General features: G+C 47.7%; 100 protein-coding genes (2 of these 100 only partly in view). 65 read left to right on the top strand and 35 right to left on the bottom strand.

The genetic code is table 11. The annotated features are described in order from the left end of the window. The 9 genes from PV783_RS22170 to PV783_RS22130 form a co-directional block, all read left to right on the top strand. On the top strand, positions 1-617 hold the 3' portion of the coding sequence (locus PV783_RS22170; protein ID WP_420989606.1) for a hypothetical protein. It extends 493 nt beyond the left edge of the window; only the last 617 of its 1110 coding nucleotides appear in the window; its start codon lies off the left edge, out of view; the stop codon is at positions 615-617. 4 nt (positions 618-621) lie between these two features. Then, positions 622-1674 (top strand): DUF6528 family protein, encoded by a 1053-nt coding sequence (locus PV783_RS22165; RefSeq protein WP_420989605.1) that lies wholly within the window; start codon positions 622-624, stop codon positions 1672-1674. Then, positions 1674-3581 (top strand): beta-N-acetylhexosaminidase, encoded by a 1908-nt coding sequence (locus PV783_RS22160; RefSeq protein WP_420989604.1) that lies wholly within the window; start codon positions 1674-1676, stop codon positions 3579-3581. Before PV783_RS22165 ends, PV783_RS22160 begins: the two co-directional genes overlap by 1 nt. Before the next feature lie 3 nt (positions 3582-3584). Then, positions 3585-6707 carry a glycosyl hydrolase gene (locus PV783_RS22155; RefSeq protein ID WP_420989603.1) on the top strand — a complete coding sequence of 1041 codons (3123 nt, stop codon included), beginning with the start codon at positions 3585-3587 and terminating at the stop codon, positions 6705-6707. Between the two features lie 183 nt (positions 6708-6890). Then, positions 6891-7457, top strand: a complete 567-nt coding sequence (locus PV783_RS22150) for a Crp/Fnr family transcriptional regulator (protein WP_420989602.1) — start codon at positions 6891-6893, stop codon at positions 7455-7457. A 63-nt stretch (positions 7458-7520) separates the two neighbouring features. Continuing rightward, positions 7521-8354, top strand: coding sequence for an alpha/beta fold hydrolase (locus PV783_RS22145; protein ID WP_420989601.1), 834 nt, complete (start codon positions 7521-7523; stop codon positions 8352-8354). A 344-nt stretch (positions 8355-8698) separates the two neighbouring features. Further along, a complete protein-coding gene (locus PV783_RS22140; RefSeq protein ID WP_420989600.1) occupies positions 8699-9706 on the top strand; it encodes a bestrophin family protein in 1008 nt (335 codons plus the stop codon). Between the two features lie 35 nt (positions 9707-9741). After that, on the top strand, positions 9742-10413 hold the full coding sequence (locus tag PV783_RS22135; RefSeq protein ID WP_420989599.1) for a succinate dehydrogenase cytochrome b subunit: 672 nt from the start codon (positions 9742-9744) through the stop codon (positions 10411-10413). A 61-nt stretch (positions 10414-10474) separates the two neighbouring features. After that, positions 10475-11515 (top strand): SMI1/KNR4 family protein, encoded by a 1041-nt coding sequence (locus PV783_RS22130; protein ID WP_420989598.1) that lies wholly within the window; start codon positions 10475-10477, stop codon positions 11513-11515. Between the two features lie 78 nt (positions 11516-11593). Here PV783_RS22130 and PV783_RS22125 read toward each other — a convergent pair whose 3' ends face one another. Beyond that, on the bottom strand, positions 11594-12343 hold the full coding sequence (locus PV783_RS22125; protein ID WP_420989597.1) for a hypothetical protein: 750 nt from the start codon (positions 12341-12343) through the stop codon (positions 11594-11596). A gap of 109 nt (positions 12344-12452) precedes the next feature. After that, positions 12453-12830 (bottom strand): hypothetical protein, encoded by a 378-nt coding sequence (locus PV783_RS22120; protein WP_420989596.1) that lies wholly within the window; start codon positions 12828-12830, stop codon positions 12453-12455. A gap of 305 nt (positions 12831-13135) precedes the next feature. Between PV783_RS22120 and PV783_RS22115 the strand changes: the two genes are divergently transcribed. After that, the gene (locus PV783_RS22115) at positions 13136-13807 is read left to right on the top strand and encodes a class I SAM-dependent methyltransferase (protein ID WP_420989595.1); all 672 of its coding nucleotides are present in this window, start codon (positions 13136-13138) and stop codon (positions 13805-13807) included. A 39-nt stretch (positions 13808-13846) separates the two neighbouring features. Here PV783_RS22115 and PV783_RS22110 read toward each other — a convergent pair whose 3' ends face one another. Beyond that, positions 13847-14212, bottom strand: coding sequence for a DoxX family protein (locus PV783_RS22110; RefSeq protein ID WP_420989594.1), 366 nt, complete (start codon positions 14210-14212; stop codon positions 13847-13849). Positions 14213-14351: 139 nt separating this feature from the next. Here PV783_RS22110 and PV783_RS22105 point away from each other — a divergent pair, with 139 nt between their 5' ends. From PV783_RS22105 to PV783_RS22095, 3 genes are read left to right on the top strand one after another with little or no spacing between them, the layout of a single operon-like run. Then, positions 14352-14690, top strand: coding sequence for a winged helix-turn-helix transcriptional regulator (locus PV783_RS22105; RefSeq protein ID WP_079472656.1), 339 nt, complete (start codon positions 14352-14354; stop codon positions 14688-14690). Between the two features lie 27 nt (positions 14691-14717). Next, positions 14718-15602, top strand: coding sequence for a hypothetical protein (locus PV783_RS22100; RefSeq protein WP_420989593.1), 885 nt, complete (start codon positions 14718-14720; stop codon positions 15600-15602). A 1-nt stretch (position 15603) separates the two neighbouring features. Next, positions 15604-15963, top strand: a complete 360-nt coding sequence (locus PV783_RS22095) for a DUF4180 domain-containing protein (RefSeq protein ID WP_079472658.1) — start codon at positions 15604-15606, stop codon at positions 15961-15963. 4 nt (positions 15964-15967) lie between these two features. Here the strand turns inward: PV783_RS22095 and PV783_RS22090 are convergent, their stop codons facing one another. Continuing rightward, positions 15968-17233, bottom strand: coding sequence for an LVIVD repeat-containing protein (locus tag PV783_RS22090; protein WP_420989592.1), 1266 nt, complete (start codon positions 17231-17233; stop codon positions 15968-15970). Positions 17234-17413: 180 nt separating this feature from the next. On the opposite strand from PV783_RS22090, the gene PV783_RS22085 reads away from it, so the two are divergent. From PV783_RS22085 to PV783_RS22055, 7 genes are all read left to right on the top strand, one after another. Further along, positions 17414-18385, top strand: coding sequence for a 3-keto-disaccharide hydrolase (locus tag PV783_RS22085; protein WP_420989591.1), 972 nt, complete (start codon positions 17414-17416; stop codon positions 18383-18385). A 351-nt stretch (positions 18386-18736) separates the two neighbouring features. After that, entirely contained in the window at positions 18737-19060 is a 324-nt protein-coding gene (locus PV783_RS22080; protein WP_111579266.1) for a S24 family peptidase, read from the top strand. Positions 19061-19108: 48 nt separating this feature from the next. Beyond that, positions 19109-20083, top strand: a complete 975-nt coding sequence (locus PV783_RS22075) for a hypothetical protein (protein WP_420989590.1) — start codon at positions 19109-19111, stop codon at positions 20081-20083. Positions 20084-20096: 13 nt separating this feature from the next. Beyond that, positions 20097-20840, top strand: coding sequence for a hypothetical protein (locus tag PV783_RS22070; protein ID WP_420989589.1), 744 nt, complete (start codon positions 20097-20099; stop codon positions 20838-20840). 94 nt (positions 20841-20934) lie between these two features. Next, positions 20935-22044 (top strand): calcium:proton antiporter, encoded by a 1110-nt coding sequence (locus tag PV783_RS22065; RefSeq protein ID WP_420989588.1) that lies wholly within the window; start codon positions 20935-20937, stop codon positions 22042-22044. Positions 22045-22145: 101 nt separating this feature from the next. After that, on the top strand, positions 22146-23084 hold the full coding sequence (locus PV783_RS22060; protein WP_420989587.1) for an alpha/beta hydrolase: 939 nt from the start codon (positions 22146-22148) through the stop codon (positions 23082-23084). 298 nt (positions 23085-23382) lie between these two features. After that, complete coding sequence (locus PV783_RS22055) at positions 23383-23967, top strand: PhnA domain-containing protein (RefSeq protein ID WP_420989586.1); 585 nt, start codon at positions 23383-23385, stop codon at positions 23965-23967. A gap of 40 nt (positions 23968-24007) precedes the next feature. On the opposite strand, the gene PV783_RS22050 is transcribed toward PV783_RS22055, so the two are convergent. The 4 genes from PV783_RS22050 to PV783_RS22035 form a co-directional block, all read right to left on the bottom strand. Then, positions 24008-25228, bottom strand: coding sequence for a glycosyltransferase family 87 protein (locus PV783_RS22050; protein WP_420989585.1), 1221 nt, complete (start codon positions 25226-25228; stop codon positions 24008-24010). Between the two features lie 198 nt (positions 25229-25426). After that, positions 25427-26410: a transglutaminase family protein gene (locus PV783_RS22045; protein WP_420989584.1), complete on the bottom strand. Its 984-nt coding sequence runs from the start codon at positions 26408-26410 to the stop codon at positions 25427-25429. Positions 26411-26422: 12 nt separating this feature from the next. Beyond that, on the bottom strand, positions 26423-27358 hold the full coding sequence (locus PV783_RS22040) for an alpha-E domain-containing protein (RefSeq protein ID WP_079472668.1): 936 nt from the start codon (positions 27356-27358) through the stop codon (positions 26423-26425). 16 nt (positions 27359-27374) lie between these two features. Further along, a complete protein-coding gene (locus PV783_RS22035) occupies positions 27375-28823 on the bottom strand; it encodes a circularly permuted type 2 ATP-grasp protein (protein ID WP_079472669.1) in 1449 nt (482 codons plus the stop codon). Between the two features lie 306 nt (positions 28824-29129). On the opposite strand from PV783_RS22035, the gene PV783_RS22030 reads away from it, so the two are divergent. Continuing rightward, positions 29130-31511: a glycoside hydrolase family 2 protein gene (locus PV783_RS22030; protein ID WP_420989583.1), complete on the top strand. Its 2382-nt coding sequence runs from the start codon at positions 29130-29132 to the stop codon at positions 31509-31511. Between the two features lie 365 nt (positions 31512-31876). After that, the gene (locus tag PV783_RS22025; protein WP_420989582.1) at positions 31877-33043 is read left to right on the top strand and encodes a hypothetical protein; all 1167 of its coding nucleotides are present in this window, start codon (positions 31877-31879) and stop codon (positions 33041-33043) included. 40 nt (positions 33044-33083) lie between these two features. On the opposite strand, the gene PV783_RS22020 is transcribed toward PV783_RS22025, so the two are convergent. Together PV783_RS22020 and PV783_RS22015 are read right to left on the bottom strand one after the other, a co-directional pair. Further along, complete coding sequence (locus PV783_RS22020; protein WP_420989581.1) at positions 33084-33917, bottom strand: ThuA domain-containing protein; 834 nt, start codon at positions 33915-33917, stop codon at positions 33084-33086. Between the two features lie 62 nt (positions 33918-33979). Then, positions 33980-34867: a LysR family transcriptional regulator gene (locus tag PV783_RS22015; protein ID WP_079472672.1), complete on the bottom strand. Its 888-nt coding sequence runs from the start codon at positions 34865-34867 to the stop codon at positions 33980-33982. A 117-nt stretch (positions 34868-34984) separates the two neighbouring features. Here PV783_RS22015 and PV783_RS22010 point away from each other — a divergent pair, with 117 nt between their 5' ends. Together PV783_RS22010 and PV783_RS22005 are read left to right on the top strand one after the other, a co-directional pair. Next, positions 34985-36169: an MFS transporter gene (locus PV783_RS22010; protein ID WP_420989580.1), complete on the top strand. Its 1185-nt coding sequence runs from the start codon at positions 34985-34987 to the stop codon at positions 36167-36169. Between the two features lie 926 nt (positions 36170-37095). Then, positions 37096-37572 (top strand): VOC family protein, encoded by a 477-nt coding sequence (locus PV783_RS22005; RefSeq protein WP_111579277.1) that lies wholly within the window; start codon positions 37096-37098, stop codon positions 37570-37572. A 4-nt stretch (positions 37573-37576) separates the two neighbouring features. Here the strand turns inward: PV783_RS22005 and PV783_RS22000 are convergent, their stop codons facing one another. Beyond that, on the bottom strand, positions 37577-37996 hold the full coding sequence (locus PV783_RS22000) for a VOC family protein (RefSeq protein WP_079472676.1): 420 nt from the start codon (positions 37994-37996) through the stop codon (positions 37577-37579). A 123-nt stretch (positions 37997-38119) separates the two neighbouring features. On the opposite strand from PV783_RS22000, the gene PV783_RS21995 reads away from it, so the two are divergent. The 4 genes from PV783_RS21995 (at position 38120) to PV783_RS21980 (ending at position 42977) form a co-directional block, all read left to right on the top strand. Then, positions 38120-39112: a GlxA family transcriptional regulator gene (locus PV783_RS21995; protein WP_336388025.1), complete on the top strand. Its 993-nt coding sequence runs from the start codon at positions 38120-38122 to the stop codon at positions 39110-39112. 2 nt (positions 39113-39114) lie between these two features. Beyond that, the gene (locus tag PV783_RS21990) at positions 39115-39555 is read left to right on the top strand and encodes an SRPBCC family protein (protein WP_420989579.1); all 441 of its coding nucleotides are present in this window, start codon (positions 39115-39117) and stop codon (positions 39553-39555) included. 164 nt (positions 39556-39719) lie between these two features. Further along, positions 39720-42344: a glycoside hydrolase family 2 protein gene (locus tag PV783_RS21985; RefSeq protein ID WP_420989578.1), complete on the top strand. Its 2625-nt coding sequence runs from the start codon at positions 39720-39722 to the stop codon at positions 42342-42344. Between the two features lie 159 nt (positions 42345-42503). Beyond that, positions 42504-42977 carry a GNAT family N-acetyltransferase gene (locus tag PV783_RS21980; protein ID WP_420989577.1) on the top strand — a complete coding sequence of 158 codons (474 nt, stop codon included), beginning with the start codon at positions 42504-42506 and terminating at the stop codon, positions 42975-42977. Here PV783_RS21980 and PV783_RS21975 read toward each other — a convergent pair. Continuing rightward, positions 42969-44057, bottom strand: a complete 1089-nt coding sequence (locus tag PV783_RS21975; RefSeq protein ID WP_420989576.1) for a mechanosensitive ion channel family protein — start codon at positions 44055-44057, stop codon at positions 42969-42971. The two genes, PV783_RS21980 and PV783_RS21975, sit on opposite strands and share 9 nt — an antisense overlap. Before the next feature lie 27 nt (positions 44058-44084). Further along, positions 44085-45128: a quinone oxidoreductase family protein gene (locus PV783_RS21970; protein WP_420989575.1), complete on the bottom strand. Its 1044-nt coding sequence runs from the start codon at positions 45126-45128 to the stop codon at positions 44085-44087. Positions 45129-45191: 63 nt separating this feature from the next. Here PV783_RS21970 and PV783_RS21965 point away from each other — a divergent pair, with 63 nt between their 5' ends. Then, on the top strand, positions 45192-45587 hold the full coding sequence (locus tag PV783_RS21965) for a winged helix-turn-helix transcriptional regulator (RefSeq protein WP_227024633.1): 396 nt from the start codon (positions 45192-45194) through the stop codon (positions 45585-45587). 29 nt (positions 45588-45616) lie between these two features. Here the strand turns inward: PV783_RS21965 and PV783_RS21960 are convergent, their stop codons facing one another. Then, the gene (locus tag PV783_RS21960; RefSeq protein ID WP_079472683.1) at positions 45617-46285 is read right to left on the bottom strand and encodes an NAD(P)H-dependent oxidoreductase; all 669 of its coding nucleotides are present in this window, start codon (positions 46283-46285) and stop codon (positions 45617-45619) included. 98 nt (positions 46286-46383) lie between these two features. Here PV783_RS21960 and PV783_RS21955 point away from each other — a divergent pair, with 98 nt between their 5' ends. Further along, a complete protein-coding gene (locus tag PV783_RS21955; RefSeq protein WP_420989574.1) occupies positions 46384-46749 on the top strand; it encodes a winged helix-turn-helix transcriptional regulator in 366 nt (121 codons plus the stop codon). Here PV783_RS21955 and PV783_RS21950 read toward each other — a convergent pair. After that, positions 46738-47379: a VOC family protein gene (locus PV783_RS21950; protein ID WP_420989573.1), complete on the bottom strand. Its 642-nt coding sequence runs from the start codon at positions 47377-47379 to the stop codon at positions 46738-46740. The two genes, PV783_RS21955 and PV783_RS21950, sit on opposite strands and share 12 nt — an antisense overlap. A gap of 101 nt (positions 47380-47480) precedes the next feature. Between PV783_RS21950 and PV783_RS21945 the strand changes: the two genes are divergently transcribed. Further along, entirely contained in the window at positions 47481-48086 is a 606-nt protein-coding gene (locus PV783_RS21945) for a TetR/AcrR family transcriptional regulator (RefSeq protein WP_420989572.1), read from the top strand. 48 nt (positions 48087-48134) lie between these two features. Here the strand turns inward: PV783_RS21945 and PV783_RS21940 are convergent, their stop codons facing one another. Both PV783_RS21940 and PV783_RS21935 read right to left on the bottom strand, forming a co-directional pair. Beyond that, on the bottom strand, positions 48135-48602 hold the full coding sequence (locus PV783_RS21940) for a YMGG-like glycine zipper-containing protein (protein ID WP_111579283.1): 468 nt from the start codon (positions 48600-48602) through the stop codon (positions 48135-48137). Between the two features lie 66 nt (positions 48603-48668). After that, positions 48669-49130, bottom strand: coding sequence for a GNAT family N-acetyltransferase (locus PV783_RS21935; protein ID WP_420989571.1), 462 nt, complete (start codon positions 49128-49130; stop codon positions 48669-48671). Between the two features lie 194 nt (positions 49131-49324). Here PV783_RS21935 and PV783_RS21930 point away from each other — a divergent pair, with 194 nt between their 5' ends. Further along, a complete protein-coding gene (locus PV783_RS21930; RefSeq protein WP_420989570.1) occupies positions 49325-50938 on the top strand; it encodes a glycoside hydrolase 43 family protein in 1614 nt (537 codons plus the stop codon). A gap of 9 nt (positions 50939-50947) precedes the next feature. Here PV783_RS21930 and PV783_RS21925 read toward each other — a convergent pair whose 3' ends face one another. After that, positions 50948-51967: a LacI family DNA-binding transcriptional regulator gene (locus tag PV783_RS21925; protein ID WP_420989569.1), complete on the bottom strand. Its 1020-nt coding sequence runs from the start codon at positions 51965-51967 to the stop codon at positions 50948-50950. A 222-nt stretch (positions 51968-52189) separates the two neighbouring features. Between PV783_RS21925 and PV783_RS21920 the strand changes: the two genes are divergently transcribed. The 7 genes from PV783_RS21920 to uxaC are packed head-to-tail and all read left to right on the top strand — an operon-like array spanning position 52190 to position 64766. Beyond that, complete coding sequence (locus PV783_RS21920) at positions 52190-55147, top strand: SusC/RagA family TonB-linked outer membrane protein (RefSeq protein WP_420989568.1); 2958 nt, start codon at positions 52190-52192, stop codon at positions 55145-55147. An 18-nt stretch (positions 55148-55165) separates the two neighbouring features. Then, positions 55166-56806, top strand: a complete 1641-nt coding sequence (locus PV783_RS21915; RefSeq protein WP_420989567.1) for a RagB/SusD family nutrient uptake outer membrane protein — start codon at positions 55166-55168, stop codon at positions 56804-56806. Then, positions 56806-59037 carry a glycosyl hydrolase family 28 protein gene (locus PV783_RS21910; RefSeq protein ID WP_420989566.1) on the top strand — a complete coding sequence of 744 codons (2232 nt, stop codon included), beginning with the start codon at positions 56806-56808 and terminating at the stop codon, positions 59035-59037. The genes PV783_RS21915 and PV783_RS21910 overlap by 1 nt, the downstream gene beginning before the upstream one ends. Then, entirely contained in the window at positions 59027-60199 is a 1173-nt protein-coding gene (locus PV783_RS21905) for a glycoside hydrolase family 88/105 protein (protein WP_420989565.1), read from the top strand. The genes PV783_RS21910 and PV783_RS21905 overlap by 11 nt, the downstream gene beginning before the upstream one ends. A gap of 7 nt (positions 60200-60206) precedes the next feature. Next, positions 60207-61670, top strand: a complete 1464-nt coding sequence (locus tag PV783_RS21900) for a tagaturonate reductase (RefSeq protein ID WP_420989564.1) — start codon at positions 60207-60209, stop codon at positions 61668-61670. 18 nt (positions 61671-61688) lie between these two features. Then, positions 61689-63344 carry a UxaA family hydrolase gene (locus tag PV783_RS21895; RefSeq protein WP_111579290.1) on the top strand — a complete coding sequence of 552 codons (1656 nt, stop codon included), beginning with the start codon at positions 61689-61691 and terminating at the stop codon, positions 63342-63344. A gap of 18 nt (positions 63345-63362) precedes the next feature. After that, entirely contained in the window at positions 63363-64766 is a 1404-nt protein-coding gene (gene uxaC, locus PV783_RS21890; protein ID WP_420989563.1) for a glucuronate isomerase, read from the top strand. A gap of 30 nt (positions 64767-64796) precedes the next feature. Here uxaC and PV783_RS21885 read toward each other — a convergent pair whose 3' ends face one another. Continuing rightward, entirely contained in the window at positions 64797-66005 is a 1209-nt protein-coding gene (locus PV783_RS21885) for an MFS transporter (protein WP_420989562.1), read from the bottom strand. 96 nt (positions 66006-66101) lie between these two features. Between PV783_RS21885 and PV783_RS21880 the strand changes: the two genes are divergently transcribed. Both PV783_RS21880 and PV783_RS21875 read left to right on the top strand, forming a co-directional pair. After that, complete coding sequence (locus PV783_RS21880) at positions 66102-67004, top strand: LysR family transcriptional regulator (protein ID WP_420989561.1); 903 nt, start codon at positions 66102-66104, stop codon at positions 67002-67004. An 81-nt stretch (positions 67005-67085) separates the two neighbouring features. After that, positions 67086-67613 carry a DinB family protein gene (locus tag PV783_RS21875; protein WP_079472698.1) on the top strand — a complete coding sequence of 176 codons (528 nt, stop codon included), beginning with the start codon at positions 67086-67088 and terminating at the stop codon, positions 67611-67613. Here the strand turns inward: PV783_RS21875 and PV783_RS21870 are convergent. Then, positions 67608-68582 (bottom strand): GlxA family transcriptional regulator, encoded by a 975-nt coding sequence (locus PV783_RS21870; RefSeq protein ID WP_420989560.1) that lies wholly within the window; start codon positions 68580-68582, stop codon positions 67608-67610. The genes PV783_RS21875 and PV783_RS21870 overlap by 6 nt on opposite strands. Positions 68583-68724: 142 nt before the next feature. On the opposite strand from PV783_RS21870, the gene PV783_RS21865 reads away from it, so the two are divergent. Both PV783_RS21865 and PV783_RS21860 read left to right on the top strand, forming a co-directional pair. After that, on the top strand, positions 68725-69213 hold the full coding sequence (locus tag PV783_RS21865; RefSeq protein ID WP_420989559.1) for a DinB family protein: 489 nt from the start codon (positions 68725-68727) through the stop codon (positions 69211-69213). Between the two features lie 14 nt (positions 69214-69227). Continuing rightward, complete coding sequence (locus tag PV783_RS21860; protein ID WP_420989558.1) at positions 69228-69440, top strand: hypothetical protein; 213 nt, start codon at positions 69228-69230, stop codon at positions 69438-69440. A 39-nt stretch (positions 69441-69479) separates the two neighbouring features. On the opposite strand, the gene PV783_RS21855 is transcribed toward PV783_RS21860, so the two are convergent. Continuing rightward, positions 69480-70265 (bottom strand): DeoR/GlpR family DNA-binding transcription regulator, encoded by a 786-nt coding sequence (locus PV783_RS21855; RefSeq protein WP_420989557.1) that lies wholly within the window; start codon positions 70263-70265, stop codon positions 69480-69482. A gap of 345 nt (positions 70266-70610) precedes the next feature. On the opposite strand from PV783_RS21855, the gene PV783_RS21850 reads away from it, so the two are divergent. From PV783_RS21850 to PV783_RS21815, 8 genes are all read left to right on the top strand, one after another. Continuing rightward, the gene (locus tag PV783_RS21850; protein ID WP_420989556.1) at positions 70611-73763 is read left to right on the top strand and encodes a SusC/RagA family TonB-linked outer membrane protein; all 3153 of its coding nucleotides are present in this window, start codon (positions 70611-70613) and stop codon (positions 73761-73763) included. 22 nt (positions 73764-73785) lie between these two features. Beyond that, positions 73786-75351, top strand: coding sequence for a SusD/RagB family nutrient-binding outer membrane lipoprotein (locus tag PV783_RS21845; protein ID WP_420989555.1), 1566 nt, complete (start codon positions 73786-73788; stop codon positions 75349-75351). A gap of 2 nt (positions 75352-75353) precedes the next feature. Then, positions 75354-77624, top strand: a complete 2271-nt coding sequence (locus tag PV783_RS21840; RefSeq protein ID WP_420989554.1) for a family 20 glycosylhydrolase — start codon at positions 75354-75356, stop codon at positions 77622-77624. Positions 77625-77637: 13 nt separating this feature from the next. Continuing rightward, on the top strand, positions 77638-78954 hold the full coding sequence (locus PV783_RS21835; protein ID WP_420989553.1) for a gluconate:H+ symporter: 1317 nt from the start codon (positions 77638-77640) through the stop codon (positions 78952-78954). A gap of 69 nt (positions 78955-79023) precedes the next feature. Beyond that, positions 79024-79494, top strand: coding sequence for a RidA family protein (locus tag PV783_RS21830; RefSeq protein ID WP_420989552.1), 471 nt, complete (start codon positions 79024-79026; stop codon positions 79492-79494). A gap of 95 nt (positions 79495-79589) precedes the next feature. Further along, positions 79590-80627, top strand: coding sequence for a PfkB family carbohydrate kinase (locus PV783_RS21825; protein WP_420989551.1), 1038 nt, complete (start codon positions 79590-79592; stop codon positions 80625-80627). A gap of 14 nt (positions 80628-80641) precedes the next feature. Next, positions 80642-81715, top strand: coding sequence for a dipeptidase (locus PV783_RS21820; RefSeq protein WP_420989550.1), 1074 nt, complete (start codon positions 80642-80644; stop codon positions 81713-81715). Between the two features lie 259 nt (positions 81716-81974). Next, on the top strand, positions 81975-82958 hold the full coding sequence (locus tag PV783_RS21815) for an ABC transporter ATP-binding protein (RefSeq protein ID WP_079472704.1): 984 nt from the start codon (positions 81975-81977) through the stop codon (positions 82956-82958). Here the strand turns inward: PV783_RS21815 and PV783_RS21810 are convergent. Next, positions 82955-83362, bottom strand: a complete 408-nt coding sequence (locus PV783_RS21810; protein ID WP_420989549.1) for a YrdB family protein — start codon at positions 83360-83362, stop codon at positions 82955-82957. The genes PV783_RS21815 and PV783_RS21810 overlap by 4 nt on opposite strands. Positions 83363-83428: 66 nt before the next feature. Between PV783_RS21810 and PV783_RS21805 the strand changes: the two genes are divergently transcribed. From PV783_RS21805 to PV783_RS21770, 8 genes are all read left to right on the top strand, one after another. Beyond that, on the top strand, positions 83429-84097 hold the full coding sequence (locus PV783_RS21805; protein ID WP_420989548.1) for a GDSL-type esterase/lipase family protein: 669 nt from the start codon (positions 83429-83431) through the stop codon (positions 84095-84097). A 68-nt stretch (positions 84098-84165) separates the two neighbouring features. Continuing rightward, complete coding sequence (locus PV783_RS21800; RefSeq protein WP_079472707.1) at positions 84166-84624, top strand: YhcH/YjgK/YiaL family protein; 459 nt, start codon at positions 84166-84168, stop codon at positions 84622-84624. A 96-nt stretch (positions 84625-84720) separates the two neighbouring features. Then, on the top strand, positions 84721-85350 hold the full coding sequence (locus PV783_RS21795; RefSeq protein ID WP_420989547.1) for an RNA polymerase sigma factor: 630 nt from the start codon (positions 84721-84723) through the stop codon (positions 85348-85350). Positions 85351-85444: 94 nt separating this feature from the next. Continuing rightward, positions 85445-86644 carry a FecR family protein gene (locus tag PV783_RS21790; RefSeq protein WP_420989546.1) on the top strand — a complete coding sequence of 400 codons (1200 nt, stop codon included), beginning with the start codon at positions 85445-85447 and terminating at the stop codon, positions 86642-86644. A gap of 227 nt (positions 86645-86871) precedes the next feature. Then, entirely contained in the window at positions 86872-90126 is a 3255-nt protein-coding gene (locus PV783_RS21785; protein ID WP_420989545.1) for a TonB-dependent receptor, read from the top strand. Positions 90127-90146: 20 nt separating this feature from the next. After that, complete coding sequence (locus tag PV783_RS21780) at positions 90147-91787, top strand: RagB/SusD family nutrient uptake outer membrane protein (protein ID WP_079472711.1); 1641 nt, start codon at positions 90147-90149, stop codon at positions 91785-91787. A 215-nt stretch (positions 91788-92002) separates the two neighbouring features. Then, positions 92003-93115, top strand: coding sequence for an aryl-sulfate sulfotransferase (locus tag PV783_RS21775; protein ID WP_420989544.1), 1113 nt, complete (start codon positions 92003-92005; stop codon positions 93113-93115). Between the two features lie 64 nt (positions 93116-93179). Continuing rightward, positions 93180-94265: a Gfo/Idh/MocA family protein gene (locus tag PV783_RS21770; protein WP_420989543.1), complete on the top strand. Its 1086-nt coding sequence runs from the start codon at positions 93180-93182 to the stop codon at positions 94263-94265. 87 nt (positions 94266-94352) lie between these two features. On the opposite strand, the gene PV783_RS21765 is transcribed toward PV783_RS21770, so the two are convergent. The 4 genes from PV783_RS21765 to PV783_RS21750 form a co-directional block, all read right to left on the bottom strand. Beyond that, entirely contained in the window at positions 94353-95666 is a 1314-nt protein-coding gene (locus PV783_RS21765; protein WP_420989542.1) for a TolC family protein, read from the bottom strand. A gap of 20 nt (positions 95667-95686) precedes the next feature. Next, the gene (locus PV783_RS21760) at positions 95687-97264 is read right to left on the bottom strand and encodes a DHA2 family efflux MFS transporter permease subunit (protein WP_420989541.1); all 1578 of its coding nucleotides are present in this window, start codon (positions 97262-97264) and stop codon (positions 95687-95689) included. A gap of 1 nt (position 97265) precedes the next feature. Further along, positions 97266-98330 carry an HlyD family secretion protein gene (locus PV783_RS21755; RefSeq protein ID WP_079472716.1) on the bottom strand — a complete coding sequence of 355 codons (1065 nt, stop codon included), beginning with the start codon at positions 98328-98330 and terminating at the stop codon, positions 97266-97268. 298 nt (positions 98331-98628) lie between these two features. Next, on the bottom strand, positions 98629-99234 hold the full coding sequence (locus PV783_RS21750) for a TetR/AcrR family transcriptional regulator (protein WP_079472717.1): 606 nt from the start codon (positions 99232-99234) through the stop codon (positions 98629-98631). Positions 99235-99358: 124 nt separating this feature from the next. Here PV783_RS21750 and PV783_RS21745 point away from each other — a divergent pair, with 124 nt between their 5' ends. Together PV783_RS21745 and PV783_RS21740 are read left to right on the top strand one after the other, a co-directional pair. After that, on the top strand, positions 99359-100168 hold the full coding sequence (locus tag PV783_RS21745) for a hypothetical protein (protein WP_420989540.1): 810 nt from the start codon (positions 99359-99361) through the stop codon (positions 100166-100168). Between the two features lie 209 nt (positions 100169-100377). After that, a complete protein-coding gene (locus PV783_RS21740; RefSeq protein ID WP_079472719.1) occupies positions 100378-100863 on the top strand; it encodes a hypothetical protein in 486 nt (161 codons plus the stop codon). On the opposite strand, the gene PV783_RS21735 is transcribed toward PV783_RS21740, so the two are convergent. Next, a complete protein-coding gene (locus PV783_RS21735) occupies positions 100831-101241 on the bottom strand; it encodes a helix-turn-helix domain-containing protein (RefSeq protein WP_363438095.1) in 411 nt (136 codons plus the stop codon). The genes PV783_RS21740 and PV783_RS21735 overlap by 33 nt on opposite strands. 123 nt (positions 101242-101364) lie before the next feature. On the opposite strand from PV783_RS21735, the gene PV783_RS21730 reads away from it, so the two are divergent. After that, positions 101365-102231 carry a DUF4349 domain-containing protein gene (locus tag PV783_RS21730; RefSeq protein ID WP_420989539.1) on the top strand — a complete coding sequence of 289 codons (867 nt, stop codon included), beginning with the start codon at positions 101365-101367 and terminating at the stop codon, positions 102229-102231. On the opposite strand, the gene PV783_RS21725 is transcribed toward PV783_RS21730, so the two are convergent. From PV783_RS21725 to PV783_RS21710, 4 genes are all read right to left on the bottom strand, one after another. Next, positions 102228-102917, bottom strand: a complete 690-nt coding sequence (locus tag PV783_RS21725) for an alpha/beta fold hydrolase (protein ID WP_420989538.1) — start codon at positions 102915-102917, stop codon at positions 102228-102230. The two genes, PV783_RS21730 and PV783_RS21725, sit on opposite strands and share 4 nt — an antisense overlap. Positions 102918-102978: 61 nt before the next feature. Continuing rightward, positions 102979-103587, bottom strand: a complete 609-nt coding sequence (locus PV783_RS21720; RefSeq protein ID WP_079472722.1) for a Crp/Fnr family transcriptional regulator — start codon at positions 103585-103587, stop codon at positions 102979-102981. Positions 103588-103696: 109 nt separating this feature from the next. Then, positions 103697-104158: a ferritin-like domain-containing protein gene (locus PV783_RS21715; RefSeq protein WP_079472723.1), complete on the bottom strand. Its 462-nt coding sequence runs from the start codon at positions 104156-104158 to the stop codon at positions 103697-103699. A gap of 121 nt (positions 104159-104279) precedes the next feature. Beyond that, the gene (locus tag PV783_RS21710) at positions 104280-105080 is read right to left on the bottom strand and encodes an MBL fold metallo-hydrolase (RefSeq protein WP_420989537.1); all 801 of its coding nucleotides are present in this window, start codon (positions 105078-105080) and stop codon (positions 104280-104282) included. A gap of 129 nt (positions 105081-105209) precedes the next feature. On the opposite strand from PV783_RS21710, the gene lgt reads away from it, so the two are divergent. The 3 genes from lgt to PV783_RS21695 are packed head-to-tail and all read left to right on the top strand — an operon-like array spanning position 105210 to position 107855. Further along, entirely contained in the window at positions 105210-106013 is an 804-nt protein-coding gene (gene lgt / locus PV783_RS21705) for a prolipoprotein diacylglyceryl transferase (protein ID WP_420989536.1), read from the top strand. After that, a complete protein-coding gene (locus tag PV783_RS21700; protein ID WP_111579310.1) occupies positions 106006-106947 on the top strand; it encodes a CobW family GTP-binding protein in 942 nt (313 codons plus the stop codon). Before lgt ends, PV783_RS21700 begins: the two co-directional genes overlap by 8 nt. 47 nt (positions 106948-106994) lie before the next feature. Further along, positions 106995-107855, top strand: a complete 861-nt coding sequence (locus PV783_RS21695) for a DUF4846 domain-containing protein (RefSeq protein WP_420989535.1) — start codon at positions 106995-106997, stop codon at positions 107853-107855. Between the two features lie 52 nt (positions 107856-107907). On the opposite strand, the gene PV783_RS21690 is transcribed toward PV783_RS21695, so the two are convergent. The 4 genes from PV783_RS21690 to PV783_RS21675 all read right to left on the bottom strand — a co-directional run. Beyond that, positions 107908-108801 (bottom strand): metallophosphoesterase family protein, encoded by an 894-nt coding sequence (locus PV783_RS21690; RefSeq protein WP_420989534.1) that lies wholly within the window; start codon positions 108799-108801, stop codon positions 107908-107910. Positions 108802-108809: 8 nt separating this feature from the next. After that, complete coding sequence (locus tag PV783_RS21685; RefSeq protein ID WP_420989533.1) at positions 108810-110606, bottom strand: RagB/SusD family nutrient uptake outer membrane protein; 1797 nt, start codon at positions 110604-110606, stop codon at positions 108810-108812. Positions 110607-110630: 24 nt separating this feature from the next. Next, on the bottom strand, positions 110631-114101 hold the full coding sequence (locus PV783_RS21680; protein ID WP_420989532.1) for a SusC/RagA family TonB-linked outer membrane protein: 3471 nt from the start codon (positions 114099-114101) through the stop codon (positions 110631-110633). Positions 114102-114354: 253 nt separating this feature from the next. Continuing rightward, positions 114355-115343, bottom strand: partial view of a FecR domain-containing protein gene (locus PV783_RS21675; RefSeq protein WP_420989531.1) — the 3' portion only. The gene runs 76 nt beyond the window's last position; the window shows 989 of its 1065 coding nt (coding positions 77-1065); its start codon lies beyond the right edge, outside the window — the gene reads right to left on this strand; its stop codon occupies positions 114355-114357.

The raw sequence follows: 115343 nt of genomic DNA, 5'->3' as shown, positions 1-115343 counted from the left end.
TACTGCCTGACGGCAACTGTGTGGTTGCCAGCGCCGGGAAAACATGGCCGCAGGGATGGATCCGTATCTATTCATCATCACAGCCATCACCCAATCATGGCGTATACACACAATACTTTTACACCTCCGTTCATGCAGTACTTTGGGATGCCACGCACCAGGTGCTCTGGGCGCTGGGAAATTCGCTGAGAAAATACAGTTATAATCCTCCCGGATCCGGCGGCACCATCACAAACCCTAAGTTGCGTTTGGATACTTCTTATGACACTTTGCCAAGCCCCTGGGGGCACGACCTTGCAGCCGATGTGAATAACCCGGACCAGTTGCTGGTTACCACCAATGGAGGTGTTCATATTTTTCATATATCCAGCGAAACCTTCAGTGACATGCCTGGAGCGGCATATGGAACCTTTACGAAAGCTATTAGCAGTCAACCCGGACAGAATACGCTTATAGAAACACGACCCAGCACTGGCTGCCCGTTGTATTCCACCAGGAATTGGTGTACGTCCACAGTTAATTTTTATAATGCCACCACCGGCGCTGCAACGGGCTCCCGTACTGTAAGCGGAGCCGCTATTTATAAAGCGAAAGCATTTGATCCAAACTATTATTGATACGATGAGAAGAATAATATGGATAGGCGCTGCTATTGCTTTGGCTATTTTTCAAATGGCCTGTAGTAAAAAATCAGGAACCAATACAGATCCCGGTCCCACAAATAATCCGCCAGTCGTGCAGTCCTATCCTGGACTGCAGCTGGCATTAACCAATGATGCCTCTAAGCAGATAGAGATTTATGATCCGATGATCACAGACTGGAATTCCGCGGACGCAAAAAAGTGGAGATGGTCGCCTACTACGGCACTGGGTTTCAGTACAAATGAAATTAAGAGCTTTGGCGGCGGTACCGATTTCAAAGTGCGGAAAATGAAAATCTGGCAGGATGCCAGCTATGCAGTAATCAGCGACAACGGTATGGCGGCGTTGATTGCCTATCCATCCGGACAGCGGGTATGGTCAAAAGTGATCGGTGGCAACCTGCATTCGGCAGAACTGTTGCCTAATGGTAACATCGCCCTCGCGGCGTCTGATGGTAACTGGGTCAGGGTGTATGCTTCTTCACAGGGAGCTGATAACAACACCTACGCGGAGTTTACGCTGGGCGCGGCACATGCCGTATTATGGGACCCGTTGATTAATGGATTATGGGTTACCGGCCAGGACTTATCCGGCAATACACACATCCTCACCGCACTGGCTGTTGGCGGCACTGCTGCCAACCCCGAATTAACGGAACTAAAACAGTACCGCGTTACATTGCCTTCTGCCTGGGGCCATGAAGTAAGCGCGTACTATGGCAATACCAACCTGTTATGGGTTACTACCAACGGAGGGGAATATGTCTTTAATAAAACTACAAAAACCTTTTCCATGTCGCCCACAAACAACCTGACCTTTGTAAAAGGCATGGGGAACCAACCCAGCGGGCAGATTGTACTGGTGCGGCCCGACGCAAATAAAAATCCGCGTCCTGCCATCAGTTGCCCGCTCAACAACTGGTCTTCCAGCACAGTTGATTTCTATACATCAGGCGGGGATTGGCAGGGATCGAGAATAGTGAACGGTGCCTGTTTCTATAAAATAAAAATAGTTTACGACAATTATCAGTAATGTACTTTAGCAAAAAGATATATACCTGTTGCCTGGTGTTACTGGGCTTTGGTGCCGGCAGAAGTGTTGCGCAGCAGGCCACACCGGCGCTGATTCCTATGCCGCGTTCTGTAAAAATGGATACGGGCAGCTTTCTCTTCAACGCCAATACACTGATCCGGACAGATGTTCCCGAAAAGCACGTGGTAGAGTATTTCACAGATCGTTTGCTCAGCACCTGGAAGTTCAGCAACAAGGTAGTAACAGGTACCACGGGCTCGCAGCCGGAACTGTTCATCACTACCACTGGTGCAGAACAACTCCCCGCAGAAGGATACCGGCTGTCGGTAACACCAAACCGCATTACCCTCACCGGCAGAAACGCGGGCTTGTTTTATGGGATGCAAACCTTGTTGCAGTTGTTGCCCGCATCAACAAACGGAACGGCAGCCATTCCTTGTCTTACCATAGAAGACGCTCCCCGCTTCGGTTACCGCGGACTCATGCTGGATGTTTCCCGGCATTTCTTTACGGTAGAACAGATCAAAGACCTGCTCGACCTGATGGCTTACTATAAACTGAACCGTTTTCACTGGCATCTTACCGACGACCAGGGATGGCGGCTGGAAATCAAAAGTTGTCCTGAGCTAACGAAAGTGGGCGCCTGGCGTGTGCCACGCATCGAGTTCGGCGGCAATACCCTGCCACCACAACCCGGCGAAGCCGCCACCGATGGCGGATTTTACACCCAGGAGCAGGTGAAGGAAATTATCCGCTACGCTGCTGAAAGACACATCGATATATTGCCTGAAATTGACGTGCCGGGTCATTCTATGGCTGCCATAGCAACCTATCCTGAGCTGTGCGTTACGCAGAATCCTGATATCAAAGTGAACCCTGGCAGCAGCTTCGCCAAATGGTTTCCCTCGGGAGGTTTTGAAATGTATGTAGATAATTCCCTCAACCCCACGGATGAACGGGTTTACAAGTTTCTTGATAAAGTATTCGGTGAAGTAGCAGCATTGTTCCCTTACCCGTACATTCATGTTGGCGGAGATGAATGTTACAAAGGCTTTTGGGATAAAAGCCCTGTTGTGCAGCGTTTCATGAAGGAACACCACATCAATGATACCCATGAGCTGCAAACTTATTTTATTTCAAGAGTGAATAAGATTATTCAGTCGAAACACAAAAAACTGATTGCCTGGGATGAAGTAGCAGCAGGCAATGCAAAAGACAGCATCACGGTGATGAACCGGTTTGGCGAAAAGGGCGCCATTGAACAAATAAGAAAAGGGCTGGACATCGTACTGGCGCCCAGTCGTAACGGGCTTTATTTTGATTATGCGCAGAGTGCTTCAGATCAGGAACCATCCAGCCACGGAGGCAACGAGCCGGTATGGAAAGCCTATCAGTATAACCCGGAATACCCTGCATTGTCCGGAGAAGAACGTAAACACATTATGGGCGTGGAAGCCTGCATATGGACGGAAAACATCCCTGATGTTTCGAAACTCCAATATATGATGCTGCCACGTATGCTGGCGCTGGCGGAAACAGGATGGTCAGATGAAACGGCCAAAGACTATCCACATTTCGCCGGCACAGCATTACCATTACACCTGGAGCGCTTCGATAAAGCCGGTATCAACTACCGCGTGCCCACAGTTTTTAATTACACGGATTCAACAATAATAACCGGTACTTTCAGGTTTGAAGTACAATCACCTGTACCGGGAGCCAGGATATTTTATACACTGAATAACCGTCCGCCGGGCGACTATGATCACGAATACCGGGAACCCGTAACTATTACGGTTCCCAGGGGGAAAACAATCACGCTCAAAACCATTGTTATCACTCCCGCAGGCCGCAGAAGTGTTATCACGCGTACCGTACTGGATAATAACGATAAACTGAAAAAATAACCTATGCTAACAAATATCCGCCTATTCTTGTACAGTGCTTTGCTCCCCGCTGCTATATTTATTTCTTCCAATGCCAATGCACAACAACCATTGGAACGTTTTGAAGAGGTTGCAGCGGGGTTTAAAAGCCCTGGCAGGGATTATGGCACAGTGCCATTCTGGGTATGGAATACGAAAATCACCAAAAGAAATATCGATTCCATGCTGAATGATTACCGGAAAAATGACTTTGGCGGCGTGATCATTCATCCACGGCCCGGGTTAATTACGGAGTTCTTATCAAAAGAATGGTTTGATTTATTTGAGTATGCCCTTCAGCAGGGGAAAAAGTTAGGACTGAATATCTGGATATACGACGAAAACTCATACCCTACAGGCTTTGCTGGCGGATTAGTGGGAGAGCAAATGCCCGAAGCCTACAACCAGGGTCAGATGTTGTATATGGAAGAAGCAACCCGGTTGCCTGATGATCTTTCTGCTTTCTTTTTATTTCTTAAAGAAGAAAATGGATTTTATAAAGACGTAACGAATAATTTGAAAGAAGAAGAAGGGAAAACCGGGCATTACCAGTTATTCAAAAAAGTAAATTATCAACGATCCAACCGGGGCTCGGTGGCAGGTCCTATTGGCGTGTCTTATGTAGACCTGATGGCCAAAGGCGTTACGGATAAGTTCATCGACATTGCATACAAAAGTTATGAAAAAGTGGTGGGCAATGAATTTGGGAAAACGATCAAAGGCGTTTTCTCTGATGAACCCACCATCATCAACGAGGGCCGCAACTGCGTACGCTGGACGCCTGATCTGTTCGACCGGTTTTATAAAGACTGGCACTACGATCTGAGGTTACATCTGCCGTCCCTGTTTAAAGAAACAGGTGATTGGAAACGGGTACGCCATAATTACTACCAGGTTCTGCTGGAACTATTTATCGACCGGTGGTCTAAACCTGTGTCAGCCTATATGAGTGCTCATCAGCTTACCTGGACGGGGCATTATTGGGAACATGGTTGGCCAAGCCCTTATCATGGGCCAGATAACATGGCCATGTATGCCTGGCATCAAATGCCGGGTATTGATATGCTGTTCAACCAGTTTAATGAAGATAAACCGGTGCAGTTTGGCAATATACGCGCCGTCAGGGAGCTGGGGAGTGTGGCTAATCAATTGGGTAAAACACGTACCCTGTCTGAAACCTATGGTGGCGCTGGTTGGGAGCTTACCTTCAAGGATATGAAACGCCTGGCCGACTGGGAGTTTGTATTAGGAGTTAACTTCCTGAATCAGCACTTATCGTTTATGACGCTCACGGGTGCACGTAAATACGATTATCCGCCCAGCTTCTCTTATCATGAACCCTGGTGGCCCTATTACCGTTTCATGAATCATTACTTCACACGGTTGTCTTACCTATTATCCAAAGGACAGCAGTACAACAACATCCTGGTAATTGAACCCACCACTTCGGCCTGGATGTATTACGCCAGGGATGCGGAAAACAAACGTTTCTTCGATATCACCAAAACTTTTAATGATTTCGTGACAAAGATGCAGCGGTCGCACCTGGAATATGATTTAGGTTCAGAAAACGTGATCAAAGATCATGGCCGTGTTGATGGCAATAGCTTTGTAGTAGGACAACGGGCTTACAAGGTGGTAGTGATTCCGCCGGGTATGGAAAGTATCAACAGCGCCACCTTCCGTTTACTGAAAGACTATATCGCAGCCGGGGGAAAGGTGATTTGTTTTGAACAATTAAGATTAGTAGATGGAGCAGTGAACAATGAACTTTCCATCATCAGCCAGATCCCGGAAATGAAACCGGATCTGTTCCATAATGAAGGCTTTAGCATCTCAGGATTAAAAGGCGACAGCATTGGTGGTAACATTTATCATCAGCGCCGTAAACTGGCCAACGGGGAATTATTGCTGTTAACCAATGCCAGCATGACCGGAGCCTCTTCAGGCAGCATCCACATGCGGGGACAGGACGTGGTACAGATGGATATGAATTCGGGAAATATTTCCCGCATTAACTATTCGCTGCATGATCAGGAGGTGCATTTCGACTTTAATATCCCGCCCGCCGGAAGCCAGGTGCTGTTTATTGCGGATAAGAAATTACCGGAATATAAAATAAACGCACCAGCCGCAGAATGGGCTACCGTGAACGCTTCCGCGACAAAAATAAGCAGGCCGTTTGATAACAACCTGACGATTGATTTTTGCGATCTTCATTTGCATAAGCCGGATTCAAACTATACTAGTATACACGTAGGCGTAGCTTCCAATACGGCTTTCAAACACCACGGGTTTACGGATGGCGTAGGCAACCCCTGGAATAACCGTACCCAATTTAAACAGGCGATTGTAAGCCGGGATACTTTTTCCGTTGGCACCGGGTATACAGCTGTCTATCATTTTAATATAGCCGCCGGTGTTGATTTCCGGAATTTCAAAGCGGTAATAGAGCAGCCGGAACTTTGGCATGATGTAAAGATTAATGGCGAGTACATTAAAAATGAACCCGGGCAATGGTGGCTGGACCGCTCCTTTGGCGTGTACCGGATTGGCCGCTATTTAAAAACCGGGGATAATGAACTGGCTGTAACCGTTTCCCCTATGAGCGTTTATGCTGAAATTGAACCGGTTTATATTTTGGGAGATTTCAGCCTGGAAGCGGCATCACGCGGCTGGAGCATCGTTAAACCGCAACCATTACAGTTTGGTTACTGGGATAAGCAGGGACTACCTTTATATGGCCACGGTATCACCTATACGAAAACATTTACTATAACAGAGCCGGGCAAATCATACGCCGTGGAATTAGGTAAATGGAAGGGAACGGTGGCAGCGGTAAAGGTCAACGGGGTACTTGCCGGCGTTATCACTGCTGAACCCAACAGGCTATCTATCGGGGAATTCGTAAAAAAAGGAACGAATAAGATTGAAGTAACCGTAACCGGTAGTCTGAAGAATGTTTTAGGACCATTTTACAACAAACCTGCGCCAGGATTGGTTGACCCGGGTAAATGGTACAATGTGAAAACGCAGCCGCCAGGGAATGAATATGATATTTACGATTACGGACTAACAGAGGATTACGGGATTAAGGTTATGCGCTGAGGTTAGTTTGTATCATTGTAAATGACCGGTATTTGTCCTTTCCACTTATTCCAGGTGATATCATCTGTGATAAGCCTGGTTATGCAATGAGGTATCCTGTCCAAAATTCATTTGCGCAAGATAATGAATCTGTTTATTTTCATATTTGCCGGGAATTTTAGTTAAAATGAAGAGGACTATTTTATGGAGCGATATGAATTTTTCAGACAATTTCACGACATCAGTATAACAGACTATCATTTGCTGACTGATTGCCTTAGTACCAGGTCGTTTAAGAAAGGGGAGTTCATTACCGTTCCCGGACAGATCCAACGGCAGCTTTACTTTGTAAAAAGCGGTGTCCAGATGTCTTATTTTGACACCGGCGATAAAATCTATACCCTTGCCTTTACCTATTTCCCGTTTTTATGTGCCATAGCAGAGTCTTTTTCGTTCCAGGTACCTTCGAAATACTTTTTAGTTTGTTTGACGGACAGCGAATTGGAGTACATCACTTACAACGATCTGCAAACAGTGGTTAACCAATCGCAACAAATAGAAAGGTTCTTCAGGCGAATGACGGAAGCCATGCTGGCAGGTATGATTGATCTCCATATTGAACTGCGTGCAATGACTATTGAAGAACGATACAAAACTTTTTGCCGGAAAAGCCCGCACCTGCTTCAGCTTGTGCCGCACAAGTACATCGCCTCTTACCTGGGTATAGACCCCACTAATTTCAGTAAGCTGTTTAACAACGTGATATTCTGATGTTGGTGCACACCAAGATTTGTTTGCCGGCAAGTTCAGAACTTTGGAAGCAAATAAACAGGCATGCAAACGAACAAAACAATTATTTCTTCCAATAACACGACAGACAGCTGTGGTAACTATGCAGAGGTCAACGGACTAAAGATGTATTATGAAATATATGGTGAAGGAAAACCGCTGTTACTGTTGCCCGGCGCGCTTTCCGGAATCAGCACTGCATTTGGGAAGCTGATTCCTTTACTTGCCACAGAAAGGCAGGTCATCGCTGTTGAATTCCAGGGATATGGCCATACAACTGATGTCCCAGGTCGTCCACTTTCCTATGAACAACTTGCAGATGATGTGATGGCATTACTTGATGTTTTGAATATCACTCAAACAGATATTTTCGGGTATAGTACAGGTGCCGGAGTGGCTTTGCAGGTAGCTATCCGCAAACCTGGTGTGATCAGGAAACTTGTACTGGCTTCTGTTAGTTACAACAGCAACGGACGTCATCCGGATCTTAAAACCCTTTTTAGCCCGGAAGTGATGGAGGTAGCTCTGAAGGGGAGTCCATATGAAACGGAGTACCTGAACACGGCCGCGAATCCCGGAAACTGGTCCGTACAACTTGCCAAAGTAAGGGCGTTTGAACAAACAGTGCAGGACTGGCCTGAGGACGAAATCAGAAGCATTAAGGCGCCTGCCCTGATTATTGCCGGCGATGCGGATATTATTCAACCAGCGCATATTTTAGCCTTGTACAAATTATTTGGTGGCGGGAGCTTAGGTGAGTTATCAATGCCTGCTTCACAACTGGCAATATTGCCGGGAACCATGCATACAGCATTAACACAAAAAACAGATTTATTGATGGCAATGATCCCCGGTTTTCTTGATCAGGATCACGGATAAAGCAGCGCCTTGTTATGCATTAACCCGTTGGGTGAAATTAAGTGATTTAATTTCACCCAACGGGTATTCTTACCACGGACTGGCATTACCTGGCAACTTGCTCCTGGCCGGGTAGTTTCCGTTCACTTACGGGCTGCCACGTTTCATTCCCGCGACCAGGAAACCCGGCATTTCCGGGAGTGAACCAGGTAACAATTACACTATATTTCGTGTATACGAAAGTGAAATAACGAAATATCGTGTAATTTTTTTGCTGGTTAGAAGATAATCACCTGATTTCTAATGAATTTTTTTGCTGGCCTGTTGATTGTAAATTGACAATACCAAACAGAAAGACTAAAAATATGCATGGAGGTAAATCATACAAATTCGGGGAATTTCTCTTCTGGACACGAAGAAAGGTATATGTACTGCTGGTTATAAGCATTGTACCGGTGATACTATACGAAACATGCGGCCTGGAATGGATCAGTATCCCCTGGACGGTAGTAGCGCTGTTGGGCACTGCCACCGCATTTACCGTTGGGTTCAAAAACACACAGACCTATAACCGCACTAATGAAGCACAACAGGTTTGGACATCTATCGTGAGCCTTAGCAGGTCATGGGGGATATTCAGCAGGGATTTCTTCTCCAATACAACTACAACACGGGAGCTGATCTATCGTCATATGGCCTGGTTAACGGCGCTTCGCTATGAAATGCGGACACCACGCACATGGGAAACAATAGACAGGAAGCACAATACAGAGTACCAACGGTTTTACCGTGTGGCAGAAAGGGAAACGCCGTTAGACAAGGAGCTGGCAAAATATCTTTCCGGCCAGGAACTAAAAGAGGTGTTAGCGGCCAGTAATACTGCAGCCCGCATTTTGGCGAACCAGGGCAAATTATTGCGAAAAAGTTTTGATGAGCAGCAGATGCAGATCGCACAATTTCTTGAAATGGAAAAGGGGCTCAAAGAGTTTTATATCAGCCAGGCTAAAAGCGAGCAGGTGAAAAATAGTCCGTATCCGCGGCAATATGCCGTGGTTAACAGTTTTTTTATCAGGATCTTTTGCCTGCTGCTGCCGTTTGGATTGCTGAGGGATTTTGATAAGCTCAATGAGTTGGTGGAAGGGGTGGTAAAAGGACATATGGTATGGCTCGTGGTTCCCTTCAGCATTATGATTTCCTGGATGTATACCTCGCTGGAACAAATTGGCGAAAGCACTGAAAATCCTTTTGAAGGCAGTGCGAACGATGTACCGCTCACCAGTATATGCCGCGATATTGAAATAGAATTGCGTGAACTGCTGGAGGAAAAAGATCTTCCACCGAAACTATATCCTCAGCATAACATCCTTCTTTAGTCCCGGCTTTAGCCGGTTAAAAACATTATTATATCATGAACTGGTTTACTACATTTTTGTCAAGTTCTATCGGTAAGAAATTCCTCATGGCAACAACCGGGCTGTTTCTGATCAGCTTTCTCGTGGTGCATTGTTTCGTTAATGCCATGATCTTTTATAACGACGGTGGCCAAACCTTTACCCTTTGGGCGCATTTTATGGCTACCAACGTGGTAATCCGGACAATTGAAATTGTATTGGTGCTGGCGTTTATCGCGCACATTGTACAGGGCTTATGGTTATGGAAGAAAAACAGGGATGCCCGGCCGGTGAAATACCGTGTAAACAAACCGGGCGCCAACAGCACCTGGTATAGCAGGAGCATGGCATTGCTGGGAACGGTCATTTTGTTGTTCCTGGTAGTGCATACTTCCAATTTCTGGATTCCCAACCGTACAAATCAGTTTCTGCATGGAGAGGAGCTGCCGTTGTATGAAATGATGCTGGAAAAATTTCATCATCCGGTAGAAGTTGTGATATATCTCATTGGCTGTTTCTCGCTTTTCTGGCACTTATTGCACGGGTTCAAAAGCGCTTTTCAATCATTGGGCCTGAATCATGTGAAATACAATACGCTCATCAGGTACAGCGGTATTATATTTTCCATTATAGTGCCGTTTATACTGGCCATGATGCCGGTATCTATTTATCTGCACTGGATAGGGTAATTTTAGTATGAATGCGCTATTTTTGACCAGGTGAATAATTTTAAACGAAGTTTTTTTTATTATGAAGATAATCGGGAGAGAAGAACTGGAGCGGAAGTTATTTGAAGAAACGGATGGGATAAAGTTTTCCCGTCATAAAGATAAATTGATAAAGCTTTTTGCAGAATCGGAGCGGGAAGCTGTGATACACGCATTCATGCAGTATGCCAGGGAGGGCGGATTAAAACATTGGCGTGGTTTCCTGATGACAGATATTCTCGGCCTGGTGCAGGAGGGCGAATCGGCTTATGCATCATTTTTTAAATGGGCGCTTACCGATCCGGCAACGGCCTACTGGGCGGTTGATGGATTTCTGAAAACAGCCGGGCCGGAAGCTTACCCCTTACTGGTAACAATGGCAACTGATGAAGCCGTGGAATTGGCCGTCCGTGCAAATGCCATCAAATGCCTGTCGGTACACAGCCAACAAACATTCGACAGTGGCCTCCCTGCTGATCCCGGCTATTGGAAACCTGAGCAGTTGCCCGTTCAGGCGTTGTTGCAGTGGCAGGAGGAAGGGTATCCCCAGGGCGTAGGATACGCGCCGCCGGTAACGCGCCCTGCATTGCTGGAGCCGGTAACGCCCTTGGAAAACCTGGCCGCAAAGCTTGAAAAGAAACTGGCGAAACTGCGGAAGCAGCGCTATGATAAGGCCAATCCCGATAATCACCTGGTGGTGGCCAACGAAAATGACCTGGTGCGTATTACTGAAAAATGGACGTTACCGGAAACATATGCGTTATTCCTCAGAAATTTTTCACCACTGCATGTACAGATCGATGGCGACAGCTTTGAGCAGGGGCTACATCTCTACGGCGCACAGGAGTTGATAGCGCGTCAATCCGGATATTCGCTGAATACCGTTACCAATGAGGTTATACCGGAGTGGCCCCCGCATCTGTTGGTAATCGCCGATGATGGTGGTGATCCTTACTGCCTGGATTTGTCGGTGATCAGCAATGGTGATGCTCCTATACTATACAGCCAGCATGGCATGGGATACTGGGAGTTTGAGAAAGCGGCCGATAGCTTTATAGATTTTCTTAAGATACTGACAAAGTAAAAAATGCAATTATTACTGAATAAGAAAAAGCCTTCAAATCGTTAGATCTGAAGGCTTTTTTCTGAAAGCAGATAGTCATTAAAACTTAATCAGCAGTTTTTCCGAGATCAGCTTATTATCTTTATAATATTCAAAATACCAATCTCCGTTCTTCTTCAGCACTATTCCATGAGATGCCTCGTTATCGGCAATAAAATAATCCTGCACGGAAGTTTTAAATAATGTCAGTACTTTTTTCGGAGAGGTGTCAATTAACTGATATCCGTTAGCGGTTGCCTGGGCATATAACGTGCCGGCAGCTTCCTTTGTTTCTGCAACGGCAGGTGTTGTAGTAGCGGCAGGAGTGGGAGCCGGGGCTACTGCCGGGGCAACGGCCTGCTGGGGCGCTTCACTAACAGTTCCGTCATACGCATATGGTACATCATTCAGTGAGGTAAAGGCGTCTCTTAAAGCGAGGTTATAGGAAGCGGCAAATTCTTTCTCCCTGCTTTTACCTTCTTTACTTTTAAAGATGACATTGCCTTTGCAGTCCTTTAGTAAAAGTGTAAGATTGGTAACAAACAGTCCTTTTTTCTGCACCACATCGGCATTCAGGGCATTGCATCTATTGCCGGCCAGTTCTTTTGGTATTTCTGAATTGTCGAAATAAACGGTAAATCCTTTTTCTTCCAGCAGCGCTTTGGTTACAGTGTTTAATCCATACTGGTTATCTTCCCGCGAAAAATTAAATCTTTCCGGTATCACCACATATTTGTAATTATTGATCGTATTCTGGGCATACCCGGAAAATGAAATGAATAAAAGAATGATGAAGGCGTATCTTTTCATAAAGTATTTAGTGTTCTGATTACGACGAATATATACAAAATAATTGTCAAAATCAGCAGAATCCCGGAACGGGGGAATGCACCGTTCCGGGATTGTTTACATAAAAATATTATCTGCCACAGTCTGCAGTCCAGGACCTGCCGTCCCTTGCAAAGCCTATCACCAGCTTGTCTTTATTAATTGTTATAAGGCCGGTACCTGAAGAGCCAACGCTTATCATCGTGTTATCGTCTTTCTTTTCAAACTGCACACCAGTAAGATCAGGGATACCGTCGGAGAACCTGAAATCATACCGGGTACCAATTTTTGTGACGAAAACGCTGCCATTGTCCTGGGAGATATTTTTCTCAGAGTCAACATACCCGATCTTTCCCCTGAAAGTACCGGCAAAGATATCGGTGTCTGCAGGATCGGTGTCTTTACTACAGGAAACAAAAAGGATGGCTGATAACAACAACACTCCAATGATGCTAAGAATCGGTTTCATAAACAGTTTTTTAGGTTATTCAATACAGATTTAAATACAAAAATGCAATTAGCATACCAGAAGCGCTCTTACCCGGGTGCCTCTTCTATATATCAGGCTATCACCGGTATTTGGGTGAAGAGATACACAGAATGGGTATGTATATGCTATGATACAACCCTTTTGAGCCCCGGGAAGGGGCGGAAACATTATATTTCGTAATTTGTAAGAAGCAAAAGGGGCCTCCCGCGCAGAGGGCGCTTAATAAAAGGAGTGTAGTCAGTTTGCTGAAGCCGGCGATTACAAAAGCATCAAAAAAATAAATCATGGATCAATCAACAAAAATAACCGCTTCCTGGCATGCCAATGCCCATAACTGGATTGCATCCATTGATAACGCAGAAATTGAAACCAGGATACTGGTAACCAATGATGCTATTGTGAACACAATTTGTTCCCACAATATTCAGTCAATATTAGACATCGGCTGTGGCGAAGGATGGCTTACCCGTTGTTTGCAAAACAAAGGAATCATGTCCTTTGGTGTAGATGCTATCAGCGCTTTAATAGAAAATGCCATTGAAAAAGGTGGGAATCACTATGCAGTAGCCAGTTTCAATGACCTGGCTACAGGTAAATATACTATCGGAAACAGGCCGGATGCAGCTGTCATTAATTTTGCACTGCTGGATAAAACAGATTCGGAAACACTGTTGAAGAATATAAAGAAATTGATTGGTCCCGGGGGACTAGTGTTTATTCAAACATTACACCCATCTGCAATTGCGCAGCAGGAACCCTATGTTTCCGGGTGGAAAGAAGGGAGTTGGAAAGGTTTGAAAAGAGATTTCGAACAACCGTATGAATGGTATTTCAGAACATTGGGGGCGTGGGTATCGCTGTTCAGCGAGGCAGGATTAACAATCCGGAAAATAGAAGAACCGTTGCATCCTCAAAGTCAAAGCCCGGTGTCCATCATCTTTGTATTGAAGGCATAAAAGAATTTGGTACTTCTATTCCCCGGAGTGTCATCATCATCATTTGTTTAGCGGCAGAAACACCTCTTTTGATTTTAGAAACATGGAGATCCAGAGTATCGCCAGAAATACAACGGAAGCAGTGGGCTGTCCACCGGATATTTCCAGGCACAGGGCGCCGCCGAAATAACAGCTTGCCAGCAGGAACCCGGTTTTATTGGTTACCGGGTAAAGCAACAACGCTGCAATGATCAGTTCAGTTACACCGAGTGCTTTTATATAGTTGCCAAACCCCGATTTTGTCAGGAACTGCATCACTGATTCAGGCTCCGCTCCAATTAGTTTCATTACTCCTCCCATCACAAGCACTATAATGGGAATGGCCATCAGTACCATGGATAGGATACGCTTCGTTTTAGCTGTCATCGTTATTTTTTAAAGCTGTTATCAATTATGCAGCAAAAGTATCTACATTTGCTATACTTGTGATAGTACTATCCCGTTGGATAGCGCTATCCGATCGGATAGTAACGTGAAAACATCGTTTGAATAAAAAGATAAAAAAATGCTGACACGGGAAGGATGCCCACATAGCGTATTGGCTATAAAAGATGCTTTGGAAGCTCTGGAAGGCAGATGGAAGCTGCTTATCATGCTTTCTTTATCTACCGGGAACAAGCGTTTCAAACAAATATCAAAAGAGGTGGGCGGTATTACGGATAAAGTACTGTCAAAAGAATTGAAAACGCTGGAAGCAAATAAACTGATAAAAAGAGAAGTGCATAATACATTTCCTCCTACGGTTGAATACTCAATCACCCAACACGGCACCTCTATCGAAAAAATACTGGATTCATTGCATGATTGGGGGATGGAACACAGAAAACAGGTGATAGGAAAGTAAATTGCTAATAGCGATCCCACGGCAAAGATGACCATTTTTGAGCTACAACTGTATATCGCCGAAACAGAAAAGAATCCGGCACTCTACCAGGAGCATGAATTTGATAAGCGTATAGAGGCGATAGACTTTATCGATTTCCAGGTTCTCGGCCGGATTGATGAACTCCTGCCGGGAACGGATCAACCGGATCAGCTGATCTTACTCAGGAACCGCGCTGAAAAGGTAAAGGCTAAACTGGAAGAAATTGATGTTACCCTCTTTCAGCAACTTCAGCAAACCATCAAAGCAGCCGGGTATACTACGAACGGGTTCAAAAACCTGGTGAATGAATACGTGGATACCAGCTCTGAAGAAACAGGCTATGATAACCTGGATATCTTTATCAACGGATTATCTCCTCTTCAAACGATGCCGGAACAAACCAGGGATCTTGAACCTGAAATGGTATATTATCAGAAAACCCCGGCCAGGATCGTGTTTGAACTTGCAGAGAAAGCACATCTCGTAAAAGAAGATATCTTTTTTGATATCGGCGCCGGGCTGGGACAGGTAGCTATCCTCGTACATCTTCTTACCGGAATCCCCACCAGGGGAATAGAGTTGGAGCCGGCTTTCTGCGATTATGCAGGGGATTGCGCTGCAGCACTCTGTCTGCCGGATGTTATATTCACAAATGTGGATGCGCGGGAAGCAGACTATTCGGAAGGAACGGTATTTTTTATGTTCACACCTTTCAGGGGAGAAATTATGCAGGAGGTTTTAGCGATCCTGAAAAAGGAGTCGCTGCAAAGAAAAATAAAAATCATTACCTACGGCCCCTGCACTGCCAGGGTAGCATTGGAAAGCTGGCTGTATTTTGCAACCCCGGAGGATAACAATATGTATAAACTGGCTGTTTTTAATAGTTACTGATATGAAGATAACAATACACGGGAACGGAAATACGAGGATAGCAGAACTAGTTGCAGATGAAGTACTGATACAAACGCCTGATGAGGCGCTGCAGTTAATTATGGATCTGCATTACCAGGACTTCGATAAAATGATTATCCGTGAGAAAAATATCACACCGGCATTCTTTGATCTGAAAACCGGTGTCGCAGGAGAAATTCTCCAGAAGTTCTCCAATTACAGGTCGCGGCTGGTCATCATCGGCGACTTTTCAAAATACCCCGGAAAAAGCATCAGGGATTTCATTTACGAAAGCAATAAAGGTCGTCAGGTTAACTTTATGGATTCGCTGGAAGCAGCGATTGGGCAATTATTAAAATGACCGATTAATAAGGATTACCCACTACGTTTATTTTACTTAACAGCTGCGGGTTGGTCATTGAGCTGTAGTCGTATTGATAAATCCCATCCCTGGCGCTTACCAGCAGGCGGTGCTGGTTCTCAAAAGGAATAACATCGTATGTATCTGGCCCTTTTATCAGCTTTGTAGTGGTAATATTACTGATACTTGTGGCATCCATGAAGCGGAGCCCGAACTGTCCTTCACAAACAAAGAGCTTCCCGTTATCGATACCTAAACCGTGCGGGTTTTGCATTTCAGTAGTACTCAATTTCACGGGACTATCCACATTACTGATATCAAAGATCTGCAGCTGATTGATGTTACCTGCGCATATGGCGCCGCTTCTGATGGTAACATATGCCCTGTTTCCTTCCACCACTACCGGGTCGCATGCCCTGAAATGGGTAACCATGGAGCGTTTGGCAGGTGCCGCCGGATTCGTGATATCATAAATGAACATCGCGCTCTGGCTACCGATAAAAAGATATTCACCATATGGGAAAATGGTTTCAATAAACGTGTTAAAGGTTTGCAGGCTTTTAAACGCCGGGTTAGCGGCATCGGTGAGATCAAATGCTTTCAGCTGCCACGAATTTACGGTATAGAGATAATTTTTGGCGATGGTGAACCTGGCCATAGACCCGCCTTTCCCGGTGCCGGCCTGGTTTTTATAAGAAGCGGCTACTTCTGCGCTGGCAAAGTATATCATGTCGCGGTCCGCGGAACAGTCACAGTAAGTGGTATCCTTAACGGTATAGCCAATCACCATACTGTCCTGCTTTAAGCGCCATCCTACTATCATGCCGTTTGCGTCGGTAGGGTAGCTGGTGGCTTCCGGTATCCGTTTAACAAACGCGATATTACGCGGATCGCTGATATTGAATACGATCAGGTCAGTATAGCTGTCGGCATAAAGGAAATCCCCCTTTATGGCGATGTCTACATTTCCCATCACATTTAAAAAAGAAACTTTCTGAGGGGATGATGGATTACTGTTATCAATAACGTGGATGCCGGCGTAAGGCTCATTCACAAAAATATACTGGTCTTTCACATAGATCTTGCCGGTGTGGGAAATTTCCTTTGGCGCCTCCGATTTAATGGAAGCCTGGTAGTCCGACAATGCCATCAGAATGGGCGTGTGTATTTTTGTAGTGATGGTTTTAGTGCACTTCTCCTTTGTGCATCCGCCCAGTACCAGGATAGCCACGATAAGAACCGGGAATTTAATATAGGTAGAAATATGCATGGGGATAGCTTTGATCGTTTAACGAGGGTGGCGGAACAAATGTTACAGGAGGGTATGCCGGTGGATATCACGATAATTATAGGTTTGGCTTCCGCTTTTAAATAAACCTGATAAAGTGCTATAAGAAGCAGGATCAAATATTTATCTTTATAGCTTTCTTCAATAAACATGGACATGAACATGAATAGAAAAAGTATTATCGCAGGTCTGATATGCTGCATGGGGCTGGGATTAGTGAGTCCTTCGGGTGTAATGGCACAGGTATCAGCTATTAAGACCGAAGCCGTAAAAGGCGGGGCCCTGATTGGCGCCTGGGATATCAAAGTCAGCGAAAACGGCGTAGATAAGCCCTCCTGGCTGGAAGTGGAGCTTTCCGGTTTTAAAACCCTGGTGGGCCGCTTTGTAAGCACCGGCGGAAGCGCCAGACCCATCTCCAAAGTAAACTTTGATAACGGGAAGTTCAGCTTTTCCATTCCGCCGCAATGGGAACGGGAAGACCGCGACCTGACGCTCGAAGGCACCGTAACCGATGCCGGCATAAGCGGCACTATTCATACCAGCGACGGACAGTCCTATTCTTTCACCGGCGTAAAAGCACCGGATCTTAAAAGAACAGCAGCGCCAGCCTGGGGCAAACCCGTGAAACTGTTTAATGGAAAAGACCTCACCGGCTGGAAAGCACTGGGTCAGAACCAATGGATCGTGAAGGATGGCATCCTTACCAGCCCGCATTCCGGCGCTAACCTGATCTCTGAGCAAAAATTCACCGATTTTAAACTGCATGTGGAATTCCGGTACCAGGCAGGCAGCAACAGCGGCGTTTACCTGAGAGGCCGCTATGAAACACAGATCATCGACAATCCAAAAACAGATCCGCCATCCAGTCACCTGTTTGGGGGAGTATACGGATTCCTGGTACCAAACGACATGGCGGTACTCGGTCCCGGCCAGTGGCAAACATTTGATATTACACTGGTGGGTCGCTTAGTAACCGTTGTGGCTAACGGCAAAACCATTATCTGCAACGCAGCCATTCCCGGTATCACCGGCGGCGCACTGGATAGCAACGAAGGTGAACCCGGCCCGATCTATTTCCAGGGAGATCACGGTCCTATTGAGTTCAGAAACATCGTCATTACTCCTGCAAAATAAAAATGCATCAAAAAAAACGTGATACAATTCCTGTATCACGTTTTTTTTATCTGGCAGAATAGAAAATTTTATTATTTTTGCGGCAGTTGTTCTTTATAGAAAATGACCCGGCAGTATCCCCAAATAGTTTGATACCTGCGCTGCCCGCAGGTTTTGTTATTTCACAGCATACCATTTGTTATACCCGCCCATCTTGTGTAGCCCAACAGAGTTTCACCATCATGCTTACAATTGAATTTGCCCGCTTCAGTTAATCCTTCCGCATATTGGCTTCAGCAACTCCACGAGCCTCCACTACGATCATTTTACTATATGGTCATCCATTTTTTTATTCAATCAATTAAAAACAACATGAACAAGTACGAAAGATTAAAGTCCGGACTGGAAACCACCGGCACAGGAAAAATGAAAGCCTTTGGCTCCTCTATGTTACCCATTTTGAAAAGTGGTACCCTGCTCACCTTTGTGAAAGAAACAGAATATGCCATTGGCGATATCGTTTTTTGCAAGGTAAAAGGCCGCTATATTGATGCGCACAAGGTGATTAAAAAAGATACCAACAAAGGTTACCTGATCGCCAATAATCACGGTTTCGAAAACGGCTGGACGAAAGTGATTTATGGCCGCGTGATGCTCGGTGAGTTTGAGAATAAGGTAATCTATAGGAAAGACTGACCGGGTTGTAAAAATGTTTCCCTTAAATTTAATAATTAAATTAGCTGAATGAAAGGTTTTTGGAATTACTTCTGGTTCATCTACATGCTTTTCTTTGCCATCCCTTTTCCCATGCTCATCTATTACAATACAGAGTATGGGGTGATTGATGGGGATGGTGGCACCGCGCCCTGGTTGGCGCTCACCTGGCTGGCCGTGTCCGTAATACTATGGATCATATTGATCCAGGGCTGGTTCAGGAAATGGATTATACTGCCCTTCATCATGAGAAGCAATATCCTGCGTCTTTTAAAGGAAGGGGTGAAAAAAAATGCACGTGTATTAACCAGTAAGGAACTACCGGCTGAAGGAAAGGATGTTGTGACCCGTGAAATCACCTGTTCCCTGGAGAATTTCTGTGGCACCGGAATCACGGAACAGTTGACGGTGAACGATACCAAACCGGAGCTGAACCGCTACGATGTAGGTAAAACCATTCAACTGCTGATCGATGGAAAACTTAAAGCAGTACCTCACTTAACACTGGATGGTGTAACGGTAGGAATAAAAGCAGGCCGGATCATCATGATGTGCCTTGCATGGTTGCTGGTAGTGGCCGCAATAGTGGGCTACTACGTATATTCCTATATGTTAGAGAACCACGGACGGGGCTGGCGCTTTATGGCCTTCTATCATCCGCTTCTTTTATGTCCCCTGATTTTGCTGGTGAGCCGCATCGGGTTTGGTTGGCTGCTGAAACTCTTTATAGGCACGCCGGACAATGCGTTGCAGCTTAAGTATTACGGCTTGCGCACAGATGCACAAATTGTATCCGCCGAGCAAACAGGCACTTATATTAATGAGCAACCCCAGGTACGCTTTGAGTTACGCTACCAGGATGATTTGGGTAAAACCCATACCGCCTCGTTAAAGAAAATAGTGCCGCTACTGGATCTGGGTATGACCAGGCAGGAGTCTGTCCCTGTTTTTTATCTGAAAGAAAATCCTCAACAGGTAGCATTTGCCAGTGATATAGAGGATTAAAAATATAATGAAGATGCGTTTACAAAAGATGACCGGCATTATAATAGCATTGATGATGTGTATGTCCTGTAACCAGTTCCGGGAATCCATACACGACACCTTGTATGGCAGTGATACAGACAGCAGCTATAAAGATCTTCCATCCGGCGAAGACGAAACCAGTACTACCACCAGTTCCAGCACAAGCACCCATCTGAGCACCAGTTCCAGCACAACCCATACTACGGTGGTGGAACAACGCAATGGTACCACTATCATATACAATTCCACCAAAACATCCGGCGACAATGATTTTCTCGGCAATGCCGGAAAGCTGGTGGCCGCCGAACGCGCGCTTCGTGAATTACCGGCCTTTGCAGGGAAAAGTATCCATCTCTACAGATCCATTCATTTTTATGAAGACGGACGGATAAATGTAACTATTCAGCATCCGCAGAACCCTGAATATATTGATGAATACAACTATAGCAAAGGGAAATGGGAGGAGCCCAAACCAGTACAGATGTCTGTGCGCGATAATATCAGCAAATCACTTATTAGTCTTGATGATATCAGCTTTGCAAGCGCCGCCGTCGTATACCGGAACTACACCCGCAAGGCAGAAGATATAGAAGGGGCAAAGCCTCTCACTCATATTTACGGCATTTTCGGTGGAAACAGTATTACCTGGTATCCCCAGTCCATCAGTGGCAGCCGGGAAAAATATTTCATCAGCTTCACTCCAAACGGCAGCCTGAAGGATTATTACCGGGAATAACATCAGCCCTTTGCTGGAAAACAACCGGATCGTGTGATCGCTGATGCTGATAGATACATGCGGCCATGTGCATAAATTTTTGTAAATTAAACACATGGCATTCAATCACTTTCTCTACAGGAAATGGAAAATTACGCTCCCGTTATGGTGTCTTATCAGTCCAGTGATCGGGTTGGCATTATTAGGATTCGCAGGGGAACAGCAGAGTGGCGTATTATCAGCAGTGATGGGCCTGGCGCTCATTACGGTGGTATTATCTGCCGTGCATCATGCAGAAGTGGTAGCGCACAAGGTGGGAGAGCCGTATGGTACCCTCATACTGGCGCTCGCTATTACGGTGATAGAAGTATCACTGATTGTATCCATTATGTTGAATGAAGCGGATCAGGGCGCAACGCTGGCAAGAGATACCGTGTTTGCTGCTATTATGCTGATCCTTTCCGGTATCATTGGAATGTCTTTATTTATAGGCGGCTACCGTTTTAAAGAGCAGGCGTTTATAAAAGCCGGTGTCAGCGCCGCATTGGTCGCATTAACTGCGATCTCTGTTTTAACCCTCGTCTTACCAAACTATACTACTACCGAAGCGGGTCCTGTTTATTCCAGCAGCCAGCTGATATTTGTAGCCATCATTTCTTTGGTGTTGTATGGCGGTTTTGTAGCGGTACAAACGGTCAGGCACCGCGATTATTTCCTGCCAAAAGATGCAGCGCCGGGTGATGAAGATACGCACGCCGCACCGCCATCCGGACTAACTACCACCGTGAGCCTGGTGTTTTTATTAATAGCACTGGCAGTAGTAGTGTTACTGTCGAAAAAATTATCGCCTGTTATTGAAACTATTGTGGTGAACCTGGGTGCGCCTAAAAGCCTGGTGGGTGTTATTATTGCGGCTGTTATTCTTCTGCCGGAGGGACTGGCTGCTATCAGGGCCGCCTCACAAAACCGGTTGCAGACAAGTTTGAACCTGGCACTGGGTTCGGCGCTGGCAAGTATTGGTCTTACTATTCCCGCAGTAGCCATAGTAGCTCACACGCTGGATTTCAGAATTACACTTGGTATTGATGCCAAATCCACACTGTTACTCATCCTCTCTCTCTTTACCATCAGCATTTCTTTTAATGCAGGAAAAACCAATATCCTGCAGGGGATTGTGCTGCTGGTGATATTGGCTACCTACTTATTTATTACCGTGGTGCCTTAGTTTGCACATAAATATTCTTATAGCCAGCAATAAACTATATTATTTTCTTTATAGCCATAGGAATGCCAGCTTTGTGATCATAAAATAAATTATTACATCACATGACGACAGATCTGGCATTTAAACCCGCCGTACAGGCGGCATTGGACTATATCAATCATATACCAACTGATCCTGCACAAACAGACCCCATTGCGGGCGCACGCGATTTCTACCACCGGTTTATACCGATGGCCGGCACACCTGCCATTGTAAAGAACGTGCAAAACCGCACACTGCATACTGCCGAAGGCCCGGTAAACGTACGCATTTACAGGCCCTCAGATACTCCCGGCCTGCCGGTAACCGTTTATTTTCATGGCGGATGGTTTTATTTAGGCAGCCTCGACACACATGATACGCCCCTGCGCGCATTAACCAATGCGGCGGATTGTGTAGTGATATCGGTAGACTATGCCCTGGCGCCTGAACATCCGTTCCCCAAAGGGTTAAAAGAAGGCATCGCCGTGGTACAGTGGATCGCGGCGCATGCAGATGAACTACAGGTAGATGCAAATCGTATAGGCGTGGCCGGTGACAGCGCTGGTGCAGCACTGGCCACCGTAATTGCCCGGCATGCAAAGGAAAACAACGGTCCGGCGCTGCGCTTCCAGGCATTGATTTACCCGGTTACCGATGCTTCGCTCCAAACGCCTTCCTGGCAGGAGTTTGCGGAAGGATTGAACCTGGATCTGGCCGGAGCAGAGCTGGCATGGTCGTTATATGTTCCGGGTCCGCAAAACAGGCAACATCCGGATGCTGCGCCGCTGCTGGCCGAAGATCTTACAGGACTGCCGCCTGCACTGGTTATTACTGCCGAGTACGATCCTTTAAGAGATGAAGGCATGGCCTACGCCGCAGCACTCCGCAGGAGTGGCGTACCGGTTCAGGAAACCTTGTATGAAGGCATGATACACGGTTTCTTTCAAATGGGCGGCATAATTGAAGAAGGGAATACCGCGATTAACGAAACGGCTGCTTTTATCCGCAAACATTTTTAACCGGCACTTTAACGCCCGGCCTTCCTGCACTTTGCGGGAAAGCCGGGCGTTTGTCAGTTCAGTCCACTCCGTAATATTTCCAATTGTGCATAGTCCTTATCCGGAAGTTGTTGTAACATGACCGCTTTCTATTCCCTGGATGCTTAATCCCGCCTGGATTGCTGCCGGCAACAGTACTTAAAAAAAATAATCCCGCAGGGTCCTGTTAACAGGGTGATAACAACAGGATAATGAGAAAATCACTGTTTCCCGCAACAAAAAACATTACCTTCGTGCACATTTTTTTATAAAGGATATTATGAAGCTGAACGAACTATTACTAACAAGGAGTGAAAACAAGTGCGAATTATGCAAATCAGAAGGACCGCTGAATGTGTATGAAGTACCTCCTCAGACCTACAGTGATCAGGATAATTGTATCTTCATCTGTGAGAAATGCCAGTCGCAGATTGAGAAAAAAGCAGAGCTGGATAGTACCCACTGGCATTGCTTAACCGATTCAATGTGGAGCGAAATTCCGGGTGTGCAGATTGTATCCTGGCGTATGCTGAACCGCTTAAAACAGGAAAGCTGGGCAGCAGATAACCTGGACATGATTTACCTGAACGATGAAGCGCTGGCCTGGGCCAAAGCAACCGGCGATCATGAAAACGACGGCGCTGTAGATCTGCACAGGGACAGCAATGGCGCCATCCTGCAAAACGGCGACACCGTTATTCTTACCAAATCCCTTGATGTAAAAGGTTCTACCTTAAATGCTAAAATGGGTACCGTGGTAAAGAACATCCGCCTTGTACCGGATAATACAGAACAAATAGAAGGAAAGATAGAAGGACAACTCATCGTGATCCTTACCAAATACGTAAGAAAACAAAACGCATAAAAAAAGGGAAGGCATCGTGCCTTCCCTTTTCGTTTTATCTTTATGCCGCCCGCTGCAGCTTCTCTGCCGTAATGGTTCCCGGCTCCGGGGATGTGGCAAAAAATGGTTCCAGCACTATTTTCAGCCATACAATAGAACAAAACACCGCTTTCACTGCATAAGGTTCTACATAAGTTCTGGCAATCCAGTAGGGAGTGATCAGGTCTGTAGAAGAGAAAGAGGTGAATACCAGCGTAAGCACAGCCAGTACTGTATTTAACGTGGATGGCCGCTCCTGTGTAAAATACCAGATCGCCACACCCGTGAGCGCAATAATATAAGTAGGTGATTCCCCCTTGTGGTTAAAGATCACCACCCATATCAGCACAGAAGCCAGCATGCTCAGGTTAAATTTCGATTCCCGGTTGTAAAGTATGGGTATGAACGGCCCCATAAATACTGCCGCCGCAGAAAGCATGAACAGCTGTTTGGAGATATCCATATCAAACCAGGTATGCCACCATCCCATTACGGACACGCCGTAGGAGGCGGAGTAGTCATTGGCCAGCAGGTGGCCCCAGCTCTTGTAAAGGAACAGCAACTGATCCCAGGAAATCACCAGCAACGGCATCACCGCAATCACTACCGTCCAGAACACCGTGTACAACGCGGCTTTCCAGCGTTCAGGATACAACAGGAACAACGACATAGCCACTACGCCAAATAACTTGATATATACGGTTACTACCAGCAGCAATGCTGCCAGCCAGATCTTTTTATTTTCCATGCAATGCCATGCGAGGATGAAAAAGCCTGCGATCAGTACGTTGATCTGGGAGCTGGTGAGCGCAATCATCATCTCTATAGCCAAAAACAATAACAGGATCGATTGCTTTTCTTTCTTTACCGGTAAGGTCCTGATCGCAATAACAAATACTACCACGTTCATAATATTCCAGCAAATCAGGGACGGCACATCCGGCATCCAGGCGAAAGCGCCCATCCACAGGGCAAACGACGGACTGTACTTATACAGGTCGTAATACTCTGATTCGTATAATACGTAGAGGTCCTGGTTGTGTATCAGGTGCCAAAACGCCTGTTTAAAGATCAGGAAGTTATTATAACGGGTCCATCTTTCCATGTCCTGCGAGGAATACCAGGAATGAAAGGAGATGCCTACCGCCATTAATAAAAATAAAGCATACAGGTATTTCGGCGGGATTTTGCTGATGGTATTACAGATAGCATCCCAGCGGCCTTTTATGGCTAAGCTTTGCATTGTACTCTTTTAAGTTGTGACAGTTGTAGTTATCGTTCGCTCATTAAGGTTCCAGGCAAAACTATATAAATTTTTCTTTATTTGTGAATTATCAAATTGTTTTAAGAAATAAATAGGAAAGATGGTTTAGCGGGCCAAACCGTTGAACGGCGGGCTCCGCAGACGATATCCCGCCATTCGCCGGTATAATTCCGGTATTCATTGTTGTTGCTGCTGTTGCTGCATCATCATTTCTTCGAGATGACGCTGATAACTATTTTTTGCAGGCGCTGCCGGAACCGTACTACTCATGGCGGGCTGGGCAGGGAAAAAGGGTTCCGGATCAAACTGATCCTGGTCGTCGTAACCCACGGATACGGTAACATCCAGCGTGTGGCCTGCGCCACCGCTGTATACGCCTTTCACCGGCGAGCAGTCGCTGAAATTACGTCCCACGGCCAGCTTTACATGGTTCTCACCGGCAATGCAGTTGTTGGTGGGGTCCAGCCCCAGCCAGCCATATTCAGGAATATACACCTCTGCCCAGGCGTGGGTGGCGCCTTCGCCGCGCATACCGTTTTTATTGGGACAGATATACCCGCTCACATACCTCGCCGGAATTTGTGTAAACCGCAGCATGGCTGTTAGCAGGTGCGCGAAATCCTGGCATACGCCTGCCTGTAGCAGCAGGATCTCATCCAGGGTACTGTCTACCGTTGTTACCCCTTTGATATAATCGAAATGGGTGAATACGTAATCACAAAATCGCACCGCTGTTTTGAAAGGCGTGTCTGTATCTTCTTTCAGGTCCAGTGAAATTTGCCGTAAGGAAGCCACGCTTTCAAAAACTTCGTGTTTGAGATAATCAATAAATGCTACGTCGTAGCGGATATCTTCCAGCATTTGCCACTGGGTGGCGGGAGGAAGGGTATCGGCTGGCAGCGGCCGTGGGATGGTTTCTACAACGATGGCGGAGAATATTTTCAATTCATGATGTGGCTCCGTTTGCGTAAAAATACCCACTTCGTTGCCGTAATAATCTTTGAATATTTCCACTTCCGGGTGACGGGAAATACTCAGATCATGCTTGATCACTTTCTGGTATTCATCTTTTACGGGATACAGGATAATTTGATTGGCGCTGTCCCGCACGGGTGTTTCATAGGTGTAATGCGTGATGTGTTTTATTTTGAAAACAGGCATATAATGCAATGGTTAAGCGTTTGCGAAATAGTATTCATTCAGCAGGTTTCCGATGCCATACAGCTCACTCCTGATTTTAACAAGATAGGGATGCAACCCTTCCGCTTTCATACTGTTTACGGAGCTGTAGGTGATGGTACTGTTCAGCCGCCCGATGTTAAACGACAGCTTATTATAGTGTTCAATATTCTTATCACTTTTCAATCGTTCAAAGTAACGGTAAATATTATTAACGGAATATTTTGCCGACCGCGGGAAATCGTTGTTGAGCATCACCAGTTCCAGTACGTTTTCCGCCTCAAAGCCTTTACGGTAGGTTTTCAGGTACAGCTCATAACCGCCCAGCGACAGCAGCAGGTGTTGCCAGTAAGAGGTATCCGTGAGCAGGTCCGGATTATTGGAGATAGAAATAAACTTGATGTCGAGGATATCGATGGACTGTATACTTCTTTCCAGGTATTTACCAATGCTCATAAAGCTCCTGCTTTCGCCTCTTTCCATGATACTGCCTGCAGTACCGTAATACAGCATTACCTGTTTAATAAGGATGTCCAGCGCTGTTACGGGATCATCTTTTTGTACATACCAGAGCAGCTTTGGATCTTTCACGGTGTGATAGTATTCATTGAGGCACTGCCAGAGGTCTTTTGCAATGTGTTCCTGCACACTCCGGGCATTTTCACGGGCCAGTGTGATCATGTTGATGATGGAGTTGGGATTGTCGCGGTTAAAGAGCAGGTACTCGATCACCGACCGGCTGTCGTTTTTGATAGATGAAATTTCTGCTTCATTTCCGCCGGAAGAAATACGGATCACCGGTGTCCACGTAAATTCCTGGATGGTGTCCTGTGAAGATGCGTAGTTTATTTTCAGCATTCTTAAAATACCATCGCTTCTTTCTACATACCTGCTCAACCAATATAAACTGGAGGCTACTCTGCTTAACATAGGCTTGTGTTTTAGTTTATGATGCCAGTACCCAGGTGTCTTTACTGCCGCCACCCTGTGAGCTGTTTACTACGAGGGAGCCTTCTTTCAGGGCTACCCTGGTTAATCCGCCGGGAACAATAGAGATGCCGTCTGGTCCTACGAGGGCATAAGGTCTCAGGTCTACCCGGCGCGGTTGCAGCATTCCGTCGAGGTAACAAGGGGCGGTAGACAGGCTGATAGTGGGCTGTGCGATGAAATTGCGGGGATCTTTCAGTATTTCTTTTTTATAACTTTCTATTTCTGATTCAGAGGCAGCATGTCCCATTAACATGCCATAGCCGCCGCTTTCATTGGTTTTTTTGATCACCATTTTATGCATGTTCTGAAAGACATATTCCTTATGTTCCGGGTTACCCAAACTATAGGTAGGTACGTTTTTCAGGAGCGGTGTTTCATTCAGGTAATATTTGATCATGTCGGGCACGTAGCTGTATACAGCTTTATCATCGGCCACACCGTTGCCGGTGGCGTTGATAATGGCTACATTGCCTTTGCGGTAGGCGCTCATCAGGCCGGCTACGCCAAGCACACTTTTAGGATTGAATACCAGCGGATCTATAAACTCATCATCCACGCGGCGATAAATCACATCTACCTGTTGCAAACCGGTGGTGGTTTTCATGTATACTTTCTGATCGCGTACCACCAGGTCGCGGCCTTCTACCAGTTCTACGCCCATGAGGCGGGCCAGCGTGGTATGCTCATAGTAGGCGGAGTTGTACATACCGGGACTGAGCAAAACGATGGTAGGATTGGCGACCGCCCGCGGCGACAGCGACAGGAGGTTTTTATAAAGAATAGACGGGTACTCCGTTACGCTGCGCACCTTGCACTGCGGCAGCAGGTCGGGGAAAAGCCGTTTGGTAATTTCGCGGTTCTCCAGCATATAACTCACGCCGGAAGGCGTACGGAGATTATCTTCCAGCACATAAAAGGTGCCGTCGTAATCCCTGATAAGGTCTATCCCGGCAATATGGATATAGATGTCGTAGGGCACATTCAGCTGATGCATTTCCCGCAGGAAATGAGGGCAGGAGTAGATCAGTGAAGCAGGGATCACGCCATCGCGGATAATAAACTGGTTATTATATACATCTTTCAGAAAAAGGTTAAGGGCTTTCAAACGTTGTTTAATACCTTTTTCAATAAAGGTCCATTCGGCGCAGGTGATGATGCGGGGGATAATATCAAACGGAAAGATCTTTTCAATCCCTTCTCCGCTGTCGTATACCGTGAAGGTGATCCCCTGGCTCATAAACAGCCGTTTCGCCAGTTCTTCTTTCTTATTGAGGTCGTTGGCAGATTCATTCTCCAGGTAGCTGATAATCCGGTGGTATTGCTCCCGGAGGTGATTATCGGCAATGTACATTTCATCCCAGGTGTTGGAGATGTGATCATAGCGGTTGAGGTTTATAGTATTCATTTTAATAATATTTTAATTATGCCATAGGATGAGATTGTTTTTGTATAATTTATGAATAAAATATTAATTATCATAAAGAGATGCTGTTTATTTTTTAATTATAGAGATGATTATATAACATTATTATAAAATATAATATTAATGAAAATGCAAAATATACAGATTAACAAACCTTAAAAGTTAAGTCCGTTTATTCATCGGGAATTATGTATATTTTGCTACCGTACCTGTTTTAGCCATTAAGATGAACTGAAGATCACAACCCTGTCAACCACTCAATTTAACCACAAAGAAATAAGTAACTCCATGATGAGAACACCATTACTGGCCGCTGCCTTGCTGTTATCCGGCCTTTGCCCGCTACAGGCACAAACCACTTATAAAATGAAGCCCGTTGCCATTCAATCCAGGTGGGCAAAAGAAGTAAGTCCGCAAAATGCCCTCACCGCTTATCCACGGCCACAACTGGAACGGAGCAACTGGCAAAACCTCAACGGTCTCTGGGAATACGCCATCACCGCCACTGATGAAGCAGCGCCTTACAATTTCGACGGACAAATACTCGTGCCTTATCCACTGGAATCGGCACTGTCGGGGGTAAAGAAAACACTGCTCCCGGAGCAACGGCTCTGGTACCGTCGCAAAATTGAGATCAAGCAAAACGCCGGCGAAAGAACGCTCCTGCATTTTGGCGCGGTCGACTGGCAAAGCAAAGTATATCTCAACGGGAAAGAAGTGGGTGGTCACACCGGCGGCTATACGTCGTTTACCATCGATATCACCAGCGCTGTAAAGAATGGTGAAAACATCCTGGTACTGAAGATCTACGATCCGTCCGACAGGGGCATCGGTCCTTCCGGCAAGCAGGTGCTCAACCCTGCCAATATTTATTACACGCCCAGCTCCGGCATCTGGCAAACCGTTTGGCTGGAGAAAGTGCCAACAGATTACATCTCCGGGTTAAATTTCACACCGGATATAGATAAGCAGCAGCTTAACCTTACCGTAAGCGCTCCTGCCGGCTACACCGTAGAAGCCATCGCCTCTGCCAACGGTAAGCCCGCAGGTAAAGTGAAAGGCAAAAGCGGCGCACCACTGCAGCTAAAGCTGGAAAGCCCTACTTTATGGTCGCCCGGAAACCCTTTCCTGTACGACCTTTCCGTGAAGCTCCTGAAAGGCAACACAGTTGCCGATGAAGTGAAAAGTTATTTTGGTATGCGCAAAGTATCTATCGCAAAAGATGAAAAAGGAGTGGACCGCATCTTCCTCAACAACAAACCATACTTCAATCTCGGTACACTGGACCAGGGCTTCTGGCCAGATGGTTTATACACGGCGCCAACTGATGAAGCACTGGCATTCGATATCAAAGCCATCAAGGCAATGGGCTTTAATACCATCCGTAAGCATATCAAGGTAGAACCGGACCGCTGGTACTACTGGGCAGATAAACTCGGCATGCTGGTATGGCAGGATATGGTAAGTCCCAATCACAGCCTGCCGGAAGGGGCCAAAGCGGCCTTTGAACAACAATGCAAAGAAACGCTGGCACAACTGCATAACTATCCCTCCGTTACCACCTGGGTGCTTTTCAATGAAAAATGGGGACAGTTTGATCAGCAACGCCTGACAGAATGGATCAAACGCAGCGACCCCTCCCGCCTCGTTAACGGCCACTCCGGGGAATACCTGTATGTAAATGAAAAACTCCGCAGTCCCAGTCCGAATGCATACGTCAGCGCAGACCTCACCGATGTACACAGCTACCCCAATCCCATGAACGCTATTAAGATGCCCGGAAAGGCCCGCGTACTGGGCGAGTTCGGCGGTATCGGCGTATTCATCGCCGATCATCAGTGGAACACTAATACCGCCTGGGGATACATCCAGGAAAAACCGGGCGCGCTGAAATCGAAATATGCCGTGATGAACCAACACCTGCAATTACTGGAACGGCAAGGCTTGTCCGCCAGCATCTATACCCAACCTTTTGATGTGGAAGGAGAACAAAATGGGTTGCTCACGTACGACCGCGAAGTAGTAAAAATTCCGTTTGCGGAAATAAGAAAAATCCATGCACCTCTCAATAAAGACATGGGAGTTATTCCCGCAGTCGCCGCACAGGATGCCGATCTCACAGAACCCACCGCTATTTATAGCTCCATGCTGCAGGAGTACATCGATGGTAAAAAAGATCCGGAGTTTTTAAGAAAGCTGGCAATGCTGGCCGTGCAGGCAGGCGATAAAGATGGCGCAGCCCTCGCAGGAGCCGACTATTTCGCCGTGATGAAACAACCCTATTCAGAAGACGATCTTCGTTATGTGATGCAGGTAACCGGCAGCACCCGCGACACCGGCTTCTCCATTATCCGCGATAACATGGAAGCCATCGATAAAGCAATGGGCGCACGACAATCGGCCGTAAAAATGATGAACCTCATTTACCAGGACCTCATTGCACCCGCTGTACCGGACAATGGCGCTAACCCTGATTGGGGCGCTATCTACACTGCCGTAAAGCCTTATGGCGCACCGGGAGAGGAAATTTATCTCCGCGCAAGAACGATTTATTTACTCAATAAACAGGATAAGGCCGGGTTTAAAACAGTGGCCAAAGAATACCTGGATAAGTATGGGCAGTTTGTAAAACTGGATGAGAAGAAAAAGATAGAAGCGTTTATGAATTAAAAGCGGATTTTGTCTTTCTCAGGATTAGTTTGATTATACTGATTACCTTGATTTGATCACTTTTGATTTTAAAAGATTCGGGGAGATACAAGCGAATCTGCTTATCTCTCTCCGAATCTTTTAAATCCTTAAAAATCCAAAAAAGAAAATCAAGGTAATCAGTATAATCAAACTAATCCTGAGAAAGACAACCTTCGCATAGATTAACACAAAAGTGTGATCAATACTTTTGTTCTTTCTCCTTTCCTTTGTTCCCGGACGGAAAGTGTTCAGAATGGTTAACCCGTTACCCTTAAGTACCTTGCAACATAGCCTTGTCATGCTTTCTGTTCTACCCGGAATTTATATCTGATAAATAAAATCTCATGAAAAAATTACTCCCTGTACTTTTTGTACTCGCTTTTACGGCTGTAAAGGCTCAAACCAACGTGATTGGTACCACCGGAAATGTAGGAATTGGAACGCTCAACCCTGTAAGTAAGTTGCAGGTGGTGGATAATTACCGGAATTATTTTGTGAACCGGTTAATCACCGGAGCATCTGAGGATTCACAGGGTCCTAATTATATATTGCTGCATGAACTATATACGGGAACTTTATTACCCGATATGCATGTAATGGGGAAAATCACTGGACTCAGGGGAGCTACCAGTGCTTTTAACAGGAAATGGACCATAGAAGTTAATACTTCTACGGCATATAACGCCACGAAAGGGTCCCTTATCAGTTACAATGAACTGGTAAGATTAGTGACACTCGTTTATAATAGTAAAAGTTATCTGGCAGCAGAAATAGTAAACAGTGCATCAATGAACTTTTTTTCATTTACAGGTTATGCAAGTGGAGAGACACTGATTTTAGTAAAAGATGATAATGTAACAAATGTACTGCCGTTTGTTCCAACTGATGCCATCGGCATACAGGGAAATGTAAGTATCGGTACACAAGGGTCATCAGCGCGGTTGGATGTTGCAGGGGGACCTACCTGGACCACGAACGGCTGGACAAAATCAGTAAGGTTATATAACGCATCTGCCATTGAGTTTACCGGCGCCACAAGGTCATTTGGCCTTGGCGCCTCCGGAGGGAATCTATATTTCTCAAATGTAAATTCAGACGGAACCGGTGCAGCTAATTATTTTATGGCGGCTGATGGAACTACCGGTAATGTGAGTATTGGAAGTCCTAGTCCGTCAGCCAACTACAAACTAACCGTAGAAGGCACACTCGGCGCACGCCGTGTGAAAGTGCAGCAAGGCGCCTGGGCAGATTATGTATTTCATCCGGAATACGAGTTGCCATCCCTGCAACAGGTGGAACACTTTGTAACAACCGAAAAACACCTGGAAGGCATCCCTTCCGAAAAAGAAGTACTTGAAAAAGGATTGGACCTGGGAGAATTTGATCAGCAGTTACTGAAGAAGGTAGAAGAACTCACGCTGTATATTATACAGCTGAATAAAAATGTAGAACGCTTAAATAAACAGGTAGCAGCACAACAGCAAACTATTGCCACCTTACAGGCTAAATAATCAACAGCCGCGCACCGATGTATACCGGTGCGCTGCTTTTTTATTTCTTCTTCCCCATCCACTCCAGCGCATCCAGTATCAGCCTGTTCTGCGTTTCATTCGCAAATGTGAAAGATAATTCCTTATTGGTATGATGCTCATAGTCGATATCGTTATGCCCCATATTCAGGTATAACATCTTGTATTTTTTGTTAGTCCATACAACGGGGTAGTAGCCGCTGTGCCAGATCTCATATGGCTTTGGGCCGGTACCCAGCGGGAAGCTGCTGGAATCCACCGACAGTAATATTTTAATGTCCGGGTTTTTACGCAGATCATTGCTCCAGCGGTACCACTCATTGGGAGCGGCAGAGAATGTATCCGGCAGATTCCTGGTGGCCGGATGCCGGTGGTCTTCCACACGCAGCACAGCGGAAGTGGGGCGCCAGGTGTTGCTGCCGTAAGATCCGGAGCCCAGGAAGGTGTTGTGGTACCAGTTCCAGTTTTGGGGTACATCCGACGGGGTGAGTGCAAAAGCTGCAAAGTGAAAGCCTATCCAGCCGCCGCCATGTTCCATGTATTGCTGAAATGCGGCGCGCTGTGCAGGATCTTCCGGCCGCGTATCCAGGAAAATCACTACCTGGTACTTCGAGAGGAATGATGCATTCAGGTTTTGCCAGTTGTTGGTGGAGTCGTAGCTGAAATGATATTTCGCGGCCATCTCCGGAAACCACTTATTGGCTTCATGTACAAAACTGATGTGTGCCTGGTCGTTTTTAGCAGTATAAAAGGCGATCACCCGGAAGCGGGGAGGAGTTTGTTGGGCCTGGCTCATGGCGCTGCCAAACAGGCTTAAAATAAGCCAAAGGGTGCTTAGGTGGAATCTTAGCTTCATAAATAGTAAAATGATCGTTCAGAACTACAAAATAAACTTTATTTTTCTTTTCAGCAGCCTCTTTAAAGTTGCAGCAGGTTCCGCACAATTTTCACCCGGTCGGAGGCCATCCGGGTATTGTCGTAAGCCAGGTACAGCGTGTTGCTGGCAGGTACATTGCCCCGCCATACTTCTTTCAGCTCTCCTTTTTTGATGCCTTCTTTCACCATATAATCGGCGGTGATGGTAACACCGTTACCACAACTGATTGCCTGCAGGATGGTTTGCATGTCCGGGATAATAAACTGTGGTTTGATAGCGGGACGTTTGCGGAAATTCTCCAGCCAGAAACGCCGTATCACCGGGAGGTCGCTGCTATAGGCAAACCATTGCTGTTTCAGGAGCCACGACTCTGCTTCATCCAGCGTTTTCTTTTTCAGGAAGTTTTTAAATGGTTTGATATCAAGATCCGGGCTGGATACAATCAGGAACTGCTCGCGGAGTATGGGCTCGTAGATGATGTTCTTTTCTTCTGTCAGTTGTGTGGCAATGAGGAAATCAAGATCGCCTTTCTGCAGCCGCCGCAGCAGGTCTTTGGTAAGACCAAACTCCGTTATGATATTCGCCGGCACATCGCTGATGCGTTTGGCTACTACGGCCTGGAAATATTCTTTCACCGCGCCAATGTGAATATTGGGTAATTGTTTGGTGATACAGAAGTAACGGAAATCAGCTTCCACGTTCTCCAGTTTTTCCAGCGGCTCTACCACCTGCGTATAAAATAACTTGCCATAATCAGTAGGTACCAGCTTGGGCTTACGCTCAAACAGCTGTTTCCCGATATGCGCTTCCAATGCAGATAAATGCTGACTTACATTCGGCTGCGAAATAAACAGCATCTTTGATGCCGCCGTTAGTGAGCCGGTTTGATATACGGCTTTAAATGTTCTGTACCACTCCAGGTTAACCATCCTGCAAGTTATAAATATTTTTATGATGATTGATAAATCATATTATTTTCTTTATATGATCTAGTCCCTCACTTTTGTATCTGCAAAAAAGCATGGCATTATTCAACCACAAAGCAAATGAAAAGGATCGCATATATTGGAAGTCTTGGTTTACTTGGCATCATCACCACCGAATTCGGTGTAATTGGTATACTTCCGCAACTGGCGGCATATTACAACATCTCTATCGATCAGGCAGGCACCCTGTTAAGTGCCTTTGCATTGGTGATTGCACTGGGAGGCCCCCTGATGACACTCTGGTTATCAGGATATAACCGTAAAACGCTGATGGCTGTCAGCATTTCTATTTTTCTTATAACAGGAGTGGTATCATCTTTATCACCTCCCTTCTGGTTACTGCTGCTGGTGCGGATGTTGCCGGCATTCCTGCAGCCGGTGTACATTTCCACAGCCATCGCAGCCGCTACCGGTGCGGCCGATAAAAAGCACACCCATAAAATGATGGCCATCGTGATGAGCGGCATCGCTCTTGCAACGGTTACGACTATACCGTTTGCCACCTGGCTGGCAGGGATCTATAACAGCTGGCAATTATCGTTTGTAGTACAAACTATTGTGAGTGCGCTGGCCCTGATTGCCATCCTTGCTTTTCTGCCATCAATGCCGGCAGGGGAAAAACCATCTTATGGCGCGCAACTGAAAATACTCACCAAACCTGCGTTCCTGGCCAGTAGTATCATGAACGTGTTTATGGTGTCGGCCATGTTTTCCACCTACAGTTATTTTGCGGATTATCTTGGAAAAGTAAATCATATGTCCACCGGCGAAGTAGGCGTAATGCTGCTGTTGTTTGGTGCCGCCGGCGTACCCGGCAACTTCCTGGCGGGTAAACTGCTGAGCAAAAGCGTAACCGCTACCATGGCTGCTTCCCTCATCGCTATTACCCTGGTGTCTATCGGGATTTACTATCTCCCGCTGTTGTCGGTGCCGCTCATTATCATATGGGGTTTCCTGCACACGCCCTGCTTTATCACGGCACAGGCATACATGGTGGCTGCTGCACCGGAAGCGCCGGGGTTTGCCACCAGCTTATCTATTTCTTTCGGCAATATGGGCGTTACCCTGGGAACGGCCGTTAGCGGCTGGATCATTACTACGCAGGGCATTCACAACGCCCCATGGGTGATGCTGCTCTTCGGTACCGGCTCATTGCTTATGATGGGACTAAAAGAATTGCTGGCCGCCCGCGAAAAGCAATCGTCTCCGGCGATGGAAAATTGTCTTGGAGCAGGATTAAACTGATTTTGCTGATTACATTGATTTTATTTTGGGGATTTTTGATAAAAGATCAGGGGAGATGGATTTCCCCTGATCTTTATAAGTCCCTAAAACCATTTCATACAGAAATAGAGCACAATGACCGATAGTATCTGGATACAAATTGCCGCCAGAAGTCTCTTAATACCCCCGGTTTTGGATGGGCTGAATACATATACCGCATAAGAAAAAAAATATACAGCCATCGCCAATACCACAACTATTAAAAGATTTGGACCTTCAGGATCATTGAAAACGTAGAACAGCATCCTGGAACAAATGAGGGCCGTTGCTGCCAGGATTATTAACGAAGTCTTTTTTGACTTGAAATATAAATTTGCGACGTTATTACCCATGTTCATAAGATGACCATTTTCTTAAATGAATAATCTACTCCGGAATTTTGTTTTTTGCCCGGTTACGTTTATCTTTATAAAGTACCTAAAGCATTGATATCCAGTTTGTTCCTCTGATGCATCCCCCCTAAGGAATCTTCCGGAACCCCCTATAGCGCATTGGTACACAATATGTTACCGATCAAGTCCACATCACCTCCACGTCAACTCCATGTTCTCTCCACATCAAAGGTAAGTGTAAAGTATCTGCAAAGCATGTGCAAAGTATTGCCTGTCTATTGTTCAAGCTATCTTTAAATATCTCACAAAGAAAAAAGTAAAATCCTCCATAATCAGCATAAAATATAAAACCCGCTTGTATCTCCTCAAATCCTTTATAAAATCAAAAAAGTAAAATCAGGCAAATCAGCAAAATCAGTTTAATCCTGTTCCAGGACAACCTCCGCTTTGTCGCAAGTGCCCCCAAAGAATGTCGCTTTTGCACCGTCAATATGAAAAAGACGGCGGGTATCTTTGTAACGAAATGAAAAATCTGTAAAACTTCAATCTATCGTTATGCAAAAGATCACCCCATCATTATGGTTTAATATGAATGCAGAAGAAGCGATCAGCTTCTACTCATCCATCTTCAAAAATTCAAAAGTAACAGACAAGTCATACTACGGGGAAGGATCTCCTATTCCTGCCGGTACGCTGCTCGCCGCCACCTTTCACCTGGAAGGACAGGAGTTCCTGGCTATCAATGCAGGACCGCAGTTCCCGTTCACAGAAGCCATTTCTTTTACGGTATATTGTGAAAACCAGGAAGAAGTAGATTACTATTGGTCGAAGCTCACCGCAGACGGAGGAAAGGAAGTGCAATGCGGCTGGCTGAAAGATAAATTTGGCTTGTCCTGGCAGATTACGCCCACCATCATGTCTAAATTTCTGAGTGATCCTGATAAGGAAAAGTCGGGCAGAGCCATGCAGGCCATGATGAAAATGGTGAAACTGGATATCGCAGCGCTTGAAAAAGCATTTAACGGAAAATAGAGCATTATTGCCGGCTGTTGCCTTCAAAATTAATGAGCCAGTGAAGACCAAACTTATCAGTAAGCCCACCGAATAAAGCGCCCCAGAAAGTACTTTCCAGCGGATGCGTAGGAATACCATCCGCAGAAAGACGGGCATAAAAAGTACGGGCCTCGTCTTCACTGTTGCAGTTCAGTAATAAAGAAACGGTATTGCCGGCAGTAAGTCCCGCTTCAGGCACCATGTCGGACGCAGTGAGTACCAGGCTGCCTTTGGTAAGACTGGAATGTAAAATGAACGGTTTCATAAAAGCGGGTATTTCTGCCGAAACAGGCGATTCCCCGATGGTTTGAAGCATCAGCTCTCCACCCAGGCATTCTTTGTAGAAAGTCATTGCTTCCCGGCAGTTACCGTTAAAAGTAAGGTAGGTATGGATCATGGTCATTGTGGAACCGGATTTTTGTGTGAAAACTATACTGCAAAAATCGCAAGGGTTGCGGGAAGTAACAGGGGTGTAAAGCGACAATTCTCAGGGTAATTGCGGCATAAACTATTATAATTGCAGCGTATGATACATATTTCCATCCTGGTCCCTCTCGGGCATACCAGTTTAGTTAACATCGAGGGCAGCTACCAGATTTTATCGGACATCAACAACTTCCTCGCTGAAAAGGGCCGGGAGCCCAAGTTCCAGGTGCAGCTGGTGGGATTAACCACCGAGGTAAGCCAGCGTAACCGATTATTTACGATCTCTCCTGAGGTGCTGATAAAGGACGTAAAGAAAACGGACCTGATCATTATTCCTTCGCTGCACGGGGATCAGTCGAACGCCGCGGCCATGAACCAGGATTTTATTCCCTGGATCAGGCAGCAATATCAACAGGGCGCTGCTGTAGCCAGTTTATGCCTGGGCGCTTTTTTCCTGGCAGCTACCGGCCTCCTGAAAGGCAAGCAATGCGCTACCCACTGGAAAATGGCGCAGGAATTCAGAAGCATGTACCCCGATGTAAACCTGATGGACGACCGGATCATCACGGAAGAAGAACGCATCTATACCAGCGGCGGCGCCTATTCTTACCTCAACCTCATCCTTTACCTGGTGGAAAAGTATGCTGGCAGGGATATTGCGATCCTCACCGCTAAAGCATATGCCATTGATATTGACCGCCAGAGCCAGTCGCCTTTCATCATTTTCGAAGGACAAAAAGCACATAACGACGAACCAATCCGGAAAGCACAGGAATTTATTGAAGCCAGCTACCAGGACAAAATCACAGTAGAACAACTGTCTGATATGTCGGCTATAGGAAGAAGATCTTTTGAAAGAAGATTCAAAAAATCGACCGGTAACACGGTGATAGAATATATTCAGCGGATAAAAATAGAAGCCGCTAAGCGCGACTTTGAAACCAGCACAAAAAACGTGAACGAGGTAATCTATGACGTGGGATATATCGACACAAAAACATTCCGGACAATGTTCAAAAAGGTAACCGGACTCACCCCGCTGGAATACCGGAACAAATACAACAAACAAATTATGAACCCTGTAAATGACTAGTTATGGAAAAAACAACATTTAAAACGACCATCAATGCGCCACGTGAAAAAGTATGGGACGTACTTTGGGGCGAAACTTCCTACCAGCAATGGACAGCCCCTTTTGCTGAGGGCTCTCAGGTAGATACCAACTGGGAGAAAGGAAGCAAAGTAATATTCCACGATGGCAGTAACCGCGGCATGGTGGCCAGGATCGCAGACAAAGTACCCAATGAATTTATGTCGTTCCAACACCTCGGTGAAATTGATAACGGTGTGGAAGACCTCACCAGCGACAAAGTAAAAGCCTGGGCCGGCGCATATGAAAATTATACGCTTACTAACGTGAACGGCAAAACGGAGTTGCTCGTGGAAATGGACCTGGCGGACGATTTTAAAGATTACTTCAGTAAAACCTGGCCCATAGCGCTGGATAAAGTAAAGGAATTAGCAGAGCAGCAGTAATATTCTCCCTTCGCCCGCCATACAGCAGCAGGCGAAGGGATTTTTTATTATTTCCGGGAGAAACAATCCTGCGCAGAAAATACCTGCTTTGATCCGGAATACGGTTGTGCTATCTTTGCGGTTATTGTAACAGGTAACTACAGGCCGTAAAAATAAAATGCACTATGTTTCGGAAATCAACGATCTCCTGCCTGCTGATTTTATCTTTTTTAAGATTATCAGCGCAGGAAAAATATGAACTCAACAGCGGATGGCAATGCAATAATATCGCCGGCGTAAAAGTTACCGGTCAGCAACTCTCAGATCCGGCATATACCCTCTCCGGATGGACGCCGGCCACTGTACCAGGTACGGTGCTCACCACGCTCTTGGATAATAAGCAGGTACCCGATCCGATGTATGGCATGAACAATGAAAAGATACCGGATATCTACCACACCGGCCGCGATCATTACACTTATTGGTTTGTAAAGGATTTTACAGAACAGCCGGCCACCGGCGACGCACAGGTATGGCTGCATCTCCGGGCTGTAAATGATGGCTGCGATATTTACCTGAACGGCCACCGCGTCAATAAAACTACCCACTACGGCGCCTATCTCCGCCAAACATATAACATCACATCCTTCCTGGCGAAAAACGGGAAAAACCGTTTGGCTGTAATCGTGTACCCGCCCCAGTTTCCGGGTAACCCCAACGGCGGACAGGGAGGCGATGGCACCATCGCGAAAAATAACGGTCCGCAGTATACCGCAGGGTGGGACTGGATCCAACCCATGCGCGACCGCAACACCGGTATATGGGATAAAGTAACCATTGAAAAAACAGGCGCCGTAAGGATTAAAGATCCGCACATCATTACCCGTGTACCCGGCACCCGCCAGCCGCAAGGCCCGCAGGCGCCCGCTACCCTGCAGATAGGAGCGGAGCTGGAAAATGCTACCGCCAGAAATATCACCGGCACGTTGCAATATACCCTCGCCGGTAACCACATCACCAAAAAAGTAACGCTGCCGCCACATGCCACTGCCACTGTGCAACTGCCGGACCTGCTGCTGAAACAACCGCTGTTATGGTGGCCCGCCGGTTACGGCCCGCAGTCGCTGTATCAGCTGCAATTGCAGTTTGTAAACAACGGCAAAACGGATGATAAGGAAGACGTGGAATTTGGTGTTCGTGAAATTCAAACATACTGGAACGCACACACCGGCAGCAGGGAAATTGCCGTAAACGGTCAGAAGATATTTATTAAAGGCGGCAACTGGATCACCTCCGATGCCCTGTTCCGCTTCACAAAAGAAAGATACGATGCAGAAGTACGCTTCCACCGCGATATGAACCTGAACCTTATCCGGATCTGGGGCGGCAGCCTTACGGAAAGGCCAGAGTTCTACGAAGCCTGCGATAAGTACGGCCTGCTCGTGTTCCAGGACTTCTGGATATCGGGCGACTGTAACGGCAGATGGCAGGACCCCATGAAGAAAGAAGATCAGTGGACCCGTCGTAAATACCCCGACAACCACTCCCTGTTCCTCGAAAGTGTAGCCGACCAGGTGAAGATGTTACGCAACCATGCCTCGCTGGCCTTCTGGTGCGGAGGAAATGAAATTACGCCTCCGGCGGATTTGTTCGCCGCCATGAAGGATTCTATTATTCCGGCACTGGACGGTACCCGCTATTTCTTCGACTACTCCAACTCCGACAGTATGTCGCACAACACGCTTGGCGGCAATGGCGACGGTCCTTACGGTATTCAGCCACTGTCCACCTTCTGGAGCACCCGCACCTTTCCGTTTAACTCCGAAGTAGGTTCGGTAGGTACGGGCGACTATGAATCACTCGAAAGATTCCTCCCCGCGGAAAACCTGGTGCCGCCCGATCAGCAAACCGGCAAAACCGATGCGGTATGGGATTACCATAAGTACATCGCTTATAACAAAGCCGTAGATCCCTATGGGAAAACAAACGACCTGAGAGAGTGGGCCAACAAAGCACAGCTGGTAAACTACGACCAGTACCGCGCTTTAATGGAAGGCTTCAGCTCACACATGTGGGATTGGTACACCGGCGTGATCATCTGGAAAACGCAAAACCCCTGGACTGCCCTGCGCGGCCAGATGTATGATTACTACCTCGATCCCAACGCATGCCTGTATGGTACCCGCAAAGGAGCCACCCCGCTGCATGTGATGTATGATCCGGAAGAAGGAATGGTGATGGCCGTGAACAACACCTTCCAATACGCCCGCGACCTGATGCTGGAATTAAAAACATACGACATGCAGGGCAATGACAGCCTGCTCACACAGGTGTTTGTAGAAGTAGGACCCACCACCGTGCAAAAGTTTATGAATATGAAACCCCTCCTGGATAAACTAAAAGCGCAGCAGGGATTGTTCTTCTCTTTACGCTTGCTGAATGCACATCAACAGGTGGTGGATGAAAACCTGTACTGGTTGCCGGATGCCAAAGGAAATTATTCCGGGCTGGCACAAATGCCGGCAGCAGGAGTGAAGGCAACAGCAGTGAAAGCGGGAGCCGACAGTATTAACGTTACCATCAGCAACCCGGCAGGAGGGCCTGTGGCATTTTTCAACCGCGTATCGCTGGTAAATACACAGAACAAGAAAAGGATCTTACCGGTATTTTACAGCGATAATTATATTTCTGTATTACCCGGCGAACAGAAAACGATCAGCATCAGCGGCGGCGCTACCGCCACCAGCAAGGATGTGCAGATAGAAATTTATGGTAATAATGTAAAGCGGCAGTACATCGCTGTTCAATAATCAAACATATTGCAGGCATCTGTGTAAACAGATGCCTGTTTTTTTTGTATATTCATTTTGTTAATCTGTTCCCTGAACCTGTTTGTAGCTGTTGCCCTGGGATCCGGTTCGTAAGAAAATACCTATTATTCCAATTTATAGCAACAAAACTATTCATCGATGACCTCCCTGCAGGAAGAAACAACTATCCGGAAATTAGCCACCAATGAGAAGATGCCCTATGACCTGTTGCTGCTGGCCGATCCATCTGTAACCATGATCAACAGTTACCTCCCTTTCAGCGACGTATACGTGCTGGAAAAAAAGAAACAGGTAATTGCCGCCTACGTACTTTTGAAAGATAACGATGAACTGGAAATTAAGAACATCGCCGTAAACCCGGCCTACCAGGGAAAGGGCCTGGGAAAGATCCTTCTGCAGGATGCCGCGCAACGCGCCAGGGCAGGCGGATCTAAAAAGCTTTGTATTGGTACAGGCAACTCCAGCATTGCCCAGTTGTACCTGTACCAGCGGCAGGGTTTTGAAATAACCGCCATCCGGAAAAACTATTTCACCACACACTACCCCGAACCCATTTATGAAAATGGTATTCAATGCCGGCACCTGATTGTGCTGGAAAAGTCGTTATGCTGATAAGGGCTGGTCGCCCTTATTTTCAATATATGCCCTGGTTTTAGGCAAACTGTCGGGGTGATGCTCCCTTATGTATTTAATGAGGTTTTCGCGGATATAACACCGGAGGTCAAACGCATTGCCTGAACTGGAGGAACTCATCAGCGCCCTTACTTCAATGGTGCGTTCGCTGGTATTGGTTACCTGCAGGGCTTTTGCGCGTTTGTCCCACAACGGCGACGTATCCAGGAGTCTTTCAAACTCGGCCCTCACCTGGTCCACCGGCACGGTATAGTCCAGGTAAAAGAAGGCCGTGCCCAGTATTTCCGAGCCGGTGCGGGTCCAGTTCTGAAAAGGTTTCTCTATAAAATAATTAATCGGTAAAATCAGTTTACGCTGATCCCAGATATTCAACACCACATAAGTAAGGGTAATTTCTTCCACACGTCCCCATTCACCTTCCACTACCAGTACATCATCTATCCGGATAGGCTGTGTAAATGCCAGCTGGAAGCCGGCCAGCAGGTTGCCCAATGATTTCTGCGCGGCAAAGCCAATAATAATACCGCCCACACCCACACCGGTAAGGAGTCCTGTGCCGAGCTTCCGCATGCTGTCGAAGCTCAGTAAAATAATACAGGCAGTGATGATCAATATCAGCGCAATAGACACCTTACGGATAAACTGCAGCTGCGTACGTATTTTACGCTCCTTCAGGTTATTGGTCTTCTTCAGGTCGTAGGTATGATATACATAATCTTCCAGCACCTTGATAGCGCCGATCACCAACGCCGCAAAAGAGAGCGTGAGCGCTATTTCCGCCACTTTACTCAGCGCAGGCACATAGCTGGGGCGTACCCGCATTAATGGGATCGCCATGTTGAGCAGCAACAACGGCAGGAAATAATTGAACGCTTTTCCCAGGCGGAAAAGGATGGTGTGTATCAGGGAGAAATCCTGCTGTGTTCGTACAGATTGGCGTAAGAAGATCGATAACAGGTATTTGATCAGCCACCCGGTGATAACTGCAATGCCCGCCAGTATAAGGTTCCATAGGAAATTAGGCAGGTGGTCCGCATTTTCTATAAGTTGATTCCACATGCGCGCCTTGCCTCAAACATGATGCCGTTATATATCTGTTGTCATTAATTTATCATTAGAAAACAGCGCCATCACCAGCTTGCGGCCCTTGCTCTGGTTGAGTTCCAGCAGTTGGTGCGAACGTTGTACGGTATCCACACTAAACCCGCCGGTGATCCATACGGGTGAAGGCAACAGGGCGCCGGTTTCCAATAATGTGGTTATCTGCCGGAGGCCATCTCCATAATATTTAAAATTCCCGGTAAGCGAATATGCATAGTTGGAAATGTTCATGATCACGGCGCCTTTGTTGAACAACGTTTCCCTGGCTGCGGCTGTGGTAAGCGCCGTTACATCCTGGTAAATGCCGTTGGTAGTAAGCAGCGCTGCACTTAATTCGGACATAGTTCCGCCAACAAGATCTATGCACGCATCAAACATTTTTCCTTCTTGCTGATGTAGTATTGCCTGTAGCAAACCGGGTTGGTGGTAATTAATAATTTGGGAGACAGACAGCCCTGCGCTGACCAGCTGTTGCGTACTTTCTTCACTGCCCGCGGTGGCCAGCAGTTGCGTAAAACCTGCGTGCAGCAATAGTTTTACCAGTACCAGTCCTACGCCTCCGGCGGCGCCGCTGATAAAAACAGGCGCCTCCGGCGGAAGTCCAAGCCTGTTTAAGCATTGCAACGCCGTAAGCGAGGCGGTTGGGATAGCGGCTGCTGTGGCAAAGGAAATACCCGCCGGCTTATGCACCAGTATATCCTGGGGCACGCTGATATATTCCGCGTAAGTGCCATTGGAGCCCATACTGCCGGATGCCGCCATCACGGCGTCACCTGGGCTGAATTGCGTAACGGCTTTGCCTGTTTTCACAACCACTCCCGAAAATTCACGGCCCAGCACTGGTGAGTGCATACGCTTGCGCTCTGTAGCGCCCTGCCTGATCTGGTAGTCGATGGGGTTAAAGGCTGCCGCTGCAATCTGCACCAGCACGCCGTCATCGCCCGGTTCCGGTATGGGCATGGTGGTCATGGAAAAGTTTTCCACGCCGCCGAAATCGTTTAATATAATCGCCTGCATCTGTTGTTTCATCCCACAAAACTATTACGATGTTGGGTTATCTTTGCTATAGGTAAACCGGAGGTAACCGGTTACATGAGGAGAACCTATATGGCAACAATCAACATCAAAGGACAGATACGGGAAGCTACCTGTGAGGAAGAACTCACCGCCATGCGCGACAGCATTGAGCTATTCAGCGGCAAATGGAAACTCCAGCTGCTGCGGTACCTGGCGAACCGCACGGAGGAAAGCAATCATTTTAAAAAAATGCTGCGGGAAATCAATGGTATTTCTGCGCGTATGCTGTCGAAGGAACTAAAGGTGCTGGAGATCAATTTCCTGGTGACCCGTACGGTGTTGGCCACCAAACCAGTCACTGTAGCGTATGCCATTACACCATACGGGCAAACTATTCTCCCCGTGGCGGAAAACCTGGTGGAGTGGGGGCTTTGTCACCGTGAAAAAGTAAAGTCGGCTATATCCGCATAGCGCTTATTCATGTACCCGGATAATTAATATTAATAAGCGGTCAATTCAATGGCGGCTTCTTCCGCTATCTGTGTTAACCTCTCGGTCCATTTTTCTAATGCCAGTGCGCGTTCTTCCGGTGACATCCTCGCAGGGCCATGTATTACCTGTGGCTCCAGCACGGAAAAGCCCGTGAATTGGAAGATGCCGCGGTGAATAGGTTTCAGTATGTTTTCCAGGTCGCCGTGAAGCCCGCCGCTAATATACGCATCTTCCGGTCCGCCGATGGTGAGTGAAAGCATCGCTTTCTTTCCCGTGTAAATGCCGGTTTCATAAATGTGGCCGTTTCCATAAGACGTACCCATTGCAAATACGCGGTCTACCCAGCCTTTGAGGATGGCGGGGATGCTGAACCACCACATCGGGAACTGCCAGATCATTACATCGCACCAGGCTATTTTTTCCTGTTCGGCTGCAACATCAGCTGCAAAGCCGTTTACGCGGGAGGCATGTTGTTCTTCCAGTTGTTGTTTAAAAAAAGCATCGTTGTATACACTGGTGAAATTTGTGCGGTCGGACGTTGGGTTAAATTGCATGGCATACAGGTCGGAGGTTTGCACTTCATGACCTGCTTCCTGCAAGGTAGTTATTGCGGTGTTAAACATAGCCCCGTTCATACTCTTTGGTTCCGGATGCGCATAAACTATTAATATCTTCATAAAAGTTGTTTTTTAAATTACTGCGGACAAAATTATTCCACGAACGTTACATTTGTATTTTTGTAGCCTATTGTATGCAACACACAAAAATGTAAGTAATGGCAAAGCGCAAGGAAACGTCTACCAATCATTTGAACCGCGAACAGATCTCAGGTGTGTGCGGAGTGGCCTATGCCATTGATATCCTGGCAGGGAGGTGGAAATTATTTATCCTGTATAAGCTGGTGAACAGAACGCTGCGCTTCAGTGAATTAAAAGAACATATTCCCAATATCACCGATCGTATGCTTACCCTGCACCTGCAGGAGCTGGAAGCCGACGGACTCGTTACCCGGACTGTATATGCCGAAGTACCGCCGAGAGTGGAGTACCGGCTCACGGAAATTGCTGCGCGTCTTATTCCTGTATGGGATCAGCTGAACGACTGGGGGCATCAGCACCGCGATAAGCAGCTACAGCGATAGCGTAGTGGCGTTACCGTTATTTTCTATGGTAATAACAGCGGGAAAGTATTGCGCCGGAACGTTGGTCGGAAACCAGTTTCGTCCTGCTGCCACAATGATCAGTAATCCATTGTCATCTCCCAGTGCTGTAAACTGTTCCAGGCGCGGTTGCCTGGAAAAAACGGGTAGTCCGTAAGTGCTGATGAGCCGGTCCGCATAGCCGGTAGGATCGGTTGTAACCACACCCAGCTCACTGATACTGTCGATATATAGTTTCGGAGCCTCATTCTCCAGGCCATGCCGCGCAATCAACTCCAGCAGATTCCCATTGTTATCGTAAAAGTATACCGCCTGTGCATCCCAGTTGCTGAAATCAGCGATATGACTGCTGCCTGTTACCGGAAGCAGGGTGGTAAAGGTTTGCAGCCACTGTATAGCTTCAGGTAGCTGGTTATGCGGAATATTGAATGCTACGTGGTATACCGGTGCAATAGCCGTTTCCTGCTGTTCAAATGTAAGTATGGAGCTGCCGGCCTGTAAGCTGATGTGGCGGCTGCTTTCACTGATCACCGGCAATTGCAGTGATTGGGTATAAAATGCCGTGGTGGCGGTAAGGTTATGCGTGCTTAAAATAATCTCCCTGATCTTCATTGCTGTCTATTTTAGTACAAATGTACAAAAGCATCGGTTTTAATTTGTACATTTGTACTAATTTTTTTATTTTCGTAAGATATTAAAGGCGCGGGCATCTCATGAATACAAAAGAAAAGATACTGGAAACTGCTTTGGAATTGTTCAACAAGCAGGGGATAGATGTGATCACTATCCGGCATATTGCCAAAGAAATGGGGATCAGTCACAGTAACATCCAGTATTATTTTAAAAACGCAGATGACATCATTTACACGATATATGCCCGGCATATCGATGAACTGAATGAATGGCCCGTATTTGCAAACGGGCCGGCAGCAACGCTTCATACCCTGCAGGAGTCCATTACCACGATACTGGAACATATCTATCAGTACCGTTTTATCTACATCCATTTTGTGATGATTGCCCGGCGTATGCCGGAAATAAAGAAGGTATATGCCCAGCGGTTCAGCATCCGCAGAAGGCAGTTCCTCCGGCTATTTGAAAACTACCGGGAGCAGGGTATTGTAAGAACGGATATACCGGAAGAAGTATGGGAAAGCCTGATCCGGAGCATTTATCTCATCGGCGATTTCTGGATTTCGGCGAACGAACTTACTACGGGATTGAAAGGGAAAAAGGCAGTTAATTATTATGCCCGCCTCCTGGAGGATTTATTTTATCCCTATCTCACAGAAAAAGGAAAGAAGCTGGCAGCAGCATAAAAAAAACGGCGTACCCGTGAGGATACGCCGTTTCATCATCATTATGGGTTACTGTTGTGCGGATTGTTTCTTCTTATGATCAACAATAGCACCGGTACCGGCACCTACACCAGCACCAATCAGGGTACCAATGGCAGCGCCTTTCAGGCGGTCTTTGTTTACGATAGCACCGGTTACAGCACCTGCGCCGGCGCCTACAACGGCACCTTTAGCAGTATGGCTCCACGATTTCCAGCCCTTTTTCTTTGCAGGGGCGGGCGCCGGAGCTTCTGTATTGGCTACTGCCGGAGCAGTTTCATTGTTATATTGAGTACCGGCTACGTTTTCACGACTGTGTGAACGGTTGCTTTTCAACGCATTCATGGAATCCACTACCTGCTGTTTGATGGCACTTACATTGTTCATTGAATCAATGGTGGCTTTCTTTGCACTTTCAATAGCGGCGGCATTATCAGCGTTACTTTTGCAGGAAAAGAAAACGACTGCTGCAGCTAAGGCTACGAGTATCTGTTTCATGGTTTTAAGTTCTTTACCCCGCCTCCTGTCGAAAATTGTGCCATTTTTTAAAGGAATCCCGGAAACTCAGATGGGGAGCCGCATTTCCAGCATGTGTTTGCTAAAGCCGGTTTTCTCATAAGCCTTAATAGCGGGCTCATTTTCATTGTACACCTCCAGCCGCATTTCTACAATACCGCGCGATTGTGCCCATGTTTTCAATCCATCTATGATCAGCTTATTTACTCCCTTACCCCGCCATGATGGTGTTACATACATAAAGCCCAGGTACGCATACTGTGCAAACTTCACATAGGGCTTTGCATCCTCTATACGGGCGTAGCCGGAGCCAATAAGCTGCCCTGCCGCTTCTGCCACCAGCAGCTCAATATGCGAAGCAGTAATCATGGCTGCTATATCGTAATAATGTATAATGCCTTCTTTTAAAGTCGGATCAAAAGGACGTTCTGCGGTGATAACTCCCTGCTCAAATTCCAGTAATGTGGGCAAATCTGCCGCAGTGGCTTTACGGATAATGATTTCCTGCATGGTTCTCTGTGTAACTGATTCTTACAAATATCAGTTATTTTCTGTTTTCTGAAACAGGAGTATTCATGTTAGCTTTTTTATTTTACGGAAGAAGCAGTTCCTGCCGGGAACGATTGCGTAAATAACACCCTGCTTTTGCAGGTCATTTGTTATTTTGAACGCACGTTATGAAACAAATTTCATCTGAATTTTTTATGAAGATAATTACCTGTGCGTTATGTCTGCTAACCACTACTACCGCTATCGCACAATCGGCCGCGGATATTTCTAAAGTATGGGTTTCCGATAAAGGTGATGGCACGTATAAAAACCCGGTGCTGTACGCCGACTATTCCGATCCGGATGCGATCCGTGTAGGGGACGACTATTACATGGTTGCTTCCAGTTTTGACGCCATCCCCGGCCTGCCCATCCTGCATTCCCGCGACCTCGTGAACTGGCGCATCATCGGGCACGCATTATTACGCCAGCCTCCTTATGATCACTTTTCCGCACCACAACATGGCAACGGTGTTTGGGCGCCGGCCATACGCTATCACAACAACGAATTCTATATCTACTACCCGGACCCGGACTTCGGGATCTACGTGGTGAAATCAAAACAGATCACCGGCCCGTGGAGTACACCAGAGCTCGTGGTGGCAGGCAAAGGACTCATTGATCCCTGCCCGCTGTGGGACGATAACGGGAACGTATATATGGTCCACGCATACGCCGGCAGCCGCGCAGGTATTAAAAGTATTATCGTAGTGAAAAAGCTGGATGCCACCGGTACAAAAGCTACCGATGAAGGCGTACTGGTATTTGACGGTCACGATGAACACCCTACACTGGAAGGCCCCAAGTTTTATAAACGCAATGGTTACTATTACATTTTTGCACCCGCAGGCGGCGTGGGCACCGGCTGGCAGCTGGTGATGCGCTCAAAAGAAGTGTACGGCCCCTACGAAAGCAAAATAGTTATGGACCAGGGACGAACCTCCATCAACGGCCCGCACCAGGGCGCCTGGGTGCAAACACCCAAAGGGGATGACTGGTTCCTGCATTTCCAGGACCTGGAAGCTTACGGCAGGGTAGTACACCTGCAACCAATGAAATGGGTGGACAACTGGCCGGTGATAGGAACGGACAACGACCATGATGGAAAAGGAGAACCGGTACTGACCTATCGCAAACCGGTTACCGGCGCAGGTTACCCGGTTGCCACGCCACAGGAATCAGATGAGTTTAATGCCGCCACTTTAGGTTTACAGTGGCAATGGCAGGCCAACCCGGTTGCCGGCTGGGCATTCCCGTCGGTGGCAAAAGGCAGCCTGCGCCTGTTTGCCGCGCAAATACCGGATAGCGCCCGGAACCTCTGGGAAGTACCCCAGGTACTCCTGCAGAAATTCCCGGCGCCCGTATTCAAGGCTACTACAAAACTCAGCTTTAAACCACGGCAAAACGGGGATCGCGTAAACTTCCTGGTAATGGGACTTAACTACGCAGGACTGTCGCTGAGCAAAAAAGCAAACGGTATTTATCTGTCGTACTTCACCTGCACACAGGCAGATAAAGGCTCTCCTGAAAAAGCAACCGCCATATCGGAGATAACGTCAACGGAGATATTTTTCAGGGTAGAAGTGAGCGCAGGAGGTATTTGCCGCTTCAGTTACAGCACGGATGGAAAAACCTTCCAGGCCGCAGGTGAGCCGTTTACCGCTACTACCGGCAAATGGATAGGTGCCAAGATGGGATTGTGCTGCAGCCGCGACGTAAAAACAAATGATGCCGGCTGGGCAGATGTGGATTGGTGGAGGGTAGAATAAAACCCGCGGTTACCTTGGCGGTATCAGCAACTCAGATTGCAATACCCTTGTTTCAAATTCTTTAACGGGCCGTTTGCTCTCTATCAGTTGCAGCAATAATTCGGTGGCTACCTGGCCCATTTCAAAAGCGGGTTGCCGTACTACGGTGATAGGCGCATGCAGCAGCTCTATCAGGTCTGAATTGGAAAAACCCGTGAGTGCCATTCCTCCGGGAATAGCCACCTTTGCCTTTTTCAGGGCACGCATGCAGCCCGTGGTGAGCTTATCTGAGGTGGCAAAAATAGCATCCGGTTTAGTCTTTAATTTAATCAATTGGTTCACCGCATCGGTTACTTCAGGAAGCAACATGCCGCCATGAAAACAATATTTAATCAGCGCCGGCTGTGGCTGTATGCCATGTTTCTCCAGCGCAGCTATATATCCTGCCACCCGTTCCCGCGTAATGGAAAGATGCGCGGAGTTGGTAATACAGGCAATACGCCGGTATCCCTGCTGAAGCAGGTGCATGGTAGCGTTATAAGCGCCCTGGAAATTATCCACCATCACTTTATGCGTGGCGATGTCTTCTATAATCCTGTCGAAAAATACAATCGGGAATCCGTACTGATGCAGCGCTTTCAGATGGGTGAGGTCTTTCGTGGCGCTGGATACGGAAATGAGCAACCCGTCTATCGACCTGGAAGCCAGGTATTGCAAGGTTCTCACTTCTTTCTCAAAAGATTCATGACTCTGAGAAATAATTACCGTATAGCCCTTCTCGTTAGCTACCGATTCAATACCATTGATCGTTTGTGAAAAAAAACTGTTGGCAATTTCTGATACAATCACACCAATCGACCTGCTTTTCTTTTCTTTTAAACTCAATGCAATCGGGTTGGGATGATAGTTCAGACTTGCTGCATGTTCCAGCACCAGTTGCTTGGTAGCGGCACTGATCTCATGGCTGTCACGTAACGCGCGCGACACTGTGGAAGTGGACAGGCCAAGCGCCTGCGCAATATCTTTGATGGTTGCTGCTCTATACTTCATAACGGCTTCCGGACTATGTTTTCCGGTATTCTTGTTATGGTGAAAGTACTGATTTTTCCGGGAACGATTGCGTAAATAAACTTCACCATTAACAAATAGTTCTGTAGACTTGTAACAGCACAATACGGAAGAAAGAACTCCTGTTCAACCAATTAATCACCACGTTAATTAACGCTTACTATAGCACAACTTTTATTTGCCATTTAATTCACGCCAAACGTTATGAAAAGAATTTACTTCATTTGCTTACTGTTGTTGGGTTTCAGCAGTTGGGCGATTGCACAGACCCGTACCGTGAAAGGGAAGGTGACAGACGCCACTTCCGGTGAACCACTGCCGCTTGTGAGTGTTCAGGTTAAAGGCACTACTTCCGGTACACAAACAGATACACATGGGAACTTTAGCCTTCAGGTGCCGGAGGGCAAAAAGACCGAGCTGTTGTTCAGTTACATAGGGTATACTGCGGTGACACTGACAGCGGATAATGTCAACATGACAATAAAAATGGAACCAAACAATAAGAAACTGGATGAAATTGTGGTAGTAGGTTATGGCCTGGTGAAAAAACGGGATCTCACCGGCTCCGTGGTGTCAGTAAAAGGAGAAGAACTTAAAAAGGTACCTTCCACCAACGTGATGGAATCTGTACAGGGAAAACTGCCCGGTGTGGATATCACCCGCAGCAGCGGTGCAGCAGGCGCAAAGGTGAATGTAACGGTAAGAGGTAACCGGTCCATCAAAGCCAGCAATGGTCCCTTATACATCGTAGACGGGGTGCAGTATGAAAATATACAGGATATTAACCCGAATGATATCCAGTCGATGGAAGTACTGAAAGATGCGTCTTCCACCGCCATCTATGGCTCCCGCGGCGCTAACGGCGTAATCATGGTTACCACCAAACGCGGTACCTCCGGCAAACCCAGGGTAAACATCAGCTCTTATGTTGGTTCGTCTGAAGTAAACGGCTATCCGCGTATGAGTAACGGCCCCGAATATACAGCGCTGAAAAGGGAAGCCAACCGTACTACCGGCAGATGGGCCAGCGAGGCAGATGATTCAAAAATATTCAACGCATTTGAACTGGATGAAATAAAGAATAACCTGTGGGCTAACTATGCCGACCTCCTGTTGCATAAGGGCTTACAGCAGGACTACCAGGCAGGCATCTCCGGAGGATCAGAAAAAACAAAAGTGTATTTCTCCTTTGATTATTTCAATGAAAAAGGATTATTGAAACTGGATGATCTTAAACGTTATTCCACCCGTCTGAATATCGATCAAACGATTAACGATGCAATCAAAATAGGCGCACAAAGCCAGATCACCTATTATGAGCAGAGCACCCGCCGTGATCCGCTCAACCAGGCCAATAAGTACATTCCGCTGGCCATACCTTACGATTCGGCCGGCAACCTGGTATTATTCCCTAACAGCGGCTCGGCCATCAATCCCCTGGCGGATGAGCAGCCGAATGCTTACCAGAATAATACCCGCACTACGCGCACATTTATCAATGCTTACCTGGAACTTACGCCCTTCAGCGGTTTCATGTTCCGCTCCAACTTTGGCGTAACACTGGAAAATGCGAAACAGGGGGTGTTTGCATCTAAAAACTCTATCGACCGGTCTACCGCCTCTACCTCGCGGTCGCAGTCGAACGGCAGCACCCGCAGGTACCTCAGCTGGGAAAACGTGGCCACCTATAATAAAACAATCGGTGATCACTCCTTTGGCATCACCGGCGTAGCCAGCGTACTGTCGGATCAGCGCGACTCTTCACTTATGCAGGGCGAAGGCCAGCTGCTTCCGTCGCAGTTGTACTATGCCATGCAGAACAATGTAAGCGGCATCGCAGCACGCAGTATGTACCAGTCCAGCAAACTCATTTCCTTCACCGGCCGCCTGAACTATGCGTACAAAGGGAAATACCTGTTGTCGCTCACCGGCCGCTCCGATGGTTCTTCCAAACTTTCACCGGGTAACAAGTGGGCGTTCTTTCCCTCAGCAGCCGCAGCATGGCGCATCAGCGATGAAGCGTTCATGAAATCGCAAACCTTTTTCAGTGATCTGAAACTGAGAGTGAGCTATGGTATTGCCGGTAACGATGCAGTGGACCCTTATTCCACAATGAGCTATCTTACCAAAATACCTTTTTCATGGGATGATACCAATGCGGCAATGGCTTACACCATCGGCGACCAGGCAGGCAACAAAGGACTTAAATGGGAACTGTCTGCCACCAAAAATATAGGACTCGATTTCGGTATCATCGCCAACAGGATTACCGGTAGCATCGATTATTATGATACACAAACAAAAGACCTGCTGCTGCAACGTACCCTGCCTACTTCTTCCGGTGTGAGCACCGTAGTGCAGAACATTGGTAAAACCCGCAACAGGGGTATTGAAATAGGAATTAATACCACGAACATTTCCACCAGCGATTTCCGTTGGACTTCCAACATCGTATACTCCCGCAATAAAGAAGAAATTGTAGCGCTGGCAGATGGAAGTACCAACGATGTAGCCAATGGCTGGTTTATCGGCTCCCCGGTGAAAGTGTATTACGACTATGAGAAAATGGGTATCTGGCAAACAACAGAAGCTGCCGAAGCCACAAAGTATGGTTACAAACCCGGCGATATCAAAGTAAAGGACCAGGACGGAAAAGGAACCATCAACACATCCGACCGCATCATACTTGGTGCGCAGGTACCTAAATGGAGCGGAGGTTTCAATAACGATTTCCGGTACAAAAACTTTGATCTCAACATCTACGTATTTGCCCGTATTGGCCAGTGGATCAACTCCGAGTATGCGGCAAAATACGATCCGCAGGGATTGGAAAACAGCGCACCGGTAAATTACTGGACCCCGGAAAATCCATCCAACGATTATCCCCGGCCCAATGCCAGTCTTTCCAAAGATGGTACGCCTTTTATCAAAACACTGGGGTATAGAGATGGTTCTTTTGTAAAGATCCGTAACCTTTCACTTGGATACACTTTCTCCGCTGATGCATTGAAGTCGCTGCACCTGAGCAGTCTTCGTTTATACGTTACCGGTAAAAACCTCTTCACTTTCAGCAAAGTAAAAGACTATGACCCGGAAAGGGGAGGCGATCTGAGCAATCCGCTCACCAGGATGTATGTGGCAGGAATAAATGTTGAGTTCTAATTTCTAAAAAACGTAACAATGACACCCACTATAAATAAGTACCTCATCATATTGTGTATAGCCGCCGGCAGCCTTGCCGGATGCAACAAGCAACTGGAAGAATACAATCCCGGCGGCACTACCACCGATGCTGTATACTCCACCCCGGAAGGTTTTGAAACACTGGTAAACGCAGCGTATACCTATAACCGTTGGTGGTATGGAAAAGAAGAAGGATACAGCATGGCCGAAATGGGCACCGATATATGGACCAGCGGCACCGGCGATAAGTACCCGGATATGACCAACTACAACAACCTGCAGGCCAGCAATTCCGTGATGAGCGCTTTATGGAAACAGCTGTATGCAGCGATCAATTTGTGTAACGCAGGGATCACACGTATAGATGGCGCCGGGTTAACGCCGGAGAGAAAAGCCATACGCAGCGCCGAATTACATTTCCTCCGCGCTTTTTACTACTGGCATATTGTAGAAACCTGGGGGCCTGTCCATTTTACCCTTACGGAAACTTCAGGTGTAGTAACCACCGCCAACCGTACACCCGTAGATACTTTCTATGCACAGATCTTCCGCGACCTGGGAGAAGCAGTGAATAACCTGCCTGCTACTACATCCGACTATGGCCGTGTAACCAAGCCCGCTGCAGAAGCTTTCCTGGCGAGGATGTATCTCACCCGTGGCATGAACCAGCAGGCTGCTGACCTGGCAGATAAAGTAATTAACAGTTATGGCTACACGCTGTTGCCCAAATACGCAGATCTCTGGCGTATGGATAACCTGCAGAATAAAGAAGTGATCTGGGCTGTAAACTATATGAAGAACCTGGTGTTTGATGACCGCACCGATGCTACGCTGTTTCCTAACGGGCACTCACGCGGCGCCAACAACGCACACATGCTGTTTGCCATGAAGTACGATGACCTGCCGGGTATGCAGCGCGATATCCTTAACCAGCGTCCTTTTAACCGGTATATGCCCACGCTGTTCCTGTTAAACCTGTTCAACGAAAATGCAGATGCACGCTACGAAGGTTCTTTCAAACAGGTGTGGTATTGCAATAATCTTAAAACAGCGCCTAACGGTATGAAGCTGGGTGATACAGCTATCTATTGCAGTAAATATGTACTGCCCGCTTCCACTAAATACCGGATCTACGACAGGAACGCCGTATATACAGAAAATGGCGGCGGAAAAGACCGCACCCGTTATGTATCCCTGGATAAATTCGACGATCCCACACGGGCGTCCATGAACGAAGAACAAAGCGCGCGGGACGCATTTATTATCCGCCTCGCGGAAATGTATCTCATTGCAGCAGAAGCACAGTTCAAGCTGGGCAATTCAGCTAAAGCGGCAGAGTACATCAATGTGATCCGCAAACGGGCTGCCATCACAGGGCATGAAGCAGAGATGGTGATAACCGCCGCAGATATCAGTCTCGACTTTATCCTCGATGAAAGAGCGCGGGAGCTGGCCGGTGAACAACTGCGCTGGTTTGATCTGAAGCGTACCGGCAAACTGGCTGAGCGGATTGCGCTGCATAACCCGGATGCCAAAGTATATTTCCAGTCGTATCATACCGTGCGGCCTATTCCGCAGGATCAGATCGACGCCGTAACAAATAAAGACGAGTTTAAGCAAAACGATAAATATAACTAATGAAGATTCTTCAGATACTTTTATTATCATTATTGGGACTGGCGCCAGCCGGTCCCAAACCCGCTATATTCATGATCGGTGATTCCACCATGGCTAACAAGCCAATGGAAGATAATCCTGAACGCGGCTGGGGGCAATTGTTTCCGCAATTCTTTGAAAAGGATATCATCATAAAAAACTATGCGGTTAACGGAAGAAGTACCAAAAGCTTTATCGATGAACATCGCTGGGATAGCGTGTTGGCGCAACTGAAACCGGGTGACTGGGTGATGATCCAGTTTGGCCACAACGATGGAAAGATCAGTGATACTACCCGTTATGCAGCGCCGGAAGGAGCGTACAAAACCAACCTGGAGCGCTTTGTAAAAGAGGCCCGCGCCAAAGGCGCCCATCCTTTGCTTATTACACCGGTAGCGCGCCGTAAGTTTACCAATGGAGTTTTGGAAGATACCCACGGCGCTTATCCTGCAGTGGTAAGGTCCGTAGCCAATGCGATGCAGGTGCCGTTGGTTGATCTGCAACACAGTAGCGCTGCCTTACTGACTAAAGAGGGGGAAGCTGCGTCGCAAAAGATGTTCCGCACTACACCGCCGGGCCACTATAATACGCTGCCACAGGGTATCACAGACAATACTCATTTTTCTGCCTATGGCGCTGCAAAAATAGCTGCGCTCGTAGCCGGGGAAATCCGGGAAAAGAAATTACCACTGGCTGCGTACCTGCAAACAACTCCTTTTGAAGGAAAGTATAGCTATGAGCTGCCCGCGATCTATGAACCACATTTCAGGAAAGATACTTTTACGATCGCCTCTTTTGGCGCTAAAGCAGATGGCGTTACGTTAAACAGTAAGGCTATCAACGAAGCAATTACCGCGTGCAATAACAAAGGTGGCGGTGTGGTATTGGTGCCACCGGGTCTTTGGCTCACGGGCCCAATTGTGTTAAAAAGCAATGTGAATCTTCACCTGTCGAAGAACGCCGTATTGCAGTTCACTACCGACTTTGACCAGTATCCGCTTATCAGTACTACTTACGAAGGGCTTGCAGCCATACGTTGCCAGCCGCCCGTTTCTGCCAGTAACCAGGAAAATATAGCCGTTACCGGTAGTGGTATCCTTGATGGCGGCGGCGACGCCTGGCGCATGGTGAAGAAGGCCAAACTCACCGCTACGCAATGGGAAAACCTGGTAGCTTCAGGTGGCCTGGTTGGCCCTGATAGTGTTACCTGGTATCCTTCACAGTCATCTTATCTCGGCTCCAAAACTAACCTGGCAGGGGTAATCACCCCCGGCAGTAAAATAGCCGATTACGCAGGTATCAAAGATTATCTCCGGCCAAATATGGTGAGCATTGCATCCTGTAAAAATGTACTGCTGGAAGGGGTTACCTTCCAGAATTCACCGGCATGGTGCCTGCATCCGCTGCTCTGCGAAAACATCACCCTGCGTGGTGTGTATGTTAAAAACCCCTGGTACGCTCAAAATGGCGATGGGGTAGACCTTGAATCATGCAGCGGCGCTCAGATCCTCGACTGCACCTTTGATGTGGGCGATGATGGTATTTGTATCAAATCCGGCCGCGATGAGCAGGGACGTAAACGTGGTAAACCTACCGAAAATGTTATCGTGCAAAACTGTACGGTATACCACGCGCATGGCGGCTTTGTAATAGGCAGCGAAATGTCCGGTGGCGCCCGTAATATTTATGTATCCGATTGTTCGTTCCTGGGTACCGATATCGGGCTGCGTTTCAAAACGGCCCGTGGCCGCGGAGGAATCGTGGAAGATATTTATGCTGCCAACATCAACATGAAAGATATTCCGGGAGAAGCCATCCTGTTTGATATGTACTATGCTGCCAAAGACCCGGTGCCGCTGGCTGGCGAAAAGAGAGTGGCTCCCCGCGTGGAAACGCTGCCTGTTACAGCAGCTACGCCCCGGTTCCGTAATTTTTATATGAACAACATCGTATGCTACGGTGCAAAAAAAGCAGTGTTCATACGCGGCCTGCCGGAAATGCCGGTCAGCAATATTCACCTGCGTAACCTGGTGATCAAAGCAGATGAAGGCATCCAATGCCTGGAAGCAGAAAACGTGCATTTCAATAATGTATACCTGCTTACGTCTTCCGGCAAACCACCGGTGGAAACACGCAATACAAAAAACATTACACTCGACAGTTGCCGTTACCGCGATACTAAAACCAAATCAACGGAAGATCATGCGTTTTAAAAAATCAATACTCTCCACTGCATTGCTGCTTATCGTTTCACTCACACAGGCACAAACCGGTGCTGCCGGTATGGCGGCAACGGTGATGCGCATCTGGAAAGACTCGCTGGAAATGCAGCCCGGCAGGCAGGTCCGGTGGTCGTACGACCAGGGCGTGATCCTGGAAGGATTCACCGGCTTATGGAAAAGAACAGGTAACCAGGAATATTTCCGGTACATGCAAAGAAGCATGGATCATTTTGTGGATACTAACGGTAACATCCATACGTACCAGCTGGAAGATTACAATATTGATAATGTTAAAAACGGCCGGATACTGCTAACGCTTTATAAGGCCACTAAAAATAATAAGTATAAGATCGCTGCGGATCATCTGAGGGAGCAGCTGCGGGGACAACCCCGCACAAACAACGGCGGCTTCTGGCATAAAAAGCGCTATCCCTGGCAGATGTGGCTGGATGGACTTTACATGGGCGAACCTTTTTATGCAGAGTATGCCGTGCTCACCGGGGAAACCGGCGCCTTCCGCGATATTACCCGGCAGTTTGTACTGATGGAGCAGCACGCACGTGATTCCCGTACGGGCCTGTTATATCACGCGTGGGATGAATCAAAAGAGCAGCGTTGGGCCAATAAAACCACGGGGCAGTCGCCGCACTTCTGGGGCCGCGCTATGGGCTGGTATGCTATGGCGCTGGTAGATGTGCTGGAATATTATCCGGCTGGTGACCCTGGAAAAGACAGTCTTATTGCTATTTTAAACCGTACCGCCGCCGCCGTAAAAAAATACCAGGACGCCAAAACCGGCTGCTGGTACCAGGTGCTGGACAAAGGCGACAGTACAGGCAACTATGTAGAAGCCTCCGCCTCCTGCATGTTCGTATATGCGTTGGCGAAAGGAATGCGTTTGGGTTATCTGCCAGCAAGCTATCGCGGGGTAGCGGAGAAAGGATACAAAGGCATCCTGAAACAATTTATCCGTAAAAACCCGGAAGGGGATATCACCCTGAGCGGCACTGTAAGCGTGGCCGGGCTTGGCGGAGATCCCTATCGTGATGGCAGCTATGCTTATTATCTCAGCGAAAAGGTGATCGATAATGATCCTAAAGGCGTAGGGGCCTATATATTGGCCGCTAATGAAATGGAAATGATGACTAAATAATGTGGATATGAAACTTTCAAAAGAATTACTGGCACGGCTGCACGAAAATGATGCGCTGCAGATTCCGGCAGAAGCGTGCTTTACGCTGCCGGAAAAAGTGTTGCAATTTGGAACAGGCGTATTGCTGAGGGGGCTGCCCGGTTTTTTCATAGATAAAGCCAATAAGCAGGGTTTGTTTAATGGCAGGATAGTGGTAGTGAAATCAACGGACAAAGGCAGTACCGCTGCTTTCGATGAACAGGATAACCTTTATACACAGTGTATCCGGGGCATTGACGGCGGGAAAACGGTATCGGAAAATATTATTAACGCCAGCATCAGCAGGGTGCTGACAGCCGCCACCCAATGGAACGATATCATGGATTGCGCTGCCAGTCCGCATATGCAGGTAGTAATATCCAATACCACGGAAGTTGGTATTGTGTATGTGGAAGAAAGCATTCATGCCGCGCCGCCGGTATCCTTTCCCGGTAAACTGCTGGCTTTCCTCTATCGCCGCTATCAGCATTTTAAGGGAGATGCCACCAAAGGAATAGTGATCATTCCTACAGAACTGATCCCGGATAACGGCAGCAAACTCCGGGAAATCCTGTTGCAGCTGAGCGCATTTAATCAGCTGGAAGAAGGCTTTATACACTGGCTTACCAACAATAACTATTGCTGTAATTCACTGGTGGATTGTATTGTACCCGGCGCTGCCGACATCGCATTAGGTTATGAAGATGAACTCCTGATCATGACCGAAGTATACCGGTTATGGGCCATTGAAACCAGCAGTGAGCACGTAAGAAAGATATTATCTTTCAGTGAAGCAGATGCCGGCGTGGTGTTGTCGCCCGACATCAATGTATTCCGCGAGCTGAAGCTCCGTTTACTCAACGGCACGCATACTCTCAGCTGCGGACTGGCCTTCCTGGCCGGGCATGAAACCGTGAAGGCCGCCATGAATGACGAAGCAATGGCTGCCTATATGGAAGGGCTGATGATGCATGAAATTATCCCTGCTATAACAGACATCCATATACGTAACGACGCCGCTATCCGTTTCGCCGGCGCCGTGCTGGACCGCTTCCGTAACCCGGCTATTGAACATAAGTGGTTAAGCATTTGCAGTCAGTATACGGCGAAGTTAAGAATGCGGGTATTGCCGGTACTGTTGCAATACCACCGGCGTACAGCACATGTACCGGCACTGATGGCGCTGGGCTTTGCAGCGCATGCATTGTTTATGCGGGGTGGCAGTAACTACACCATCACCGATGAACAGGCCGCCTGGTATGCGGCGCAGTGGCAGCAGCATACGCCGGAGGATGTGATAAAAAACTCCTTCAGCAATGAGGCCATATGGGGATATAACCTGGCCACCATTCCTGGTTTCGCACAATTGGTTACCACGATGCTGAAGGCATTAATGGAACAGGGCGTAGCTGTTTATCTTGAAAAAATAGCAGCAGAAATAGCGGTATCGTAAAATTTTAAGGATAGATAAATGAAGCAGAAAGTATTAAAGGTGCATCCGCACGATAACGTGCTGGTAGCACTACAGGACCTGGAAAAGGAAGAAACGGTGGAGTATAACGGCACCGTATACACGATGCAGGAAAAGATTCCTGCCAAACACAAGTTTGCAGTGGCGCCTATGAAAGAAGGTGATGCCATTTACATGTATGGCGTGCTGGTAGGGCGTGCACAGCGCACCATTAGCGCCGGCAGCAGGATTGCCGTGGAAAATGTACACCATGCTGCCAATGGCTATGAGCTGGCTGCACAACGGAAAACCACCTGGCAGCCGCCGGATGTTTCCCGCTGGCAACAGCAAACTTTTATGGGTTACCATCGTGCCAACGGCAGCGTAGGTACCGCTAATTACTGGCTGGTGATTCCGTTGGTGTTTTGCGAAAACAGGAATGTGGAAGTGTTGAAAGAAGCGCTGCTACCGGAACTGGGATATGCCCGTCCGGGTAAGTACGCTGCCTTTACGCGCTCGCTGGCAGCAAAGCAGCGGGCCGGCGCCGGTTCCGGGCAGATCCTCGAAACGGTGTATACCGAAGATACAGCGGGGGCACAAAACAGCCGCGTATTTGAAAACGTGGACGGTATCAAATTCCTCACACATGACGGCGGTTGCGGTGGCATCCGCCAGGATGCACAAACACTGTGCGGCCTGTTGGCAGGATATATTACTCATGCTAACGTGGCCGGTGCCACGGTGCTGAGCCTGGGTTGCCAGAATGCGCAGATCAGTATGTTGCAGGATGAAATCAATAAACGCGATCCCGGGTTTTCAAAGCCGCTGTATATACTGGATCAGCAGCAAACCGGCGCGGAGAGCCAGTTGATCACGGATGCGATCCGTCAAACTTTCGCAGGACTGATGCTTGCCAATCAATGTACCCGCCAGCCTGCACCGTTGAGTAAATTATGCATCGGGCTGGAATGCGGCGGCTCGGATGGTTTCTCCGGCATCTCTGCCAATCCTGCTATCGGCTATACTTCCGATCTGCTGACGGCCCTGGGCGGCTCCGTTATCCTCGCTGAATTCCCTGAACTCTGCGGCGTTGAGCAGGAAATGAGTGACCGGTGCCGCAACGTGGATGATGCCACCCGGTTCATCCAGCTGATGCGTACCTATCAGCAGCGTGCGGAAGAAGCAGGCTCCGGATTTGATATGAATCCATCTCCTGGAAATATAAAAGACGGACTGATCACCGATGCTATCAAATCGGCCGGGGCAGCCAAGAAGGGAGGCACCTCACCGGTAGCTGCTGTACTGGATTACCCCGAAATGGTGCGGCAGCCGGGGCTTAACCTGCTTTGCACACCTGGTAATGATGTGGAGTCCACTACCGCAGAAGTAGGCAGTGGCGCCAATGTGGTGCTGTTTACCACCGGGCTGGGAACCCCTACCGGCAACCCTATTGCACCGGTCATCAAACTCTCCAGCAATACAAAGCTGTACCAGCGTATGCATGATATCATCGATATTAATACCGGTACTATTATAGACGGTGAAGAAACCATTGCTGAAGCAGGAGAACGTATACTCGACTACGTTATACAGGTGGCCAGCGGTGCTATCACCGCAAAATCTGTCCTCAACGGTCAGGATGATTTTATTCCCTGGAAAAGAGGAGTGTCATTGTAATACTTAAATACTTTACGGATGAGAAAAAAATTCATGGATGAAAATTTCCTCCTGAATAATGATGCGGCAGAAAGGCTTTACCACGACTATGCAAAGGATATGCCCATTATCGATTATCATTGTCACCTGCCACCCGCGCAGATAGCCGCGGATACAAGGTTTGAGAATATCACACAGGCATGGCTATACGGAGATCATTATAAATGGCGCGCTATGCGCACCAATGGGGTACCGGAAAGTTATTGTACCGGTAATAATACGGATTGGGAGAAATTTGAAAAGTGGGCCGCTACTGTGCCGTATACACTGCGCAACCCTTTACACCACTGGACACACCTGGAACTGCAACGTTATTTCGGCATCAGCGATATACTGAATCCTGCGTCTGCAAAGCAAATCTATGACAGCTGTAACCAGCTGCTGCAAACACCGGAATACAGCGTGCAAAACCTGTTACGCAGCAGGAATGTGTCGCTCATCTGTACTACCGATGATCCGGCCGACAACCTGCAATATCACCGGCAACTCAAACAGGATGGATTTGAAATACCGGTAGTACCTGCCTTCCGTCCCGATCAGGCCATGAATGTAGACGTACCGGAAGCATATAACCGGTACCTGGAAAAACTGGAACAGGCTGCCAACTGCAGCATTAATACCTATGATGATCTGTTGCAGACACTGAAAAACAGGCATGATGTATTTGCGGCCCACGGTTGTAAAGTATCCGATCATGGTATTGAGGAAATATATGCAGATGATTTTCTGGAGAAAGATATCCGGCAGATCTTTTTAAAGATACGCGGTGGTCAGGTGCTTACCTATACCGAAAGCCGGCAGTTTAAATCGGCGCTGCTGCTGGAACTGGCGCTCATGGATTGGAAAGCAGGGTGGGTGCAGCAGTACCATCTCGGCGCCCTGCGGAATAATAATTCCCGCATGCTGCGGCAGCTGGGACCGGATACCGGCTGGGATTCTATCGGTGATTTTTCCCAGGCCCGCGCGCTTGCCAAATTCCTCGATAAACTGGATAGCCAGGATAAACTGGCGAAAACAATCATCTATAACCTGAACCCCGCCGATAATGAACTCATGGCTACCATGACGGGTAACTTCAACGATGGTTCAGTAGCCGGTAAAGTACAATTCGGCGCCGCTTGGTGGTTCCTGGATCAGAAAGACGGTATGACCCGGCAAATAAATGCACTCTCCAACATGGGGCTGATATCCCGCTTTGTGGGCATGCTCACGGATTCACGCAGCTTCCTTTCATATCCGCGCCATGAGTACTTCCGCCGCCTGCTCTGCGACCTCTTCGGTGAAGAGATAGAGCGTGGCGAAATTCCGGACGACATAGAGGCGGTGGGAAAAATGATACAGGACATTTGTTACGGTAACGCTAAATCATATTTTGGCTGGTGAGCCGGGAAATAGCGAAAACAATCGTTTTCGCTATTTCTCCGTTTTGTAACTATAAACAGTTAATAATACTCCCACTACTACCAGCACAGCGCCGATCCACGGTGTGCCGGCAAGCCCGATAGAAGAGCCCACTACCAATCCGCCTGCGGTGGCGCCGATGGCCACGCCTACATTAAATGCAGCAATGTTAAGCGATGACGAAACCGCTTCTGTACCCGGCAGGTATTTCTCTGCCAGTTGTACAATATAGAGCTGTAACCCCGGTACAGAAGAAAAGGATAACCCGCCCATCAGGAATAAGGTAAGAACAGCCGGGATTTTATAGTGCATGGTAAAGGTGAAAACGAATAGCACCATTGCCTGAAGAGCAAATATGATGATCAGCGCCCTCGCAGGTTGGTGGTTGGATACTTTCCCACCTATCATGTTGCCTAAGGCAATGGCCACACCATATACCAGTAATAAAATGCTGACGGAACCGGCGGAGAATCCGGTTACCTTTTCCAGCAGGGTAGCCAGATAGGTAAAGGCCACAAAGGTGCCGCCATAGCCAAATGCAGTGATGGCCAGCACCAGCAGGATATGTTTGTTCTGTAATACTTTCAGCTGGTCTTTCAGTTGCACCGGCCTGCCATTGGAAATATGATCCGGTAATAAGATCAGGTTGGCAATGAGGCCAATGCTTCCTAATAGGGCTACCCCCGCAAAGGTGGCTCTCCAGCCCAGGTGCTGACCAATAAAAGTACCCAGCGGTACGCCTACGATGGTGGCAATGGTAAAGCCTGCAAACATAATCGCAATAGCGGTAGCCCGTTTATTTTCAGCCACCAGGGATGCGGCAATAGTGGCGCCGGCGCCAATAAATACGCCGTGTGCAAAGCCGGAAATAAAACGGCTGGCCAGCAGGAATATAAAATTAGGCGCCATCGCTGAGGCAAGGTGGCCGGCTATAAATAACCCCATCAGGAAAATAAGCAGGGGCTTTCGCCGCACATGACTGGTAAGCGCCGTGAGGATAGGGCCGCCTATCGCTACACCCAACGCGTATAAGGTTACCTGCAGACCGGCAGCAGATACACTCACGTTCATACTATGGGCAACGGTGGGTAGTATGCCCACCATCACAAATTCCGTGGTTCCTATAGCAAAGGCGCTGATGGTTAAAGCCCATAAAGCAGCCGGAAGTCCTTTCCTGACGGGTAATGCAGCAGCTGGTGCTGCAATGGTTTCGTGCGACATGTGAATAATATTTTTTTGGCTCCACAAATTTAGCCGGCCCTTTTCTATTATCATAATGATTTAAATGCTAGATTAGCATCATTAAAATGATCGGTTATGATGCTTAATTTTGAGTGGTTGCGTACATTTAAAACGATCTATGAAACAGGTTCGCTAACGGTTACTGCGAGGGATCTGTATATTTCACAATCAGGTGTAAGCCTGCATCTCAACTCATTGGAGGTATTTGTAGGTTATAAGCTGTTCGATCGGGCGCCCCGGAAAATGGTGGCTACGGAGCGCGCAAAAGTGTTGTATAACTTTACAATAGAGGCGATCCAAAGGCTGGAAGCAACAGAGCAGCATTTTCATAAAAGTGCAGACACCAACAAATCTACCATCACCATAGGTATGTGCCTGGAAACATTCCAGTTTACACTGGAGCAGCATATTGCGTCCCTGCCGTTTAATGTGAGCATTAAGTTTGGCGAGTATACCGATATGCAGCAAGAGCTGGATCACGGATTGCTGGATCTGATCGTTACCCCGCAGAAGGGCAACCAGGTTAATCTTGAATACAAAGCATTTTCAAAAGAAAAGATTGTACTGGTAGGTGGGGGAAAACAGGATAGCAAAGTGTTTGATAAACTGATCCGTAGCAATAAGATCATAGAGGCGGAAGACTGGCTCCGGAAACAGGTATGGTACAGCACAGCCGCAGATATGGAGAATCTGCGCAAATTCTGGCACCTGAATTTTGACCGTCACCCGGATTTTCGGCCTAATTATATTGTACCCAATAAGTGCTCTATAGTCCGCTGTCTGAGTAATGGAAAGGGTTTTGCTGTTATCCCTGATTTTTTATGCCGCCAGGAAATACAAACCGGTAAGGTTAAACTGGTATGGGAAGGCAGGCAGGTGATAGAAAATACCCTGTATTTTGGCAGAAGGAAAAAAACGATGTTTGCAGAAGAAATTAACCGTATTGAAGGCCTTTTTAAAGAACAGGTGGCAACATAAATTTTTTTTTGAGGCTACTGACATAGGGTTGTCACAACCCCTTGTTTTCTTTGTATTGTAAAACAAAAAAATACAGACTTTATGGAAAACAACACCTTATCTGCCGCAACTACAACCACTGTTATCACTCCTGGTCAGTTACTGAAACACTGGCAGGGCCACCGCGCATTGACCCGCCGGATGATTGAAGCATTTCCGGAAGATCAGCTGTTCACCTTCAGCGTGGGTGGTATGCGACCCTTTTCCACTTTGGTGATGGAATTCTGCGGAATGGCTTTCCCCTCCGTATATGGCGTTATCACCGACGAATGGCTGGGTATTGATGTATTGCTGAAAGATACCGGCGCGGTAGTAAAGCCTACCACCAAAGCGGAGCTGTTGCAGCTTTGGGATGTTATTACAGAAAAGCTCAACGAATGGTGGCCTAAAATCCCCGTGGAAGCCTTTCAAAAGGAAATCACCGCCTTTGGACAGTATGAAGGCAAATCGGTTAGCATCCTGTTCTACATTTTCGACAATGAGATTCACCACCGCGGACAGGGGTATGTATATCTCCGCGCACTTGGTATAGAGCCTCCCGCCTTCTGGGACAGGGATCAGAATTTATGATCTGGCGGCATTAAACTTTTCCCGGTATTCAGAAGGGGTCATTCCCACCGTTTTGCGGAATACCTTTCTGAATGCTTTGGGATCGTTATAGCCGGAGTTGTAAATCACTTCTGCCATTTGCTGCCCGGTTTGTTCCAGTAGTTTTTTGGCTGCTTCAATCCGCGTGAATTGCAGGTATTCAATAGGGGTTACACCAGTTACCTGTTTAAATCTTCTCACAATATTTCTCCTGCTGGAAGGGATGTCCCTGATCATTTCTTCGATGGTGCCTACGTCCTGGTAGCTGGTTTCAATCCGCTGTTGTGCAGAGGCCACGAGGTCGTCGTGATGATTGCGGGTAGGCTGGAATGTGCTGAAATAGGACTGTTTGTCGCGGCCCATATCCACCGCAAAAATTTTAGCGGTCCTTATCGCTATTTCAATGCCGCAATGCACTTCCAGCAGATGAAGCAGCAGGTGGAAGGTAGAAGTGGCGCCACCACTCGTATAAATGCCGGAATCGTGGGTAACTGTTTTATCTGATAACAGGTTCACTGCCGGGAAAGAAACGGAAAATTCCTTGCAGGCATCTACATGGGTGGTGGCTATTTTACCATCCAGCAAACCGGAAGCGCCCAGTAAAAAAGCGCCGGTACAGAAGCTGGCGATTTCAGCGCCGCTTTTATATTGTTGTTGCAGCCAGGGAAGATAAGCCCGGTTTTCTGCAATCGACTGGCGGATATCATCTGTAGTAAAAGAAGGTACCAGCACCAGGTTAAAAGTGCCCGCTGCATCTGTATGTTGCGACGCATAATCCGGAAATGCTGCTGCCAGGTGTTCCGTTTCAGCAGTATGTACCAGTGTTATTTTGAAGGGTGTTGGCTGGCTGTTTTTATAGTAAATCTTATTGACGGTGTCCAGCACATCTGTTATGGCAGCCAGGCTTAAAAGCTTGTAGTGGCGTATAAGCAGGATCCCAATTTGTAGCATATGGCTTTCAGTTTTTAGTTGTCTACTCAAACATAACGAATTTGTCGCAAATACCCCCTAATATTGACTCTATCAGCATCCATCCGGACAGAAATTATAGGGTACCTTACCGTTAGTTTGAGAACCAAAAAAATATTATTATATGGAAACTGTAAGCACACGGATGCAGGGCATCCTTCCACTGTTTGATCTTCACACCGTTTTTTTTCCAAAGGTACTGGATGGAATTACGGATGAAGACGCGCATAAAAGACTGGATACTCCTGCCAATCACATTGCCTGGCTCGCCGGTAGCCTGGTACAGCAACGGTTTGAGCTGGCCGGTTTGCTGAAAGTGGAAGCCACATCTTCAGCAAATGATCTTTTCAAAGATTTCCAGGGAATAAAAGACTCACAGCAGTATCCATCTCTCGAAATTTTTAAAAAAGACTGGGAGAAAATTTCCCCGTTGTTAAAAACAGCATTGGTAAGTGTAACAGATGAACAACTGGATCATATACTGGAATTCCCGGGTATGAAAATGTCGCTCTGGGATTTGCTGACTTTTAATATTTACCGGGAGGCCAATTGTATCGGGCAAATTGCCTTATGGAGGCGGCTGTTGAAATATGAGCCGATGAAATACATGTAATCAAAATTATTACAATGGTAGAAGTATTCATAACGAATGTAAAACGGGTAGCTGCCGCGAAAGAAATAGTAGCGTTGTTACTCCGTAATTTTCCGGATAGTAAAATCAATTTCGATCTTGAAGACTGTGATAAAGTATTAAGAGTGGAAGGCGAAAATTTTCATCCCGGAAAAATAATGATGCTGGTAAATGAAAATGGATTCCAGTGTCAGGTAATGGAAGAATAAGGAGCCGTCTTAAACAGACGGCTTTTCCTGCAAAACAAATTATAATATCGTAAGATTTTTAGCTTTATATGCCTGTAGTTCCGGGCTGCTGGCAGGTAGTTCGGTAATGAGGTAATGAATATCCTGCAGGTCGGCAATTTTCATTTTCATAGAAGAATTGAGCTTCTCCGAAATAGCCAGTATCGCTACCTTCTCTGTGGCTTTGATCATGGCCTTTTTTACCTGGATCGTTTCCCAGTCGGCATCCGTTAACCCATTCACCGGATCAATGGCATTGGTGCCGATGATACATAAGTCTGCCTTGATATTGGAAAGGTACTCAAACACTTCCCCGCTTACCGTCATCTGGCTGTAGGCAGAAATCTGCCCGCCTATCACGATTGTTTTGATCATGGGTTTATCCAGCAGTTCCACGGCAGATAATACATTCACCGTAATAAACGTGGCCCGCAGGGTAGCCGGTATTTTTTTGATGAATTCCCGGATGGTAGTTCCGCCACCAATCAGTACAATCATATCGTCTTTGAGCAGCTGCAGCGTTTTTTCTGCAATCACCAGCTTGTTGTTCTGTGCATAGGTTTGTGAGTCGTGCCCGTAATGATAAGCAATAGACATGGCCCCTCCCTTGATCTTCACTACTTCGCCATCATCGGCCAGTTCGTTCACATCACGGCGGATGGTATCCTCTGAAACATTGATCAGGGTTACCAGCTCATTGTAGGTGATGCGGGTGTGGATGTTCACCTGCTGTATAATTAACTGCTTCCTGGCCTTTTTGGTCAGGGACACAGGAGGCAACTGATCCTGGGTGTTCGTACTATCCATAGCGTGCAACGATTCAAAGGGTGATGATAGTTAAAATCCCGGCATTTGCAAAATTCGGACTACCGGGTAAAATAATACTATCCGCAAAAATAGAAGTTCATATGGGATTTTGCACTTTTATCACGATAAATAATTTTTCTGCAAGAAGTGGTTTTATTAAAACTATTAATAATCATGTACTTATAGTTTTTTGGATATGGTTTTGCTTACTTTATATGCGTATTTTGCAATTATTATTTGCAAATAATTTGCAGAAATAAAGGAAATGACTATTTTGGAGTTGTATTTCCGCATTTTTTGAAGAAACTATCAACCAAACCACAAATGATGAAAAATGTCATAAACATGGCAACTTTCACAAAACTATTCCTGCCTGTAGTCAGCCTATTGTTTTGTCTTGGAAGTTATGCACAGACACCTGCCAGCAAACCATCGCAAATTTCAGGTACCGTAACAGGCGCCGACGGACAAAAAATCATCGGCGCCACCGTATCCCTCTTAGCCGCCAAAGGAGTAGGCGCTATGACGGATGTAAACGGTAAATTTTCATTGAGCATCCCTGCTGCCCACCCGGCAGATATTACCCTTGCCATCACTTTTATCGGGTATGAAAGAAAAGAAGTAAAAGTAGCGCCCGGTCAAACCAACATTTCCGTTCAGCTGGACCAGGCCTCCAAAGCATTGGGAGAACTGGTGGTAACAGCCCTTGGTATTAAGAAAGATAAAAAAGCCGTAGCCTATGCCGTTACTGAAGTAAAAGGAAGTGAATTTACCCAGGCCCGCGAAATTAATGTGGCCAACGCATTAACCGGTAAAATTGCCGGCGTAAATGCCTCTGGTCTCGCTGGTGGCCCTGGTAGCTCCAGCCGCGTAATTATCCGTGGTACCGGCTCCCTCAATGGCGATAACCAGCCGTTGTACGTAATCAATGGTATGCCCATCGATAATACCACCCAAAGTGTTCCCGCCAGCGGCAACGGCTCCGTAGGGCTGAACAGCGATCGTGGCGATGGTATAGCCGGTATCAACCCGGACGACATTGAATCCATTACTGTACTGAAAGGCGGTACCGCCGCCGCACTCTATGGCGCCCGCGCAGCCAACGGCGTTATCCTTATCACCACCAAAAAAGGCGTGAAGCAAAAAGGCATCGGCGTGGATTATAACTCCACCTTTACCGCCGAAACACCCGCTATTATCCCCGACTGGCAATACGAATACGGCTCCGGTACTAACGGTAAAAAGCCTGCGAATAAAAATGAAGCCATCGCTGCGGGCCGCCTCTCCTGGGGACCAAAAATGGACGGTACAGATGTCGTGCAGTTTGATGGGGTAAGCCGCCCGTATTCTCCACAAAAAAATAACATCAAAAACTTTTACAACACCGGAACCACCTTTACCAACACGGTGTCTTTTTCCGGCGGCAACGAAAGCACTACTTTCCGCGCTTCCCTGTCGGATATGAACAACCACGGCCTGGTACCCAACCAGCACCTGAATAAGAAAATATTCTCTGCCAGCATAAACTCAAACCTGAGCAACAAACTCTCCGTAGAGGCTTATGCTCAATACAATATTGAAAAAGCCGAAAACAGGAGCGGCGTATCGGATGCACCGGGCAATCTTAACTGGAGCACCTACATGCTGGCCAACACCGTGGATATCCGCAACATGGACCCCGGCTACGATAAAGATGGCAATGAAGTAAAATGGAACCCTTCCGAATTTGCCAGCAACCCTTACTTCGTACTCAACAAGTTCAAAAATAACGACGACCGTAACCGCTTTATCGGTAACGTAAGCATCAAGTATAATATCCTCGATAACCTGTTTGTTCGCGGCCGCGTAAACCACGACTACATGAACATCGGTTACGTGGGTATTGTACCTACCGGTACAGCCTATGCTGTGGATGGTTTTTATGCCCAAAGCAATACCACTTCATCTGAAACAAACGGAGAACTGACCCTTAACTACCAGGCTAAACTGAGCAGCGATTTCGACTTAACAGCAATGGCCGGCGGTAACCAGCGCAGGGCAAAATCGGACGCCGTTATTTTTGATGGTAAAGGATTCTTTGAACCAGGATTTTACGACCCTTCCAACGTGAAGAACTTAAGCGTTAAAAACCTGAACCAGCACCAGGGAACCAATTCTGTATTCGGTTCACTGGATCTTGCTTTCAGAAACCTGTTGTTTATTTCAGCTACCGGCCGTAACGACTGGTTCTCTACTTTGTCGGCCCAAAAGAATAATATCTTCTATCCCTCTGTAGGCGCCAGCTTCCTGTTGTCGGAAGCAGTGAAACTGCCCTCCTGGATCAATTATGCCAAAGTAAGATCTTCCTGGGCGCAGGTAGGTGGCGGCGCGCCGTTAGCGTATGCACTTAATCAAACCTACAGCATGGTACCGGGTGGCGGCCACTTAGGACAACCACTGCAAACACCTACACAAACCAATGGTGTTGGTTCCGGCTTACTCATGGCGCCCAACCAGGACCTGAAACCTTTTACCTCTACCACTATTGAAGCAGGTATTGAAGGCCGTTTCCTGAACAGCCGCCTGTCGGCCGACATCACGGTGTATAACCGTAAAACTACCGACGATATCATGCAGGTAGCCGTTTCTCCCGGCTCCGGTTATAACTCCGCTTACCTGAACGTAGGTGAAATGAGTAACAAAGGAATAGAAGTGATGCTGGCCGGTACACCCGTGAAGAAAAAAGACTTCGCCTGGGAAGTGAGCTTCAACATGGCTTACAACAAAAATGAAGTGGTAAAGCTCAACGACGGACTGAATAACCTGCAACTGGATATCGCAGTAAACAACTACGCATTCCTCTATGCAGAAGTAGGCAAGCCATACAGCATTATCAAAGGCTTCAAAGTAAAAAAAGACGATAAAGGCAATACCGTTTATAAGAGCAACGGTTATGAAGTGGCTACGGATCAAACCGATCTTGGTACAGGTATTTCCCCGTGGACAGGCGGTATCACCAACAATTTCCGCTACAAACAATTTAATCTCAGCTTCCTCATCGATGGTAAATTTGGCGGACATGTATATTCAGGTACCAACCTGTATGCTACCCGCTTTGGATTAAACAAACTCACCCTGCCAGGCCGCGAAGATGGTTTGACCGTAACCGGCGTAGATGAGCAGGGCAAGGCATTTACCCACACTTTTACCTATGCCACCGGCTTGCAGCAATACTATGATAACTACAAAAATCTCTCTGAGAAATTTGTATACGATGCCAGCTTTATAAAATTAAGACAGGTAGTACTGAGCTATACTATTCCAACACAGGCAGTGGCCTTCGCCAAAGTACAGGCTATGACTGTTTCTTTTGTTGCCAGGAACCTGTTTATCCTGTATAAGAATTCACCCAACATTGATCCCGAATCAACCTTCAGCAACGCCAATGCGCAGGGATTTGAAATGTTTGGTGTGCCGCGTACCAGGAGTTATGGCCTGAACCTGATGGTAAAACTGTAGTTCACTCTAAAAAAAATTACTCATGCAACGATTTGCCAGATATAAATACATCTTTCTGCTGGGAGCAGCACTGGGACTGTCGTCCTGTGACAAAGGATTTGAAGAACTGAATAAAAACCCGAATGCATCTACCACGCCAAATGTAAATTATCTCTTTACACAGAGTTTACTGAAAGGCGGCCTGGTATACGACAGAACTTATTTCTATACATCTTATCTCCACTGCGGTACTTTCATCCAGCATTTTTCCATTGCAAAGGAAATTGCGGGTTCCGGCTCCGGTGACAAGTACGCTGTAAATGACCGCTACCAGAGCTTTTACTACCAGTACATTTATACCAACGTGATCCTCACGGTGCAGGAAATTATTAACGAACTGAACACGCCGGCGAAAGCAGCGGAAAACGTAAATAAACTATCGGCCGCCCGCATCTGGAAAGTATTGCTGATGCAGCGCATCACCGACCTTTACGGCGATGTGCCTTATTCAGAAGCCAGCAAAGGCAGAACAGAAGGTATATTCCTGCCAAAGTATGATGCGCAGTCCGATATTTATGTGGATATGCTGAAAGAACTGGATGAAGCCATCAAAGCATTCGATAACAGCAAAACCACTACTTTCGGCACCGCAGATCTTTTGTACAACGGCAACGTAGACAAATGGAAAAAACTCGGCTACTCACTGATGCTAAGAGTAGCCATGCGCACCACCAGGGTTACCGATGGTAAGGTAGTGGCAAAGGATTGGGTACAGAAAGCAGTGGCCGGCGGCGTAATCACCGACGGACAGGATAACGCAGTGATACAATACACCAACGGGCCACAGATCTATAACAACAACCCCGTAGCCTTTGAACTGGTGGGACAGGACTATGGTCTCAACTCCCACGGAAAGGACAACACGGAGTTAGGCAAATACAGTAAAACATTTATCGACTTCCTGAAAAACAACAGCGACCCGCGACTGGGTGTTGTATCTGTAGTATGGAGAAATGATGTACCGGATACGGCCGCGGCTTTCCAGAAAGGAATGCCAAACGGCACAGATGTGAAGCTGCCTGATTTTGTTACATTTTCAGAACCCAATCCGGCTACAGTGCTGAATATGGCAGCGCCTTTGCTGCTGCTCACCAATGCAGAAACCAATTTATTGCTCAGCGAAGCCGCCCTCCGTGGCTGGATTTCCGGCGATAAAGTGCAGTACTACAGAAGCGGTGTAACGGCTGCGTTAAAGAACTGGTCGTTGTTTGGCCCGGCCGGCGTTATTGCGTCCGCAAAAATTGATCAGTATGTAAATGATCATTCGCTGAATGCAGGCGGCACTTTTGACGCACAGATGAACCAGATCCATACACAGTTCTGGGCGGCCTTGCTGCTGGACGAACAGGAAGCGTACGCCAACTGGCGGCGTACCGGTTACCCCGTATTTGTGCCCGTAAATTATACAGGTAACGCTACCAACGGAACTATTCCGCGCCGCCTGCCCTATTCACTGGCCGATCAGGGAATCAACGGCGTACACTACCGCGAAGCCGTAAACAGACAGGGACCGGATTTATTAACAACCAGGGTTTGGTGGGATAAATAATGATGAGAAAACTATTAATCATATCAATGCTGATGGGTGCTTACGGCATCACATCCGCCCAGGAAAAAAAGGCTGCCGCTCCGGCAGCCTTGATTCCTTTGCCGGTGGAAGCCTCCTATAACACCGACAGCTTTTTTATTACAACACATACTGCTGTTGCAGCAGCCCCCGGCCATGAAATGCTGGCAGCCTTGCTGAAAGGATATATACAGGAAAACGGTATCACCCTGAAAGATCCGGGACGCAACCGGATTGTGCTACATACAGATACCACGCTTGTTAAACAGCCGGAAGGATATCAGTTGCATATTGCCCGTGAACAGGTGTCCATCACCGCGTATGATGCTGCCGGCATCCTACACGGTATTGAAACCCTGCGGCAGTTATGGCATCGCACCGCAGCGCCGGCTCTGGCGTTGCCGGGAGCAGTGATCAACGATTATCCCCGCTTTGCATACCGTGGCATGCACCTGGATGTAAGCCGTCACTTTTTTTCGGTGGCGTTTATCAAACAGTTTATTGACCAGCTGGCGCTGTACAAGATCAATAACTTTCACTGGCATCTCACCGATGATCAGGGCTGGCGCATAGAGATAAAGAAATATCCGCGGCTGCAATCTGTGGCAGCATGGCGCGATCAAACGATGATCGGGCATAAGAAAGAGTTGCCTCATCGCTTTGATGGGAAACGATATGGCGGTTATTATACACAGGAACAAATAAAAGAAGTAGTGGCTTATGCCACCGCGCGACATATCAATGTGATCCCGGAAATAGAAATGCCCGGTCACGCACTGGCAGCGCTCACGGCCTATCCTGAGTTGGGCTGCACAAAAGGACCGTATAAAACAGCGCAGTTCTGGGGCATATTTGACGATGTTTTCTGTGCAGGTAACGACAGCACTTTTGTTTTTTTACAGGATGTATTGGACGAGGTGATGGAATTGTTTCCATCAGCGTATATCCATATAGGTGGCGACGAGTGCCCAAAGGTGCGCTGGGCACATTGTCCCGCCTGCCGTCAACGAATGAAGACCGAACACCTGGCGGATGAAGATGCCTTGCAAAGTTATTTTATCCGCAGGATCAGCAACTATATTCACAGCAAAGGCCGCAAACTGATTGGCTGGGATGAAATCCTGGAAGGCGGCCTGGCTCCCGGCGCTACAGTGATGAGCTGGAGGGGAGTGGAAGGCGCCATTGCTGCTGCAAAGCAACAACATCATGTGATCATGACGCCGGAAGACGAATTGTATTTTGATCATTACCAGTCGCTGTACCCGGAAGAGAAAACCGCTGCCGGTGGCTACACGCCGCTGGAAGAAGTATATGCCTACGACCCGCTGCATGCCGCCGGCGACACAGCGCTGCTGCCATACATTGCCGGTATGCAGGGGCAGTTATGGAGTGAATACCTCGACACGGAAGCACAGGCGCAATACATGACTTATCCGCGTATGCCGGCGTTTGCGGAAAGGGCATGGTCGCCGCAAACAGTAAGGGATTATCCCGCTTTCCTGCAACGGTTGAATGCACAACAACCCCTGCTGAAAAAGTTGCACATACAGGTGGCAACAACAGCAGAAGAAATCAATTATACAACAGACAGTATTGCCAGAGGCCGGGTGTATATTTCCCTGCACACTCCACCCACTGCGGCAGTGATCCGCTACACCATAGACGGCAGTACTCCCAACGCAAAAAGCAGGCTATACAAAGCTCCGCTGCAGATCAGCAAAAGCTGCACGGTGAAAGCCGCGCTCTTCCAAAACAATCAGCAGACATACAGAACATTCCATCAATCTTTTTCCATCAATAAGGCAACCGGTGCGGTAATTACTCTAAAGCAGCCGCCCAATACCAAATACACAGGCAATAACAACCTGCTTGTAAATGGTATTGCAGGTTCCAGCCGTTATAACGACCAGCAGTGGCTGGGCTTCAGCAAACGGGATCTTGATGCCGTTGTTGATCTGGGCAGTGAACAAATCATTCAGCAGGTAGGGGCTGGTTTTCTGAATTATCATTGGCAGAAAATGTGGCCCCCTGCCTCCCTGGAGTTTGAAGTATCTGCAGACGGTATCCATTTTAACCCATTGATCAGCACCGCTTCCTTTCCGGTAAACGGGATCAATAACATCCGGCTGAAAGTGCCCCCGGTGAAAGCCCGGTATATCAGGGTACTGGCGCGTAATCACGGCGTTATTCCCGCGGGTGAATACGGCGCAGGCGGCAACAGTATGCTGCTGGTGGATGAAATCATTATTAATTAAGGGAGCAAATCGTATGTCTTTTTTTATCGTATTACTATGCATGGCGGTACTGGTAATTTTACTTACCTGGGGTAAGATGAATGCCTTTATTGCCTTCCTGATAGTGTCCGTAATGGCGGGCCTGTTGCTGGGTGTTCCGGCAGATAAAATTCCCGGCTCCCTGCAAAAAGGTATAGGCGACACCGTAGGAGGACTGCTCAGTATTATTGCACTTGGGGCCATGCTCGGTAAACTGGTGGCGGAAAGCGGTGCTGCCCGGCAAATAGCCAATACGCTCATGCAATTGTTTGGCGCCCGCTATATGCAGTGGGGCCTGCTGATAGCCGGGTTTATTATTGGCATTCCCTTATTTTACGGAGTGGGTTTTGTGCTGATGGTGCCGCTGATTTTTTCAGTAGTGTATCAATATAAATTGCCAGCAGTATATATAGGACTGCCTACACTGGCGGCACTATCGGTAACGCATGGCTTCCTGCCGCCGCATCCGTCGCCTGTGGCGCTGGTGGGGCAGTTTAAGGCAGACATGGGGGTTACTCTCCTGTATGGTATGCTGGTAGCCATTCCCACACTGTTGCTCGCAGGGCCGTTTTTTGCACGTTACCTGAAAAAGATACCATCGGAACCCTCGTCGCTGTTTCAGCAACAAACCGCGGGCAACACGCCACTGCCCGGAAAAGGCAACAGTTTTATCACGGCGTTACTGCCTGTTTTTCTGCTCATATTAACTACCTTACTGTCGCATTTTTTTAGCGGTGGAAGTGAAGCGGTGCACTGTTGGGTATTGTTTGCCGGCGATGCGCAGATCGTGATGTTGTTTGCAGTGCTGGTAGCTACGTTTTCACTGGGCATCTTTCAGCAGCGGTCGTTGAAACAGATCACGAATATTTATGCAGATGCGATCAAAGATGTAGCGATGATCCTGCTCATCATCGCCGGGGCCGGTGCATTGAAACAGGTGCTGGCCGACAGCGGCGTGAGTGCGGAAATTGCGGCAGCGATGCAGCAATGGCACATACCGGTGCTGGTGCTTGGCTGGCTGATGGCGGCCATCATCAGGGCTTGTGTGGGTTCCGCTACTATCGCAGGTATCACAGCCGCCGGTATGATTGCGCCGCTGATGTTGCGGGAACACACGGATCCTAACCTGATGGTATTATCGGTAGGCGCCGGCAGCCTGATGTTTTCCCATGTAAACGATGCCGGCTTCTGGATGTTTAAAGAATACTTTAACTTAAGTATCAGAAATACGTTGTTATCCTGGTCGGTCATGGAAACCATCGTAGGAACAGCAGGGTTGACCGGTGTACTGATCCTGGACGCATTACTGTAAAGTATTCATCTCCGGAAAAATAAAATTGTATAACCAAATCATATTTATAAGCATATTAAAACAGTAACTATGGAAAACAATCATGCAGAAGAGAAATTAGCGGCCCTGGGACTGGAACTGCCACCGGCCCCGTCGCCATTGGGTGTTTACAAGCCTTTCCTCATCGATGGCAAATACCTGTATCTCTCTGGTCATGGTCCTGTGCAGCATGATAAATCACTGATCATCGGACGGATAGGTGATGCACTGGACATGGAGCAGGGTAAACTGGCAGCAAGACAAGTAGGATTAACCATGCTCTCCACTATTAAAACACATGTGGGCAGTTTGAATAAAGTGAAAAGGGTGATCAAAGTGTTGGGGATGGTGAACTGTACATCCGATTTTGAGCGGCATCCCTATATCATTAATGGCTGTAGCGAATTGTTTGCGGCCGTATGGGGAGAAGAAAATGGGGTAGGAGTGAGGAGTGCCGTGGGTTTCGGCTCCTTACCGGATAATATTCCCGTAGAAATAGAAGCGTTGTTTGAACTATATTAAATATTTGGATATTTACGCGCCTGGTTATTTAATGTAAGAAAAAGAGTACTTTTTCACATGGAATAACCAGCGCCAGATATCAAAATAAAAGAATAATGCAAAAACCGGATGGTAACAAGGGTTTCAGCGTAACTGCCTTCGGCGAATTATTGCTGCGTTTACACAGCAACGGAGGCAAACGGTTTCAGCAAACAGATGGCTATACCGCATACTATGCAGGCGCAGAAGCCAATGTATGTGTGCTGCTGGCAAGATTGGGCATACCCGCGCAATACATTACCCGTGTGCCGGACAATGGCCTGGCAATAGCAGGTGTGCAGCAGTTGAGGAGTCAGGGTGTAAACACGCAGCATATCCTGTATGGCGGCGATAAACTCGGCCTGTATTTTACGGAACCGGGCAACAGTATCCGCCCTACGCAGGTGATCTATGATCGCGCAGGAACAGCCTATGCAGCCTTGCAACGCGGGCAAGTCAACTGGACGGAGATCTTCTCACAGACGGGCTATTTTCACTGGTCCGGTGTAGCCGCCGCTGTTTCAGAAAGTGCGGCAGACGTTTGCCGCGAAGCCCTGGAAGCTGCTTTACAGGCAGGAATTACCATCTCCTCCGATTTTAACTATCGTTCCAAACTCTGGCAGTACGGACAACATCCTGCTGCTGTTATGCCCGGACTGCTGCAACACAGCGAAATAACCGTAGCGGATCTGGACGCGGTAAAAGTTTATTTTAAGATAGATACCGATAACACGCAGCCGCTTGAAAAAAGATTTGAGCAATGTTATACTGCCCTGCAACAGCACATGCCCCGGCTGAAAACACTGGGCATGAGCTTTCGCAAAGTAAAGGAACAACAGCTCTGGTACACCGGCGCGCTGGCGCATGAAGGGAAGTTCTACTACTCACCGGGGTTTGCTGTTACTGACATCACCGACCAGATTGGCACCGGCGATGCTTTTACGGCCGGTATGTTATACGGACTGATAAATAAATACGCGCCGCAGCAGGTCATTGATTTTGCTACAGCCTGCGGTACCATCAAACAAAGCATTCCGGGCGACTGGGCCATTGTGAGCCGCGAAGAAATAGAAGAACTGATGAAAAACGGCATGTCCGGACGAATTATACGCTAAATAAGAATAGAACTATGTTTATAATAGATGCACACCTGGATCTCAGCATGAACGCGCTGGAATGGAACAGGGACCTCCGGCAACCGGTAACCGCCATCCGTGCGAGAGAAGCCGGTATGAATGATAAACCCGACCGCGCCAAAGGCGTAGTGGCATTTCCTGAACTACGGAAAGGTAATATCGGGCTGGTAGTCGCCACCCTGATAGGCCGTTACGTAGCCCCCGATAACCCGTTGCCCGGCTGGCATTCACCGGAACAGGCATGGGCCCAGACCCAGGGACAGCTGGCCTGGTACAAAGCAATGGAAGATGCCGGTGAAATGGTGATGATCAAAGACAAACAAAGCCTGGAACAACACCTCCTGTTGTGGAACGATGGTACTCCCAACGACAAAAAGCCTGTTGGCTACATCCTCAGCCTCGAAGGGGCCGACTCCATCGTAAATTTAAAATACCTCGAACGCGCCTACAATAAAGGATTGCGCGCCATAGGCCCCGCGCACTACGGCCCCGGGCGTTATGCCAACGGTACCGATGCCACCGGCCACCTCAATGAACAAGGCAAACAGCTGATCCGGGAAATGGAACAACTCAATATGATCCTCGACGCCACGCATCTCTGCGATGATGCCTTCTGGGATGCCATGGACCTGTTTAACGGAGCCGTATGGGCCAGTCATAATAACTGCCGCGCCCTGGTGGATCATAACCGCCAGTTCAGCGACGATATGATCAAAACACTCATCCAGAAAGGCGCCGTTATAGGTGGCGCCCTCGACGCCTGGATGATGGTGCCCGGCTGGGTTCGTGGCAAATCCACACCCGAAAGCATGGGCTGCAACCTGGAAAAAATGATCGATCATATGGATCATATCTGCCAGATTGCCGGTAACTCGCTGCACGTGGGCATTGGCACCGACCTCGACGGAGCCTTTGGCAAAGAGCAATGCCCTTACGACCTGGAAACGATCGCGGACATGCAGCAACTGCCCGCCCTTCTTACTAAAAGAGGCTACAGCGCGGACGATATCGACAATGTAATGCACGGCAACTGGCTGCGGTTCCTGCGGAACGCATGGCGCGATTAAAAGGCGCGGATGTTGTCTTTCTCAGGATTAACCTGATTATACTGATTAAGCGGATTGATCTTTTATGATTGTATAAATGATTAGGGGAGATATCAGCGAAAATAGATCCGCATATATCTCCCCTAATCATTAAAATCAACATACTATCCAATCCACAAAATCAGTATAATCAGGCTAATCCTGCTCCAGGACAAAACCCGCACAATCGCCGAAGGCGATCACCTTCGCTTTAGTCCGCGATTTTTATTAATTTGCACGAATGAATTTTCTCGAAGTATCAAACATCAGCAAGGAACTGCACGGCGCGTATATTTTAAAGAATGTCAGCTTTACACAACAAGCATTTCAGAAAATAGTGATCGCAGGTGAAACCGGCTCCGGTAAAAGCACCCTGATGAAAATTGTTGGTGGTATGGCCCAGGCAGATGCCGGCACCGTGATGTTTGAAGGCAAACGTGTGAAGGGAGCGCTGGAAGTATTGATTCCAGGGCATCCTGGCACCGCCTATCTTTCCCAGCATTTTGAACTGAGAAATAATTACCGGGTAGAAGAAATTCTGTCCTATGCCAATAAGCTTACCGATGAAGAAGCGGCAGAGATCTACGATATCTGCCGCATTTCACATCTGCTCAAAAGAAAAACGGATCAGTTGTCGGGTGGTGAAAAGCAACGCATCGCTATGGCAAGACTCCTCATCTCTTCTCCCAGGTTGTTTTTGCTGGATGAGCCCTACTCCAACCTGGACATGATCCATAAAAGCATCCTGAAAAAAGTGATCAGTGATATGGGTGATAAGCTGGGTATCACCGTGATGCTGATTTCTCACGATCCGATGGATATCCTGCCCTGGGCAGATGAAATACTGGTGATGAAAGACGGGGAAATAGTACAGCAGGGATCTCCTCAACAGATCTATAATCAGCCGGTGAATGAATATGTAGCCGGGTTATTTGGAAAATACAATCTCCTTGCACCGGGAAGAGCTGCTGTGCTGGAAGGATTGCCAGGCATTACGCTGAATGGCAAAAGCATCTTCATCCGCCCGGAAGATTTCAAAATTGTTCGTGCAAAAAAAGATGCCGTATCCGGCAAGGTGCGTGATATCGCTTATTACGGCAGCTTCCTGGAAGCCGAAGTGGCGCTCGGAGGTGAAGTAGTCACTATCAAAACCACGGATACCAGTTTGAAAAAAGGCGCAACAGTGAATGTAAGCGTAGCGCCCGAAACCGTTTGGTATTTCTAAGGCTTTATTCCCATAATTTTCTTGTCCGAAAACCCGTTATAGGGCTTGTTTTGCAGCATCACCCAGGTTCTGTCCCAGGATACTGCATAATGTATTATTACCACCACGCCCAGCGCAATACTTTCACGCAGATACCCCATTGAGCGTAACGCCCACACGGCCAATCCAAACAGGAAAAGTTCCAGTAGCAGTCGCACTACCCCGGGAATAGCCACCGGCGCAGCTTTGGGGTCGTTGGGAATGCGGAATACGCCCCACAATACCGCAGCGGTGAGTGGAAAGGCCACCACCAGCACATACGACAGCCATCCATCACCCAGGTGCCAGCCCCAATAACCCAATATCACCAGCATTAAAATTTCCAGCAGAAAACGAACGGTTAAGTTGACAGGATGGGTATTCATGTAATAGTTTGTTCTAAATTAAATATTTTTCGTTTATCTTAAAGCCTGCTGAAAAATTTGATAGTTATGAGAAGATATTTGTTCCTGGCAGGTTTTGTATTGCTCCACGTAACCGGATGCCTGTTTGCCCAACAATCGCCGCTGCGTTTTGCAAAGGATGTTAACACCATCAAAGAGTTTGATAAGATGTATGCACCTCCGGAGCATCCTATCCTGTTTGTGGGCAGCTCTTCCATCAGGAAATGGGACGACCTGGAACGGAACTTCAGCAGTTATGTGGTGCTGAACAGGGGAGTAGGCGGCGCTATTACTACCGATATCACCTATTTTGCCAACGATATTATCTTCCCCTATCACCCACGCCAGATAGTGATTTACGTAGGAGAGAATGATTTAGTGGAGGATAAATCTACCGCAGATACCCTGCTGCAAAGATTTAAAGTGCTGTACACCACCATAAGAAGTAAATTGCCGGAAGTACCGCTGGTTTATATATCTATGAAACCCAGTCCTTCCAGGGCGAAATTCTTTGAGAAAGCGAAGCAGTCGAATGCACTTATCAAGGACTATATCTCTAAAGAGAAAAATATAGTTTATGTGGATATTTTCCCGCTGATGCTTGACAAAACGGGTAAGTCGCGCGAAGAACTGTTTCTCGATGATATGCTGCATATGAATAAGAAGGGATATGCTATCTGGGAAAAAGCTATCCAGCCCCACCTGTTAAAGAAGTAAACAGGCCAAAGATCTGGTATATAGAAAAAAAAGTATCTTGCCGCCTTATTAATACCTTTTTACAAAACATGATACTGGATACACTGCAGAACGCCCATCTTTACTACCGCCTGGGAGTTAAATTTATCAAGGCTTTTGAGTACCTGGCACAAACAGACCTGGCCGGGCTGGAAAAAGGAAAGTACGAAATAGACGGAAGTAATATCTTCGCTATTGTCAATGAATATGATACCGTAGATACTTCCACTGAGCAGATGGAGGCGCATAAGAAGTACATCGATATCCAGTATATGGTGTCTGGTTCTGAATTGATAGGCCACGATTTCCTGCGGGAACAGGTGCCTTCCAAAGCATATGATGAAACAGCCGACTACCAGCTGTTTGCAGAACATCCGATGTTTTTCTCCCGGTTGGAAAAAGGCATGTTTGCCATTTTCTTCCCTACCGACCTGCACATGCCCAACATCAAGGTAAGCACGCCTATGCCGGTAAAAAAGGTAGTTATTAAAATAGCTGTAAACTTATAATATATTACTTCCCGCATTTACTGCCAACACCAGGGTAAATGCGGGAAGTTCGCATCTGCGACGCCGTTTCCACTTTTATGAATCAGCCAGTGAACAATGAACAGTGACCAAAGCTCATTCCCTGAACAATTTGCCGCGGGCGCACCGGCAGAAGAAGCTGCTGCAAATATCCTGCTGTGGAACCGTGTGCGCAACAACGGGCAGGAAGCGCTGGTAGAGCTGTATGAACAACTGTATTTCTATCTCGTAAACTACGGTATCCGCATCTGCGGAGATACAGAAATTACGAAAGATGCGATCAATGATATGTTCCTCGAAATATGGGACCAGCGCGGGAAACTACCCGCTGTAACCAATGTAAAGTCGTACCTTCTCACCTGGCTGCGACGCCGCATTTTTGCAGACATCCGGCAAACAAAAAAATCAAACGAAGCCGCAGGCGCCTGGTCAGATACTACGGCTCCGCACGAGCTTTCCTATGAAGAATGCATCGTTGCCGTTCAAACATCTGAAGAAATAAAACAAAAGATCAAAAGAGCAATGGCTACGCTCACACCCCGCCAGAAAGAACTTATTCAACTCCGCTATTTCGATGGCCTCAGCATGGAAGAAGTGAGCAAACGGGTGGGGATCACCACCAAAACCGCTTACAACACCCTCGGAAGTGCGCTGAAAAGCCTCTCTGCAGAGCTGCTGGTAGCACTGCTGCTCCGCGCGCTCGGCTGATTTCCTCCCGGGGCAAAAAACTTTTTTAAAAATAGTGGTCATTTTCTTGGGAATAATCCGTGTTTTCTTACACTAGCTATTACTAACAGTAACAATGGACCATCAATTTAACGTTGCAGATGACTTCCTGTTGGACGATTCATTTCTCCGCTATTGCATCGGGATCAATGAAAACGATGTGCAGTACTGGGAAAAATGGATTGCCGAAAATCCGGACAAGCGCCCCGCGTTTGACCGGGCCCGCCGGATATTTGATATTGTGAACGGGCAACAGGGCAGGCTGGATGTGGAAGTGAACAGGTTCAGATCACTGTTGCAGGATCACATTGCACATAACCTCCCGGAAGAAAAAGTACGTTACTTCTCCCGCTGGCGCGCAGTTGCAGCCGCCGTATTATTGCTGGCAGCAGGTACTGCCGCCTGGTATTATTATGGCAACGGCAAATCCGGCCGGCCACTTACCATCGCTCCCATAGCGCAACACGATGTACTGCCCGGTGCGCCCAAAGCCCGCCTGGTAATGGGCGACGGCACAGAAGTAATACTGGACTCCCTCAACGGCAACGGCCTGCAGGAAAAAGACGGTACCCGCATCGGCAAAGACAAAGGCAAACTGGTGTATGATGTAACCGCCACTTCGGGCAACCAGGTGACGTTCAATACCCTGGCAACTCCCCGCGGAGGAGAATACCAGCTCGTGCTGCCGGATGGTACCAAAGTATGGCTGAATGCCGCATCCTCCCTGCGTTTCCCCACCCGGTTTATGGGTAATAACAGAACAGTTTTTCTTACGGGAGAAGCCTATTTTGAAGTAGCACAAAATGCCGCGCAACCTTTCCAGGTACAACTGAACAACGGACTTAAAGTAGCCGTATTGGGCACCACGTTTAATGTAATGGCCTACGACGATGAAAATACAGTGAACACCACCCTGGTATCGGGGAAAGTCAGCGTAGCACAGCCAAACGGCAACAGCGTAATCCTTGCACCATCGCAACAGGCGGTGCTGGCGAAAAGCAGCCGGCAAATACTGGTTAGCGAAGCTGACATCGACAAAACAATTGCCTGGAAAATGGGCATGTTCGAATTTGATGACGATGATTTAGCCACCGTTATGAGACAGCTGGCACGCTGGTACGATGTGAATGTGAAATTTTCCGGACCGGTACCGGACAAGCATTATACCGGTTCTATACGCAAACAATCCACGTTATCCCAGGCGCTGCGTATTTTAAAAACAGCCGGGATACAATTTAATATTGAAGGAAAACAAATCATCGTTGAAGTAAAATAACAGCACCAATATAAGGATGTAACAACCAGGATCTTCGTGTGAACATGCTTCAGGCAAATAAAAACCGGGAACGCGGCAACGTCCCCGGTGAAAATTGTCTGGTGGGCATATACACGCTTATTTGACGTAAACAGCTTAACGCTCACCAAAAACTTAACAAATCTATGCTATTTAGACATGCTGGCAAACACCCCGGAACGCGGGTGTTCGCGCAAATGCTGAAAGTTATGAAACTAGCTGCTTTTTTGCTGCTGGTACTGGCTATGCAGGTAAGTGCTACCGGTTACTCGCAAAAACTAACCCTTAACATGCGTAATGTAACGCTGTCGAAGGTGTTCAAGGAAATCCGGAAACAAACCGGGTATACCTTCTTTTATAATACAGAAATGCTGGAGCAGACCGACAAGGTATCTGTAGCAGTGGTGCAGGCCGACCTGGAAGATGTATTGGGCAAGTGTTTGCTCAATAAAAAACTCAATTACAGTATCGTCGATAATACCATCATCCTCTCGGTGAAAGGAAAGGATCAAACGGAGGAAACCGCGCAACCCGTGGTGAATATTTCCGTGTTTGGTAAAATCACCGATGCAGTTACCGGCGAAGCCCTTACCGGCGCTTCGGTTAAACTGAAAGGCACTACCAAAGGTACCAGCTCGGATGCCAAAGGTAACTACACCCTGCAACTGCCGGAAAATGGCGGCGTACTGGTAGTTACTTTCATCGGTTATGAACCGGTGGAAAGAACCGTATCACAGGCCGGCGCACTGGACATTGCCCTGAAACCCAAAGCTGTGCAAACAGAAGAACTGGTGGTAGTAGGCTATGGTACCCAGAAAAGAAAAGATGTTACAGGCGCAGTGTCTTCCGTAAGAGTAAGCAGCATCAGTGCCAACGTATCAAAAAATATCAGCTCGGCTATCCAGGGCCGCGTACCCGGTGTTTCCGTGGAATCTTCCAGCGGCGCACCCGGAGCCGGTATGATCATCACCATCCGTGGTATGAGTACACTCGGTAACAATGCCCCCCTTTTTATTGTTGATGGTGTTTTTGTAAACAGCATCGACGGGGTGAGTCCCAATGATGTAGAGTCTATTGAAGTGTTGAAAGATGCAGCCACCGCAAGTATCTACGGCTCCCGCGCTGCCAACGGTGTGGTCATCGTTACCACCAAAGGCGGCCGCAAAGAAACTACCCCAAAACTGGAAGTGGATACCTGGTTCGGCGTACAGTCGGTGCCAAAAAGAATGAGCTTACTCAGCGGCGAACAATGGACCAACCTTATGAGCGCTAACATGAGCGGCATCCCTAAATATGCAGGCGTTAACTCCGACTGGCAGGATGCAATTTTCAGACAAGCTACCTTAACCCGCACCAACGTTAACTTCAGCGGCGGATCCCAGAACTTTACCTATAACTTATCCGGTGGCTACCTGAAAGAAAACGGTACCATCGTCAACACCAATTATTCCGCTGCCAATTTCAGGATCAAAACAGAATACAGCAAAGGCCGTTTGCGTGTAGGCGAAACCGTGATCATCAAAAGAGGTAACACCCGCAACAACCCCGGCGGTGGCGACGCGGTACACAGCATTGTAGGCAGCGCCCTCATGATGCCGGCTACCGTGCCTGTTTATGATCCAACACAAAATCTCGGTGGCTACGGCAGAAGACCCACATTCATGAAGAACCTGTCGAACCCCGTTGCCCGCCTGGAAAGCGTGGAGAACACCGCTAAAGATCTCTCCCTGCTGGCAAATGCTTTCGTGGAAGTAAAACTGATAGAAGGACTGAAATATAAATTCAATGTAGGCTTAACGGAAGGGCAGGGCAGCGCCCGCGTTTATTCCGGTGCATTCGATGACGGCAACTCCGCCAACCCGCTGCCGGACCTGCAGCAAGGTACCACTACCAGCAATTCCTGGCTGGTGGAAAATACCCTGAACTACAACAAGAAGCTGGGCAAACATAACATCGACGGATTGATTGGTTATACCGCACAGAAAAACATAAGCACCGGTTTCAGCGCCTCCCGCGATGATTTGCCGATAGGTACCACCACACTGGGCGCCGGCCTCGCCACCTCCCAGAAGAATGATGGTTCTGCCAGCACGAGCAGCATCGTTTCCCGCTTTGCACGCATCATGTATTCCTATGATTCCAGGTACCTGTTCTCTGCATCGGTAAGAAGAGACGGTTCTTCGCGCTTTGCCACCGACTACCAGTACGGTTCTTTCCCGTCTTTTTCTGCGGGCTGGAATTTACATAATGAACATTTCTTCTCCGGTTTAACCAACGCCGTAAATACCCTGAAACTGCGTGGCAGCTGGGGCGTACTGGGTAACCAGGAAATCGGTAATTATCTTACGCAAAACAGTATTACCAGCGGCTTAAACTATGTGCAGGGCGGCGTATTATGGCCCGGTGCTACCGCCAGCGGTTATGCTTCTCCCATCGACTTGTCGTGGGAAGAAACCAAGATCACCAACTTCGGCGTGGATGCAGGTTTCCTCGATAACAAGTTGTTCTTCATCTTCGATGTATTTAATAAGAAAACAGATGGCGTATTGTTAAGCGTACCATTCCCGCTGTCGGTAGGTAAAACAGGATCGCCCACCCTCAACGCAGGTGTGATCGAAAACAAAGGCTACGAAGTATCGCTGGAGTACATGGATAAAAAAGGAGATCTCAATTATCGCCTCGGGTTCAATATAGCGCATACCTCCAATAAAATGACGGCCATCAATATCGGTTCGGGCCGGCAGGAATTTGGCGGCATCTCCCGCGCAAAAGTGGGTTACCCGATCGGTGCATTTTTCCTGATTGAAACCGCCGGCATCTTCAATTCCAAAGAAGAAGTGGCCGCGCATAATAAGAATGGCGTGCCTATCCAGCCCAATGCGCAACCCGGCGATATCCGCTACGTGGACTTCAACAACGATGGCATCATCGATAACCAGGATGAACAAAATTTAGGTAGTCCTTTCCCGACCCTGAACATGGGATTGTCTGCCAACCTTTCCTGGAGAGGCTTTGATATGAGCCTGTTCCTCGAAGCCGTAACCGGTAATAAGATCTACAACGCCCGTAGAAAATGGATGGACAAAATGAATGAAGTCACCAATTTCTCTACAGATGTGCTGAACGCCTGGACGCCGGAAAATCATTCCAACTTCCCGCGCTTCACCTTATCTGATCCCAATAACAATAACCGCGATAACAGCGACAGATGGCTGGAAGACGGTTCCTACCTGCGTTTCAAACGACTGGAAATCGGTTATAGTGTGCCTAAATCACTGATGACCAAATGGGGCATTGATAAAGTACGGGTATTTGCTTCCGGGGAAAACCTGTTCACCATCACAAAATACAAAGGCTACAACCCGGATATCGGTGGCGCTGCCCTGTCGAGAGGTATGGACAACTCATGGGATGTATACCCGCTGTCACGTACCCTTTTGCTTGGTTTGAACCTCACCTTTTAATCGCTTAACCGCATTGCAACATGAAAAGATCATTTAAATATATAAGCGCACTCACACTGGTGCTGGCAACAGCAGCCGGTTGTAACGAAAGAGATTTTCTCAAACAAACGGATCCCAACAAAATTACCGATGCCACTTTCTGGAAAGATGAGTCCAGCGTGAGCCAGGCATTGGGTGCTACGTATAGCCCTTTACGTTCCTCGTTGTATGGCTACTGGGGCTCTTACCAGGGCATCCAGGATATCAACGCACTGGGCGACGATGTATTTACACTGCCTGGCGAAGAAGCCGGCACCTGGGGCGTTGCCACGTTTTCCAATGATGAAAACAACGGTGACCTCAGCAGCATCTTTGGCAGCACCTACCAGTGTATCCACCGCGCTAACCTGTTGCTGTCGAAGATCGGCAGTGTGAACATGGATGAGAGCAAGAAAACGCTTTACATTGCGGAAGCTAAATTCCTGCGCGGACTTTCTTACTATCTCCTTGCTTCCAACTGGGGCGCAGTACCGGTAAGAACCATGCCGCTGGAAACAACAGATGGTTATGCCACTCCCTGCAGCCCTAAAGAAGAAGTGTGGAAACAGGTAGTGAGTGATCTCACAGCAGCCAGTGCCGGCCTGCCAGTGAAACGCGATTCAAAGGAACAGGGCAGGGTGACCAGTGGCGCCGCCATCGCTTACCTGGGCAAAGCCTATATGTTCATGGAAGATTATGCGAAAGCAGAAGCTACCTTCGACCTGCTTTTTAAAAGTCCGTATGCGTATGACCTGGTAGATAATTATGAAGATAATTTTACCGACAAGAATGAATTCAACGTGGAATCTGTGTTCGAATGGACGTTTGCTCCGTTAGGTGATCAGTACGGCGCCTGGAATACAGAAACCCCTAATTCACCGATGTACAACTACCTGCCGCAATTTATCGGTCCCCCTGCAGGTGGTGGCTGGTTTAAGTATGTACCTTCCAATTACCTGGTGAATGAATTTGTAAAAGAAAAACGCCCCGCCGGTGCTGATACCAAATTCGATAAAAGAATGTACGCCTCCCTGATGTGGAAACGCTCTGTATTAGGTGAAACCGATACCACCTGGTACGATGGCAAAACGTTTGATCAGCTCTGGAATTCCGCCTTATCCAAAACGGTACGCCTGTATCCCGATGTAGCGCTGGATACTACCACCAATGGCCGCTTCCTGATAAAGAAAGGAACCAGCGCATGGCGCAATGTAGCCAATGCAGATAACTACTGGGGACCTACGCCATCTACCGCTAATTACCGCGTAATACGTTTTGCAGAAATATTGCTGCTGCGCGCAGAAGCCGCCGCTCAAAACAGTAACACCGGCAAAGCAATCGGAGACATCAACCGGGTAAGACACAGAGCAGGTTTGAAAGATAAAACCGCCGCGGAACTTCCGGGCAAAGATCAGCTCCTCGCAGAAATTGATCACCAGAAACTGCTGGAACTGTTCTTTGAACAAAACCGCGTATACGACCTGAGAAGATGGAATAAAAATGCAGCTACTTTGTCGGCCGCTTTAAAGACGCGTCAGAAGCAGGGCGCCAACGTATTCCAGGCGAAACACTACGTGTTCCCGATCCCGGCCGGTGAACTGAAATCCAATCCAAAGGCAACACAGAACGACCTCTGGAAATAACGCGGATTTTGTCTTTTTCAGGATTAAACTGATTATGCTGATTACACTGATTTTATTTTTTTACAGAGATACCTTACTATCCAATCAAGATAAACTTTCAGAAACACGAATATCATCTTTCAAAAAAGAACTAAAATCAGTGTAATCAGCATAATCAGTTTAATCCTGCGGAAAGACAAAGACCGAAGGTCTTCCCCTTCGCTAACCACATTAACATGAAGCCACTTTACTTCCTGCTCGTATTATATGCCTGCTTCACCGCCTGCCATCAGCCGGCACAGCCCTTGCCTTTCTGGGCACAGGATGCTTTTAACCTGGACAGTATGCCGCAGGCCCAATTGCCGGCCGGCTTTAAAGAGGGATACGTTTTGCTCAGTCAGCGCGATGAACCTGGCGCCTTGTATTTACTGAACAGCCAGGGCAAAGTGGTGTGGTATCACCAGGTAAAGGGCACCGGTTTCAAAACGGCGCACTTTACGGAAAATAAAACGCTGCTGTGTATTCTGGGTAGTAAAGAATACGCTACCAGCTACGGCAACCAGGTAATGGAGTTGTCGATGACCGGTGATACGCTGCTGCACCTGCAAAAGGGACAGGCGGATTTTACCGCCAATGTACACCATGAAGTATTGCTGGCACCGGACAATCATATCGTGATGCTGGCCACTGTGGAGCGGACCTTCGACCTCACTGCTGCCGGCGGCACGGCGCACGATACTGTGAGAAGCGACGGCATCCTGGTGCTTGACCGCAAAGGCCATAAGGTATGGGAGTGGAGTGTGTTTGATGCGCTGGCCCCCATTACGGATAAAGAGATCCTGCATACCCGCATGGACTGGATGCACGCCAACAGCCTGAGCTACGATAAAGACGGCAATTATCTCATCTCCTTTTATAACAACGGCCAGATCTGGAAGCTGGACGCGCATACCGGTAAAGTGATCTGGAAGTTTGGAAAGAACGGCGATTTCCGCTTCCCCGATTCCGCTGCTTTCGACATGGGGCACGCAGTACACATCAATGCGGAAAATGACCTCATGTTATTTGATAACGGCGTATCCCGCCAACAATCCCAAACGCTGGCCTTTCATCTGGATGAAGGAAACAGAACGGCTGCGGTAAGCATCCGTTCTCCTTTACCGGCCTATTTGTTCAACGACCGGATGGGCAGCGCCTACCTGGTAGATCATAACAGCATCCTGCAATGCAGCTCCAAACGGAATACGGTATTGCTCACCAACAGGCAGGGCCATCCATTGTGGCGCCTCCGCTGTAGTTTCATTCCTTACCGGGCAGAGTTTATCCCAAAAGAAAAGTTATCATTATGAAAAGCGCTAAATACCACTCATCGATTTAGCTGTTAAAAGCAGAACATATTCCCTAGATTTAGGGATGCGTTCTGTTATTTTTACTTTCCTGCTGATGCATGTATTTAGTTGCATCATGGCCCAGCCACTGCGTGTAGCCGTTGCCGGTGTATCGCACGGACATGCGGCTTTTATTCTCGGTCGCCCAAACAAAGGGGACATTCAGATTGTTGGCATCTACGAGCCTGATACGGCAGTAGCAAAATTGAGGGCCAGGCAATATCATCTTCCTGAAAATATTTTTTATACTGATCTCGGTAAAATGCTGGATGCGGTGAAACCTACTGCAGTGTTGGCGTTTGGCTCCATAAAAGCCCACCGGGCTGTAGTGGAGGCCGCCGCACCCCGGCATATTCATATCATGGTGGAAAAGCCGCTGGCTACTACGGTGACTGACGCTGTGTATATGGACTCGCTGGCCCGCCGGTACAAAGTACAGCTGCTCACCGATTATGAAACCAGCTGGTATCCTTCCGTAGCCAAAACATTCCAGCTGCTGGAAGACAGCAGCTACGCCGGGAAAGTGAGAAAGGTGACGGTGAATGATGGTCACCAGGGACCAAAAGAAATTGGCTGCGGCCCCGAATTCCTCAACTGGCTCACCGATCCGGTACTGAATGGTGGCGGCGCACTCATGGACTTTGGCTGCTACGGCGCCAATCTCATGACGCATCTCATGAAAAATCGTTTGCCCGTATCCGTTACCGCAGTGGCCCGTCACTTTAAACCGCAGGTATACCCCAAAGTGGAAGATGACGCCACTATCCTGGTGGATTATGGCGATACGCAATGCACCATCCAGGCTTCGTGGAACTGGAGCTTCAGCCGGAAGGACATGGAAGTGTATGGCGATAAAGGCTATCTTATTGCCGCCGATAAAAACACCCTTATCCAGCGTAACAACGAACGGTCGCCCGCCATTACGCGCCGTATAACGGCAACGGATATACCGGTATATGAAGATCCGTTCAACTACCTGATCGATGTGCTGAATGGTAAAGTAACCATGCCGGCAGACGGGTTGTACGCGCCGGCCAACAATGTAATAGTAGTGCGTATCCTGGCGGCTGCCCGCGAATCTGTCCGTACAGGCAAGGCCGTTAAGTTCTGATAAAAAACAAGGGTGTATCAATGGCTGATACACCCTTTTGCTGCTGTTAATCCATATGCCTGTCGTTGAAACTTACTCCTGCCTGTTTTACCAGGCGCCTGTTGCCTTGTTATAATTTATTTGCGCCATCAGGTAATCGTACTGTGCTTTGATATATTGCTGTTCTGCTGTACTGATAGATCTTTCCGTTTCCAGTAAATTATTATAGGCAAAGCTGCCTACTGCAAATTCCTGCTGTTGCTGCCGGTATATTTTTTCAGACAGATCGTAGTTCTTCCTGGTGGTTTGCATATTCAACAGTGCATTGTTCAGCTCTGTTCCTGCCTGCAATATATCATACCGGACATCGGCTGTTTTTTGCTGTAGCTGGGCCGTAGTTTGCTGCGTTTTAAGCTGGTAGTTTTTTATCTGGCGCTGATTTTTGATATTCCCTGAAATGGGAATACTTATTTTCAACGCGGCATAACTAAAAGGACTCCACCATTCGCCCTGGGTGTATTTAAAATCGTTGTATAAATACTGCTGCGAATAGTTAGCCATTACCGATACCGTTGGAATTGAGTATTGACGGGCCTTACGTAGCTGTAGCTGATCATCCAGCTGTTGCAATTTCAACTGTTTGATCTCTGTTCTGTTCTGGTAATTTTCGGAAGATAGGGGTACGGCAGCGGTACCGCCAACAAGTGTATCCGTTAACGTGATATCTCCTGATCCGGGCATATTCAGCTGGTACTTCAAACCATTTACGGCCAGCACATAATTTTGCCTGGCGGTAGTGGTAGTGATCTTTGCATTATCATAATCCAGCTGCGCCCGGAGGTAGTCGGTTTCAATAAGGGCGCCTTGTTTGTATTTGCCTGCTGCCAGTGTGTAATATTCGTGGAACCGTTGCTCGTCACGGGCAGCAATGGTTTGCTGCAAATCCTTTAGTAGTACGTTGTAATAGGCCGTAGCAATCTGAACTTTGATATTGATTTCATCAGCCCTGTTTTTCTCCTGCTGTAATGCGAGGTTATTCCGCGCAATTTTTATGTCCGTATGGAGAGTGGGTTGCAGTATGGGTTGATCCAGCTCAATACCCAGTATCGTAGCGTTTTTGGCGCCGAGTGCCAGCAGTTCTGCCTTATCAAGGCCGCCAAAGCCTGGTGGCACAAAGGTAGCCTGCAGTTGCGTATTATAACGAATGTTTCCTTCGGCATGAATATCGGGCAACCATTCCTGCCGGCTTTTCTTCAGGGCATTATCTGCGATGGTAATATTGTATTTGTTTGCCTGCATGTCGTAGCGGTTGGCTAAACCCATGTCGAGGGCCTGTTGCAGGCTGAGTTTAAGCGGCGCTGCATCTTGCGCTCCCGCGCCGGCAGGTATGCAGCAAAGTATAATCAGGAAAAGGCGTTTCATGTATTTCATTTTTGCATTGATTAATGGGCATCTGTCATCACTACCGGGGCGGCCGTTTTCTTGTACCGGATCATTAGTATGAGCGGTACTGCCAGCAACATAATAAGCGCTACGATCATGAAGCCATGATTGTAGCTTACCAGCAGCGCTTGTTTGTTGAGTGCTGCATCCGTGAGTTGCCAGGCCAGTTGTGATGACTCATCCGGTCCGTAGCCATTGGCGGCCATGCTTTGAGTGATCCCGTTCACATAATCTGTGCTCACGGGGTTGTATGGATTGATGAAGGGGATCATGTTATTGCGTACATACGCATTTTCATGACTGAGGTAGATATTCAGCAAAGCCACGCCCAGCGCGCCGCCCAGCTGCCGCAGCATATTTGATAAGCCTACGGCCTGCGCGAGGTCTTTACCGGTAAGACCGGCGGTGGCCAGTCCCAGCACGGGCATTACCATGAGGATAGCGCCTACGCCCCGTATCATAAAGGGCCAGAAGAAATCGCCGGCGTTGGAATCCGGTGAGGAAAAAGATAACATCACCAGGTAGATGCTGGTAAGCGCCAGCCCGGTAAGGATAATGACCTTCGGATTCACGCCTTTCTCCAGCGTTTTTTTTGTAATCACCATTCCCACTACGGTTACCAGCATGCCCGGAATCATGAAGGCGCCTGTTTGGGTGGCGGTCCATCCCAGCGATACCTGTACAAACAAGGGGAAAATGAAGAGGGTGCCGGTCATGATAATGCCTACAATCAGGTTCATGAGACTTCCCATCGCCAGGTTGAAGTTGCGGTATAACCGGAGGTTTACCGCAGGCTCACTGGTATTGAGTTCCCGGATCACAAACAGGATCAGGCCAATAACAGCCAGGATAAAAAAGAAGGTGATATCATTGCTGGAAAACCAGTCGGCGGTGGTGCCTTCTTCCAGGATATACTGGAGGGAACCGATCCCAATAGCGAGGAATACAATCCCCAGCACATCTATCTTCGGTTTTACAATTCCCGGCAGGTCAGCTACAAACTTCCAGGAGAGGAAGGCGGCCACCACGCCTATTGGCACGTTCAGGAAGAAGATCCAGTGCCAGGAGGAATTATCCGTGATATAGCCACCCAGTATCGGCCCGAAGGAAGGACCCAGTATGATGCCCAGCCCGAACACCACCAAACCGGAGGTTCTTTCTTCCGGCGGAAAGGCATCCATGATGATGCTTTGCGCGGTAGACAAGAGTCCGCCGCCACCGATGCCCTGAACAAAGCGCCACGCTACCAGCATCCAGAGGCTATCGGAGCAGCCACACATAAAAGAGGAAAAGGTGAAGAGCAACACAGAACCTGTGAAGTAACGTTTTCTGCCAAACAGGTTGGAGAGCATGCCCGATAACGGAATAACGATCACATTGGCAATGCTGTAGGCCGTGATAACCCAGGCTATTTCCGTAGTGGTAGCGCCGATGTTACCGCTGATTTCCCGCAGCGATACATTTACCACGGTAGTATCGATGAGTTCCAGTACCGCACAGGATACCGCGGTGGCCACTAATATCCATTTGGCCGCCCCGGTGGGGTAGGTGATGGTTGCAGAAGAATCTGGTGTCATGTTACTGGATATTAATCTTCACAAAGGCGCTCAAACCGGGAAACAGGCCAATAGCTTTAGTGGCGGGGTGATCCAGGGTGATGCGGATGGGGAAGCGTTGGGTAATTTTTATAAAGTTGCCGGTGGCATTATCGGGTGGCAACAGGGAAAACTTAGCGCCCGTAGCGCCGGTAAAGGAAGCCACGTGGCCGGAGAGGGCTGCGCCGGGATAGGCGTCCAGCGTTATTTCCACGGGTTGGCCCGTTTTAATTTTATGCAGTTCCGTTTCCTTGAAGTTTGCGGTTACCCACAGGTGCTGGTTGTCGATGATGGCGCAGAGTGTTTGGCCGGTGCTGATGTACTGGCCTTCCTTGATCACCCTTTTGGTAACAAAGCCATCGAACGGTGCGGTTACATACGCATGGCTCAGTTCTTCCTGTGCCAGTTTCAGTTCGGCCTGGCGTTGCTTCACGAGTGCCTGCGTGGCGGATATCTGCCGGTGTTCTGCGCGCGCCTGTGTTTCAAGGCCAAAGGAAGTAGTGAGGGTGCTCCGTTCGTGGCTCACTGCTTTTTCATAATCGGCTTTTGCCAGCAGGAGCGTGGTTTTGGCGGCTTCGTGTTGTTCCTGGGTGGTAGCTTTGATGCGGAGCAGTTCCTCTGAGCGGTCGAAGTCTTTCTGCGCTTTGGCGAGATTAGCAGTAGCGGCAGCGATGGTTTGTTTATCTGATGCTGCATTCTGAAGGGAGGCGCTTGCATTCTGACTGCTGGCCAGTGCTTTCAGGTCGGCGGCGCTGAGGTTTTGTTCTGCATTTTCCAGCAGGGCCAGGGCCTGTTGCACTTTTGCCTGGAGGGCAACGGTGTTCATCAGCACCAACGTATCTCCTTTTTTCACGGGTTGGTTATCTGTAAAACGGATCGCGTCTATATAGGCAGTTACGCCGGAACGGATGGTTACAATATCACCGTCGAGTTGTGCATTGTCTGTAGAAGTGAATGCGCCTGACTTCAGCCAGAAGTATATTCCACTGCCTGCTGCGGCTATCAGCACCAGTGAGAAGATCAGTAATCTTAATGGCTTCTTTTTCATAAAATTTTGTTTGTATGTTATTATAAAACCGAACGATCGGTTTGTTTTATAGATGAGAGATGATTTGTTTTTTATGAGATGAATTTGTTTTTGTTTTAAGAAATGGTTTTTGTTTTATGTTTTTGAGAGATGAGTTTGTCTTATGGGATTAGCTTGTTGGCTGTAATCTAATCCCGACCAGTCGGTATGTTTTGCTGTTTAAAAAAAGCGTGCTGTTATACACGCAGTTGGAAAGGTATAAATCGTTTTAAAGCATATAAAGATATTCAGGTGTATATCAGGTGTGCCATATCCGCAACTATGGTTTCAGCGTAGTATACAAGCCATCCCACAGCACCTGTAATTCCTTCTTTGTTTTATCAAGGGTATCGGCTATGATGTAGTTGATCCCCATACCATCCCCGCTGAAAATAAATAGCCTGGCAATGGTGGCGTCGGCCATAGCAGATTTAATTTCGCCTTTCTTTTTCGCCGTTTTTATTATTTCTACCCACGACCGGAGCTCTTCTTTCTGCCGCTCCAGGAGGTGAGCCTTGAAATCAGGCAGTATTTTCAGGGCGTCAAAAATGAGCAGGTAGTGATTGGAGTTGAAAGCATTCCCATCATTGGCGCCAAGCACATATTTAGCCACTTTCATCTGTTTGCCAACATGGTTCAGGTAATCATGATAGAACTCCCGCAGGGAATTTTGGGAGAAAGAGTTATAATCCACGGACATAATGTCTCCATAAAAAAAACGGATCACTTCCTCAAACACCTGTTCCTTACTGCTGAAATAATGATAGAAGGCTCCTTTAGACATGCCCGTTTCCGTAACTATCTCTTTCATGGTAACCTCCTTAAAGCTCTTTTGCAGGAACAGCTTCAGGGATGTATTTAATATTAATTCTCTCGAGTCATTCATAAAAACCGACCATTTGGTCTGTAAAAGTAGATGTTTTTTTATTTTCTCCAAAAAAATATTAATCTCCTGCGGGAGTAGGGAAACAGGTTTTCAATTATATTGTGCCCTCAATAATTAACCATCCATGAAATCTGTTGTTAACTACTTTAACCTCATCGGAGAATTTACCAACCCCGGAAAATTTATGTGGGGAGCCTTTTTAACCGGTCTCACTGCTTTTATAATCGCTGTAGTATTAGTGATCTTATTGCGGAAATTTATACTGGTACCCCGTTCCGGGAAGATACTCCGCTTTATTGCCTGGTGCTGGTTTTTCGTATTGCCGCTGCTGGCAGGGTTCTTTGCGTTTAAATGGGGCTTTTTTAATAGTCTACGTAAAGATATAAAAACGCATGCAGACGTATACTCAAAGCATGTACCGGCAGGATTTGATCAACAAGCCTCTTCAGCAATTCAATCCCTGTTCCGCCAGCCGGATGGCCGCCCAACCGACGTATCAAAGCTTTCCACCAACCAGCTCATTGATACTGCGGGCACGCTGATCTATAACGTATACGGCACTACGCTGGAACAACAGGCCGCTCAGGAAGGCGTACGGGGCAAACTGGCCGCCTTTATGCTACGTACCACCAAAGGTGCAGGCATCGCCTATACCATTAAAAAATATATCCGCAAAATGCTCTCAGAAAAAATTGGTCTTGAAGAGGGTGTCAGCGCGGATCTCATGGAAACAAAGATTACCGCCATCATCAATGGTGGCCTGTTTATCAATATCGCCCTTATCCAGGTTGATCACTTCCTGAAAGGATTACAAAAAGGCGTATTGGTCACCTTCCTGCTTATCCTCGCCATACCCTGCCTGGAAATAGGGATCGCACATTACCTGCACCGTAAAAAACTCAAAGCGGCAACGCCGCAACCGGTAGGCGTGTAAATACCGTGGTTGTCTTTCTCCCGGCGAAGCTGAAAGGAGAAAGACAACCGCCCTTAAATAATATTTACCTGCCATATGCAACCTCGTGCCTTTCAATTATATTGAATTTTTTCTACGCCTGCGATCTTTTTAGCCGGAAGAAATCGTAACTTAACTATACAGTAAAACAGGATAGGCGTGAACGTTATTCCAGATGAAAAACTGATATTATGAGATTTAACTGTTTCTATATCATTTTCCTCAGCATAGGCATTCTTTTTTCCGGTATCAGCTCCATAGCACAAACCCCTTCATTCAACGATACTTATCAGCAGCTAAGCCGGTTTATGGATTCTGCCCTTGTTCCCATGAAAGGTGGCGCTACCAGTCTTGCTTTCTCCATAAAAGCAGAAATCGATCATGGCGTAATCACCAAGCTGGATTGCTCCACCAACCTGGCCGGCAACCTGAAACCACGCCTCTTCAGGCTGGAAGAACTGGATATTAAATGGAATAAATTTACCGGGAAAAGTGGTAAGTATCATGTGATCATCCCGGTGTATTTTATTGTAGAACACAGCACGGGTAAAATACAACTCAACTCCAAAACGGAGTTTACCAATGGATTTTATTTTGATGACGGCGACCTGTTCGATAACAAACCCCTGAACAACTATTACTTCCTAAAGCCCATCTACCTGCAGCGCTACCTCTGAGGCAGCCGCATGCTGCAGCCTGTATTGAGAAGGCGTAACCCCTTCAAACCGTTTGAAAAACTTGGTAAAGTTGGAATTGTCGAACGTGAGTTTCGTGGCAATATCTGTTACCGTAAGCAATGGATTTTGTAACATCTTCCTGGCCTCTTCCATTAATCTCATTTCAAAAAAATAACACGGCGCATGACCTGTGTGCAGCTTAATGGTATTGCTGAGATGCACCGGGTGAATATACAACTGGCGGGCAAAGTCTTTGATATGATACATCTGGTCTATGCTGCCGTCCATCACCTGGTCGATGTGTTCATTCACCGCAGCAATAAAGTCGGCAGTAATTGCTGCTTTCCTGGTCTGATATTTCTGAGGAAGTACGGGCATGGTATTTTATATCTTACCTAAAGATACTAAATCATGTTATCATGTAACCCGTTAAAACCACTTTAACATTTCTGAAAGGTTACCTTTTCTGCGTGATCTGTATAAAGGTTAAATTCTCCTGTTATGCGCCTTTCACTCTATTACCTGGGTATACCCCTGCTGGCTCTGTGTGCCTGCCAGGGTGGTATGAACAAAGAAATGAGAGACTATGCAGCCACTGCTGATTCCACGTCTTTCTCCAACGACATCACAAAACTTAATTCCGCTTCCCGCAAAAGAGTAAAATCCGCCGACGTGCGATGCCGCGTCAGTAACGTGTTTCAGGCAACCTCCCGCATGGAGCAACTGGTAACACGCCTCGGTGGAATTGTAGTGGAAAGCAATCTGCAGAACGAATCTGTACAACACTTCCGCGTGCCTTATTCCGCCGACTCAGTGAAGGATGTTCAGCTGTACACACCCACTGCGAACCTCACCCTGAAAGTGCCGGTAGAGCATCTCGACTCAGTGGTGTATTCGCTCACGGCCACGGCAGGATATATTGATTACCGCGTGGTAAAAGACCAGGACATGACCCTGAAATACCTGGCCAATGCGTTAAAGAATGAACACCAGGAAAAACAGGAAGCACAGCTGAGTAAAGTTGCGCCCGCAAAGAAAGGCACCACGCTGGATGTGGTGGAGTACAAAGATCAGAAAGCAGATATGGCTATCGACCGGCAGATGGATAACCTCGTGATCCTCGACGATGTAGCTTATTCCACTTTTACAGTGCAGTTGTTCCAGCCACAGGTAACGGATGAACAGGTGGTCATTAACCCCGACCGTGTAACCCGCGCGGGCTTTGGCACAGAGCTGCTGGTAGCCCTGCGTAACGGCGCCGAAATTTTCCGCAACATTCTCCTTTTCTTTATTCAGCTATGGCCTTTCCTGCTGGCAGGCGCATTGGGCTGGCTGGCTTACCGGAAATTATTATTACGTAAGAATTAAATCTCTGCGAGGAACGTTTCTAAGATTTTATTGAACTCCGCCGGCCGCTCCATCATAGGCGCATGCCCACATTCGTCAATCATCACCAATGTGGCGTGCGGCAAATGATGCCTGAATTCCAGGGCTACTTCCGGCGGAGTAATTTTGTCTTCTGTTCCCCAGATCAGTAATGTTCGTATAGGTATTTCCGGTAGTATGGCCGCCACATAATTACGGTTGGCAGATTTTGCCATCCTCACAATACAGTAGCATTTCTGCGCATCGGTGGTAGTTTGAAACACTTCTGCCACCAGTGCTTCGGTGGCAACTGCCGGGTCATAAAAAGTATAGGCTACGCGTTCTTTTATGTACGCATAATTACCCCGCTTAGGATAACTACCCATACTGGTATTTTCATAAAGACCGGAACTGCCCGTGAGGATTAACCGGGCTACCTGTTCAGGGTGGCGGTGCGTGTACAGGATCGCTACATGCCCTCCCAGTGAATTGCCCACCAGGATTACATGTTGGAGCCCTGCCTCCCGGATATATTGACTGAGAAAATCGACAAGGTATCCCAGCCGGTCGCTGGTATGCGCATCATAAATCGGAAGAGATGGAATATGTATGTCGTACTGCGGCTGAAAATGTGTAACAACGCCTTCCCAGTTACTAAGCCCGCCGAAAAGTCCGTGCAATAAGATCATGCTTTGTTTCATATCTTTTTTGATACAAAACTATTGCGGGGAAAATTGAGCGGCCGTGATCTCAGTCACAAAAGTTACGGGTCTGGTCCAGGAGGAATAACCGCGCCCTGCTCAACGCTTCCCGGCTGGTATACAGGTACCGCGCAATATTGGTGAGCGATATTTTCTGTATGATGGCGGGGCGCCGTTCCAGCAGGAACCGGTAACGCTGCAGCGGACTTTTTAAAGAAAGGATGTACTGGTGTTCGGATTGCTGCTCCAATAGTTCCTGGTATAGCTGCAGGTTTACATGCAGCAGGTTCATGTGCAGGTCGTACAGGGGCTGCAGTTTTTTGATATTTATTCTCAGTACCACGGCGTCTTCCACGGCAATAATGCTGATAGCGGAAGGCGCTTTTTTATTATAGCTTTCGCAGTTGGCGAGGAAATCATCTGCGAAGCTGAATTTTACGATCTTCTCATTTCCTTCTTCATCAACAATAGCAAATTTGAACATGCCGGAGATAACAAAGGCCGAGTAGCGGGCTACTTTGCCGTATCTCAGGAAGGCGTCTCCTTTTTTTATGTGCTTTACGGTGGCAATGTTATCCAGTAACTGCCATTCTGCCTGGGTTACTACCGGGTATTTTTTCATGAGCCGATCATACCAGGCGGGCAATACATGATCCATAGTGGCAATGGTTTGCCTGCAAGATAATAATTCGCCGTTATTTTTCTCCCAAACAAAAAAGCAGCAGGAACCCGTTCCTGCTGCTGGTGATAATGATATACTCTTTGTTTTACTTAGCCTGGTCCCGTAATGCTTTTATCTGGTCATGTGAGCGTCTCAACTCTGCTTTTTGCTGGGTTAATAATTCTTTGATGTAAGCCGGCAGTGCTTCATGCTCTATGGCATCTTTATAGGCTCTCTGTGCGGCATCTTCCCCGGCTTCGCAGTTGGAGAGGATGGTTTTACGGTCATGGCCGGTAAAAACGGCTTTTACATCCATCCAGGCGCGATAAACTTTACCGCTGGCAGTGGTGCCTGAATCCATTGTTCCGCCGTTTGCCTGTACCTCGTTACCGAGTGCATTTCTAAGCTGGTGACTTTCTGCAATCATATCGGTAAAAAGCGGTCTCAGGTCGCTATTACCTTCTTCCAGTTCCTTCAACGCTTTTTCATAACCTGCAATACGATCATTGTTGATGGCGATCAGGTCGTTCAATACTTCGTTAGTGGCAGTTGGTGTTATAGTTTCCATGATATTTTTGTTTAGATGTACCAGGTATCTACCATAAAGCATACCAGTACCAGGCGGAGTGGCACTGACAGGGGCGTAGCTATAAACGGGGATTAAAAGACGGGTTGAAGTGTAGAAGCGTTTAATCATTCTGTGGCAGAACTTCGCAGGCATTGCGGACCGAAATGTGGTATACCGCTGTTTCCTCAAAACGGGAAGCCACTACGATCTGTGTGCCGTTAGCGTGCTGGTCAAAAAGTTCCTGTACCAGCGCAGGGCTGTTATTATCACGGGAAAGATGGGCCAGCAGGAGATGGCTCATAAACGGCGGCCGGTAGGTAGTAAATATTTCCAGCGCCTGTTTATTGGATAAATGTCCTTTTCCGCCCCGGATGCGCTTTTTCAGGTAGTAGGGGTATCTGCCTTTGTCCAGCATCTCTTCGTCGTAGTTTGCTTCCAGGAAAGCCGCATGACATTGCTGAAAATGACGGATCACATGCTCACAGGGCGCGCCGATATCTGTAAAGATCCCGATGGTGACCGCATTGCCGGCCACAATAAAACTATGCGGCTCTGACGCGTCGTGATGTTTTGGGAAGGCAGTTACCGACAGGGCGCCAATCTGTACCGGTTCATAGGGGTTAAACGTCATCACCAGCTGTTCTTCCAGGGTGAGGCCGCCATGTACCATTGTCATATTGGTGATATACACGGGCAGGCGGTATTTTTTTGCCAGCACCGTTACTCCCCGGATATGATCAATATGCTCATGTGAAATAAATATCGCTTTTACCTTGCTCATGGTGAGGCCCAGGCGGGTCATCCTTTTTTCGGTTTCCCTGCACGAAATCCCTGCGTCTACCAGCACGGCTTCACTGTCATTCCCAATGTAATAACAGTTTCCGTTGCTTCCCGAATTCAATGATGTAATAAATAGCGACATGCGGACAAAGATAAATTTTCAGGTTGAGATTTGCAGAGACAGGTATTTTGATATGCAACATTGTTGCAAATTATTTTATTTGTTATATTTGTTTCATTATGTTTGCAGGATATAACGAACCAGATCCTGATGCTCTTTTTACACTGGGGTGTTTCCCCTGAAATTTTCCGTATCGGCGGCTTTGCGCTACGGTATTACAGTTTGGGCTTTATGCTGGCTTTTGCGGCCTCGTATATGATATTGCTGTATGTATTCCGGCGGGAGCGGCAGTCGCGCGAAATGCTGAACCGCCTGCTGGTGTACATCATAATGGGTACGCTGATCGGTGCACGCCTCGGGCATTGTTTGTTTTACGACTGGGCATATTACAGGGAACATATTTGGGAGATGATCCTGCCGTTTACTTTTTCGGGTGGTCAGTTCACTTTCACCGGCTACCAGGGATTGGCGAGTCATGGCGCTGCCATTGGTATTGTACTGGCTTCTGTACTTTTCAGTTACCGTTTCCGGGTGCCGCTGATGTGGCTGCTGGATCACCTGGCGCTGGTGGTGCCGCTGGCAGGTGCGTTTATCAGGACCGGCAATTTCTTTAACTCCGAAATTATCGGTACGCCGTCCACGCTGCCCTGGGCGGTGGTATTTACAAGAGTGGATGATATACCGCGTCATCCGGCGCAGCTGTATGAAGCATTGGCGTATCTCCTTATTTTTGGATGGTTGTGGTTCCTGTACAGGATGCGCCCGGAGCCGGGCAAACTATTTGGCTGGCTGCTGACAACCGTATTCAGCGCCCGCTTTCTGATTGAATTTGTGAAAGAAAACCAGGTGGCTTTTGAAAACGGGCGCCTGCTGGATATGGGACAGCTGCTGAGCATCCCGCTGATGGTACTGGGTATTTATTTTTTAATTTTCTATAAGAAGAGATATGGGTAAAGATGAACGTGTGAAGGTGTACATACTGACCGGGTTCCTCGGGGCGGGCAAAACCACGGTGCTGAACAGCCTGTTGCGGCAGTTCAGCGGGCACAATAATATTGTAATCGAAAATGAGTTTGGCAAGGTAAATATCGACGCCGGCCTCATCACCGAAAAAATAGACCAGCTGTATGAACTCACCAGTGGCTGTATCTGCTGCTCACTGGACAACGACCTGCTGGAAGTACTGGGAAACATCCTGCAAAAAGAAGAACGCCCGGACCATGTGTTTATTGAAACAACCGGTATTGCGGATGTAGGCAACATCATCGGGATGTTCCATATGCCCGATGTACAGCGGCATTACGAACTGGTGAGCACCATTTGTGTGGCAGATGCGGAGAATATCTTTGAAAGATTGCAACAGGTGCCGGAAGCGGGCAAGCAACTTTCCTGTGCAGACGTGATCATCATCAATAAAATAAAGCAGCTCGCCGTACCGCAACTGATCTATCTTTCCCAACAGCTGGAACAAATGAACCCGCTGGCATTCATCACCACTTCAGAAGATGGGTTTGTACCACTGAAAGAGTTGCATTTTCCCGAAAAACCAATAGGCGCCACTATCGCACCTGTTGCACCGGTGAAACATCCGCATAAAGTGAATACGGTGTTGTTTGAATCGCCGGAAGCCTTTGATCTGAACATGCTGGTATTTGTACTGGATCTTCATTTCAACGCATACCCGGATCAGCTGTACCGCATCAAAGGATACGTCCGCATAAAGGACACGCCTGAAAGAATGCTGGTACAATCCACCGGGAAATACCTGCACATACAACCGGCAGGAGAGTGGGGCAGTGCCACGCCATCTTCCACACTGGTATTTATAGGAAAAGAATTAAAAACACCCACTATCCAGCGGATACTCACCCCGGCGCTCAGAAAATAATTTTATGGAAAAATCCGGGAACGGCATCTTTCCTGAAATTCATTGTTATGATGAGCACCCGCAGACTGACCATATTACTGATAGCAATCCTTACTTTACCGGCCCGTTTCGTATATGCCTGGCAGTTATCCGCACTGGCTGTGACTATCGTTAATCCCCCGTTTTCCAATGGAGCAACCCGTCCTGCATCTGTAGGCGCGCTCCCGCTTCCCGCCGGGTTTACCCGCCTGCCGCAACCGGCCGGCAGTTTTGGCGCCTGGTTGCGGGCCATGCCCCTGAAGCAGGACAACAAAGTATATCTTTATAACGGGCATTTAAAAAACAATCAACAGGCACAATACGCCGTACTGGATATTTCTACCGGCAACAAAGACTTACAGCAATGCGCGGATGCGGTGATCCGCCTGTATGCGGAATACCTGTACGATAGCAAACAATTTGGGAAGATTGCTTTTCACGCTACCGATGGCACGCTGATGGATTACAACAGCTGGATGAAAGGCGACCGGTTTGTATTAAAACAAAACCGCCTCATGAAAGTGAGAAAGGCTGCACCATGCAGCGGGCCGGCCTGTTTCAGCAACTACCTCGAAACGGTGTTCTCCTGGGCAGGTACCTTATCACTCAGCAAGGAGCTGCTACCGGTAAAGGATACACGTAAAATACTACCCGGAAATGTTTTTATTAAAGGAGGCGCTCCCGGTCATGCGGTGATGGTAATGGATGTGGCGCAGAATGCCGCCGGTGAAAGGATTTTCCTGCTGGCGCAGAGTTACATGCCTGCGCAGGATATCCATGTATTAAAGAATCCCGGCGCCGCTATGCCCTGGTACCAGGCCGGTTTTACGGGAAAGCTGTTAACGCCGGAATGGGTGTTTGATGCCGGCGAACTGGCACAGTTCCGGTAATGAAAAAGGGGCTGACCAATACCTGTTGGTCAGCCCCCTTTTATTTCAAGAATCAGGTGTGTGCGAAATATTCGTTTTCCACTTCACCATCTGCATATAATTTCAGGATGGCATAACCCGGAGGCGTTTCAAAGTAATAACCCTCCCCGGCAGATTCCTTATCACCTTTTTCCCACCAGAAGCCACTCATAGCGCCATTGCAGCAGTAACGCACGCCATTGTAAACTGCGTTATCAGAAAGATGATTATGCCCGCTGAGGCATACCTTTACTTTATCACGGTGTTTAAAAAAGAGGGCTTTCAACCGCTGATGATCGGAGTGGCCGCCACCTACGAGGATGGGAGTGATGCCCAGGATCGGGTAGTGCGACATCAGCAGGGTAGGCGTTCCTGCCGGCAGCTTTTCCAGGTCCTGTTCCAGCCACTGGTACTGTTCTTCATCCAGTGCTATTTTTTCATTGTTGCCATCCAGGATAATGAAGTGCCAGCCTTTGCGGGTGAAGCTGTAATACCGGTGCGGAATGTTCAGCCGCTTTACCACATAGTCTTTCCCATACATGCTGTCGTCTTTGGTGGGCGCCTTCCACCAGGTATCATGATTGCCGATGCAGCTGTAAACATCATATGATTTCAGGCTGCTGATGCATTCATCCCAGATCTGCCAGAGCTGCGTAACCCTTTCCCTTTTTACGGTGTCATAGGAGGCATCGAAGATAGAGTCACCGCCGTTGAGGAAGAAGTCCACCTTTTTGTTTTTGATTTCCTCCAGGCATTTTTTAAATCTTGCCGGTGCGTTGAGGTCTTCACGTATATGCACGTCCGTTATATGCGCTACGGTTAGTACCGGGGTACGTTTACCGCTTACAGCGGCCTTCACGGCGGCCGGCCCCAGGAGGGTGCCGGCTGCCATGAGTCCCGTGTGTTTAAGGATATCTCTTCTATTCATAAAAGGATTTATTGCCAGTCGAAAATCTGTTTCAGTGCAGGATTCAGCGCTACCTGCGTGTAAGGTACGGGGCGGTAGTAGTACTTGGGTTCTGTAAACTTACGTAGGTTCGTTTCCGTTACCAGTGTGCCGCCTGCGGTACCATTTTTCAGGTATACTGTTACGCTTTCCCCGATGCTGCCGGCTTTGTAATAAACCAGTGTGATACCGAGGGAATTCTTTTCTTTTTTATCTTCCGCAGGAATATCGGTGCTTTTATCTATCAGGATAATATCTTCCACACCATCGCCGGTAAGGTCAAATTTACCTAACCCGGGGAAGTACATGCCTTCCGGGATTTTCTCCAACAGTTTGCCTGCATGCCATCTCATGAGGTCATTATAGCGGTAGCCTTCCATTGCAAATTCGATCCTTCTTTCGCGGCGTATTTCCAGCAGCACGCCTTTCATAGCGCCGGTAACATCCGGGTATTTTGCGGCCTGCACAGGATCAGGGTTGGCATTGCTGGTGGCCAGGTCCAGAACGGGTATACCGGCGCGGGTGCGCAGCAGGTTTATGGATTGATCCAGGTCGGTTTGCGTGAGCGTATTCAGTTCTGCTTTGGCTTCTGCAAAGGTGAGCAGGGCTTCTGCATAGCGGTATACGGGGAAGTCCACGCTGTTGGTAATAACCTGGTCGGTACTGTTGGTGTATCCTTTCAATTGGTGGTAGCCGGTGAAGTTTTTGTTAAGACGCTGGATATACGGCCTGGCGTCTCCGGCACGGGTAAAGCCCGGTCCGGCCAGGGTTTGGCGCATACGCGGATCCCTGTTCTGGAACTCGGCTACAAAAGGCAGCTTGTCATAACCGGGAATATCGGTAAATCGTTTACCATCTTTCATGAGGTAGGTTTGCACCAGGTCGCGGGAAACGGATTGTTCGTAATCCCCGAACACGTTACCGTTGATACTGCCGCTGCGGCCTTTATTCATATCATAAGGATTGGCGAGGATCACTTCTTTGTTCAGCAGGAGGTCCTGGCTGGAGAACAGCGCAGCGTAATCCTGGTCGGGTTTACCGGTATTGTATATGGTGAAGTTGCCGGAGTTGATAATGTCCTGTGCCTGAACGCGCGCGCTGTCGAGGAAGCGTGCGGCGGTGCCTGTGAGGTTCAGTTCCGGGTGATACTTACGGTAGGTACCTTCAAACAGGGCAATACGGGCGTAGAGCATTTTGGCGGCCCATAAGCCCGGTGTGCCACTGGGTACGCTGGTGCGGATGTGTGTGGTGGCAAATACGAGATCGGCCATCATACTGTCTACCACCATTGCACGGGGATCGCGGCCTTTGAACAGGTCGGGGTCGCCGGGATTTAATGCCCTGCCATACCAGGGAACATCTGAATAGCGGATAATTTTATCAAAGTAAAATTCGGCCCGGTAATACCTGGCCAGTCCGGCATAATGATCTTTGATGTCCTGGGTAACAGCGGCTTTGTTGTAATTGTCGAGGAAATAATTCACGTCACGGAGCCTTTTCCAATCCCAGCCATTGGTAATGGTTTGAGAGCTGGGAGAGCCGATCATGATATTTTTTACTTCCACTGCGGCGGTGGTGGCGGCGTTGTCGCTGTTCTGGTCCCCGAGGTATTCGCCGGTACCGGCCAGGTCAAGTAACCCATTCACATACAGGGCCAGGTCTTCCTCGGTTTTAAAAAACAGTTCAGGGGAAATAGCGTCCTGTGGATAGCGATCGAGGAAGTCCTTTTTACAGGAAGCACTGATCACCATCACCCCGATAATTATATAGCTCGTAAATTTTTTCATGTTGCAATGTTTAACGTTCCGGTTTTACAGATCAAGATTTAATCCTACTGCATATTTGCGCTGGTAAGGATATGCCCATCCATAGCCATCAATAATGGATTCCGGATCCAGGTACTTTTTGATGGAAGAGAATTCAAAGATGTTTTCGCCGGTTACGTAGATGCGTAAACGATTAATATGATAACGCCTGGTGAGCGATGCGGGCAGGGTGTAACCCAGGGTTACATTCTTGATACGCAGGTAAGCCGCATTCAGCATGTATTTGGATTGCGGGATATCCAGTCCTTTTTTATCGTTGTTATCTGCCAGCCACGATTGTAATACCGGGAAGTAAGAATTGGTATTGGCATCTGCCAGTCCGGCTTTGATATAGGACTCGCTATGCTGCGCGCGGGTAGCTTCGTTGTCGGCTGTAGCACGGTAGTAGTCGAGGTTCCAGGGGTAAATACTGGCGTACGGTTGTTGGTATGGTCCCCAGAATAAATAGTGATGCGGGTAGTAGTCCATTTTCCCGATACCCTGGAGGAAAACGGAAAGATCGATGCCATTCCAGTTCATATCCAGGTTTACACCAAAGCGGTAATGCGGACTGGTATTGCCGATCACTTTCAGATCTTTGGGATCTTTGGCAGAAATACCCCGTTCAATTTTGCCGTTACCATCCAGGTCTTTGTACTTAGGCCATCCTTCTACAATTTCCAGGGCGCCCCAGGGGATAATGGCAGATTGATCCAGTTTGTTGATCTCATCTTTATTTTTGAAATAGCCGTCGTTGGTGAGTCCCCATATTTCGCCATAGGTTTGACCAGGCCAATAGTTGGAGCCAAAGAGTTTCTGTTCGTTCTGGAACCGGGTGATCTTTGTTTTATCATCAGACAAAATAACTTTCACACCGAAGCCGAGAGGTTTAGAGGCTACATTAAAATCGTTGCGGTAGCCGAGGCTCAGTTCCCATCCGCGGGTCGACAGATCGGCCACGTTTTGCTGGGGAGCGCCGGTACCCAATACAGCTGGTAATTCCTGGCCCTGTGCCAGCATACCGGTGGTGTTGCGGATAAAGTAGTCGAAGCTGGCCTGGAATTTATTTTGCACAAAGCCCATGTCGGTACCCACGTTGGTGGTGGTTACTTTTTCCCAGGTATAGTTGGCCGGGTCTACCTGCAGGGAAGGTGCGCCGGTGACGATGGTTTGACCGGCATTACCACCTGGCAGGAACTTTGATTTATCGGTTTTCAGGGTTTGCAGATAACCAAAATAGGCTACGCTCTGATTACCCAAACTACCATATGATCCCCTGAATTTGAGTGTGGAAATAACCGGCAGTGTGTTCCGCATAAAGCTCTCCTCGCTGGCGATCCAGGCGGCAGAAACGGAAGGGAACAGGCCCCAGCGGTTGCTGGAAGGGAAACGGGAAGATCCGTCGTATCGTCCATTTGCTTCTATGATGTAGCGGTCTTTAAACGTGTAATTAATTCTCCCGAAAAAACTCCGGATAGCATACGAGTAATATTCCGTACCTACCGCAGGATCACCGCTGGTGAGCGCGATGTAGGGGAGGGAAGAAGAGATCAGGTTTTGCTTGGAACCCTTGATCAGCTGCCATTCGTAGCTCTCCTGGTTGTACCCGGCCAGTAAAGTGATGTTGTGTACTTTACCGAGGGTTTTGTGGTAATTGGCGAAGAGGTCTATTACATCATGACTGATAGTACCGTTGTTTTCTGTAACGGAGCCGTTACCGCCTTCCTGGCGGATATCGTCCGGACCATAGCCTATCTTATATTTTTTCTGATCGATGTGGTATTTCCAGAGTTCTCTTTTGATGCTGGCGTCACCGGTGATGGTGAGGTCGTTGTCGAGGAAAGAAGCCACACCGCGGATGATGTCCTGGAATCCAAAACGGGTTTGCGTGTTGCGTCCGCCGTCTACCAGTTGGGCTGCCAGTCTGCCGGCGGCGGTATTGGCCCAGGTGCCGTCCGGGTTCACTGCTACCTGGGTGGGTTGCAGGTAGTACACATCTGTGATGTTATATGCAGGGGCATCGGCCTTTGTCTGGTAGATGTTCATGTTATTATCTACCTGTAACCATTTGATGGGTTTAAGGCTGAGTTTTCCGCGTAATCCGTAGCGTCCCCAGTCGTCTTTTGCCAGTTTATTCAAACCGTTTTCTTTGGTATAGTCGGCAGAAAGGAGATAGCTGATGGGTAATTTCTTTGCCGTTTCTGCGCTGCCGCTCAGGGAGATAGCATGATACTGGGAGAAATTACTTTTACTGAAGAAGTAATCATTCCAGTTGTTGCTGCCCATGTACGCCCATTTGGTGGGATCGCTGGGATCAATACGGGTATCAGGCAGGGAAGGGTTTTCGGATCTTTCCTTTGCCCATTTATAATACTCGTCGGAATAGTTTACATAGTCCCACGGTGTATTGTCGGTAGATGTTTCCAATACGCGCGAGTAAATATAGGGATCGGTGATCGCGTCCGGCATAACGGTACGGCGCGACATAGCGAAGTAGTTACTGTAGTTGACGGTTTGTTTACCGCCGCTGGTGCCTTGTTTGGTGGTGATGAGAATAACGCCGTAGGCGGCGCGGGCGCCGTAAATGGCTGCAGAGGCGGCATCGCGTAATACGGAGATAGACGCGATATCAGCAGGGTTAATGCGTAACAGGTCGTCCATCACTGCGGCAATACCATCAATCACGATGAGGGGCGCAATATTCCCGTTAGAAGAAGCAATACTGGCCACACCCCTGATGTTGATAGTAGGCGTTTGTCCGGGGCGGCCGCCGGGGTAGCTGATATTCAGCCCGGGGCTGAGACCCTGTAAGCCCTGCATCACATTGGCAATGGGGCGTGCAGCCAGCTGTTTGCCGGAAATCTGATCGATAGCGCCGGTTACGTTTAGTTTCTTCTGTGTACCATAACCTACCACGATCACTTCTTCCATAGAATTTTTAGAAGGTTCGAGGGTGATGGTCAGGGTTTCCCGGCCGTTGAGTGAAACCTCCTGCTGATCAAAGCCTACATAGGTAAGTACGAGGATGGCATTTTCGGGCACCTTTAATTCAAAGTCGCCTTTTACATCCGTAACAGTGCCTATGGAAGTGTTTTTGAGCCTTACGCTTACGCCTGGCAATACTTCGCCGGCGGGATTTACTACATGGCCTTTTACCAGGTTGTCTTTACTCACCACGGCCGCCGGGGCGATCACGATCAGTTTGTCGGACATTTTCCGGAAGTGAAGGGAAGTATTATCGAGTATTTCGTTTAATACTTTGTCGATAGACCAATCTTTTGCATCGATAGATATTTTATGGTTTAACGGAAGATTATCATCGTTATAAACAAACCTGTAATGGCTGTTCTTCTCCAGCAGGGCGAGGGCTTTGTCCAACTGCACCTGCGAGAGCTTCACTGTTATGGTGGATTGAGAATGCACCTTTGCGCTTACGTGTAAACAGGCAAGGGTGACAAGCAGCATAGAAAGCTTCATAAAAATTAACAGTTTATACAACCTCCGGCCGGGCGGAAGCCAATTGTCCACTGTACTTTTTTTCATACATTTGTTTTGTTGGTTAATTAATTTGTTGATGGAGAGTTTACCCAATACAATGCTGTTAACCGATATTTACACGGGGAATGGTGCGAACATTTCCCGTTTTTTTTCGGTTTAAGCTTAGCTAATAAATTCTTTAGTTACTTGTTGTTCAGATTGTCTGTTTAATGTTTTACAGGTGAAAGAAATGTTAGTTAATCCATATTTTGCCTTCTGCATCTTTATGCCAGGAAAACGATAAGGTTGTTTCCAGTGCATTCAATACTTCTTCCAGGCTTTCTGATTCGAAAACACCGGTAAAGTAGAGTTGTTTTTTACGATCGTCACTAAAGTTGATTTCCACCCCATACCACTGTTCCAGCATCTTTACTACTTTGTCGAGCTGCAGGTGTTTAAAGGCCAGTTTATTTTGTACCCAGGCCGTTTCCGGGATAATACTATCTCTCAATGTGGTGAGTTTCGTTTTATATACTATTATGGGTGTAGTTAGTGCTGCAGTGTTTTCTGTTGTTGGTGCTGTTTGCGGATGCACAGGTACGGTTAGTTTTTCGTTCGGCTTCAGCGATACTACCTGGCTGGAAGCATCGTTCAGCACCACTTCCACAGACCCCTGCACAAGGGATGCCACGGCGCTGTCTTCCTGTGGATAAGCCCTTACATTGAAGGAGGTGCCCAGCACCCTTACATTAAAGGCTTTGGTATGAACGCGGAAGGGACGTTCAGCATCGGCGGTTACCACAAAAAAGGCTTCCCCCTCGAGGGTTACTTCCCGGGGCTGATGCGCTGCAAATTGTTGGGGATAATCCAGTTTACTGCCGGCATTGAGCCATACCCTGGTACCATCCGGTAGCAGCACCTGTGAGCGCATGCGTTTGTCGGTGACAAGCTGTGATAACACCGGTGTTGTTTTGGCCCGTTGTGTATACCGCCAGTATCCGCCGAGGGCGAAGAGCAGGAGGAATCCTGCCGCAATGCCGCTGTATAGCAGCCATCTGCGTCCTTTTTGGGGCGCTTCTTCATAAAGTGTAGCAGCTGGTAGGCTTTGCATACGCTGCTGGTGTTTTTCCAGCAGTTGTTCCACCTGTGTAGGGGCGTATGCTTTGCCCGCCGGAGCCCAGTTTTGCGCAAACACTTCCCGGATGTAGCTGGCATCCGGGTATTGCTGCAGCAATTGTTCCA

This window comes from Chitinophaga sp. CC14 (assembly GCF_048957795.1).
GTDB classification, from domain to species: domain Bacteria; phylum Bacteroidota; class Bacteroidia; order Chitinophagales; family Chitinophagaceae; genus Chitinophaga; species Chitinophaga ginsengisegetis.
This window is presented reverse-complemented; position numbering and strand designations above follow the sequence as displayed.

Excerpts from the sequence above, each read along its gene's own strand:
- PV783_RS22165 (WP_420989605.1), top strand. The coding sequence starts at position 622 with ATGAGAAGAATAATATGGATAGGCGCTGCTATTGCTTTGGCTATTTTT.
- PV783_RS22160 (WP_420989604.1), top strand. The coding sequence starts at position 1,674 with ATGTACTTTAGCAAAAAGATATATACCTGTTGCCTGGTGTTACTGGGC.
- PV783_RS22155 (WP_420989603.1), top strand. The coding sequence starts at position 3,585 with ATGCTAACAAATATCCGCCTATTCTTGTACAGTGCTTTGCTCCCCGCT.
- PV783_RS22150 (WP_420989602.1), top strand. The coding sequence starts at position 6,891 with ATGGAGCGATATGAATTTTTCAGACAATTTCACGACATCAGTATAACA.
- PV783_RS22145 (WP_420989601.1), top strand. The coding sequence starts at position 7,521 with ATGCAAACGAACAAAACAATTATTTCTTCCAATAACACGACAGACAGC.
- PV783_RS22140 (WP_420989600.1), top strand. The coding sequence starts at position 8,699 with ATGCATGGAGGTAAATCATACAAATTCGGGGAATTTCTCTTCTGGACA.
- PV783_RS22135 (WP_420989599.1), top strand. The coding sequence starts at position 9,742 with ATGAACTGGTTTACTACATTTTTGTCAAGTTCTATCGGTAAGAAATTC.
- PV783_RS22130 (WP_420989598.1), top strand. The coding sequence starts at position 10,475 with ATGAAGATAATCGGGAGAGAAGAACTGGAGCGGAAGTTATTTGAAGAA.
- PV783_RS22125 (WP_420989597.1), bottom strand. The coding sequence starts at position 12,343 with ATGAAAAGATACGCCTTCATCATTCTTTTATTCATTTCATTTTCCGGG.
- PV783_RS22120 (WP_420989596.1), bottom strand. The coding sequence starts at position 12,830 with ATGAAACCGATTCTTAGCATCATTGGAGTGTTGTTGTTATCAGCCATC.
- PV783_RS22115 (WP_420989595.1), top strand. The coding sequence starts at position 13,136 with ATGGATCAATCAACAAAAATAACCGCTTCCTGGCATGCCAATGCCCAT.
- PV783_RS22110 (WP_420989594.1), bottom strand. The coding sequence starts at position 14,212 with ATGACAGCTAAAACGAAGCGTATCCTATCCATGGTACTGATGGCCATT.
- PV783_RS22105 (WP_079472656.1), top strand. The coding sequence starts at position 14,352 with ATGCTGACACGGGAAGGATGCCCACATAGCGTATTGGCTATAAAAGAT.
- PV783_RS22100 (WP_420989593.1), top strand. The coding sequence starts at position 14,718 with ATGACCATTTTTGAGCTACAACTGTATATCGCCGAAACAGAAAAGAAT.
- PV783_RS22095 (WP_079472658.1), top strand. The coding sequence starts at position 15,604 with ATGAAGATAACAATACACGGGAACGGAAATACGAGGATAGCAGAACTA.
- PV783_RS22090 (WP_420989592.1), bottom strand. The coding sequence starts at position 17,233 with ATGCATATTTCTACCTATATTAAATTCCCGGTTCTTATCGTGGCTATC.
- PV783_RS22085 (WP_420989591.1), top strand. The coding sequence starts at position 17,414 with ATGAATAGAAAAAGTATTATCGCAGGTCTGATATGCTGCATGGGGCTG.
- PV783_RS22080 (WP_111579266.1), top strand. The coding sequence starts at position 18,737 with ATGAACAAGTACGAAAGATTAAAGTCCGGACTGGAAACCACCGGCACA.
- PV783_RS22075 (WP_420989590.1), top strand. The coding sequence starts at position 19,109 with ATGAAAGGTTTTTGGAATTACTTCTGGTTCATCTACATGCTTTTCTTT.
- PV783_RS22070 (WP_420989589.1), top strand. The coding sequence starts at position 20,097 with ATGCGTTTACAAAAGATGACCGGCATTATAATAGCATTGATGATGTGT.
- PV783_RS22065 (WP_420989588.1), top strand. The coding sequence starts at position 20,935 with ATGGCATTCAATCACTTTCTCTACAGGAAATGGAAAATTACGCTCCCG.
- PV783_RS22060 (WP_420989587.1), top strand. The coding sequence starts at position 22,146 with ATGACGACAGATCTGGCATTTAAACCCGCCGTACAGGCGGCATTGGAC.
- PV783_RS22055 (WP_420989586.1), top strand. The coding sequence starts at position 23,383 with ATGAAGCTGAACGAACTATTACTAACAAGGAGTGAAAACAAGTGCGAA.
- PV783_RS22050 (WP_420989585.1), bottom strand. The coding sequence starts at position 25,228 with ATGCAAAGCTTAGCCATAAAAGGCCGCTGGGATGCTATCTGTAATACC.
- PV783_RS22045 (WP_420989584.1), bottom strand. The coding sequence starts at position 26,410 with ATGCCTGTTTTCAAAATAAAACACATCACGCATTACACCTATGAAACA.
- PV783_RS22040 (WP_079472668.1), bottom strand. The coding sequence starts at position 27,358 with ATGTTAAGCAGAGTAGCCTCCAGTTTATATTGGTTGAGCAGGTATGTA.
- PV783_RS22035 (WP_079472669.1), bottom strand. The coding sequence starts at position 28,823 with ATGAATACTATAAACCTCAACCGCTATGATCACATCTCCAACACCTGG.
- PV783_RS22030 (WP_420989583.1), top strand. The coding sequence starts at position 29,130 with ATGATGAGAACACCATTACTGGCCGCTGCCTTGCTGTTATCCGGCCTT.
- PV783_RS22025 (WP_420989582.1), top strand. The coding sequence starts at position 31,877 with ATGAAAAAATTACTCCCTGTACTTTTTGTACTCGCTTTTACGGCTGTA.
- PV783_RS22020 (WP_420989581.1), bottom strand. The coding sequence starts at position 33,917 with ATGAAGCTAAGATTCCACCTAAGCACCCTTTGGCTTATTTTAAGCCTG.
- PV783_RS22015 (WP_079472672.1), bottom strand. The coding sequence starts at position 34,867 with ATGGTTAACCTGGAGTGGTACAGAACATTTAAAGCCGTATATCAAACC.
- PV783_RS22010 (WP_420989580.1), top strand. The coding sequence starts at position 34,985 with ATGAAAAGGATCGCATATATTGGAAGTCTTGGTTTACTTGGCATCATC.
- PV783_RS22005 (WP_111579277.1), top strand. The coding sequence starts at position 37,096 with ATGCAAAAGATCACCCCATCATTATGGTTTAATATGAATGCAGAAGAA.
- PV783_RS22000 (WP_079472676.1), bottom strand. The coding sequence starts at position 37,996 with ATGACCATGATCCATACCTACCTTACTTTTAACGGTAACTGCCGGGAA.
- PV783_RS21995 (WP_336388025.1), top strand. The coding sequence starts at position 38,120 with ATGATACATATTTCCATCCTGGTCCCTCTCGGGCATACCAGTTTAGTT.
- PV783_RS21990 (WP_420989579.1), top strand. The coding sequence starts at position 39,115 with ATGGAAAAAACAACATTTAAAACGACCATCAATGCGCCACGTGAAAAA.
- PV783_RS21985 (WP_420989578.1), top strand. The coding sequence starts at position 39,720 with ATGTTTCGGAAATCAACGATCTCCTGCCTGCTGATTTTATCTTTTTTA.
- PV783_RS21980 (WP_420989577.1), top strand. The coding sequence starts at position 42,504 with ATGACCTCCCTGCAGGAAGAAACAACTATCCGGAAATTAGCCACCAAT.
- PV783_RS21975 (WP_420989576.1), bottom strand. The coding sequence starts at position 44,057 with ATGTGGAATCAACTTATAGAAAATGCGGACCACCTGCCTAATTTCCTA.
- PV783_RS21970 (WP_420989575.1), bottom strand. The coding sequence starts at position 45,128 with ATGAAACAACAGATGCAGGCGATTATATTAAACGATTTCGGCGGCGTG.
- PV783_RS21965 (WP_227024633.1), top strand. The coding sequence starts at position 45,192 with ATGAGGAGAACCTATATGGCAACAATCAACATCAAAGGACAGATACGG.
- PV783_RS21960 (WP_079472683.1), bottom strand. The coding sequence starts at position 46,285 with ATGAAGATATTAATAGTTTATGCGCATCCGGAACCAAAGAGTATGAAC.
- PV783_RS21955 (WP_420989574.1), top strand. The coding sequence starts at position 46,384 with ATGGCAAAGCGCAAGGAAACGTCTACCAATCATTTGAACCGCGAACAG.
- PV783_RS21950 (WP_420989573.1), bottom strand. The coding sequence starts at position 47,379 with ATGAAGATCAGGGAGATTATTTTAAGCACGCATAACCTTACCGCCACC.
- PV783_RS21945 (WP_420989572.1), top strand. The coding sequence starts at position 47,481 with ATGAATACAAAAGAAAAGATACTGGAAACTGCTTTGGAATTGTTCAAC.
- PV783_RS21940 (WP_111579283.1), bottom strand. The coding sequence starts at position 48,602 with ATGAAACAGATACTCGTAGCCTTAGCTGCAGCAGTCGTTTTCTTTTCC.
- PV783_RS21935 (WP_420989571.1), bottom strand. The coding sequence starts at position 49,130 with ATGCAGGAAATCATTATCCGTAAAGCCACTGCGGCAGATTTGCCCACA.
- PV783_RS21930 (WP_420989570.1), top strand. The coding sequence starts at position 49,325 with ATGAAGATAATTACCTGTGCGTTATGTCTGCTAACCACTACTACCGCT.
- PV783_RS21925 (WP_420989569.1), bottom strand. The coding sequence starts at position 51,967 with ATGAAGTATAGAGCAGCAACCATCAAAGATATTGCGCAGGCGCTTGGC.
- PV783_RS21920 (WP_420989568.1), top strand. The coding sequence starts at position 52,190 with ATGAAAAGAATTTACTTCATTTGCTTACTGTTGTTGGGTTTCAGCAGT.
- PV783_RS21915 (WP_420989567.1), top strand. The coding sequence starts at position 55,166 with ATGACACCCACTATAAATAAGTACCTCATCATATTGTGTATAGCCGCC.
- PV783_RS21910 (WP_420989566.1), top strand. The coding sequence starts at position 56,806 with ATGAAGATTCTTCAGATACTTTTATTATCATTATTGGGACTGGCGCCA.
- PV783_RS21905 (WP_420989565.1), top strand. The coding sequence starts at position 59,027 with ATGCGTTTTAAAAAATCAATACTCTCCACTGCATTGCTGCTTATCGTT.
- PV783_RS21900 (WP_420989564.1), top strand. The coding sequence starts at position 60,207 with ATGAAACTTTCAAAAGAATTACTGGCACGGCTGCACGAAAATGATGCG.
- PV783_RS21895 (WP_111579290.1), top strand. The coding sequence starts at position 61,689 with ATGAAGCAGAAAGTATTAAAGGTGCATCCGCACGATAACGTGCTGGTA.
- uxaC (WP_420989563.1), top strand. The coding sequence starts at position 63,363 with ATGAGAAAAAAATTCATGGATGAAAATTTCCTCCTGAATAATGATGCG.
- PV783_RS21885 (WP_420989562.1), bottom strand. The coding sequence starts at position 66,005 with ATGTCGCACGAAACCATTGCAGCACCAGCTGCTGCATTACCCGTCAGG.
- PV783_RS21880 (WP_420989561.1), top strand. The coding sequence starts at position 66,102 with ATGATGCTTAATTTTGAGTGGTTGCGTACATTTAAAACGATCTATGAA.
- PV783_RS21875 (WP_079472698.1), top strand. The coding sequence starts at position 67,086 with ATGGAAAACAACACCTTATCTGCCGCAACTACAACCACTGTTATCACT.
- PV783_RS21870 (WP_420989560.1), bottom strand. The coding sequence starts at position 68,582 with ATGCTACAAATTGGGATCCTGCTTATACGCCACTACAAGCTTTTAAGC.
- PV783_RS21865 (WP_420989559.1), top strand. The coding sequence starts at position 68,725 with ATGGAAACTGTAAGCACACGGATGCAGGGCATCCTTCCACTGTTTGAT.
- PV783_RS21860 (WP_420989558.1), top strand. The coding sequence starts at position 69,228 with ATGGTAGAAGTATTCATAACGAATGTAAAACGGGTAGCTGCCGCGAAA.
- PV783_RS21855 (WP_420989557.1), bottom strand. The coding sequence starts at position 70,265 with ATGGATAGTACGAACACCCAGGATCAGTTGCCTCCTGTGTCCCTGACC.
- PV783_RS21850 (WP_420989556.1), top strand. The coding sequence starts at position 70,611 with ATGGCAACTTTCACAAAACTATTCCTGCCTGTAGTCAGCCTATTGTTT.
- PV783_RS21845 (WP_420989555.1), top strand. The coding sequence starts at position 73,786 with ATGCAACGATTTGCCAGATATAAATACATCTTTCTGCTGGGAGCAGCA.
- PV783_RS21840 (WP_420989554.1), top strand. The coding sequence starts at position 75,354 with ATGAGAAAACTATTAATCATATCAATGCTGATGGGTGCTTACGGCATC.
- PV783_RS21835 (WP_420989553.1), top strand. The coding sequence starts at position 77,638 with ATGTCTTTTTTTATCGTATTACTATGCATGGCGGTACTGGTAATTTTA.
- PV783_RS21830 (WP_420989552.1), top strand. The coding sequence starts at position 79,024 with ATGGAAAACAATCATGCAGAAGAGAAATTAGCGGCCCTGGGACTGGAA.
- PV783_RS21825 (WP_420989551.1), top strand. The coding sequence starts at position 79,590 with ATGCAAAAACCGGATGGTAACAAGGGTTTCAGCGTAACTGCCTTCGGC.
- PV783_RS21820 (WP_420989550.1), top strand. The coding sequence starts at position 80,642 with ATGTTTATAATAGATGCACACCTGGATCTCAGCATGAACGCGCTGGAA.
- PV783_RS21815 (WP_079472704.1), top strand. The coding sequence starts at position 81,975 with ATGAATTTTCTCGAAGTATCAAACATCAGCAAGGAACTGCACGGCGCG.
- PV783_RS21810 (WP_420989549.1), bottom strand. The coding sequence starts at position 83,362 with ATGAATACCCATCCTGTCAACTTAACCGTTCGTTTTCTGCTGGAAATT.
- PV783_RS21805 (WP_420989548.1), top strand. The coding sequence starts at position 83,429 with ATGAGAAGATATTTGTTCCTGGCAGGTTTTGTATTGCTCCACGTAACC.
- PV783_RS21800 (WP_079472707.1), top strand. The coding sequence starts at position 84,166 with ATGATACTGGATACACTGCAGAACGCCCATCTTTACTACCGCCTGGGA.
- PV783_RS21795 (WP_420989547.1), top strand. The coding sequence starts at position 84,721 with ATGAACAGTGACCAAAGCTCATTCCCTGAACAATTTGCCGCGGGCGCA.
- PV783_RS21790 (WP_420989546.1), top strand. The coding sequence starts at position 85,445 with ATGGACCATCAATTTAACGTTGCAGATGACTTCCTGTTGGACGATTCA.
- PV783_RS21785 (WP_420989545.1), top strand. The coding sequence starts at position 86,872 with ATGAAACTAGCTGCTTTTTTGCTGCTGGTACTGGCTATGCAGGTAAGT.
- PV783_RS21780 (WP_079472711.1), top strand. The coding sequence starts at position 90,147 with ATGAAAAGATCATTTAAATATATAAGCGCACTCACACTGGTGCTGGCA.
- PV783_RS21775 (WP_420989544.1), top strand. The coding sequence starts at position 92,003 with ATGAAGCCACTTTACTTCCTGCTCGTATTATATGCCTGCTTCACCGCC.
- PV783_RS21770 (WP_420989543.1), top strand. The coding sequence starts at position 93,180 with ATGCGTTCTGTTATTTTTACTTTCCTGCTGATGCATGTATTTAGTTGC.
- PV783_RS21765 (WP_420989542.1), bottom strand. The coding sequence starts at position 95,666 with ATGAAACGCCTTTTCCTGATTATACTTTGCTGCATACCTGCCGGCGCG.
- PV783_RS21760 (WP_420989541.1), bottom strand. The coding sequence starts at position 97,264 with ATGACACCAGATTCTTCTGCAACCATCACCTACCCCACCGGGGCGGCC.
- PV783_RS21755 (WP_079472716.1), bottom strand. The coding sequence starts at position 98,330 with ATGAAAAAGAAGCCATTAAGATTACTGATCTTCTCACTGGTGCTGATA.
- PV783_RS21750 (WP_079472717.1), bottom strand. The coding sequence starts at position 99,234 with ATGAATGACTCGAGAGAATTAATATTAAATACATCCCTGAAGCTGTTC.
- PV783_RS21745 (WP_420989540.1), top strand. The coding sequence starts at position 99,359 with ATGAAATCTGTTGTTAACTACTTTAACCTCATCGGAGAATTTACCAAC.
- PV783_RS21740 (WP_079472719.1), top strand. The coding sequence starts at position 100,378 with ATGAGATTTAACTGTTTCTATATCATTTTCCTCAGCATAGGCATTCTT.
- PV783_RS21735 (WP_363438095.1), bottom strand. The coding sequence starts at position 101,241 with ATGCCCGTACTTCCTCAGAAATATCAGACCAGGAAAGCAGCAATTACT.
- PV783_RS21730 (WP_420989539.1), top strand. The coding sequence starts at position 101,365 with ATGCGCCTTTCACTCTATTACCTGGGTATACCCCTGCTGGCTCTGTGT.
- PV783_RS21725 (WP_420989538.1), bottom strand. The coding sequence starts at position 102,917 with ATGATCTTATTGCACGGACTTTTCGGCGGGCTTAGTAACTGGGAAGGC.
- PV783_RS21720 (WP_079472722.1), bottom strand. The coding sequence starts at position 103,587 with ATGGATCATGTATTGCCCGCCTGGTATGATCGGCTCATGAAAAAATAC.
- PV783_RS21715 (WP_079472723.1), bottom strand. The coding sequence starts at position 104,158 with ATGGAAACTATAACACCAACTGCCACTAACGAAGTATTGAACGACCTG.
- PV783_RS21710 (WP_420989537.1), bottom strand. The coding sequence starts at position 105,080 with ATGTCGCTATTTATTACATCATTGAATTCGGGAAGCAACGGAAACTGT.
- lgt (WP_420989536.1), top strand. The coding sequence starts at position 105,210 with ATGCTCTTTTTACACTGGGGTGTTTCCCCTGAAATTTTCCGTATCGGC.
- PV783_RS21700 (WP_111579310.1), top strand. The coding sequence starts at position 106,006 with ATGGGTAAAGATGAACGTGTGAAGGTGTACATACTGACCGGGTTCCTC.
- PV783_RS21695 (WP_420989535.1), top strand. The coding sequence starts at position 106,995 with ATGATGAGCACCCGCAGACTGACCATATTACTGATAGCAATCCTTACT.
- PV783_RS21690 (WP_420989534.1), bottom strand. The coding sequence starts at position 108,801 with ATGAATAGAAGAGATATCCTTAAACACACGGGACTCATGGCAGCCGGC.
- PV783_RS21685 (WP_420989533.1), bottom strand. The coding sequence starts at position 110,606 with ATGAAAAAATTTACGAGCTATATAATTATCGGGGTGATGGTGATCAGT.
- PV783_RS21680 (WP_420989532.1), bottom strand. The coding sequence starts at position 114,101 with ATGAAGCTTTCTATGCTGCTTGTCACCCTTGCCTGTTTACACGTAAGC.